The sequence below is a fragment of the Caballeronia sp. LZ024 genome (assembly GCF_031451455.1).
GTDB lineage: Bacteria > Pseudomonadota > Gammaproteobacteria > Burkholderiales > Burkholderiaceae > Caballeronia > Caballeronia telluris.
In genome coordinates this window covers 207,867-323,209 of sequence record NZ_JARUXL010000002.1, presented here as the reverse complement: position 1 = coordinate 323,209, position 115,343 = coordinate 207,867, and the positions used below count along the sequence as shown (strand labels likewise).

The 115,343-nt window shown below is 59.6% G+C and carries 94 protein-coding genes and 9 pseudogenes (1 of these 103 only partly in view); 49 read left to right on the top strand and 54 right to left on the bottom strand.

The genetic code is table 11. The annotated features are described in order from the left end of the window. The 3 genes and pseudogenes from QCE48_RS16890 to QCE48_RS16880 all read left to right on the top strand — a co-directional run. Positions 1-327 (top strand): annotated as a pseudogene (locus tag QCE48_RS16890) (2-oxo-hepta-3-ene-1,7-dioic acid hydratase) (its annotated part extends 36 nt beyond the left edge of the window); the annotation flags it as partial. 9 nt (positions 328-336) lie between these two features. Beyond that, positions 337-1,149: a 4-hydroxy-2-oxoheptanedioate aldolase gene (gene hpaI, locus QCE48_RS16885; protein ID WP_309788609.1), complete on the top strand. Its 813-nt coding sequence runs from the start codon at positions 337-339 to the stop codon at positions 1,147-1,149. Positions 1,150-1,500: 351 nt separating this feature from the next. Next, positions 1,501-1,809 (top strand): DUF4148 domain-containing protein, encoded by a 309-nt coding sequence (locus QCE48_RS16880; RefSeq protein ID WP_309788608.1) that lies wholly within the window; start codon positions 1,501-1,503, stop codon positions 1,807-1,809. A gap of 295 nt (positions 1,810-2,104) precedes the next feature. Here the strand turns inward: QCE48_RS16880 and QCE48_RS16875 are convergent, their stop codons facing one another. The 6 genes from QCE48_RS16875 to QCE48_RS16850 form a co-directional block, all read right to left on the bottom strand. Further along, positions 2,105-2,683, bottom strand: coding sequence for a MarR family transcriptional regulator (locus QCE48_RS16875; RefSeq protein ID WP_309788607.1), 579 nt, complete (start codon positions 2,681-2,683; stop codon positions 2,105-2,107). A 136-nt stretch (positions 2,684-2,819) separates the two neighbouring features. Further along, positions 2,820-4,484 (bottom strand): GMC family oxidoreductase N-terminal domain-containing protein, encoded by a 1,665-nt coding sequence (locus QCE48_RS16870; RefSeq protein WP_309788606.1) that lies wholly within the window; start codon positions 4,482-4,484, stop codon positions 2,820-2,822. A 25-nt stretch (positions 4,485-4,509) separates the two neighbouring features. Continuing rightward, a complete protein-coding gene (locus tag QCE48_RS16865) occupies positions 4,510-5,790 on the bottom strand; it encodes an MFS transporter (RefSeq protein WP_309788605.1) in 1,281 nt (426 codons plus the stop codon). An 87-nt stretch (positions 5,791-5,877) separates the two neighbouring features. Further along, positions 5,878-7,311 (bottom strand): NAD-dependent succinate-semialdehyde dehydrogenase, encoded by a 1,434-nt coding sequence (locus tag QCE48_RS16860; protein WP_309788604.1) that lies wholly within the window; start codon positions 7,309-7,311, stop codon positions 5,878-5,880. A 36-nt stretch (positions 7,312-7,347) separates the two neighbouring features. Further along, positions 7,348-7,752: a PaaI family thioesterase gene (locus QCE48_RS16855; protein WP_309794239.1), complete on the bottom strand. Its 405-nt coding sequence runs from the start codon at positions 7,750-7,752 to the stop codon at positions 7,348-7,350. Then, a complete protein-coding gene (locus QCE48_RS16850; protein WP_309794237.1) occupies positions 7,749-8,732 on the bottom strand; it encodes a hydroxymethylglutaryl-CoA lyase in 984 nt (327 codons plus the stop codon). Before QCE48_RS16850 ends, QCE48_RS16855 begins: the two co-directional genes overlap by 4 nt. A 299-nt stretch (positions 8,733-9,031) precedes the next feature. Here QCE48_RS16850 and QCE48_RS16845 point away from each other — a divergent pair, with 299 nt between their 5' ends. The 13 genes and pseudogenes from QCE48_RS16845 (at position 9,032) to QCE48_RS16780 (ending at position 21,895) form a co-directional block, all read left to right on the top strand. Then, entirely contained in the window at positions 9,032-9,796 is a 765-nt protein-coding gene (locus QCE48_RS16845; RefSeq protein WP_309788601.1) for an enoyl-CoA hydratase/isomerase family protein, read from the top strand. Beyond that, a complete protein-coding gene (locus QCE48_RS16840; protein WP_309788600.1) occupies positions 9,793-10,992 on the top strand; it encodes a CaiB/BaiF CoA-transferase family protein in 1,200 nt (399 codons plus the stop codon). Before QCE48_RS16845 ends, QCE48_RS16840 begins: the two co-directional genes overlap by 4 nt. Before the next feature lie 33 nt (positions 10,993-11,025). Continuing rightward, the gene (locus QCE48_RS16835) at positions 11,026-11,793 is read left to right on the top strand and encodes an enoyl-CoA hydratase/isomerase family protein (RefSeq protein WP_309788599.1); all 768 of its coding nucleotides are present in this window, start codon (positions 11,026-11,028) and stop codon (positions 11,791-11,793) included. Continuing rightward, positions 11,786-13,432 carry an AMP-binding protein gene (locus tag QCE48_RS16830; RefSeq protein ID WP_309788598.1) on the top strand — a complete coding sequence of 549 codons (1,647 nt, stop codon included), beginning with the start codon at positions 11,786-11,788 and terminating at the stop codon, positions 13,430-13,432. Before QCE48_RS16835 ends, QCE48_RS16830 begins: the two co-directional genes overlap by 8 nt. A 53-nt stretch (positions 13,433-13,485) precedes the next feature. Beyond that, positions 13,486-14,823 (top strand): MFS transporter, encoded by a 1,338-nt coding sequence (locus QCE48_RS16825; protein ID WP_309788597.1) that lies wholly within the window; start codon positions 13,486-13,488, stop codon positions 14,821-14,823. A gap of 85 nt (positions 14,824-14,908) precedes the next feature. After that, a complete protein-coding gene (locus QCE48_RS16820) occupies positions 14,909-15,892 on the top strand; it encodes a nitronate monooxygenase (protein WP_309788596.1) in 984 nt (327 codons plus the stop codon). Between the two features lie 117 nt (positions 15,893-16,009). After that, positions 16,010-17,134: a porin gene (locus tag QCE48_RS16815; protein ID WP_309788595.1), complete on the top strand. Its 1,125-nt coding sequence runs from the start codon at positions 16,010-16,012 to the stop codon at positions 17,132-17,134. 178 nt (positions 17,135-17,312) lie between these two features. Then, positions 17,313-17,591, top strand: coding sequence for a hypothetical protein (locus QCE48_RS16810; protein WP_309788990.1), 279 nt, complete (start codon positions 17,313-17,315; stop codon positions 17,589-17,591). 92 nt (positions 17,592-17,683) lie between these two features. Continuing rightward, positions 17,684-18,776: pseudogene (locus QCE48_RS16805) on the top strand (alpha/beta hydrolase). A 172-nt stretch (positions 18,777-18,948) separates the two neighbouring features. Continuing rightward, the gene (locus tag QCE48_RS16795) at positions 18,949-19,953 is read left to right on the top strand and encodes an alpha/beta hydrolase (RefSeq protein WP_309788592.1); all 1,005 of its coding nucleotides are present in this window, start codon (positions 18,949-18,951) and stop codon (positions 19,951-19,953) included. Positions 19,954-20,004: 51 nt separating this feature from the next. Next, positions 20,005-20,835 carry an SDR family oxidoreductase gene (locus QCE48_RS16790; protein ID WP_309788591.1) on the top strand — a complete coding sequence of 277 codons (831 nt, stop codon included), beginning with the start codon at positions 20,005-20,007 and terminating at the stop codon, positions 20,833-20,835. A gap of 26 nt (positions 20,836-20,861) precedes the next feature. Next, complete coding sequence (locus tag QCE48_RS16785) at positions 20,862-21,413, top strand: carboxymuconolactone decarboxylase family protein (protein WP_309788590.1); 552 nt, start codon at positions 20,862-20,864, stop codon at positions 21,411-21,413. A 71-nt stretch (positions 21,414-21,484) separates the two neighbouring features. After that, the gene (locus QCE48_RS16780; RefSeq protein ID WP_309788589.1) at positions 21,485-21,895 is read left to right on the top strand and encodes a cupin domain-containing protein; all 411 of its coding nucleotides are present in this window, start codon (positions 21,485-21,487) and stop codon (positions 21,893-21,895) included. Here the strand turns inward: QCE48_RS16780 and QCE48_RS16775 are convergent. Next, positions 21,883-22,776, bottom strand: a complete 894-nt coding sequence (locus tag QCE48_RS16775; protein ID WP_309788588.1) for a LysR family transcriptional regulator — start codon at positions 22,774-22,776, stop codon at positions 21,883-21,885. The two genes, QCE48_RS16780 and QCE48_RS16775, sit on opposite strands and share 13 nt — an antisense overlap. A gap of 202 nt (positions 22,777-22,978) precedes the next feature. On the opposite strand from QCE48_RS16775, the gene QCE48_RS16770 reads away from it, so the two are divergent. The 9 genes from QCE48_RS16770 (at position 22,979) to QCE48_RS16730 (ending at position 33,607) form a co-directional block, all read left to right on the top strand. Further along, positions 22,979-24,418, top strand: a complete 1,440-nt coding sequence (locus QCE48_RS16770) for an MFS transporter (RefSeq protein ID WP_309788587.1) — start codon at positions 22,979-22,981, stop codon at positions 24,416-24,418. 273 nt (positions 24,419-24,691) lie between these two features. Then, complete coding sequence (locus tag QCE48_RS16765; protein WP_309788586.1) at positions 24,692-25,681, top strand: aldo/keto reductase; 990 nt, start codon at positions 24,692-24,694, stop codon at positions 25,679-25,681. A gap of 52 nt (positions 25,682-25,733) precedes the next feature. After that, positions 25,734-26,306 carry a flavodoxin gene (locus tag QCE48_RS16760; protein ID WP_309788585.1) on the top strand — a complete coding sequence of 191 codons (573 nt, stop codon included), beginning with the start codon at positions 25,734-25,736 and terminating at the stop codon, positions 26,304-26,306. A gap of 42 nt (positions 26,307-26,348) precedes the next feature. Then, complete coding sequence (locus QCE48_RS16755; protein ID WP_309788583.1) at positions 26,349-27,200, top strand: aldo/keto reductase; 852 nt, start codon at positions 26,349-26,351, stop codon at positions 27,198-27,200. 66 nt (positions 27,201-27,266) lie between these two features. Next, the gene (locus tag QCE48_RS16750; protein WP_309788582.1) at positions 27,267-27,695 is read left to right on the top strand and encodes a cupin domain-containing protein; all 429 of its coding nucleotides are present in this window, start codon (positions 27,267-27,269) and stop codon (positions 27,693-27,695) included. 180 nt (positions 27,696-27,875) lie between these two features. After that, positions 27,876-28,529: an aldehyde dehydrogenase iron-sulfur subunit PaoA gene (paoA, locus tag QCE48_RS16745; protein WP_309788581.1), complete on the top strand. Its 654-nt coding sequence runs from the start codon at positions 27,876-27,878 to the stop codon at positions 28,527-28,529. Then, positions 28,526-29,482, top strand: a complete 957-nt coding sequence (locus tag QCE48_RS16740) for a xanthine dehydrogenase family protein subunit M (protein ID WP_309788580.1) — start codon at positions 28,526-28,528, stop codon at positions 29,480-29,482. Before paoA ends, QCE48_RS16740 begins: the two co-directional genes overlap by 4 nt. After that, on the top strand, positions 29,479-31,677 hold the full coding sequence (gene paoC / locus QCE48_RS16735) for an aldehyde oxidoreductase molybdenum-binding subunit PaoC (protein WP_309788579.1): 2,199 nt from the start codon (positions 29,479-29,481) through the stop codon (positions 31,675-31,677). Before QCE48_RS16740 ends, paoC begins: the two co-directional genes overlap by 4 nt. 505 nt (positions 31,678-32,182) lie before the next feature. Further along, on the top strand, positions 32,183-33,607 hold the full coding sequence (locus QCE48_RS16730; RefSeq protein ID WP_309788577.1) for an MmgE/PrpD family protein: 1,425 nt from the start codon (positions 32,183-32,185) through the stop codon (positions 33,605-33,607). A 33-nt stretch (positions 33,608-33,640) separates the two neighbouring features. Here the strand turns inward: QCE48_RS16730 and QCE48_RS16725 are convergent, their stop codons facing one another. Next, the gene (locus QCE48_RS16725; protein ID WP_309788989.1) at positions 33,641-33,886 is read right to left on the bottom strand and encodes a hypothetical protein; all 246 of its coding nucleotides are present in this window, start codon (positions 33,884-33,886) and stop codon (positions 33,641-33,643) included. Between the two features lie 71 nt (positions 33,887-33,957). Here QCE48_RS16725 and QCE48_RS31925 point away from each other — a divergent pair. From QCE48_RS31925 to QCE48_RS16710, 5 genes and pseudogenes are all read left to right on the top strand, one after another. Next, positions 33,958-34,035 (top strand): annotated as a pseudogene (locus QCE48_RS31925) (transposase family protein); the annotation flags it as partial. Positions 34,036-34,196: 161 nt separating this feature from the next. Then, a pseudogene (locus QCE48_RS31920) lies at positions 34,197-34,698 on the top strand (transposase). Beyond that, positions 34,631-34,885, top strand: coding sequence for a transposase (locus QCE48_RS31915; protein WP_404983410.1), 255 nt, complete (start codon positions 34,631-34,633; stop codon positions 34,883-34,885). The pseudogene QCE48_RS31920 and the gene QCE48_RS31915 overlap by 68 nt, the downstream one beginning before the upstream one ends. Positions 34,886-35,564: 679 nt before the next feature. After that, positions 35,565-36,746, top strand: coding sequence for a porin (locus QCE48_RS16715; protein ID WP_309788958.1), 1,182 nt, complete (start codon positions 35,565-35,567; stop codon positions 36,744-36,746). Between the two features lie 285 nt (positions 36,747-37,031). Then, the gene (locus QCE48_RS16710) at positions 37,032-38,660 is read left to right on the top strand and encodes an MmgE/PrpD family protein (RefSeq protein ID WP_309788573.1); all 1,629 of its coding nucleotides are present in this window, start codon (positions 37,032-37,034) and stop codon (positions 38,658-38,660) included. 477 nt (positions 38,661-39,137) lie between these two features. On the opposite strand, the gene QCE48_RS16705 is transcribed toward QCE48_RS16710, so the two are convergent. After that, complete coding sequence (locus QCE48_RS16705) at positions 39,138-40,331, bottom strand: porin (RefSeq protein WP_309788572.1); 1,194 nt, start codon at positions 40,329-40,331, stop codon at positions 39,138-39,140. A 1,534-nt stretch (positions 40,332-41,865) separates the two neighbouring features. On the opposite strand from QCE48_RS16705, the gene QCE48_RS16700 reads away from it, so the two are divergent. Together QCE48_RS16700 and QCE48_RS16695 are read left to right on the top strand one after the other, a co-directional pair. Next, a complete protein-coding gene (locus QCE48_RS16700; protein WP_309788570.1) occupies positions 41,866-42,675 on the top strand; it encodes an enoyl-CoA hydratase/isomerase family protein in 810 nt (269 codons plus the stop codon). A 429-nt stretch (positions 42,676-43,104) separates the two neighbouring features. Then, positions 43,105-44,595, top strand: a complete 1,491-nt coding sequence (locus tag QCE48_RS16695; RefSeq protein ID WP_309788569.1) for an aldehyde dehydrogenase family protein — start codon at positions 43,105-43,107, stop codon at positions 44,593-44,595. Positions 44,596-45,169: 574 nt separating this feature from the next. Here QCE48_RS16695 and QCE48_RS16690 read toward each other — a convergent pair. The 7 genes from QCE48_RS16690 to QCE48_RS16660 all read right to left on the bottom strand — a co-directional run bounded on the left by QCE48_RS16690 (position 45,170) and on the right by QCE48_RS16660 (position 52,824). Then, positions 45,170-46,864 carry an electron transfer flavoprotein-ubiquinone oxidoreductase gene (locus QCE48_RS16690; RefSeq protein WP_309788567.1) on the bottom strand — a complete coding sequence of 565 codons (1,695 nt, stop codon included), beginning with the start codon at positions 46,862-46,864 and terminating at the stop codon, positions 45,170-45,172. A gap of 57 nt (positions 46,865-46,921) precedes the next feature. Further along, on the bottom strand, positions 46,922-47,776 hold the full coding sequence (locus QCE48_RS16685) for a CoA ester lyase (RefSeq protein ID WP_309788566.1): 855 nt from the start codon (positions 47,774-47,776) through the stop codon (positions 46,922-46,924). Positions 47,777-47,778: 2 nt separating this feature from the next. Further along, positions 47,779-48,975: a CaiB/BaiF CoA-transferase family protein gene (locus tag QCE48_RS16680; RefSeq protein ID WP_309788565.1), complete on the bottom strand. Its 1,197-nt coding sequence runs from the start codon at positions 48,973-48,975 to the stop codon at positions 47,779-47,781. A 19-nt stretch (positions 48,976-48,994) separates the two neighbouring features. After that, positions 48,995-49,849 carry a MaoC family dehydratase N-terminal domain-containing protein gene (locus QCE48_RS16675; protein WP_309788564.1) on the bottom strand — a complete coding sequence of 285 codons (855 nt, stop codon included), beginning with the start codon at positions 49,847-49,849 and terminating at the stop codon, positions 48,995-48,997. Between the two features lie 84 nt (positions 49,850-49,933). After that, a complete protein-coding gene (locus QCE48_RS16670) occupies positions 49,934-50,866 on the bottom strand; it encodes an FAD-binding protein (protein ID WP_309788563.1) in 933 nt (310 codons plus the stop codon). A gap of 16 nt (positions 50,867-50,882) precedes the next feature. Further along, positions 50,883-51,632 carry an electron transfer flavoprotein subunit beta/FixA family protein gene (locus QCE48_RS16665; RefSeq protein ID WP_309788562.1) on the bottom strand — a complete coding sequence of 250 codons (750 nt, stop codon included), beginning with the start codon at positions 51,630-51,632 and terminating at the stop codon, positions 50,883-50,885. A gap of 22 nt (positions 51,633-51,654) precedes the next feature. Then, on the bottom strand, positions 51,655-52,824 hold the full coding sequence (locus QCE48_RS16660) for an acyl-CoA dehydrogenase family protein (protein ID WP_309788560.1): 1,170 nt from the start codon (positions 52,822-52,824) through the stop codon (positions 51,655-51,657). A 114-nt stretch (positions 52,825-52,938) separates the two neighbouring features. Between QCE48_RS16660 and QCE48_RS16655 the strand changes: the two genes are divergently transcribed. Further along, positions 52,939-53,868, top strand: a complete 930-nt coding sequence (locus QCE48_RS16655; RefSeq protein ID WP_309788558.1) for a LysR substrate-binding domain-containing protein — start codon at positions 52,939-52,941, stop codon at positions 53,866-53,868. Here QCE48_RS16655 and QCE48_RS16650 read toward each other — a convergent pair. The 5 genes from QCE48_RS16650 to QCE48_RS16630 all read right to left on the bottom strand — a co-directional run bounded on the left by QCE48_RS16650 (position 53,865) and on the right by QCE48_RS16630 (position 60,238). Continuing rightward, positions 53,865-55,046 (bottom strand): CoA transferase, encoded by a 1,182-nt coding sequence (locus tag QCE48_RS16650; RefSeq protein ID WP_309788557.1) that lies wholly within the window; start codon positions 55,044-55,046, stop codon positions 53,865-53,867. The two genes, QCE48_RS16655 and QCE48_RS16650, sit on opposite strands and share 4 nt — an antisense overlap. 282 nt (positions 55,047-55,328) lie before the next feature. Beyond that, positions 55,329-57,281, bottom strand: a complete 1,953-nt coding sequence (locus QCE48_RS16645; protein ID WP_309788556.1) for an AMP-binding protein — start codon at positions 57,279-57,281, stop codon at positions 55,329-55,331. 14 nt (positions 57,282-57,295) lie between these two features. Continuing rightward, positions 57,296-58,501 (bottom strand): acetyl-CoA C-acetyltransferase, encoded by a 1,206-nt coding sequence (locus tag QCE48_RS16640; protein WP_309788555.1) that lies wholly within the window; start codon positions 58,499-58,501, stop codon positions 57,296-57,298. A gap of 87 nt (positions 58,502-58,588) precedes the next feature. Next, positions 58,589-59,338: a 3-oxoacyl-ACP reductase FabG gene (gene fabG / locus QCE48_RS16635; protein ID WP_309788554.1), complete on the bottom strand. Its 750-nt coding sequence runs from the start codon at positions 59,336-59,338 to the stop codon at positions 58,589-58,591. Positions 59,339-59,362: 24 nt separating this feature from the next. After that, positions 59,363-60,238, bottom strand: coding sequence for a MaoC/PaaZ C-terminal domain-containing protein (locus QCE48_RS16630; RefSeq protein WP_309788552.1), 876 nt, complete (start codon positions 60,236-60,238; stop codon positions 59,363-59,365). Between the two features lie 240 nt (positions 60,239-60,478). Between QCE48_RS16630 and QCE48_RS16625 the strand changes: the two genes are divergently transcribed. The 3 genes from QCE48_RS16625 to QCE48_RS16615 all read left to right on the top strand — a co-directional run bounded on the left by QCE48_RS16625 (position 60,479) and on the right by QCE48_RS16615 (position 64,448). Then, on the top strand, positions 60,479-61,630 hold the full coding sequence (locus QCE48_RS16625; protein ID WP_309788957.1) for an acyl-CoA dehydrogenase family protein: 1,152 nt from the start codon (positions 60,479-60,481) through the stop codon (positions 61,628-61,630). 396 nt (positions 61,631-62,026) lie between these two features. Then, a complete protein-coding gene (locus QCE48_RS16620) occupies positions 62,027-63,421 on the top strand; it encodes an MFS transporter (protein WP_309788551.1) in 1,395 nt (464 codons plus the stop codon). 85 nt (positions 63,422-63,506) lie between these two features. Beyond that, positions 63,507-64,448, top strand: coding sequence for a GntR family transcriptional regulator (locus QCE48_RS16615; protein WP_309788550.1), 942 nt, complete (start codon positions 63,507-63,509; stop codon positions 64,446-64,448). A gap of 252 nt (positions 64,449-64,700) precedes the next feature. Here QCE48_RS16615 and QCE48_RS16610 read toward each other — a convergent pair whose 3' ends face one another. After that, positions 64,701-65,357 carry a TetR/AcrR family transcriptional regulator gene (locus tag QCE48_RS16610; RefSeq protein ID WP_309788956.1) on the bottom strand — a complete coding sequence of 219 codons (657 nt, stop codon included), beginning with the start codon at positions 65,355-65,357 and terminating at the stop codon, positions 64,701-64,703. An 867-nt stretch (positions 65,358-66,224) separates the two neighbouring features. On the opposite strand from QCE48_RS16610, the gene QCE48_RS16605 reads away from it, so the two are divergent. Beyond that, positions 66,225-67,649 carry an MmgE/PrpD family protein gene (locus QCE48_RS16605; RefSeq protein WP_309788548.1) on the top strand — a complete coding sequence of 475 codons (1,425 nt, stop codon included), beginning with the start codon at positions 66,225-66,227 and terminating at the stop codon, positions 67,647-67,649. A gap of 387 nt (positions 67,650-68,036) precedes the next feature. Here QCE48_RS16605 and QCE48_RS16600 read toward each other — a convergent pair whose 3' ends face one another. From QCE48_RS16600 to QCE48_RS16580, 5 genes and pseudogenes are all read right to left on the bottom strand, one after another. Further along, entirely contained in the window at positions 68,037-69,203 is a 1,167-nt protein-coding gene (locus tag QCE48_RS16600) for a CaiB/BaiF CoA-transferase family protein (RefSeq protein ID WP_309788547.1), read from the bottom strand. Positions 69,204-69,205: 2 nt separating this feature from the next. Then, a complete protein-coding gene (locus tag QCE48_RS16595) occupies positions 69,206-70,444 on the bottom strand; it encodes a CaiB/BaiF CoA-transferase family protein (RefSeq protein WP_309788955.1) in 1,239 nt (412 codons plus the stop codon). Between the two features lie 178 nt (positions 70,445-70,622). Next, on the bottom strand, positions 70,623-71,789 hold the full coding sequence (locus QCE48_RS16590; RefSeq protein ID WP_309788544.1) for an acyl-CoA dehydrogenase family protein: 1,167 nt from the start codon (positions 71,787-71,789) through the stop codon (positions 70,623-70,625). Positions 71,790-71,816: 27 nt separating this feature from the next. Continuing rightward, positions 71,817-72,278, bottom strand: coding sequence for a MaoC family dehydratase (locus QCE48_RS16585; protein WP_309788543.1), 462 nt, complete (start codon positions 72,276-72,278; stop codon positions 71,817-71,819). Between the two features lie 30 nt (positions 72,279-72,308). Further along, positions 72,309-73,196: pseudogene (locus tag QCE48_RS16580) on the bottom strand (HpcH/HpaI aldolase/citrate lyase family protein). 940 nt (positions 73,197-74,136) lie between these two features. Here QCE48_RS16580 and QCE48_RS16575 point away from each other — a divergent pair. Next, positions 74,137-75,018: an alpha/beta hydrolase gene (locus tag QCE48_RS16575; protein WP_309788541.1), complete on the top strand. Its 882-nt coding sequence runs from the start codon at positions 74,137-74,139 to the stop codon at positions 75,016-75,018. Positions 75,019-75,106: 88 nt separating this feature from the next. Here the strand turns inward: QCE48_RS16575 and QCE48_RS16570 are convergent, their stop codons facing one another. The 7 genes from QCE48_RS16570 to QCE48_RS16540 form a co-directional block, all read right to left on the bottom strand. After that, complete coding sequence (locus tag QCE48_RS16570; RefSeq protein ID WP_309788540.1) at positions 75,107-75,892, bottom strand: IclR family transcriptional regulator; 786 nt, start codon at positions 75,890-75,892, stop codon at positions 75,107-75,109. Positions 75,893-75,901: 9 nt separating this feature from the next. After that, positions 75,902-76,699, bottom strand: coding sequence for a helix-turn-helix domain-containing protein (locus QCE48_RS16565; protein WP_309788539.1), 798 nt, complete (start codon positions 76,697-76,699; stop codon positions 75,902-75,904). 361 nt (positions 76,700-77,060) lie between these two features. After that, positions 77,061-77,762: a nitroreductase gene (locus QCE48_RS16560; protein WP_309788538.1), complete on the bottom strand. Its 702-nt coding sequence runs from the start codon at positions 77,760-77,762 to the stop codon at positions 77,061-77,063. Between the two features lie 216 nt (positions 77,763-77,978). Then, positions 77,979-79,019, bottom strand: coding sequence for an amidohydrolase family protein (locus QCE48_RS16555; RefSeq protein ID WP_309788537.1), 1,041 nt, complete (start codon positions 79,017-79,019; stop codon positions 77,979-77,981). A gap of 171 nt (positions 79,020-79,190) precedes the next feature. Further along, positions 79,191-80,093: an NAD(P)-dependent oxidoreductase gene (locus QCE48_RS16550; RefSeq protein ID WP_309788536.1), complete on the bottom strand. Its 903-nt coding sequence runs from the start codon at positions 80,091-80,093 to the stop codon at positions 79,191-79,193. A 65-nt stretch (positions 80,094-80,158) separates the two neighbouring features. After that, positions 80,159-80,485, bottom strand: coding sequence for a carboxymuconolactone decarboxylase family protein (locus QCE48_RS16545; protein WP_309788535.1), 327 nt, complete (start codon positions 80,483-80,485; stop codon positions 80,159-80,161). 81 nt (positions 80,486-80,566) lie between these two features. Next, positions 80,567-80,956 (bottom strand): SgcJ/EcaC family oxidoreductase, encoded by a 390-nt coding sequence (locus QCE48_RS16540; RefSeq protein WP_309788534.1) that lies wholly within the window; start codon positions 80,954-80,956, stop codon positions 80,567-80,569. A 916-nt stretch (positions 80,957-81,872) separates the two neighbouring features. Here QCE48_RS16540 and QCE48_RS16535 point away from each other — a divergent pair. The 4 genes and pseudogenes from QCE48_RS16535 to istB all read left to right on the top strand — a co-directional run bounded on the left by QCE48_RS16535 (position 81,873) and on the right by istB (position 87,281). Further along, a complete protein-coding gene (locus QCE48_RS16535) occupies positions 81,873-83,165 on the top strand; it encodes an MFS transporter (protein WP_309788533.1) in 1,293 nt (430 codons plus the stop codon). A gap of 104 nt (positions 83,166-83,269) precedes the next feature. Further along, positions 83,270-84,717, top strand: a pseudogene (locus QCE48_RS31910) (NAD-dependent succinate-semialdehyde dehydrogenase). Positions 84,718-84,958: 241 nt separating this feature from the next. Next, the gene (gene istA, locus QCE48_RS16520; RefSeq protein ID WP_309788530.1) at positions 84,959-86,509 is read left to right on the top strand and encodes an IS21 family transposase; all 1,551 of its coding nucleotides are present in this window, start codon (positions 84,959-84,961) and stop codon (positions 86,507-86,509) included. A gap of 16 nt (positions 86,510-86,525) precedes the next feature. Then, positions 86,526-87,281 (top strand): IS21-like element helper ATPase IstB, encoded by a 756-nt coding sequence (gene istB / locus QCE48_RS16515; RefSeq protein ID WP_062644743.1) that lies wholly within the window; start codon positions 86,526-86,528, stop codon positions 87,279-87,281. 324 nt (positions 87,282-87,605) lie between these two features. Here istB and QCE48_RS16510 read toward each other — a convergent pair whose 3' ends face one another. The 10 genes from QCE48_RS16510 to QCE48_RS16465 all read right to left on the bottom strand — a co-directional run bounded on the left by QCE48_RS16510 (position 87,606) and on the right by QCE48_RS16465 (position 98,337). Then, positions 87,606-88,556, bottom strand: a complete 951-nt coding sequence (locus tag QCE48_RS16510; protein WP_309788528.1) for a LysR substrate-binding domain-containing protein — start codon at positions 88,554-88,556, stop codon at positions 87,606-87,608. A gap of 443 nt (positions 88,557-88,999) precedes the next feature. Beyond that, positions 89,000-89,776 carry a hypothetical protein gene (locus tag QCE48_RS16505; protein ID WP_309788527.1) on the bottom strand — a complete coding sequence of 259 codons (777 nt, stop codon included), beginning with the start codon at positions 89,774-89,776 and terminating at the stop codon, positions 89,000-89,002. A gap of 536 nt (positions 89,777-90,312) precedes the next feature. Continuing rightward, positions 90,313-90,759 carry an SET domain-containing protein-lysine N-methyltransferase gene (locus QCE48_RS16500; RefSeq protein ID WP_309788526.1) on the bottom strand — a complete coding sequence of 149 codons (447 nt, stop codon included), beginning with the start codon at positions 90,757-90,759 and terminating at the stop codon, positions 90,313-90,315. A gap of 321 nt (positions 90,760-91,080) precedes the next feature. Beyond that, positions 91,081-91,359, bottom strand: coding sequence for an HU family DNA-binding protein (locus tag QCE48_RS16495; RefSeq protein ID WP_309788525.1), 279 nt, complete (start codon positions 91,357-91,359; stop codon positions 91,081-91,083). A 144-nt stretch (positions 91,360-91,503) separates the two neighbouring features. Then, on the bottom strand, positions 91,504-92,499 hold the full coding sequence (locus QCE48_RS16490) for a restriction endonuclease (protein ID WP_309788524.1): 996 nt from the start codon (positions 92,497-92,499) through the stop codon (positions 91,504-91,506). 185 nt (positions 92,500-92,684) lie between these two features. Continuing rightward, complete coding sequence (locus QCE48_RS16485) at positions 92,685-93,584, bottom strand: hypothetical protein (RefSeq protein WP_309788523.1); 900 nt, start codon at positions 93,582-93,584, stop codon at positions 92,685-92,687. Positions 93,585-93,587: 3 nt separating this feature from the next. Then, complete coding sequence (locus QCE48_RS16480; protein ID WP_309788522.1) at positions 93,588-95,537, bottom strand: hypothetical protein; 1,950 nt, start codon at positions 95,535-95,537, stop codon at positions 93,588-93,590. An 8-nt stretch (positions 95,538-95,545) separates the two neighbouring features. Then, positions 95,546-96,442, bottom strand: coding sequence for a hypothetical protein (locus QCE48_RS16475; protein ID WP_309788521.1), 897 nt, complete (start codon positions 96,440-96,442; stop codon positions 95,546-95,548). Next, complete coding sequence (locus tag QCE48_RS16470) at positions 96,439-97,695, bottom strand: N-6 DNA methylase (protein ID WP_309788520.1); 1,257 nt, start codon at positions 97,693-97,695, stop codon at positions 96,439-96,441. The genes QCE48_RS16475 and QCE48_RS16470 overlap by 4 nt, the downstream gene beginning before the upstream one ends. Before the next feature lie 114 nt (positions 97,696-97,809). Further along, complete coding sequence (locus tag QCE48_RS16465) at positions 97,810-98,337, bottom strand: hypothetical protein (protein ID WP_309788519.1); 528 nt, start codon at positions 98,335-98,337, stop codon at positions 97,810-97,812. A gap of 660 nt (positions 98,338-98,997) precedes the next feature. Between QCE48_RS16465 and QCE48_RS16460 the strand changes: the two are divergent. After that, a pseudogene (locus tag QCE48_RS16460) lies at positions 98,998-99,456 on the top strand (hypothetical protein); the annotation flags it as partial. Between the two features lie 64 nt (positions 99,457-99,520). On the opposite strand, the gene tnpC reads toward QCE48_RS16460, so the two are convergent. Genes tnpC through tnpA form a run of 3 tightly spaced genes read right to left on the bottom strand, consistent with a single transcriptional unit; the run spans position 99,521 to position 101,983 of the window. Next, positions 99,521-101,101 carry an IS66 family transposase gene (gene tnpC / locus QCE48_RS16455; protein WP_309788518.1) on the bottom strand — a complete coding sequence of 527 codons (1,581 nt, stop codon included), beginning with the start codon at positions 101,099-101,101 and terminating at the stop codon, positions 99,521-99,523. A gap of 31 nt (positions 101,102-101,132) precedes the next feature. Next, positions 101,133-101,486, bottom strand: coding sequence for an IS66 family insertion sequence element accessory protein TnpB (tnpB, locus tag QCE48_RS16450; RefSeq protein ID WP_250481241.1), 354 nt, complete (start codon positions 101,484-101,486; stop codon positions 101,133-101,135). Then, positions 101,462-101,983 (bottom strand): IS66-like element accessory protein TnpA, encoded by a 522-nt coding sequence (tnpA, locus tag QCE48_RS16445; protein WP_404983400.1) that lies wholly within the window; start codon positions 101,981-101,983, stop codon positions 101,462-101,464. Before tnpA ends, tnpB begins: the two co-directional genes overlap by 25 nt. Positions 101,984-102,080: 97 nt before the next feature. On the opposite strand from tnpA, the gene QCE48_RS16440 reads away from it, so the two are divergent. Beyond that, positions 102,081-102,923, top strand: coding sequence for a hypothetical protein (locus QCE48_RS16440; RefSeq protein WP_309788516.1), 843 nt, complete (start codon positions 102,081-102,083; stop codon positions 102,921-102,923). Positions 102,924-103,169: 246 nt separating this feature from the next. Here QCE48_RS16440 and QCE48_RS16435 read toward each other — a convergent pair whose 3' ends face one another. From QCE48_RS16435 to QCE48_RS16415, 5 genes and pseudogenes are all read right to left on the bottom strand, one after another. Further along, the gene (locus QCE48_RS16435) at positions 103,170-104,366 is read right to left on the bottom strand and encodes a hypothetical protein (RefSeq protein WP_309788515.1); all 1,197 of its coding nucleotides are present in this window, start codon (positions 104,364-104,366) and stop codon (positions 103,170-103,172) included. A 509-nt stretch (positions 104,367-104,875) separates the two neighbouring features. Then, positions 104,876-105,175 carry a hypothetical protein gene (locus QCE48_RS16430; RefSeq protein ID WP_309788514.1) on the bottom strand — a complete coding sequence of 100 codons (300 nt, stop codon included), beginning with the start codon at positions 105,173-105,175 and terminating at the stop codon, positions 104,876-104,878. Between the two features lie 77 nt (positions 105,176-105,252). After that, entirely contained in the window at positions 105,253-105,651 is a 399-nt protein-coding gene (locus tag QCE48_RS16425) for a TetR family transcriptional regulator (protein ID WP_309788513.1), read from the bottom strand. 185 nt (positions 105,652-105,836) lie between these two features. Further along, the gene (locus tag QCE48_RS16420; RefSeq protein WP_062643788.1) at positions 105,837-106,145 is read right to left on the bottom strand and encodes a hypothetical protein; all 309 of its coding nucleotides are present in this window, start codon (positions 106,143-106,145) and stop codon (positions 105,837-105,839) included. Positions 106,146-106,690: 545 nt separating this feature from the next. Continuing rightward, positions 106,691-107,844, bottom strand: a pseudogene (locus tag QCE48_RS16415) (YhcG family protein). A 562-nt stretch (positions 107,845-108,406) separates the two neighbouring features. Here QCE48_RS16415 and QCE48_RS16410 point away from each other — a divergent pair. The 3 genes and pseudogenes from QCE48_RS16410 to QCE48_RS16400 all read left to right on the top strand — a co-directional run. Beyond that, positions 108,407-109,798, top strand: a complete 1,392-nt coding sequence (locus tag QCE48_RS16410; RefSeq protein WP_309788512.1) for a DUF4158 domain-containing protein — start codon at positions 108,407-108,409, stop codon at positions 109,796-109,798. A gap of 324 nt (positions 109,799-110,122) precedes the next feature. Next, entirely contained in the window at positions 110,123-111,277 is a 1,155-nt protein-coding gene (locus QCE48_RS16405) for a transposase (protein ID WP_309788953.1), read from the top strand. After that, positions 111,250-111,429, top strand: a pseudogene (locus tag QCE48_RS16400) (DUF6429 family protein); the annotation flags it as partial. The gene QCE48_RS16405 and the pseudogene QCE48_RS16400, both read left to right, overlap by 28 nt. 605 nt (positions 111,430-112,034) lie before the next feature. Here QCE48_RS16400 and QCE48_RS16395 read toward each other — a convergent pair. Further along, positions 112,035-112,514, bottom strand: coding sequence for an RES domain-containing protein (locus QCE48_RS16395; protein WP_309788511.1), 480 nt, complete (start codon positions 112,512-112,514; stop codon positions 112,035-112,037). Further along, positions 112,511-112,951: an antitoxin Xre-like helix-turn-helix domain-containing protein gene (locus QCE48_RS16390; protein ID WP_309788510.1), complete on the bottom strand. Its 441-nt coding sequence runs from the start codon at positions 112,949-112,951 to the stop codon at positions 112,511-112,513. Before QCE48_RS16390 ends, QCE48_RS16395 begins: the two co-directional genes overlap by 4 nt. 373 nt (positions 112,952-113,324) lie before the next feature. Between QCE48_RS16390 and QCE48_RS16385 the strand changes: the two genes are divergently transcribed. Beyond that, a complete protein-coding gene (locus tag QCE48_RS16385) occupies positions 113,325-113,633 on the top strand; it encodes a hypothetical protein (protein WP_309788509.1) in 309 nt (102 codons plus the stop codon). A gap of 688 nt (positions 113,634-114,321) precedes the next feature. Then, the gene (locus QCE48_RS16380; RefSeq protein ID WP_309788507.1) at positions 114,322-115,191 is read left to right on the top strand and encodes a manganese catalase family protein; all 870 of its coding nucleotides are present in this window, start codon (positions 114,322-114,324) and stop codon (positions 115,189-115,191) included. Positions 115,192-115,343: the final 152 nt, after the last annotated feature.

Here is a 115,343-nt window from a genome sequence, read left to right as displayed (position 1 = left end):
GATACCGTCAGTGACGTCGCCGCGAATGCCGGCATTGTCCTGGGCGGCCGGCCAGTGAAGCCGACCGAAGTCGACTTGCGCTGGATCGGCGCGCTTCTTTACAAAAATGGTGTGATCGAAGAGACCGGTCTGGCCGCCGCCGTGCTTAATCACCCGGCCACAGGCGTGGCGTGGCTGGCTAACAAGATTGCACCTTATGACGAACAACTCAATGTTGGCGATGTGGTGCTTGCCGGCTCGTTCACGCGACCAACGCCGGCAAAGGCCGGCGACAACTTCCACGTCGACTATGGCGCGCTCGGTTCAGTAGCTTTTCGCTTCGTTTGAAGGCGGTCTATGCAAATTCCCCAAAACTTATTCAAGCAAGCCCTCAAAGAGGGGCGCCAACAGATCGGCCTGTGGGTCGGTCTGGCCGATCCTTATGCAATCGAGGCGATGGCGGGTTCAGGTTTTGATTGGCTGCTCATCGATGGCGAGCATGCCCCGAACGATCTGCGCACCGTACTCGGCCAGCTCCAAGCGGTCGCCCCGTACCCGACGCATGCGATCGTGCGTCCCGTGATCGGCGACGTACCGCTGATGAAACAGCTGCTTCACGTGGGTGCCCAGACGCTGCTGGTCCCCGTTGTCCAGACGGCCGAACAGGCGGCGGTGCTTGTTGCGGCTACACGCTATCCGCCGCGCGGAATTCGTGGAGTCGGCTCTGCGCTGGCGCGCTCGTCACGCTGGAACCAGGTCGCGGACTACCTGAATGACGCCGATGCGCAAATGTGCATACTCTTACAGGTCGAGACAATGAAGAGCCTCGCGAACTTGGCCGCGATAGCCGGAACCGAAGGGGTGGACGGCGTGTTCTTCGGCCACGCCGACCTGTCGGCCTCGATGGGGATGCTCGGCCAACCGGGGCACCCCGATGTACAGAAGGCCATTCTCGACGGCATCGCGGTCGTGCGCAAGGCCGGCAAGGCGCCGGGCGTGCTTGCACCCGACCCGAAATTGGCCCGACAGTACCTCGATGCCGGTGCCTTGTTCGTCGCCGTCGGCGTCGACACCAGCTTGCTGACCCGCGCTTGCCGCGACCTCGCGCAGTTTTACAAGAAACCAGACGCCACGTCCGACGCGCCGGCGAGCCGATCCAGCGCGTACTAAAGATGACGAGGGCACGATGGCCACGATCCCTAGCTTAGCCAGTCCACCTCGACTTCTCGCACGATTGAGGTCTGACGCACTCAAACGGGAGAGCCGGCAGACTACCAAATATGACTTTTTCGCAGCCGAGCCCGGCTATTCAGACTGTAGACTGTCGGCAATGGCGTCAAGTTCGTCCTGCCTGCGACCGGAAGGTCAGTGCTTTTCGCTTTCCTCAGCGATTCATTCGAGCCGTATCGGCAACACAACCTCAGCGCACTCTGTCGGGACCAAAATTTGCTCAAGACATCCAGCGGTTCCCTGCGAGCGTTTTAGACGCCAATTGATGTAAATTGCTTCTAGGAGAAAATCATGACTCCCGCATCTAGGGTGAGAATGGTGTTTGTGATAGCGGCGACTTCGTTAGTGCTCTTTCAGTCCGCTATTGCGTCGGCTCAATCCGAGACGTCATCTCCGGTGGCAAATGCGGACGGCGCTACCGCGGCTCCAAGTAAGGCAGATCGTAAAGCTGCCAAAAAGCAGGCTCGTGCCAAGAAGAATGCGGAGCTGAAGAAGCTGGAGGACGCTGGCTACAAGCCCGGTGCTCGGGATGACTCCAACTACCCTCAGGATATTCAAGACGCGCAAAAAAAGGCTGGCATCGGGCAGCCCCAGCAATAGCCTCTGATGCACGCGGACGATTAGAGGCACGTTCATCGGCGTATGCGCGGGTTTGTTGTGCGATCAGTGGGGGAACTTGGTCCAAATTGCGTGAGCGGCAGAGGATCGCGTTTCCCATACCGCTCGCACTGGCACGCTCTACTCGCGACCCGCGGCCGTTGCCAAACTTGCGTACAAGCGCCAATTGCCCCGTCGCGCTGGAAAGCCGGAGTTCGGTTTCTTCGGCAAGGTCAGAACATCATTAAAAAAGCGCACGCTACAAAAAGGCAAGATGGCTCCGGTCCATATGCTTTCACTACACCGACAACCGATGGCCTTCCTTTTCCTGCCATGAGTTCGAAGAACCGGAACGCAACTCCGCTTCCTCGCGCTCCTGATCAAGCATGGCGCGCGCTTGATTCATGAGCTTCTCAAGAATACCGGGTAGGATCTCGCGTTCCGCGCGGGTAAGGCACGAAAGCAGCCTCGCGTTGCGTTCTTCGGCGATCGGAAATACCTGCGACACTAGCGCCTTACCCTGAGCAGTCAGCGTGATGACCACTCCGCGTCCGTCATTGACGTCTGCTTCGCGGGCGAGCAGGCCGCGCTCTTCCAGGCCGCGGACCGTCCGACTCGCGAGACCTCGATCAAACTGCGCATGCTCGGCGAGCCGATTCATGGACATGCCGCGCTTGCCGTGCAGAAGCGCCATACACCTCCATTCATTCATCGTCAGGCCAAAGCGGCTTTCATATGCGCTCGACGAGCCCTTGGTGTAAATGTTTGTCAGCTGACGCAGTTGAAACGAGACCAGGTCGCGCAAATCGCTCCCCGCCGACGAATCCTCTCGATTTGCGACTGCGCGCTCCGTCCGCGATTCATTGCCCTTTCGCATTATCGTTCCCACGGTTTACCTCCAGCAATCAAGGACACTCGCTTCAGCCCAATGTGCATGACAACGTCACGCATTTTAGCAGAAGCGGAGGATTGTGTCCCGGGTCCGTGGGGGCTGCGCTTCCGAGCGCGCGCCGTCAAAGCTTTGCAGCATGTGAGGATTTAAAAGGAAATATGGATTGGTCGTTCGGCGCCCTGCTCTCGAGCTGATTCTTTTTCGACACATTTAGAATGAAATCAGCGCATCGCTCGCCGATCATTATCGCCGTCGCGTTCGTGTTGCCGCTCACGAGCGCCGGCATAACGGAAGCATCGGCGACGCGCAAATTGCTCAGGCCATGCACGCGCAGTTGCGGATCGACCACCGCCAGTGCATCAACGCCCATGCGGCAACTTCCCGCCGGATGAAACACGGTCTTTGACACCGCGCGGATATGCTCTTCGATACGCGAATCGCTGATGTCCTCGTTCGCGCTCGGCATCAGCTCCTCCTCGATCGCTTCGCGCAACGCCGGCGCGCGCAAAATCTTGCGGCTGATCTTCACGCCGCGAATCATCGTCTCCATGTCGTACGGATCGCTGTAGAAGCGCGGATCGAGCAGCGCCGGCGCGAGCGGATCCTTTGATGCAAGCCGCACCGTGCCGCGCGACTTCGGACGCACCACACATGGTCCAATGGTAATGCCGTGCCCCTCGAGCGGCTTGCGGTCGACATCGCCAACAAGCGTCGGCGTGGTGTGAATCTGGATATCGGGGCGACCACTGTTTGCTGTATCGATGAACGCGCCGCTTTCGATCACATTCGAGCTCAAGAGACCTGAGCGCGCCAATACGTACTGCAACCCGTGCATCATTGCGCGCAGTCCCCTGTCGTGCCCAAGCAAACTATGCGGATGCCGGGCGCGGCCATAGACCGGCGCGGTCAGATGGTCCTGGAAGTTCTCTCCAACGCCCGGCAGGTCGTGAATCAGGGGAACGTCAAGGTCGCGCAGATGCTCGGCTGGCCCGATGCCAGAGAGCATTAAAAGCTTCGGGCTCGCTGCTCCCCCCGCGCAGACGATTACTTCCTCGCGACACCCGACACGCTCTTCCTCCCCGTTCGCATGACGTATAAGGACGCCGGTTGCACGGCGCCCGTCGCACAGCACCCTGAGGACATCCGCCCCGGTGACGAGACGCAAGCGCGGATCGTGCTTCACAAGCTTGAGATAAGTCGCCGCGCTACTACCTCGCCGTCCGTCGAAGGTGGTCGTCTGGAACAGGCCCGCACCCTCCTGGCGTTCGCCGTTGAAGTCATCGGTAAAAGGCACGCCCGCTTGCGTTGCGGCTTCAACGAACGCGCGCGAAAACGGGTGCACGTGACGTGCATCGTTGACTTTAAGCGGCCCCGAGGTACCGTGCAGCGGTCCACTAATCCGCGCATTTCCTTCGCTTTTTACGAAATACGGCAGAACGTCGTGCCAGGCCCACCCGCGCGCGCCGAGCGCTTCCCAGTCGTCGAAGTCCTGATGCTGGCCGCGAATGTAAATCATCGCGTTCACCGAACTGCCGCCGCCGAGCGTACGGCCCTGCGGGATATACATCTCGCGATTGTTGACACCCGACTGATGCAGTGTCTTATACATCCACATGCGATGCGTGCTATGCACCTTGATGAAGGTCGCTGGAATGTGGATGAATGGATGATTGTCGGGCGGTCCCGATTCGATCAATGCGACACGTTTGCCGGCCTGCACAAGTCTTGCCGTAAGCGTGCATCCGGCCGATCCGCCGCCCACGATGACATAGTCGAAAGCATTCATAGTGTGTCTTTTCTCGATGGACGTTTCAGGCGGTGCGGCTCACCGGCATTTCGTTGGATCGGATACGAAGCGCGAGCACTACTGCGATCAGCGCACTCCCGCCGATGATAAGTAGGCCCAGTCCATAGCTGCCGGTATGCTGCTTGACATAGCCCATTAGATACGGCGCCCCGAAGCCGGCCAGACTCCCGATAGTGTTGATCATGGCGATGCCGGCCGCGGCGCCCGTGCCCTTGAGAAACATCGGAGGCAACGACCAGAACGGCGGCAACGACGCGAAGGTGCCGCATGCCGCGAGCCCCAGGCCGATCATTTTCGCGGTTACCGTGTCCGTTTGAGCGGCAATGCCGAAGCCGATCACGGCCACCAGTAACGGAAGGATCAGGTGCAGCTTGCGTTCGCCTGAGCGATCGGATTTTCGGCCCCAGACAATCATCGAGATGGCGCCCGCAAGAAACGGCAACGCGGTGATGAGGCCCGTCTGCATCTTGCTGAATCCAAACTCCGAGACGATAAGCGGCAGGAAGAACACGCAACCATAACTGCAGGCGATCAGCGAGACGTTGATGAGGCTTAGGAGCCATACGCGCGGATGCGCGAAGGCCGCCATGATCTCGCCGCGCCCGTGCGAGTCGACATGCTCGACGTCGCGTGCAAGGCGCGCGATAAGCCACTTGCGCTCGGGATCGCTCAGCCATTTCGCTTTGTCGGGCGAGTCCGTCAGGAAAAAGAAGCAGAAGAATGAGAAGAGCACGGCGGGTGCGGCTTCAATGATGAAGACCCATTGCCAGCCGGCGATTCCGGCGATGCCGTCCATGTACAGAATCGACGCAGAGAGCGGCGCACCGATTACGATCGACAACGGAATCGCGACGAGAAAGTAGCCAAAGGCACGCGCGCGATAGGTCGAGGGGAACCAGAACGAGATATAGAAAATGAGCCCCGGAAACAACCCAGCCTCCGCGATGCCAAGCAGGACGCGTAGCACGTAGAGCGACTTTGGGCCAACTGCGAAAGCCATTGCGCCGGAGAGCAGTCCCCAAGTAAGCATGATGCGCGAGATCCACAGACGCGCGCCAAGCTTCGAAAGAAAGATGTTTGACGGAATCTCGCAGATTACGTAGCCGAGAAAGAAGATGCCGGCGGCAAACCCATAGTCGGTTGGCGAAAGACCGAGCGCGCGATTCATCGAGATGGCAGCAACCGCCAAGTTGCTGCGGTCGATATACGATAACAAATAGCAGAAGATCAGGACGGGCATCAGGCGATACATGACCCGTTTCATGACCTGTTGTTCGAGGTCCATTGCTTCGTCTCCAGTTTATGGCTTTGTGTGGGCGTGCGGTCACCGCGAACGTCGTGCGCGGCGATCGCTCGCCGCACCGCTCGTGCGTTAGATGTCGAGTTGTGATACGTACTTGAGATTGAGATAGGCGTCGATGGCTTCGGCGCCGCCTTCGGTGCCGTAACCACTGTCCTTCACACCACCGAACGGTACTTCGGGAAACGCGATCGCAATCTGGTTGATGGTGATCATCCCGGTCTCGACTTCGGCTGCGATGCGATGCGCCTGTTTTGCCGAGCGCGTATAAGCAAATGCACACAGGCCGTACGGCAAGCGATTGGCTTCGGCGATCATCGTGTCGAGCGAGTCAAAAGCGTTGACGACCGCGACGGGCCCGAACGGCTCTTCCTGCATGATTCGAGCGCTGTGCGGCACGTTCGTGAGAACGGTCGGTTCGAAGAAATAGCCGCGCTCACCGATGCGCTTGCCACCGGTGCGCAGTTCGCCGCCGCTCGAAAGCGCGTCGTCGACGAGGTTTTGCAGTGCACGCAAGCGCCGCTCGTTAGCAAGCGGGCCCATTGTCACGCCCTCGGTTAAGCCATCGCCTACGCGCACCTTAGCCATCGCTGCAACGAGCTTGTCGACAAATGGCTCGAATACCGCGCGCGCTACGAGGAAGCGCGTCGGCGAAGTGCACACCTGTCCGGCGTTGCGCAGCTTAAACGCGCCGAGTTGCGCGGCCGCGGTATCGATGTCTGCGTCATCACAGATGAGAACGGGGCCGTGGCCGCCGAGCTCCATCGTCGCCTTTTTCATATGACGGCCCGCCAGTTCCGCGAGATGCTTGCCGACTGGCGTTGAGCCTGTAAACGAAATCTTCCGAATCGCCGGATGGGGGATGAGATACTCGGATATCTCGGCGGGTACGCCGTACACCAGATTAACGACGCCGCGCGGCACGCCCGCATCCGCGAACGCACGGATCAGTGCGGCGGGTGCCCCTGGTGTCTCTTCCGGCGCCTTCACGATGATCGAGCAGCCCGCCGCCAGGGCCGCCGACAGCTTGCGCACAACCTGATTAATCGGAAAATTCCACGGCGAGAACGCCGCCACCGGACCGACCGGCTCCTTCATTACCAACTGATACGAGCCGGGAATGCGCGAAGGCACCATGCGTCCGTAGGCCCGGCGCCCTTCGTCCGCGAACCAGTCGATGAGATCGGCTGCCGACAGCGCCTCGCCTTTAGCTTCGGCAAGCGGCTTGCCTTGTTCGAGCGTCATCGTGCGCGCGATCGAATCAGCGCGCTCGCGCAATAGGCTCGCGGCGCGACGCATGATATTTGCGCGCTCATAGGCGTTCATGCGCTTCCATACGTCAAAGCCCGCCTGTGCAGCGACGATGGCCGCATCGAGGTCGGCGGTTTCGGCATGCGCCACGCGACCAATGATTTGTTCCGTCGCCGGATTTACAACGTCGATGGTGCGCGCGGTCGCGCCAGCTTTCCATTCGCCGTCGATAAAGAGTTGAACGTCTTCATACATGGTCTTTCTCTCCTAGGGTTCGATGTTCGATGTGCGTCACTGAGCGATTGGCGAAACGGCAAAGACGGCGCTCGCAGTCGCCACTACGTCGTCGTCGCCATTGCGGGCTTCGGCCTCGCAAAACGCCAGCGTGCGGCCGCAGCGGCGCAAGTGCGCATGCACGGCAATGCGCCCGGATGCGGGTTTCAGATAATTCACGGTGAGACTTGCAGTGCCAAGGTTTTCGACACGGCGGTTGGTACGGGCGGCCAGCCCCATTGACGTGTCGAGTAAGGCGGCGACCAAGCCGCCGTGCGCGTTCCCGTGGCGGTTGACGTGCCGCGACTGCACGTCGCAGGCAAGGATCGCCCAGCCGTCGCCGTATTCGATGAGCTCAAAACCGTGATCGATGCAAAAGCTCGACTCGATCCTAAGCGGCTGTTGCGTCACATGCGCATTCATGCGGCCCCCGCCTGCGCGGATGCGCGGGCCAGCATCGGGTTCAGGCCGGTTCGCGCAACACGGCTTCCGAGCGTGCGACCAAGCGCGGCTTCGCAGGCAAGAGACGCGTCCATCATCGCGGGTAGATCGACGCCGGTCGCAACGCCCATTGTCTCGAGCACGTTCACGAAGTCTTCGGTGCACACGTTGCCTGTGACGCCGCCGCCGTACTTCACCTTCGCCGGATGGCCGCCGACGCCTCCAAACGCGACGTCGAAATGACGAACACCGACTTCGAGCGCCGAAAGATAGTTGACGATGCCGGTGCCGCGTGTGTCGTGGAAATGTGCGATGGCTTCCACGTCGGGGAACGCGTGCAGCATCTCGCGAAACAAGCGCTGGGTGCTCGCCTGCGTGGCGACCCCGATGGTGTCGCCGAGCGTCACGTGGCGCACGCCAAGCGAGGCGAAACGCTCGACGTCAGCGAGCACAGACGCTTCGTCAATCAGCCCTTCGAACGGGCAGCCGAACGCAACGGAAATAGTGCCGATCAGACGGAAGCGTCCTCGTGCAGCGGCTGCCATCGCCTCGACGCGCTTCCATTGATCCGTGCGCGATTGCTTCAGGTTGCGCTGGGAGTGCGCTTCGCTGCCGGAGACAAGCAGACTGATCTCGCTCGCGCCGATGCCTGCCTCAAGGTCAGCGAGCGCGCGTTCGACTGCGCGCACGTTCGCGCAAGTGGCCTTGTAGTAGACCCCCTCGACGCGCGGAAGTGTCCGCAGTACTTCGCTCGCGTCGGCGAACTGTGGCACGACTTGCGGGTTCGAATATGACGTGGCTTCGACTCGTGCGAAGCCGGTGCGCGCAAAGCGATCAACGAGCGCGACCTTCTCCACAGTTGGAATGAACTCAGTCTCATGCTGGAGCCCGTCGCGGGCAAAGCACTCACACAGGGTCAAATCAGACATGTTTAGGCTCTTTAATGGTTGACTGTCGTGCAAATCAAAACATCGTTGTGACTCATTGTCAAATATATTTCCGAAAGGTTGTATAACGCGGGTGTCTTGGTTTCGGGCTTTCAGATCTCCCGATACCGCCGACGGTAAAGGCTTCTAGGTGATTCCGCAAAGCGAAAGCACCCGATCGCTTAACTATAAATCGCGGGTTAACACTGGTCATCGTTGGCGTATTTGCTTGCCAAACTCAAATATCTTTGTTTGACTTCATCACGCATCTGCCCTAATCTCTGGTCATGCGCCGCCCTTGCGGCATCCCGAATCCCGACTCCTGTAGACCGTATATGACTTCAACTGACAGCCTCCTCATCGAAGACCGTGCCGCTGTGCGCCTGCTGACAATGAACCGTCCGGACAAGCGCAACGCACTCAACAACGAACTTACTCAGGCGCTCCTCGACGCGCTGGAGGCGGCCGACCGCGATCCTTCCGTGAAGGCGATTGTGCTGGCGGGCGCGGGCCAGGCCTTCTGTGCCGGCGCCGACATCAAGGAATTCGGCGGTTTCGTCAACGCCGGCGATTCGTCAAGCGCCGCACAAGCCGCGCTCGACCGCGCGCATCTCACCACCAATCTGCACCGCGTGTTTTCGCAACTCGGCAAGCCAGTGATCGGCGCGGCGCAGGGCTATGCGATGGGTGGCGGCGCCGGCCTAGCGCTCGCATGCGACATGTTGGTGGCGGGCGAAAGCCTCAAGCTCGGCTACCCGGAGCTGAAGCACGGCATCGTGGCTGCAATTGTTATGGCCAATCTCGTGCGCCAGGTAGGACGCAAGACGGCGTTCGAACTCGTGTCACTCGGAGAATCAGTCGACGCGGCACGCGCGCTGTCGCTCGGGCTCGCAAACCGCGTTGTCGCCGATGCCGAATTGGTCGACGCGGCAGTCGGTATTGCCGAGCGGCTCGCTGCGTGTGACGCGTCTGCGATGGCCGCGACCAAGCGGCTGTTCCATCGCGTGGCGGACCTACCCCTGCAACAGGCGCTGGATGCATCGCTCGACACAAACATGATGATGCGCAGTTTCCGTCAAGACCGGACGAACCAAAAATGAACTCAGCGCCGATCAAGCCGCTCGCCAATGTCACCGTCATCGAGCTTGCGCGCGTACTCGCGTGCCCGTTCGCGGACATGATCCTCGCTGAACTAGGCGCGACCGTCATCAAGATCGAGCAACCCGGCACGGGCGACGAGACGCGTAGCTTCGAGCCGCAAGTTGGCGATGAGTCCGCTTACTACTTCGCCTGCAACCGCGGCAAGCAATCGGTGACGGCGAATCTTAAGACCGACGCCGGTCGCCGCATCGTGCGCGAGCTGTCCGCAAGCGCGGACATCCTGATCGAAAACTTTCCGGTGGGCACCCTCGGTCGCTACGGCCTCGATCAAGCCGCGCTGCGCGCCGAGAATGAGCGACTCATCTATGTATCTTGCACGGGCTTCGGGCAGACCGGTCCGTACGCGAAGCGCAAGGGCTACGACACCGTGTTCCAGGCGATGGGCGGCCTGATGAGCCTGACAGGCGAGCGCGGCGGCGGACCGGTGAAGCCCGGCTTGCCGATTGCCGACCTGACCTCGGGCTTGTGGATCGCCATCGGGCTGTTGTCCGCGTTGAACGGCCGCGCGCTGACAGGCAAAGGTTGCCACATTGACTTCTCGATGCTCGACGGCCAAGTCAGTCTGCTCACGCTTGCGGCGGGCCGGTATTTCGCGCTCGGTGAAGTGCCGCCACGACTCGGCACTGAACATCCTGGGCGCGTGCCGTCCGCGACCTTCGGATGCAGTGATGGCACGTTCGTGCATATCACCTGCAGCGATCAGCATTGGTTGCCGCTGTGCAAGATACTCAAGCTTGATATGCTCGCCGCGGATCTTCATCTCGCGACCAACGCGGGGCGCGTCGAGCATCGCGAGCGCGTAATGAACGCACTTACCGACTCCATATCCGGCTGGACGCGCGCGGCGCTGTGCGAAGCGTGCGACGCGGTGGGCGTACCGGCGGGCCCCATCAACGACGTGGCGCAAGTGCTTGCCGATCCGCACGTAAAAGCGCGCGGAATGGTAAGTGAATTCGAGCATCCCTCCATCGGCTCCTTCGGCGCTTTGCCGCTGCCGTTCAAATTCGATGGCTTCGCCGATCCGCAAGTCGTCCGCCCGCCGTTGCTCGGAGAACACACGGAGCAAGTCTTGCGCGAGCGCCTTGGTTACGACGCCGAGCACATCGCTGGGCTGCGCCGCGACGGTGCGATCTGACTGCATAACTCGCAAATATCGAAAGAGGATCCAATGCTAGATAACGACACATTGATTGTCGAACGCCAGGAAGGCGTCGCCGAGATCATCCTGAACCGGCCAGACCAGCGCAACGCGCTTAACGCGGCGATGTGCGATGAGTTGCGTGCCGCCGCCGTCGCGCTGCGCGACGACGTTGCTATCCACTGCGTGATCGTGCGCGCGAATGGCCCCGTGTTTTGCGCGGGCGCCGACCTGAAGGAACGAAAGGGCATGACGATCGACGATGTGCGCGCGCGGCGCCTCAAGGCATTCGCCGCCTACGACGCCGTCGAGAAGATCGGAAAGCCCTGTATCGCGCTCGTCGAAGGCCCGGCGGTCGGCTCGGGTGGCGAGATCGCGATGGCGTGCGACTTCATCGTCGCCACGGACAACGCGAGCTTTCGCACGCCTGAGGCGCTGTGGGGCACGGTCGGCGCAACGCAGCGCCTACCGCGCATCGTCGGCAAGCGGCTCGCGAAGGATATGGCCTACACCGGACGAACGCTCTCAGTGCAAGAAGCTCATCAGGCAGGACTCGTGTCGCGCATCGTTCCTGCTAGCGAGGCACTCGATTCAGTACGCCAAATGGCGCGCGACATCGCCGCCGCCCCTCCCCTTGCAATGCGTCTGACACGCGACTGTATCGACCGCGGCGTGGAGACCGACCCGGCGGGCGCGCTCGCCATCGAGATGCTCGCTATCGACACGCTGCTGCAAACCTCGGACTGGAAGCAATCGATTTCGAACTTCGGACAAGATAAGGACAACGGCCATGTATGAAGAATACGCCGAGCGGTTTGGCCTCAACGGACCGGTCAACCTGCCCTCGATTCTATCCACCCGTGCGGCTGCCACGCCAGACGCGGAAGCGCTCGTCATCGATGGCGTGCGCATCGACTACCGCACGCTGCACGAGCGCGTGCAAACCGCTGCTGCACGCATGGTCGCCGCAGGCGTCGAACCGGGCGAGCATGTCGGCATCCTCATGGGCAACTCCGTCGATTGGGTAGTGCTGTTCTACGCAGCGGCTTCCATCGGGGCAGTGACGGTGCCTGTCAACACGCGCTTCAAACTTGACGAGTTGAACTACTGTCTGAAACAGGGCGAGGTGCGCGTGCTGTTTTATGTCGACACGTTCCTCAGTATCGACTACTCCCAGTTGCTGCGTGATGTCGAGCCTGCCTTCGACACGACGCTGCCAGGTGAGGTGTTGCCGCTTCTGCGCCGGGCGGTGGTGGTTGGGGGCACGGAGCGGGCCGTCCCCGCGGGCGTCGAACGTTTTGATTCCTTGCCTGACTCGCCCGAGCTTCGCGCCGAAGCCGCCGCGCGCGCGCAGCGCGTCACGCCCGAAGACATTTTACTGATTCAATACACCTCGGGTACGACCTCATTTCCGAAGGGCGTACTGCTTAGGCACCGCAACATGCTGATGAACGCGGCGGCCTGTGCGCAACGCATGGGCGTGCGGGCGGACGACCGCTACTTCAGCGTGCGGCCGTTTTTTCACGTCGCCGGCACGACCTTGTCGCTGCTCGTCGCGCTCGTAACCGGCGCATGCCTGCTGTCGGTGCCGTCGTTCGATGTCGCTAACGTGCTTACGATCCTCGACGAGGAGCGATGCACACTAACTTCCGGCAACGACACGATCTTCCTGATGATGATGGGCCACCCAGAATTTAGGCGCGAGCGCATTCACTTACGCGGCGGTTGGGCGGCGGCCGGTCCCGAGATCATGCAGAAAATTCACGACGTGATGGGCGTGAAGTACATGGTTGGCGCCTATGGACAATCCGAGGCGTCGCCGAACGTGGTGCTCAACGACTGGCGCGATCCGCTCGAGATGCGGGTAGCCGGCTGGGCGACGCCGCACCCGGGTATCGAGATCCGCACGGTATCGACGGATTCTGGCGAAGTGCAACCACCCAACATTCCCGGCGAGATCCAGGTGCGCGGCTGGGGCGTGATGAAAGGCTACTTCAACAAGCCAAAAGAAACCGCGCAGGCGTTTAGCGAGGACGGCTGGCTGCGCACCGGTGACCTTGGCGTGATTGATCCTGACGGACGCATGCGCATGCTCGGAAGGCTCAAAGATGTGTTCCGCGTCGGCGGCGAGAACGTTGCGCCCGCCGAAGTCGAGGAGACGCTGATCTCGCATCCCTCAGTGCAGCTCGCGCAAGTGGTCGGCGTGCCCGATGCACGGCTCGGCGAAGTTGCGGCGGCGTTCATCGTGCTTCGCCCGGGAGCCCAGGCGACGACCGAGGAACTCACCGCGTGGTGCAAGAGTCGCTGCGCCAACTTCAAGGTGCCGCGTTATCTGCAGATCGTTCATTCGTTCGATGACATCGGCATGACCGGAAGCTCGAAAGTCCAGAAAAACAAATTGCGCGAGTACGCGATCCGCGAATTCGGACTCGTCTGAACGTCAGCAGGTTGCGCAGCATCGCTGCGCGAGGCAAATCAAAAGGAGGAGACATGACGACCTACGTCTCGGAGGCCGTTGGAATATCGCACCCCAACGCTGCCGTCAGTGAAACGACCTATCGCACCATCAGCCGCCGAATCCTGCCGCTGCTGTTCGTGTGTTACATCATCAACTACATTGACCGCGTGAATATTGGCATCGCGCAAATCCAGTTCAAAGCGGATCTGCATTTTAGCGATCTCGTCTATGGTATCGGCGCGGGGCTGTTCTTCGTCGGCTTTCTATGCTTTGAAGTGCCGAGCAATCTCCTGCTTGCGAAGCTCGGCGCGCGCAAAACGTTACTACGCATCATGGTGATGTGGGGCGCTGTTTCGAGCGCGACCATGTTTGTGCGTACACCGACTGAGTTTTATATCGCACGAATGCTGCTGGGCGTGGCGGAAGCAGGTTTCTTTCCTGGCATCATTCTTTACCTTAGCTACTGGTTCCCAGCGGAGCGGCGCGCACGCGTGACGGCACTTTCGTTTATCGCCATTCCGGTCGCGACGATGATCGGCGCCCCGCTGTCCGGCTGGATCATGCACAGCTTTCACACAGCCTACGGACTTGCCGGCTGGCAATGGATGTTCTTACTCGAAGGTCTGCCCGCGATCCTGCTCGGCATTGTCGTGTATATCCGGCTGGAAGACCGGCCAGAAGACGCGACATGGCTAACCTCAGCCGAGAAAGCCAACCTCGTCGCCGTGCTCGCAGCGGAGCGCCGCGAGCGAGCGGGACATGGTCACGGCGGCATGCTCTCGGCGCTGAGCGACTGGCGCGTCTATGTCGCCGGGCTGGTGTCGTTCTGCGCTTACGTGCTTGCGAGTACCATCGCCTTCTTTGCGCCGATGGTGATACAGGCTAGCGGCGTGCAAGATGCCTTTTCCGTGGGCTTGTTTGCCGCGATCCCCGCTATCGCCGGCATTGTGGTGATGATTTGCGTCAGCCGCCACTCGGATCGGGTCCGGGAGCGACGCTGGCATGCGGCCCTGCCCCTAATGCTTGCCGCATTCAGTCTGATCGCGCTGCCCTTCGCCCGCGGCGACCTGACACTCGCCATCGTACTGCTCGCAGTGGCGACGGCCGGCCATCTGTCGAGCTTGTCGGTGTTCTGGACCATCCCGTCGAGCTACCTTCCTCCGAAAAGTGCGGCAGCAGGAATTGCACTCGTGAGCAGCATCGGCTCGCTTGGCGGTCTGGCGGGGCCTAGCATGATCGGTTACGTCAAGTCCGTGTCCGGCAGTCTGACATTCGGTATCCAGCTCGCCGGCTGCGTGATTCTCGTGGGCGGCATTGTTCTGCTTGTCGGTATTCCAGCGCGACTCCTTGCCAACAGCAAAGCATCGTAACCACGTCCTTACGGTGCGCAACTAACGCATCTAACGGGAAACTCAACAGTGCATTGAACATCGGAATAGATCCGATACGTGCGTCTTGGCGCTCGCGCGCATCAAACCAGGTGAACCAATGATGATTCAAACCCGACTGACTCGGATGCTGAACATCCGATATCCGATCATCCAGGCTGGAATGAGCTGGGCATCGTCCAATGCGGCGCTGCCCGCCGCTGTAAGCAACGCTGGCGGGCTCGGCGTGATCGCCGCAGGGCCCATGTATCTCAATGCATTTCGCGACGCTGTGCGCGAAGTCAAGGCCGCTACCAAGGGCGGCGTATTCGGTGTGAATTTGCCGCTCTATCGCCCGCAGGCCGAGCTTTTTCTTGATGTGATCGAAGAAGAGCGCGTACCGGTCGTGTTCGCTTCACAAGGCGGTCCAAAGGCGCACCTCGAGCGCTTTCACCGCATCGGCACGCATTGGATTCACGTCGTCTCAACGCTCGAACACGCGCGAAAGGCAGCCAGTGCGGGCGTCGATGCCCTCGTCGTCGTGGGCGCTGAGGCCGGCGGCCATCCGCCCGCTAACGGCGTGAGCACGCTGATCGCCGTGCGACGTGCCGTGCAGGAGTTTTCGGTGCCAATCGTCGCGGGCGGCGGTGTCGCCGATGGATATGGCGTAGCCGCGCTGCTCGCACTCGGCGCGGATGCGGTGCAGCTCGGCACGCGCTTCATCGCGACACGTGAATCGGGCGTTCACGAAAACTACAAGCGCGCGGTGCTCGACACCGAGATCGACGGCACCGTGCTCGTCGGCGTGCGCAAGCTGCCCGTGCGGATGACGAAAAACCGCTTCGCAGGCGATGTGCTGCACGCCGACAAGCACGAGCCCGATGATGCAGCCTATGAGACGCTCTTTGGAAGCAGCACACTGAGGCAAGCCGCGCTCGATGGAGATACGGAGCGCGGCAAGGTTGAACTGGGTCAATCCGCGGGGCTAATCAACGACCTTCCTGGTGCCGCCGAAGTGATTGATCGCCTCGTCGAAGAGTACCGGCAGGCAGTAGCGCGGTTGATCGGCTGACTAAACGCAGGGCGGCGAATCGCCGCTCCACGTTGATTAGCTGATGACAGTCGTCGGCGACGACCGGATTGTAATCTTACGTTCGCATACCTAACGAAAATAACGGAGATTTTAGATATGAAGAAAGCATGCCTCATGGCTGTCTTAGTCGCCTGCACACCGGCAGCTCATGCACAAAGCAGCGTCACGCTTTATGGGCTGATCGACACGGCCTTATCGTGGCAGACGAATCAGGTCGCGTCGACCGCCGCAAACGGTCGCGCAACGTCCAGCGGCAGTTCTGTAGCGCTCGGCCCCGGTTTTTTCAACGGATCTCGCTGGGGCCTGCTTGGCTCTGAAGACCTGGGCGGTGGTACGACCGCGATTTTCCGCATCGAAGCCGGCTTCAACCCGACGACGGGCGTTTCATTGCAGGGCAACCGGGAGTTCGGACGCCAGGCGTATGTCGGCCTGAAAGGCGCATACGGTCAGTTGACGCTCGGGCGCCAGTACAGCGTTCCGTTCGATACGCTGCTGCCCTACGACACGATCGGTTGGGGAAACTCGGCCGCGAGTGACGTATGGGTCCAGCTGCTCGCGGGCTCCCGGCTTGACAATACCGCCAAGTACACGCTCAACATCGATCAGTGGAAGTTCTCGGCGGCGTATTCGTTCGGCGGGCAGGCGGGTAGCATCTCACACGGATCGACTTATGCGGCTGGTCTAAATTATCAGGGAAGCGTGTTCGGCGCCGGACTGACCGCGCAGCAGGCGAAAGATTTTGCTGGGAACAAACAATCGAACCTGGGCGCGGGTGCGTTGATTAACGTGGGGCCCGTTACTCTGCATGGCTATTATCTTTACACGCGACGCGACGGTGCTTTTACACCCACGACCGGCCAGGACTTCTCACCAACCTACGGTGGCTACGCGGCGCTATACACGAATCCGGGCAACACGAACATCGGCGCTAGCAGCGCAGCACGTACCGACAACGTCTTCCAGCTTGGCGCGACGTGGCAAACGACACCCTCTGTCCAGATTAAGGCCGCAGCGATTTACGATCTCGGCAGACATGTCAATGCAAATGGCGAAAGTGGCAACAAACTCTCGACCTTTCTGACCGGCGACTATTTCCTGTCAAAGCGAACTGACGTCTACCTGGCGGGCGCTTTTAGCAAGGTGAGCGCATCGTTCAATGGTCCCTATGCATCGGAAAACGACAGTGCCTCTGTGACACTGGGTCTGCGCCATCGCTTCTGAGCATTCTGTACTTCGTCAAGTTGCTAGTTGCCGGCCTCCAAGGAGAGATGCACCGGGTTTTGGAAAGGCCGGTGAGTGAAAATATCGGTGCGTGAGTCGATCGTAATGGCCAGCGAACAGGAACCAGAAAACGACGAAGCGAAACCGACGGACACACTCACCGGCGTTCAAGGCAACGGTGGCACTCACGGCGCTCGAGGGCGACGAGACGCTGGCAGCGTTCGTCCAGCAATTTGCTACCCATCCGAATCGGATGGCGGACTTCACGAAGCAGCTTCAAGAGCGGCTTGCCGATGTGTTCGAAGCGGCCAACGCGGGGCCGGTTGCACTGCCAGTCGACGTGAAGGTGCTGGGCAGTCGATGCGCGGCGGCGCTTCACTTGCGCTCGACATTCGGCGACGACAGCGGAATCACACTTACTCTAAGGAGCCGCTCCTGCGATGCGTTACTTATGTGAATTTGGTATGAGTTCTATCCGACTGGTGATCTTTATCGATTACTAGTTGAAAGGTAAATTGCTCCTTGTGATTTTCAGGCCGAGGGCAAAGCATGCAACAGCGCACCTTCCGTGGATTAAGGTCCACCATCAGGGCATCCATCGTTTGTTTCGCTCTGAGCAGCTGCGCTGTCGTGAGTGCCGCCGATCGGGGCCCGTTGGTCGTCGAGGAGCAAGGGAGCTTCGCAGCCGGCGGCACGGTTACGACGGCGCCGGGAGCATTCGACCCACATGCGCCGTTGGAACCTGCGGGTCAGAGCTACCACGGCGATCATGCCTACGCCTTCTACCAAATCCCCGTGAATGCTCGGAAGTATCCGATCGTCATGTGGCACGGTGCCGGGCAGTTCTCGAAAACTTGGGAAACCACGGCCGATGGCCGTGAAGGGTTTCAGACCATCTTCCTGCGCCGCAGGTTTGGTGTATATCTGGTCGATCAACCGCGTCGTGGCGATGCCGGTCGCGGCATGGTCGGGACGACCATCAAGCCGACGCCCGACGAGCAGCTCTGGTTCAATCAGTTCCGCATCGGTCTATGGCCGAACTGCTTTGCGCATGTCCAGTTCTCGTGCGATTCGGATACGTTGAATCAGTTCTATCGTGCCATGACGCCGAACACCGGCCCTTTCGACATGAATGTCGTCTCGGACGGTGTCGCGTCCGTCTTCAAAAAGATCGGCCCCGGTATTCTGTTCACGCATTCGCAAGGCGGCGGCCCCGGTTGGCTCACTGCTATCAAGAACGCGAACGTCAAGGCAATCGGTGGCGTTCGAGCCGGGCAGCAGTTTTGTCTTCCCGGCAAGCGGAGTACCTCCCGCGATACCGAGTGCGTTCGATACGGTCGAGGGTACGGCGGTTCCTCTGACCCAGTTCTTGGCGCTGACAAGGATTCCCATCTTGGTCATTTACGGCGACAACATTCCCGATCATCCAGTCGACCTGCCCGCTCAGGATAGTTGGCGCGCGCGGCTACAGATGGCGCGGATGTGGCGGGACACCGTCAATAAACATGGCGGCGATGTGACCTTGGTGCACTTGCCGGACATCGGCATCCGGGGCAACACTCATTTCGTATTCTCCGATCTGAACAACGTCCAGATCGCGGATCTGGTGTCGAAGTTCCTTGCGGAGAAGCATCTGGATTGACACGCCCGCGCGCGAACCCGGGACGAGCCGGCCCTCTGGCGAAGTCTCGCGAGCCCATCATTCGTAAAATAAAGGTATTCAAATGAGCGTTGAATTCGTCAACAAAACTCGGCGCGAGTTCCTCGGGGTGTCTGCGCTCGCTTTCTCATGTGCACTTATAGGAGTGCCAGCGATGACCACTACCGCCGTCGCGGCCGACTACAGAAAGAATCCGTTCACGCTGGTGTATGCCGGCGCGATTACGAAGAACGAACCGGGCAAGGTCAATATCCACCCGGTCAACTACAATCTCAACGGCCTGGGCATTGTCGCGAACGTCTATACCCCGCCCAACTACGATCCGAAGAAGATGTATGCCGCGATCGTGGTGGCCCACCCTAATGGCGGGGTGAAGGAACAAACCGCCGGCCTGCATGCCCAGCGTCTAGCCGAACAGGGCTACGTCACGATTGCCGCCGATGCGGCCTACCAGGGTGGCAGCGGTGGCGAGCCGCGCAGCGTGGACAAGCCGCAGTTCCGCACCGAGGACATCCACGGCATGGCGGACTTCATCACCCTATATCCGGGCGTCGATCCCGAACGCCTGGGTCTGCTCGGCATCTGCGGCGGAGGCGGGTATTCCTTGAATGCCGCGAAATCCGACAAGCGCTTCAAGGCGGTGGCGACGCTGAGCATGTTTAACTCCGGTCGCGTTCGCCGCAACGGCTTCGCGGATTCGCAGTTAAACACGATCCAGCAGCGCCTCAAGCAGGCCGCGGACGCGCGCGCGCAGGAACTGGCCGGCGGAAACATCCTCTACTCGGGCGACGCTGACATGACCGACGCGCAGATCGCCGCACTGCCGTTCGAAATGTATCGGCAGGGCTACGAATACTACTGGCGCACCCACGCGCACCCCAACTCGACATTCAGGTACACCACGAGCAGCCTGCTCGACCTGATGCGCTGGGACGCCACCGACCAGATCGAACTGATCGACCAGCCCCTGCTGATGATTGCCGGTAGCAAGGCCGACAGCCTTTACATGAGCGAGGAAGCCTTCACCAAGGCCACCGGCACGAAGGACAAGGAACTGTTCAGGATCGACGGCGCCACGCACATCGAGACCTACTGGGTTCCCAAGTACGTGGACGCCACCTTCGGCAAGCTGACGCCGTTCTACGCGAGAACCTTGTGATTTCGCCTGCCGCGCGTCGGTTCGCCCTACCGCTGCTAACTGGAGGAGTTGATGACGAAGCGCCCTAGTAACCTGAACTCTGCGATGGTCCTGCCGCCCGCGACCGTGCTGGTCGTCGGCGCCACCGGCAGCATCGGCCGCCTGGTGGTTGCCGAGGCCCTTCGGCTGGGATATGCGGTTCGGGCGTTGATCCGTGACGAAGCAAAGGCTCGTCGGGTTCTGCCGCCGGAGACGCAATTGATCGTCGGCGAGGTCACGTCTCAGGACGGCCTGACCAGCGCGGTCGAAGCCGTTGATGCCGTTGTCTTTACGCTGGGCGCAGGCAGCATGCGTGGCGAGCTTGCCGAGGCGGTCGACTATGGCGGCGTACGCAACGTTCTGATGGCTCTCGGCCATCACAAGCCCCGGATCGCGCTCATGACAGCCATTGGCGTGACCAAGCGCGAGGATCCCCACTTAGGTCCGCTTGGAGCTCACGACTGGAAACGACGGTCCGAACGGTTGGTGCGCGCCAGCGGTTGCGTCTACACGATCGTCAGGCCCGGCTGGTTCGACTACAACGAACATGATCAGCAACGACTCGTGTTACTGCAAGGCGATACCCGCTGGGCCAGCGACTCCAGCGACGGGGTGGTCTCGCGCCAGCAGGTCGCCGACGTGCTCGTGCACAGCCTGTCAACGTCTGCTGCTGCGTTCAAGACCGTTGAGCTGGTAGCGGAGCGTGGTCATGCACCCCAGGACTTTAACGCCCTGTTTGCGCCGGTGATCGCCGATCCATCTGGCGCCGTCGACGCTGTGCTGGACATTGACAACATGCCGCTCGAAAAGGAGCCCACACGGATTCGAGGGCAACTTGCCGCGATGCGCGTCGCAGGGCACTAAAACCTTTTACTCCGACGGCCCCCAACATGCGTTTCATGTTCCTGGATTTGAACAATGGAAACGGCGTGCTAATACGAAGGAACATCATGAAACTGTTCACAGGAGCTATGGTGCTGTCGGCTGCAATTCTGGCTCAAGGCGTAATTACCCCCGTTAATGCTCAGCAAAGGGTACCTTCAATGTCTGAGAAGTCCGCGGCAACCGGTAGTCAGGAAACAACGCGGGCCCAGCAGTTGATGGGCGACATCGACCCCAAGCTCGCAGAGCTCACCGACAAGGTGCTCTTCGGGGACGTCTGGGAGCGCAAGCAACTTTCCAAACGCGACCGCAGCCTGGTCACCGTCGCGGCGCTCATCGCGCTTAATCGCCCCGAACAGCTTCGTTCGCATATGGCGCTGGCCTTGCAGAACGGCGTGACCCAAGAGGAACTGATCGAGACGATCACGCAACTCGCCTTTTATTCGGGCTGGCCTAATGCCGTTTCCGCGGTTCCGGTCGCGAGAGAAGTGTTCAGGGCAGCGGACGCCGCGGGTAGCCAACCCGATCGGGCAGCGCAAAAGCCTGAGCAGCAGAAATGAAGTGCGCCATTGTCGTAGCCTCGCTCTCACTCTTGCTGAGCGTGCCCGCCGCGTGGGCTCAGGAGAATCGCATGATCACGGTCATGCACGCAGGGTCTCAACCTTCCACTCAAGGTACTGCCGATCATTTCACCGGCTCTGTTCGCGTGGACTCGCGATTCCAGGGGGAGGCACCGGCGCGCATCGGTGGTGCGACGGTGACGTTCGAGGCGGGCGCCCGTACGGCTTGGCACACACATCCGCTGGGACAGACGCTGATTGTCACTTCCGGAATGGGGCTGATTCAACAATGGGGCGATCCAATTCAGGTTATCAAGCCTGGCGATGTAGTGTGGATTCCTCCACGGGTCAAGCACTGGCATGGTGCCACCCCTACTACAAGCATGACGCACATTGCCATAGCCGAAGCACTTGACGGGAAGTCGGTCGACTGGATGGAGCTGGTAAATGATGCCCAATATCGGGCAAGTCAGCCGAGGTAACGCAAGGCGTCACGCAACACCGTGAAGGCCGGTGAACTTTGGCGCCGGCTTGGATAGTACAGGTGATATCCCGGGATCGGCGGACACCAGTCCGAGAGCACGCGTATCAATACGCCATCCTTGAGATGCGCCTTCACCAGATCCTCGGGCATGTAGGTCAAGCCCAGACCCCTAAGGGCGGCATCCAGGCGCATGGCAATGTTGTTGAAGACGAGTTGGCCTTCGACGCGCACCTTCAGTTCTTCCCCTTTCTTCTCGAACTCCCAGGGGAAGATGCCACCGTAGGTCGGCAGGCGGATGGCAATGCAGTTGTGCCGGATGAGATCGCGCGGGGTTCTGGGGCGCGGATGCCGCGCGAAGTAGTCCGGAGAACCCACCACGGCCATCCGCACGTCGGGCCCGATGCGCACCGCGATCATATCCCTGGCGACCTGTTCTCCTAGCCGGACGCCGGCGTCGTAGCCCTCGGCCACGATATCGGTCAGGCCGTAGTCGACGATAACCTCGACCTGGATGTCGGGATGATCCGGCAGGATTTTCGCAAGCGCGGGCTGCAGGATCGTGACCGCCGGATGTTCGCCTGCCGTGATGCGCAACCTGCCCGCAGGCTTGTCCCGGAATTGGCTGAGCAGCGCCAGTTCGGTGTCGATTTCTTCGAACCGGGGTGCAACCACGCGCAGCAGATGCTCTCCCGCCTCCGTGGCCGAGACGCTACGGGTGGTCCGAGCAAGGAGCCGGATGCCCAGCCGTTCTTCCAATTGGCGCATGGCCCGGCTCAGCGCTGGCTGCGACATGCCGAGCTTGGCCGCCGCACGGGTGAAGCTGCGCTCCCGAGCGACGACCGAAAAAATCGCGAGTTGCTCGTAGCCCTCGATCGACATTTATCCGTTCCTGTTATAAACCCTTTCCGATTATGCCATCTAGTGTCGTCAATCGTTCGGGTCTACAGTTGCCTTTACTGGAGGGCATCATGAAGACACCAACTCGGCAATAGTCAACTCGAAGTGTCCGCCATTGAGCTCGGCTGTCAGGTTTAGTTATGGCACCCCGAGGAAGTAAACCTGCCCACATCGTTGTGACCTGATGAAATTCCACCATCCCGTGCGACCGACGAGCCCAAACACTATTCTTGGCGTCGTGCTGATCGCCTATCTGATGATCCTGCTGGACCTGTCCATCGTCTACACCGGCATGCCGGAAATAGGCAAGACAATGAACATGAGTCCGGTGATGCAGACATGGGTGCAAAACGCCTACCTACTTTGCTTCGGGGGATTTCTTCTGCTGTCCGCCCGGCTTGGTGACACCTTCGGTCGCCGCAGGATTTTGCAGGTGGGCGTCGTCCTGTTCACGGTGGCTTCTCTGATGATCGGCATCGCCCAATCGCCCTACGAACTGATCGCGGCGCGAGCGGTCCAGGGGTTTGGTGCATCGATCCTCGCGCCGAGTGTGCTTGCCATCATTTCGACCACTTTTGCCGAAGGCACCGAGCGCACCCGGGCGCTGGCCTGGTATTCGATCGTCGCTGGGGCTGGTGCGAGCCTTGGCTTGGTGCTAGGTGGCATTTTCGCCGGCCTGCTGTCCTGGCGTATCGGCTTCCTCGTGAACATCCCGATTGGTATCGGACTCCTGTTCGCCGTCGCGCGCTACATACCCGACAACGTACCTACCGTGGGCAAGTTCGACGTGACTGGGGCCATCGCCTCGACCGTGGGCGTGGGGCTGTTGGTGTATGGCCTGGTCAACGCCGCCGGAGCGGGATGGCTGAACCGGGTCACGCTGGCAACGCTGGCGCTCTCGGTTGTGGTCCTCGGCTTTTTCCTTTGGCATGAGGGTCGGGTCGACGTACCGGTCCTTCCGTTGCGTCTGCTGCGAAGCCGCGAGCGTTCCGCCGCCTACCTGGCACGCATGCTTTACGTTGGCTCGATCGTTTCGTTCTTCTTCTTTGGCACGCAATACATGCAGCGGGTGCTGGGCTACTCGGCGCTGCAGGCCGGGCTAGGCTTCCTGCCCATGACGTTGGTCCAGTTCGTCGCCGCAACGACTGTTCCCCGGGTCACGCGTATGTTCGGCGGGGTATCGATGCTCATGGGGTCTTTGCTGGTTATCAGCGTCGGACTGCTCTGGCTGGCAACCGCGGGCGCGCAGGCCTCTGTCTGGCAACTCGCGCTGCCAATGGTCCTGATCGGCATCGGCAATGGCGGCGCCATGGCTCCGCTGACCACCTCTGGTGTGCGCGGCGTGGAAGCCGGCGACCAGGGGGCAGCCTCGGGGCTCGTCAACGTTGCACACCAACTGGGCGGCTCCATCGGCCTCAGCATTTTGATCGTGGTATTTGCCGCCAGTGCCGACCCTCAGCTGACCAGCGCGGTGGAAATGAGCAATCAGGTAAGCGCGGTGTTCGTCGCAGCCGCCATGATGAACGTGTTGGCTCTCGTGTTGACCGCGGTCTTCATTCTGCCGGCTAACCGCAAAAGCGTAGATCCACATAGTGCGGAGGTTGTTACGGGGCCAGCGAAATGAGACCCAATCGTTCCTCCTCCTGTCCCAACGTTATCACCGGCCAGAAGGCAGCCGTTCCTCCAGTTGCCGCGTCGCCCGTGCACGGACCCGGCTGGAACATGCCGAGCCTGGCCGCCGCACGGGTAAAGCTGCGCTCTCGATGCGACGACCGAAAAGACCGCGAGTTCCTCGTAGCCCGATCGACATTTATCCGCTCCGCTTATAAACCCTTTCCGATTGTGCCATCTAGTGTCGTCAATCGTTTGGGTCTAAAGTTGCCTATTGGAGGACATCATGAAGACACGCAAACTCGGCAATAGCCAGCTCGAAGTATCCGCCGTCGGCCTCGGCTGCATGGGCTTGAGTCATGGCTACGGCCCGGCCACGGACACCCGGCAGGCCGTGTCGCTGATCCGCGCTGCGGCGGACCGCGGCGTGACCTTCTTCGATACCGCCGAGGTCTACGGCCCCTATCTCAACGAGGAAGTAGTCGGCGAGGCGCTCGCCCCGGTGCGCGACCAAGTAGTCATCGCCACTAAGTTCGGCTTCACCTTCGGCGGCGATAACAAGCAGCAGATTCTTAACAGCCGGCCAGAGCCCATTCGTTGGGCTGTCGAAGGCTCCCTCAAGCGCCTGCGTACGGACGTGATCGATCTGCTGTATCAGCACCGCGTCGACCCCGCGGTGCCGATCGAGGATGTGGCCGGTACGGTCAGGGATCTGATCGCCGAAGGCAAGGTCAAGCATTTCGGACTGTCCGAAGCGGGCGCGCAAACCATCCGCCGTGCACACGCGGTACAGCCGGTGACGGCCCTGCAGAGCGAATATTCGATGTGGTGGCGCGAGCCCGAGACGGAAATCATGCCGACGCTCGAAGAGCTTGGCATTGGATTCGTGCCGTTCAGCCCACTGGGCAAGGGCTTCCTGACAGGAGCTATCAAGCAAGGCGCGACCTTCGGCAGCGATGATTTCCGCAGCAAGGTGCCGCGATTTTCGCAGGAAGCGCTGCAAGCAAACCAGACGCTGGTGGACCTGCTCGGCCAGATTGCCGCGGACAAGGGCGTGACGCCTGCGCAGATCGCGCTTGCATGGCTGCTGGCGCAAAAACCCTGGATCGTGCCGATCCCCGGTACTACCAAACTGCACCGGCTCGAAGAGAACCTCGGCGCCACATCGGTGGAACTGTCCAGTGACGACATGCGCACGCTCGCCAACGTTCTGGAGCAGGTCGAGATTCAGGGCGACCGCTACCCTGCCGAGTTGCAGGCGCGCGTGGGACGGTAGGTCAGCAGGAGGCACGATGTCATCGCCTGCGGACCGATTTCGCCGAACGCTCATGACAGCACTAGCAACGCTTCCCCTCACTGGCATCGCAGCAACGTCAGGCTCGGGCGGCGAGCTGAGACAAGTCGGGTCGCGAACCCTTGTGGTCTATTTTTCCCGCTCTGGCAACACGCGAGTGGTAGCTGGCCTGATCCAACGCTCGCTCCACACCGATTTGTTCGAAGTCCGGCCGGCAGCCCCTTATCCCGAGGATTATCTGGCGACGGTCGAAGAGGCGAAGCAAGAGCGCGACAGTGGTCGTGAGCGCGCGCTGGAGGCCAAGTTGCCCAACATGAGGGACTACGACACGGTGTTCCTGGGCTTCCCTATCTGGGGAGAGACCACGCCGCCAGTCATTCGGGCCTTTCTGTCATCGCACGATCTGTCTGGCAAGACGCTGATCCCCTTCGTCACCCACGGGGGCTATGGACCGGGGAACAGTCAGTCGGTACTCGCCAGCCATGCGCCGCAGACAAAGCTGCGCAGTCCATTCGTGATGGAGGCGGATCAGGAACGGAGGACGATGAATTTCGTCAACGAGTGGCTCAACGAAACCGGCCTCACCAAGGTATCCGACACGTCCTGAGCACACCTCATGCCGCCATCAACTCAATACAAAGGATCAACCATGCAAGACGTGACACTAAACAACGGAATCAAGATGCCGATACTCGGCTATGGCGTCTTCCAGATCGCCGACGAGGCGGAATGCGAACGCTGCGTCGTGGACGCGGTGCAGGCAGGTTATCGCCTCATCGATACTGCCGCGTCCTACAAGAATGAGGAAGCGACCGGGCGTGGTCTCAAGCGTTGCGGCGTACCCCGCGACCAGCTTTTCGTCACCAGCAAATTGTGGGTAGAAGACGCTGGCTACGAACGAGCTCAGATAGCCATCGACAAGTCGCTCAAGCGTATGGGATTGGACTATCTCGACCTGTTCCTGATCCATCAACCGTTTTCGGACGTGCACGGCGCGTGGCGCGCGATGGAGGAAGCGTATCGCGCTGGCAAACTGCGTGCGATTGGACTCAGCAACTTTCAGCCGGATCGCCTCATGGACATCGCGGCGTTCAACGAGGTGACACCGGCCGTCAATCAGATCGAGGTCAATCCTTTTCATCAGCAGCCGGAAAGCGTCGATTTTATGAGCGGACTCGGCGTACAGCCAGAGGCTTGGGCGCCCTTCGCCGAAGGACGGAACAACCTCTTCGAGAACGAGCTGTTGGTGGCGATCGCGCAGCGCCACGGCAAGACGGTCGGCCAGGTCGTGCTGCGATGGCTGGTTCAGCGGAGTATCGTTACCCTTGCAAAGTCAGTGAGAAAAGAGCGGATGCTGGAAAATCTGGCCGTCTTCGACTTCGAGCTGTCCGATGAGGACGTGCAGGCAATCGCATCGCTGGAGACCGGGACAAGCAGCTTTTTCTCACATCGCGATCCGAAAATAGTGAAATGGATGAGCGAACGAAAGCTCGGCCTTTGACCCGCCATTCCGTCCCGCGGGCGTCACATAATGCCGTCCCAAGCCTAAACCGAAAGGATCAAAACGTTGTCCAAACAAGCTCAGATCATCGTCCGCAACGGCGCGAAGCCGTCCATCAAGGGCCCTGAGAACTGGTTCACTGGCTCGGTCCGTATCGACAGCCTCTTCCAGGCGGAAGAACCGGCTCGCCTCGGCGGCGGCATCGTGACGTTCGAACCGGGCGCACGCACCAACTGGCATACGCACCCGCTCGGGCAGACCTTGGTCGTACTCAATGGCGTCGGCTGGACCCAATGCGAAGGCGGCCCGCGAACGGAGATTCGGCCCGGCGACATCGTCTCGTGTTCGTGCGGCAAGCGGCACTGGCACGGAGCCGCTGCGGCCACGGCAATGTCGCATCTCGCGCTTACTGAATTGCTCGATGGCAAGAATGTCGAATGGATGGAGCCGGTGACCGACGAGCAATATCTGGCTGGACCGCTGGTCACCGATTAATCGATATCCACTGAGAGCAATTACGACGCCCCCGCACGATCGATATAAATCCTGTATCTACCTGTGCAGCGAAGACGCTTCGGTGTGAAGCTTTCACATTACTGAGTTGGTACGGCTCGATTTGCCGCCCGGGAGCCGTCATGCTGCTGTCAGCAAACGACTACAGAAAGGCCCGAACCGATGGAAGACTTTGTCGACTTGAAACTCTCACGACGCGCCGTATTGAAGCTGAGTGCGGCTTCAGCCACCACACTGCTTTCTCCCGGCGCCGGTGCACAGGAAAGCACGAGCGCGCGAAGCGAATCGGAAGTTCGTGCACCCGTGCTAACCGCGCTATCGATAGAAGTGAACGGCAAGCTCGAGCATCTCGAAGTCGATACCCGTACGACGCTCCTCGACCTTCTGCGCGAGCATCTGCAATTCACCGGCACGAAGAAAGGCTGCGACCATGGTCAATGCGGCGCGTGCACGGTCATCGTCAACGGACGACGCATCAATTCCTGTCTAACGCTTGCGGTCATGCAACAGGGCGCGTCGGTCACGACAATCGAAGGACTCGGCACGCCAGCGAATCTGCATCCGATGCAGGCCGCATTTGTGAAACACGACGGTTACCAGTGCGGATATTGCACGCCCGGCCAGATCTGCTCGGCCGTCGCTGTGCTCGACGAAATTAAACAAGGCGTCCCGAGCCACGTCACCGCCGATCTGACGGTGCATCCTCGCGCCACGCCCGCCGAATTGCGCGAGCGCATGAGCGGCAACATCTGCCGCTGCGGAGCGTATTCGAACATTGCTGTCGCGATTGCCGAAGTGGCCGGGAGCCGCGCATGAACGCCTTTTCCTTCGAGCGCGCCACGTCGCCCGCGCAAGCCGCCGCGGCCGCGCTACGCACCCCGGGCGCGAAGTTCATCGCGGGCGGCACCAATCTGCTCGATCTGATGAAGCTCGACATCGAGTCGCCGACGCATCTCATCGATGTCAACGGACTCGGTCTCGACAAGATTGACACGTTGCCCGACGGCGCACTGCGCATCGGCGCACTTGTGCGCAACACCGACCTCGCAGCGGACGCGCGCGTGCGGCGCGACTACGGCGTGCTCTCTCGCGCGCTCGTCGCGGGCGCGTCGGGACAACTGCGCAACATGGCGACGACCGCGGGCAACTTGCTGCAACGCACGCGCTGCCCCTACTTCTACGATACGAATCAGGCTTGCAACAAGCGTGTGCCGGGCAGCGGCTGCTCGGCCATCGGCGGCATCAGCCGGCAGCATGCCGTGATCGGCGTGAGCGACGCCTGCATCGCTACGCATCCGAGCGACATGGCCGTCGCGATGCGCGCGCTCGATGCTTCGGTCGCGACCGTGCGCGCCGAGGGCACATCGCGCGTCATTCCGATTGCAGATTTTCATCGCCTGCCGGGCAACACACCGCAGGTAGAAACCGCATTGGAACGTGGCGAACTGATCACGTCAGTCACGTTGCCCAAGCCTATGGGCGGCGTGCAGATCTATCGCAAGGTGCGCGACCGTGCGTCGTATGCGTTCGCGCTTGTGTCGGTGGCCGCCATCGTCCAGCCGGATGGCAGCGGACGCGTGGCGATGGGCGGCGTCGCGCACAAGCCGTGGCGCGTAGGAGCCGCCGAAAGCGCCCTCCCCATGGGCGCGAAGGCCGTCGCCGATCGCCTCTTCGCAGACGCACAGCCTACCGACCAGAACGCATTCAAGCTCGCGCTCGCTGAGCGGACGCTCGGCGCGGTACTCGCACAAGCGAAGGGACAAGCATGAAGTTCGATACCCCGGCAACGACCAATCCCGTCGATCAACTGAAGATCGTCGGGCAGCCCGTCGATCGCGTCGAAGGTCCGGGCAAGACGACGGGCACCGCGCCCTACGCGTACGAATGGCATCGTTCGATCCCGAATCAGGCTTACGGCTATGTGATCGGATCGGCTATCGCCAAGGGCCGTATCCACTCAATCCGTGTCTCCGATGCGCTGCGTGCGCCCGGCGTCATCACCGTCGTTACGGCGGACACGGTGAGCGAACTCGGCAAGGGCAAATACAACACGGCACGGCTGCTCGCGGGGCCGACGGTGCAGCACTATCATCAGGCGGTGGCGCTGGTGGTGGCCGAAACCTTTGAGCAGGCGCGTGCGGCGGCGCGCCTCGTGCATGTGCGCTATGTAAGCGAGAGCGGTCATTTCGATCTGGAAAGCGCACGCGCGACAGCGACGTCGCCCAAAACCGGTGTGCCCAGCTCCAGCGTCGGCGACTTCGAAGGTGCGTTTGCCGCGGCGCCCGTCCGTCTCGATGCGACCTACACGACGCCGGATCAGGCGCACGCGATGATGGAGCCGCATGCGTCCATGGCCATGTGGCAAGGCGATGAGCTGACGCTCTGGACATCCAACCAGATGATCGACTGGAGCCGAAGCGATGTCGCATCGACCTTGGACATGCCGAAGGATAAGGTTCGTCTCATCTCGCCGTATATCGGCGGTGGCTTCGGCGGAAAGCTGTTCGTGCGCGCCGATGCCATTCTCGCCGCGCTCGGCGCGCGCGCCGCACGCAGACCCGTTAAGGTCGCGCTCACGCGACCCCTAATGTTCAACAACACGACGCATCGGCCGGCGACCATTCAGCGCATTCGCATCGGCGCGACGTCTGACGGCAAAATCGACGCCATCGGACACGAAAGCTGGTCGGGCGATCTGGCGGGCGGCAAGCCCGAAAACGCGGTCCAGCAAACGCGCCTTTTGTATGCGGGCGCAAATCGCATGACGGCGCTGCGACTCGCCGTGCTCGACCTGCCCGAAGGCAACGCGATGCGCGCGCCGGGCGAAGCGCCGGGGCTGATGGCGCTGGAAATCGCAATGGACGAGATGGCCGAGAAACTCGGCATCGATCCGGTGCAATTGCGCATCATCAACGACACGCAGGTCGATCCAGAGAAACCGCAGCGCCCGTTCTCGGAGCGCCGGCTCGTGCAATGTCTTGGCACGGGCGCGGACAAGTTCGGCTGGTCGGCGCGCAACGCGCGTCCCGGTACGATGCGCGACGGACAATGGCTCGTCGGCATGGGCGTCGCGGCGGCGTTCCGCAACAATCAGGTCACGAAGTCCGGCGCGCGCGTGCGCGTGGACCGCGCGGGCATGGTCACCGTCGAGACGGACATGACGGATATCGGCACCGGCAGCTATACGATCATCGCGCAGACCGCAGCCGAAATGATGGGCGTGCCGCTCGAGCGCGTCCTGGTTAAGCTCGGCGATTCGAGTTTCCCAGTCTCCTCAGGGTCCGGCGGCCAATGGGGCGCAAACTGTTCGACCTCGGGCGTCTACGCGGCGTGCGTCAAGGCGCGCGAGGCGCTCACGCGCAACGCGGGGTTCGATCCGGCGAGCGCGCGCTTCGAGAACGGCGCCGTCCGCTCCGGTGAGCGAGTGGTATCGCTCGGCGACGCAGCGGGCGATGCGGGCATCGTCGTGGAAGACTTCGTCGAATTCGGCGACCTGACAACGAAGTATCAGCAGTCGACGTTCGGTGCGCACTTCGTCGAAGTGGGCGTCGACGCCGCCACGTGCGAGGTCCGCATACGCCGCATGCTCGCCGTGTGCGCAGCTGGCCGGATTCTGAATCCTAAATCGGCCCGCAGTCAGGTGATCGGCGCGATGACGATGGGCGTCGGTGCGGCGCTCATGGAGGAACTTGCGGTGGACAAGCGCATCGGCTATTTCGTCAATCACGATCTCGCCGGCTACGAGGTGCCCGTGCACGCGGACATCCCCAGCCAGGACGTGATCTTCCTCGATGAGACCGATCCGGTGTCATCGCCCATGAAAGCGAAAGGCGTCGGCGAACTCGGACTGTGCGGCGTGGCAGCGGCGATCGCAAACGCGATCTACAACGCTACCGGCGTGCGTGTGCGCGATTATCCAATTACGCTCGATAAGCTGATCGCGCATATGCCTAAGGCAGTCTGACTACGCGTTAAAACAACACAGTAGGAACACCATGTCCCCCTATGAATTGCTTCTTGCTGCCGTTGTTGGAGATTTTCACTCGAGAAGCAGGATCGCAGACGGACGACTGGCCACTTCCCCCCAGTTGGAGTGCCGGTAGCTGGCGCGCAATCTGGCACCCCGTCCGGCCGACGCATCGTCGACCGAAGTACGGAACGCCATGCTCGTCTGTATTGATTAATACGTCACCGGCTGCCAATCTCATCCCATACCTCAGTGCGGCGCTCGGGTGCGGCCGGCAGCACTTATTCTTGAACCCTCGCCGCTGAGTCCGCGCGCCAATCATGCCGCGCCTAGGCGAGTCGCGGGCCGCCTTGGCGATCGCGTCGACGGGCAAGGCGATGTTCGCTGGCGGAGACGAATCCGGCGCGACGATATTGAAGGCCTCACCGATGTCCGAACCATGGCCTTGCAGCCCACGTTAAAGGTCCTGTTCGCAGCAAACTGGAAAAGGAAAGAACGCCCTATGAGCAAGACCATCATTGAGAAGCTTGCGGAATTCGCAGTGCACACGCAGATCGACGGCCTGCCTGCAAACGTGATAGAAGAATGTAAGCGAGACGTACTCGACTCTATAGGCTGTGCACTGGCTGGGGTGGACCACCCGAAGGGACGCATGGGCGTGGAGGTCGGGCGTCGGCTGGGCGGCACCGCCGGCAGCGCAACCATCATAGGCGCGAGGGAGAAATCCACGCCGCACGGCGCGGCTTTTGCCAACGGCGAGTTGATCAACGCCCTGGACGCCGACTCCGTCTTGCTGCCCGGCCATGTAAGCCCCTATGTTCTGCCCGGTGCCTTCGCCGCCGCCGAAACGCAGCGGCGCTCTGGCAAGGACTTGATCGCCGCCGTCGCCGTGTCGCATGAGATGTCCTATCGCCTGGGTGCGGCGATGAGCGGATACCGCGATACTAAGGACGGCAAGTCAGCGAATGCTTCGGTGGTAGGGTATAGCAGTACCGTGTTCGGCGCGACCGCGTCGGCCGCAAAGCTCAAGGGGCTTGGGGCCCAGCAGCTGGCCAACGCGCTCGGAATTGCCGCCGCTACGGCGCCGGTCAACTCGCAGCGAGCCTGGTTCATGCACGCGCCCACGGCGACCATCAAATATCAGATGGCCGGCGCATTGACTAATGCGGCCTTGACGGCGGCGGACATGGGTGATGTGGGCCACCGTGGCGACTTGCTTATGCTCGATGACGAAGAGTGCGGGTATCCGCGCTTCGTTGGCACCGCGCGCTGGTCACCCGACCTCCTAACCGCTGGCCTTGGCGAAGATTGGCGCTTTCCAACTTTCCAAATGTTCAAGCCATACCCGCACTGCCGCGTGATGCACGCGCCGCTGGATCTGCTTATCGGCCTTGTGACACAACACGACATCAAGGTGCAGGAGATCGAGAGCATCACTTCGTACGGCGAGGGCTGGGCCTACGAGCTGCCCTGCTTCACGAGCCGCGAAATCCTTGAGCAACATGATGCGCAGTTCTGCTTTGCGCACGGCCTGGCCGTGGCCGCACATCGTATTACGCCGGGCCGGCAGTGGCAGGAACCTGCGCTGGTCTTTGACCCCTCAGTCATGGCCTTGATGCAAAAGGTAAAGCTGGAGACGCACCCGGCCTATTTCCAGTCCATCTCAGCAGACATCACGAGCCGACCATCGCGCGTCGAGATTCGGGCCCGCGGCGAAGTCTTCGCCGGTGAAAAGCAGTTTCCCAAAGGCATGCTCTCAGTCGACCCACAGACCTATATGACGACGGAGGAACTAGTGGGAAAATTCCGCACCTTCGTTGACGGCATCCTCCCGTCTGCGACCATGGACCAGGTCGTGGATAGCGTTCTGCACCTGGAGCAAGTCGAAGACTTCGGAGCCGTCATGAGCCTCCTCGGACGACACTGAAACAGACACCGAATTCCATGTGCAGAAGAGCCGTTAGTTTGGCGACGAACTCTGTACTTGTTTCCAGAGTTGGAATGCATCTACATAGCAGTAAGCCATCAGCGTCGTGATCACCCCCGACAGCAACATACTGTCCCCTCGTTTGCGACGTCGATGCCGTCCGAGCCGCTTTTCTTGGACTTTGTTGCCGGCAGCCGCTTCGCCTACCCCGGCGTCGCCGGCGCGCACCCGGTGCACGACACTATCAAGCGGCGGCGGCACCTGAACTTCTTTCAGCACGAACGCTATCCCGAGGTCCGGGTGCCGCGCGCTTGCCGGACGGCGCGGTGCGGTTGGCAAAACCCAACTGGATGGGCAAGCTGGATGGCTTTACGCTGCTGTTTGAAGCGCTCGTGCTGACGCTGTGCCGGGAAATGACATTTGCCGCGGTAGCCCGTCTGGTGAACCTGTCGTGGTATCGTGTGAAGGTCATCTGTGATCGTTACGTGGACCTGGCCGCGTCCGCGACTGACTTGTCCGAAGTCACCGCGTGGCCATTGACGAAACTTCGTGCCGACGTGGCCACGACTATGTCTCGCTGGTCGCCGACATGGACGGCAGGCGCGTGGTCTTCGTCACGCCGGGCATCGATCAGCATCGACATGTCGCCCGCCTTCATCAGGGGCGTGGACAAGCATCTGCCCGATGCGCGCGCCACGTTCGACAAATTTCATGTGGTGGCGCACGCGTCCAAAGCGCTCGATTGTGTGCGCCGCGAACAGCAGAAGACCGATCCCGCACTGAAGGGCATGCGCTGGTCGTTGCTCAAGGATGTTGAGGAGCTCAACCTCGCGCAACTGACCGATCTCGAGGCGCTGATTAGCCAGTACACCACGAACCGCACCGCCCGTTCCTGCATGTACCGCGAGAAGCTGCGCGAGATTCCCGATCGCAAGAAGATCCATGTGCTCACTAAAAATGCTGCGCCGGTAGTGCACCGGCGTCATGCGTTCCAAGGTCGAACCTATGAAGGACGTCGCACGCATGATCCGTCGTCATTTCGACAGCATCGTCGCCTGGGCCCAGACGCGCCAGACCAACGGCTTCATTGACTCCATCAACGGCCTGTTTCAAGCTGCCAAGCGCAAGGCCCGGGCATACGCCAGCTTCGAAACCACGCGAACCGTGCTGTTCCTCATCGCCGGAAAGCTCGACTTCTCGGCCTTCACCCCCATGCCTCGTAAGCCGCATTACCCACTCCAACTTGGAATAGCCGCTTTTTTGAGCTGCCTCTACTAAGACGAAACCCAAAACGACGTTATAGCCAAAAGGACTGCTAATCGCCGATCTTTCCCGATCGTACCGGGAGCGCTCGACGCCCGTTGCTACGGCCTATCGCTTTGGAACAATCGTTAGGCGATTCACCGTAATCGATTTTAGATGGATCCGTCGGGCGTGAGAAAGGTAACCCGACGCGGCCTAGTTCCTTTGTCGACTATGCCGTCGAAGTACGGAACATCTCGAAACAGTCCTTTGCGACATTATCAACTTCGCTGTCAAATGAACGCACAACATAAAAGACGGAGACGACTCATGTTTTTTAACGACGCTAAATCATCTCCCGATTGGCTATTCGATACAAGATAGCCAGCACCGCGTCGGCATCTACTTAGGCGTGGCCTGAATCGCAAAATATCGACGTTGCTCTTCATCGTTCTAGCGCGGCTTCCGGGCAAGAGGTCCGCTGGCTCCCGACTCCGACTGAGAGCGGTCGACTCACTCTATGCCGTGAGTCGCATAGTCAGCGACTCCGCGGGATGGCTGTGGATAGCGATCTGGAATCGCTTCTAGTGTTCAGGACATGCGTTAGTTTCTATTCATTGTGCGGAGCCTCGGAATGGCCCGCCGCAATGTCATCTTGCTTTCGTTCCGTTTGCAATTTACGAAATCTACACAACCACTGATCGGAGATTCTCAAATGAGAAAGTCGTTTGCGCTATGGGCACTCCTTGGGGCTGCTAGCGGGTTCGCATATGGCCAAAACAGCGTCACGCTCTATGGCATCATCGATGAGGGCCTAAACTACAATAGCAACGCCGGCGGCGAGAGACTTTACAATCTGACAAGCGGTGTGCTTCAAGGTAGTCGCTGGGGACTGCGCGGGAAGGAAGATCTGGGTGGAGGACTCGGGGCGCTCTTTGTTTTGGAAAATGGATTCGATGTGAATACCGGAAGACTCGGTCAGGGCGGGTTGGAATTTGGCAGGCAGGCATATGTCGGTTTGTCCAGTGCATATGGGACCGCTACTTTCGGTCGGCAATACGACTCGGTCGTCGATTATGTCGGGCCGCTCGAAGCGGGCGACCAGTGGGGCGGCTATATTGTCGCCCACCCTTCGGACAACGATAACTTCAACAATACCTACCGCACTAATAATGCGATCAAGTACACCAGCCCCAATCTCGCTGGCGTTACGTTCGGTGGTGTCTATGCATTGGGCGGAGTACCGGGCAGCGTGGGACGCAATCAGATCTGGTCTCTCGGCGCCGGTTATACAAACGGGCCGTTTGTCGCCGGCGTCGGCTATCTCAATGTTCGAAATCCCAATACGTCGTTCTATGGCGCCGGTGGAACCGTTGCGCCGGTAACAGGTGGCGTGCCCGGCTCGAATATTGGCGCGTCTCCTGTCGTGTCAGGCTACGCTTCCGCGCGGTCGCTGCAGGTAATCGGAACCGGCGCCGCATACACATTTGGGCCCGCGACGATCGGCGCTACCTACTCGAACACCCAATTCAGAAACCTCGGCGACACGAGCTCTGGGCCAGTTCCCGCAGGCGGAATCAGCGGGACCGCGACATTCAATAACATTGAACTCAACTTTAGGTACCAGATCACGCCCGCCCTTCTTGCAGGTGCGGCATACGTCTACACGAAGAACAATGGCGCTGACGGTTCAGGCGGCGCGAAGTACAACCAAGGTTCTGTGGGCGCCGATTACTTCCTGTCAAAACGCACGGATGTCTACCTGATTGCAACTTATCAGAAGGCGAGCGGAAATGATTCCACCGGAAGAGAGGCGGTCGCTTCGATCAACCAGTTGACCCCTTCGACCTCGAATCACCAGACCGCCGTTCGAGTCGCCATCCGCCACAAGTTCTGACGGACTGACGCGCAGGCTTTCGATCGTCGATGCGTGTCTATGAATTCCGATACTTGGAAGCACCGAAATTCAACGGCAACGCGTTCGCAGCCGCTATCCCGACTGAATACGGCCCCTTCTTTAAGGGGCCGACCTAGCCTTGCCTAGTTCCACGGCGCGACGAACGTTTTGGAACCACTTCGAAGTCAAACAAAATGGCCGGTTTTTGGCTCGGAAGACGATCGTGGTACAGCGGGCTTCGCACTCGAAGGCACCATCTCACCGCCCAAAGACTGGAGAGGTTTCATGACAAAACAGTTCCAACAAGAATGGCCGCAACGCCCCGCGTCGGCATGCATGAACATCGGCCGTCGCAATGCCTTAAATGGTATCTGCAAAATCATGGCCGCCGCGGCGATACCGCTCGCGGTTGCGACAGATGCGATCGCGCAAGTCGACGCGCAGACCGCTTCGGCAGCCACGTCGTCGGCATCGCCGAACGAGAAGAGCGCGGCCGAAATGCCTGTGAGCGAAGTTATGACGCGCCTCAGCTCTTACATTAGTCTGGCGCACGTTCGACCGCTGCCACCGGACGTGATGGAAGGCGCAAAGTGGGCGCTGCTGGACGGCTTCGCCGCGATGGTGTCCGGCGCTCAGTTGCCGGGCGGCCGCGCGGCGATCCGTTTCGCACGCGAGAGCGGCGGCGCATCCATATCGACGGTAATCGGCAGCCAAATCAAATGCGACCCGGTTACCGCCGCGCTTGCGAACGGTACGATGGGCCATTCGGATGAGACGGATGACGTTCTCGTCGGTCCGTGGCATCCTGGCTGCAACGTGATCCCCTCCGCCCTCGCGCTTGGCGAAAAGTTCGGAATTTCCGGCGTGCACTTCCTGCGAGCGATAGCTGTCGGGTATGACATCGGCTCGCGGGTCATGAAAGCGACAGGCGTCAAGATGGACTTTCGCGCGCCGACCAATAGCATGGGCGGCACGTGGGGCGCTGCCGCGGCGGCAATCTGCGCCGCGGGATTGAATGCGGAAAAGACGCGGTGGGCGCTCGCCTACACCGCCCAGCAATGTTCGGGCATCGACGACTTCCGTCGCGATCCTCGGCACATCGAGAAGGGTTTCATGAACGGCGGAATGGGGGCACGCAGTGGCGTCACGTCAGCGCTGCTGGTGCTGTCCGGATTCGACGGCGTGAATGACATTATGTCCGGCGACGTAAGTTTCTTTTCGGCTTATCGCGAAACGGCCAACCCCGCGCATCTGGTCGACAAGCTCGGCGAGGACTATTACGTTACCCACGCAATCTACAAGCACTGGCCGACTGGGCTGCCGATTAGCGCGCCGCTCGATGCACTACGGGATTTGCTCAAGCGCGGGCCGATCGATCCCAAACAGATCCGTGACATCGAAGTGTCTTACTGGTCGCCAGGGTCAATCACAGATAACAGCGGCCCGCCCGACGTTAACATGCAGCATGCCGTCGCACTGATGCTGGCTGATGGGCGCCTTACGTTCAAGTCAATCCATGACTACACGCGACTAAAAGATCCAGAGGTCGTGCGGCTGCGTTCGATGATCAAGATAGCGCCGAGGGCCGGCGATGTAGAGTCGATAATCGGTTCGTCAGGGAAACAGCATTCGACTGCACCGGCGGTTAAGATCACGATGTCCGATGGAACCCAACTCTTGCAGGAGGCGATAACGCCCGGGCCGGGGACGCCGAAGTCTCCGTACACCCGAGAGTGGATGGTCCGAAAAGCGCGGAGTCTCATCATGCCGGTTTTCGGGCGAGCACAGACTGAAAAGCTTATCGAGACGATTCTCGGATTGGAGAATCACCAAGATATTCGTGTCCTCGGGCCGTTGCTCAGAGCGAATGCGGATCAATTGCCAAGGCTGTCAGATTGGCCGATGGAGGGCTGAACTGAGGTAGCGAAAAGCGGCCTGCCTTCTTAGGCGTAGGTCAATCCAAGACGCGGCCGCAGTCACTCGGATGGCAGAGCGCACAATGTCAACCCTCGGTCGGGTTAGCGGTTGGGAATCGGATGCAACCGAGTTGCCGCCGTGAGCGCGAAGGTCAGCGGAACCCCGAGGCAAGCTGGCTATGGATGTTGCGAGACGGTCGCGGATCTCTTCACCGGCTGCATCCACCTTCCCGAAACACTTCCATACGCGGAGCTCATTGCGGTGCAGACGCTCCTTCGGACCACCCGGCACCCGGCACCCGGCACCCGGCACCCGGCACCGAGATTGACACGTGGGCTACGAGGCGAAAGGTCCATAAATGTGTGGCACCAGCGCCGACATTTGCGGCCGTTGGTGCGATTGACGGAGCGTGTCTCCGCAATATCCTTGGTAGGAATTGTCTAAAGCGTTATCGCGGATAGCAGACGAGACGGGTCAAAATTTGTGCCGAATGCCAAGACGCAGATACAATTGATGATCGTTCGACGACTCCCCTTGATTTGTGAAGTTTGCTACAGCTGGAGCCCCAATGGATGACGTGCCCGACGCTTCTTGCCAAGCGGCCACCAAGTACACGTCCGTTCTTTTCGAGAGAAAATAGTCTGCCGCGGCGCTGATCTGATTATAGTGCTGACCGCCCACCACCCTACCGTCGGCCATTGTCACGGCTTTTCCAATTAGATAGTCGTAGGTCGCGGTGAAGAGAAGCGCGGGGCTGTACTTATACTGCGTTGTCAACTCTGCATTATTAAACCGCGCAGTTCCGTTGCGGAACGTCGGTCCCAGATTTGCGTATTGGATGTTAGAGAAAGAGGCAAGAATGAGCATTGGGCCGATGTTATAACCAAGTCCGACCACCCCAACTTGGTACGCCGAAGCGGACGAATATCCTCGATTGAGAGACCCGGCGAGTGTCGATACACCATTCTGATTGTTTGTAAAAAAACCTGACCCCGGCGTTGCGGATGTCGGGTTTTTGAAATAAGTAAACGCTGCGTTTAATATGAGAGGGCCGTTAAGATACGACGTGCCCAAAGAGTAACCACTGTTAGCTGTAAAGTTTCCGGCAACGCCGCCGAAACCATATTCAGCACCGAAGGTAAGTCCGCCGAAATTCGGGCTCATGTAACGGACTGAATTGTTCATCCTGATAGAGTTGAAAGTATTATCAAGATCGCCAGGATGACCGAAGCCAGCTGTGCCTACGACGCCCGTGCTCACATATGGCGTAACGAAATACGCGATCATGTCGTACTGGCGACCAAGCGTCACGCTGCCGAGTCGGCTGCTGCTGAGCCCTACGAAAGCCTGGCGACCGAACGCAGTCCCTCCCTGCCCAAAAGCACCGTTGTTGATGTTGATTCCCGACTCAAGCGTAAAAATTGCTTTAGCGTCGCCGCCTAGGTCCTCGGCTCCTGTCAGACCCCAGCGGCTGCCTTGCTCGCCGCTCAATGAGTCTAGCGAAATTCTTTTGCCACCGGTGGCCCCCCCAGTATTGCTTTGGTAGACGAGGCCTTCGTCAAGAATCCCATAAAGCGTTACCTTGGACTGGGCATGTGCTGTCGACGGACAGATACTCGCCACCGACACAAATGACGCTGCTGCGGCCACGATGATTTCCTTCCTCATACGATCTCCTAATTTTCAGTTATATTTCAGCTTATTTGCGAACATGCCAGTCGCAGGTCCTTTGGCTGGGATCTGTCTAGTGGTCACTAGGCAGAAGGCCGCTGCCGACACTAGTTAGCGCCCTCGTCCAACGGCCCGAGGTTCGAGATCCATGCGGCGACTTCGGCAACCTTTCTCGCGTACACCACGGCCCGAAGATCGCTTTCTATGCTAGCGAACTAGCGGACTCAACTCGTTGCCCGGCACCCGGATCACGGCTCGGTGATAATGTTTTTCGAACTCTCAATGCCGCTCGCCGAGGCACTACTCTTTGTCAATGCACCCAGTGAGCCACCCACCGCTTGCAGACCGGAAACTAGTGTCCGTTATCCAGCATCCGACTTTGTGATTCGAGCATCGCCGCCAATGGTGCCCGGACAACTGGACACGCTGTCCATGTCGATGTGCACGATGTGCTCGCCTCCCCGTGGCATTGGCGGCATCGGAGGCGATTTAGCATTGTGCCCGCCGCAGTCCGCCAGATGGACGCTGACTCCCACAGCCAATCCGATACACGGACGAGCGCGACAGCGGCGCGGACTGTCCGAGTTTGATCGCATTCCGGGTTCCTGCAAATGCGGCAGTAGCGGCATTTAGCGCGATGACCGATATCGCAGGCGCGCGTTGCACTGTCTTCCATTTCATGTGCGTCTCCTAACCGTTTTCATTGTTTGCAGTCATTTGACGGGCGCCACATGTCCGCGTCAACCAATGCTTGAAAATTGATCCGTACGTTGAAATTGGCTGGAATGAACCCCGATCGCTGGGCCCGACGGCAGTTGCGAGTGACGCGGTTGGTGGGCCTTCATCGAAAGGAGACATGTCACCGAGACATTCGTATCGCCGTCACAGCGGCGAGTTCAGCACCGGGTATGCGCGGACATCCATGCGGGCAAGATTGGGCGCCGTGAGACCCTTCCAACCTGCGGACTGTTCGCGAACCTGCCGCGGATGCGGTTGTCGCAATATGACCGCGGCGTTCTCAAGGGCGATTTCGCTGGGGCAAGAGTGGTAACGAAGCCAAGATTGCCGCGCTACAGCGCAAGTCCGGGCAGCTGAACCATCGAGATCGACCTGAAAAAACTCCACGCTTGTGTTTCGCGATCGACAACGATACGTTACCGATTGTCAGCGGCCGGCGTCCTGCTCCATCAGTGAATGGATGCAAAGTGAGCAACAGATTAACTTGCCTCGCACCTACTATCTCCGGAGCAATGCGTCGGAACATGCATTGAACGATCCCCGGCTAGTCGAGCTAATTGACGACCCATCGCTCGAAGTGAGCGTTCGGTGCGTATCGTCGGGTCAAGAGGGGGCGACGATGCAAAAGCAGGTCCCGCCGGGCTTGGCGTTCGAAGACGACAGCGGCGCGCACTGGGCGCTGCATCGCAATCGAAGTACGGAACATCCGCGTCCCGGACATTGCCTCCGCCCGCATTGAATGGCCCAATAGGTAGGTGCCACCAACGTTCAATTCCGCCTCGGGTTCAGACGCATGCGATACGAAGATTTTCAGTACATTCTGTTCAATCACCAACCCGACGGAGTATTGCTCGTCACACTCAACCGCCCCGAAGTCCTGAATGCCACCAACGGCCGAATGCACTGGGAACTGACGAAGGTATGGGGTTTGGTAAATGAGGACGAGAACGTCAAGGTGGTAGTGGTCACCGGTGCGGGCGATCGCGCCTTCTCGGCAGGCGGTGACCTTTCCGTCGTGGAAGAGATGTCTAACAGCCATGACGCCACCCTACGGGTGATGAAAGAGGCTTCCGACATTGTCTACAACATGCTGGCCTGCGAGAAGCCTATCATTTCCGCTATCAACGGTACGGCAGTGGGTGCGGGTCTGGCTGTGGCACTTCTGTCGGACGTCAGCGTGATGGCTGAAGAAGCACGCCTTACGGACGGACATGCTAGGCTGGGAATATCCGCAGGGGACCACGCGGCCATAATATGGCCACTGCTGTGCGGTATGGCTAAGGCGAAGTACTATCTCATGACGGCGGACTTCGTCGATGGGAAGGAAGCAGAGCGCATGGGCCTCGTAACTTTCTGCGCTCCGCGTCCAGAGGTCCTGCCTAGGTCCATGGCGATTGCCGCAAACCTTGCCCGTGGCAGCCAGACTGCGATTCGCGCGACTAAGAAATCACTAAACAATTGGATGCGTATAGCCGGTCCGATTTTCGACAATTCTCTCGCCCTGGAGATGTTGTGCTTCCTGGGCGAGGACGTGAAAGAAGGGCTGGCGGCGATGCGCAGCAAGCGTCAGGCGGACTTTCCGTCGGCCCGACTGCCGGGGTAGAAGTGCCCGACGGATTGTTACAGTGGCAGCTATTTTTGTTTCAGACAGATTTAAAATCTGAACCCAACGACATTGAATGCGGAGTCCCGCGCCTGCGCATAGGTAAGCGGCTGCCGGAGGCTATGGAATCGGCGAACTCGACGCATGGAAAACCCGAAAACATCGTCTTTCGCGTATCTGAGAACGATGGCGTCATTCAGACCATGTCATGGTCGAGATCACCGTTGCATCAGACGGCATCTCGCAGATGGCTGCCGAAGCAGCGTTTGGGAGAGCGCCCCGCTATACGTGCGCCTTTGCGGTGCCGGTTAGCGTTCAGTGATATCGAGCAAAGCTCACGAGTCAAAACTGTGCTGTACCGACGTGCAGCCCAGTACTATCCATTCGAGCCTTTCGCTTCAGGGGCAATGTACTTCACACGGAGGTTTCATGACCGCTACAACTGACACCGCACAAGCCGCGCGCCGGAAGGCGCTCGCCTGGATCGAACACGGCGAAAAACGTTTGTTAATCGGCGGGCAGTGGGTCACCGCCACGTCAGGCAAGATGTTCGAGGCAGTGAACCCGGCAACTGAAGAACGGCTCTGCCACGTCGCCGAAGCCGACAGCGCCGACGTTGATGCTGCGGTGATCGCGGCGCGCAAGGCCTTCGAGACCCCCTCCTGGGCTTCTTTGTCGCCTCACACCCGCACGCGCGCACTGCTTCGAATCGCCGACAAAATTGAACAGCACATCGATGAGTTGGCCGCTATCGAGTCGCTTGATAATGGTATGCCGCTGTGGTTTTCCCTGGGCGCAGTGACCGCCACGGTGGACATATTCCGCTACTACGCGGGATGGTGCTCTAAAGTGCTTGGCACCACGCTCCCGTCGGACGGCAGCACGTTGATCTACACGCTGCGGGAGCCGCTTGGCGTGTGCGGCCAGATCATTCCGTGGAACGTGCCAATGCTGATGGCGTCTATCAAGTTCGCTAACGCGCTGTGCTGCGGAAATACAGTCATCCTTAAGCCCGCCGAGCAGGCTTGCCTGTCCTCCCTCCGTCTGGCGGAACTGATTCAGGAGACCGACCTACCGCCCGGCGTCATCAACGTGCTGCCAGGGTTCGGCAACACGGCCGGTGCCGCGTTGGCTCAACATCTGAACGTAGATAAGATCGCATTCACCGGTTCCACGGCAATCGGCAAGCAGATCGTGCGTGACGCAACTTCAAACCTCAAGAAGGTGACGCTCGAACTCGGCGGCAAGGCACCCAACGTGGTGTTCGCCGACGCCGACATCGAAAGGGCAGTGCAGGCCGCCGTCAAGACCTTTTGCGGCAACTCTGGCCAAGTGTGCTCGGCCGGTACGCGTCTGTTCGTGCAGGAAAGCATCCACGATCAGGTATCGGAACGCGTGTCTGAGATAGCTGCCACGTGGAAAGCGGGAGACCCGTTTGCGGCAGATACCAAACTTGGCCCGTTGATCTCAGCCAAGCAACGCGACCGCGTGTGGTCTTACATTGGCGCTGGCCAGGAAGGCGGCGCCGCGCTTCGCCTCGGCGGCCGAGCCTGGAGTGGTGCGGGGTATTACGTCGAGCCCACGGTGTTTGACAACGTGCGGAACGGCATGAGAATTGCGCAGGAAGAGATCTTTGGGCCTGTACTGTCCATCATTCCGTTCAAAGACGAAGAGGACGCTGTTCTGCAGGGCAACGACACAGAATACGGCCTTTCAGCCGCCGTTTGGACACGTGACGTATCGCGGGCCCACAAGGTGGTGCGCGCGCTCAAGGCTGGGCGCCTGTGGATCAACACCTTCGGCGAATCCGATCCGGCCATGGCCTTCGGCGGCTACAAGCAATCGGGTTGGGGGCGCGAGTTCGGCCAGGAGTCGATCGAAGCCTATACCCAGACCAAATCGATCATGGTCCGTCTGTAACTGCGCCGTACGTAGCACCGCCATTGCGGTAAGGGAAATCCGCAGTGCGCATCGGCCGACTTGGCGATCATGCAATAGAACCACCACGGTGCTCAAGCCGCTCGAAAGTTCGAAATGCATCGTGGCCCTGCACCTGCCGAATCGGCGATCTTCCCGGAGTGCCCGGACAGCGTGTTCAGAGCTTTCACTTGCGATTAAGGGGACGCTCTGCGCATTTTCCGACCATATCGACCGCGTGGCTTTTGCGGACTCGTTAGGAACGGCGCATAGTACCGTGCCACCCGCGGCGGGCAAACGAAATCCTGCGGATCAATGGCCGACGGCAAGTGCGGACAGTCGCGCGACCTCTCTACCACCAAAGCCGAGCTCGACAAGTATGCCTTACGGCTTGACCGCATGACCGATCGCGTCTTGACGCGGCGCTGCCCTAGCCCCGCACACGTCAGGGAATCTTGCGGCGATCGCCGTCCGCAAAACCGAATGAGCGGTTGTGCCTAGAAGCGCGATGTATTCAGCCCTCAAACGGCTTTCGTCGTCCGTTGCCACGCGCTGCAAGCTGTCGTTCCTAGGAACCTCACATGCCCGAGTAATTGGGGCCCCCTCCGCCCTCGGGGGTGACCCAGACGATATTCTGCGTCGGGTCCTTGATATCGCAGGTCTTGCAATGCACACAGTTCTGTGCGTTGATCTGAAGCCGCTTGCCGCCCTGGACATCGTCCTCCGAGAACTCATAGACGCCCGCCGGGCAGTACCGCGCCTCGAGCCCCGCATACTTGGCCAGATTGATGCTCATCGGCGCGGACGCATCTCGGAGGGTCAGATGCGCGGGCTGATTTTCGTCGTGGTTCGTGTTGCTGATGAATACGCTGGAAAGGCGATCGAAAGTAAGCTTGCCGTCGGGCTTCGGATAGACGACAGGCTTGCACTCACTGGCCGGCTTGAGGCAGGCGTAGTCGGGTTTATCGCGGTGTAGCGTCCATGGAATTCGGCCTCGCAACACCATTTGCTCAAAGCCGTTCATCAAGGTACCGACCATGAGGCCGTACTTGAACCAGTTCTTAAAGTTGCGATCCTTTTTTAGCTCGGTGTACAGCCAGCTCTGCTCGAAAGCTGCGGGATACTCCGGTAATTCGTCATGCAGGCGGCCCGCCGACACGGCTGCATAGGCGGCTTCACCCGCGAGCATTCCCGTCTTGATGGCAGCATGGCTGCCCTTGATACGGCTTACGTTAAGGAAGCCCGCATCGCAGCCCACCATCGCGCCGCCCGGGAACACGAACCTGGGCAGAGAATTGAGCCCGCTCGCGTTAATGGCGCGCGCGCCGTACGAAAGGCGCTTCGCCGTGATCTCGCCCTCGTCGTTCTCAAAATAGTGACGGATGTTGGGGTGGGTTTTCCAGCGCTGAAATTCCTCGAACGGGCTCAAGTAGGGGTTTGTGTAGCCCAGACCGGTGACGAAGCCGATGGCAATCTTGTTCCCGTCCAGGTGATACAGGAAGGCGCCGCCATACGTCTTATTGTCCATAGGCCATCCGGCCGTGTGCATGACCAGGCCCGGCTTATGGCGTGTGGAATCGATCTCCCAAAGCTCCTTGATGCCGATTCCGAAGCTTTGCGGATCGCGACCTGCGTCGAGGCGATAGCGCGCAATAAGCTGCCTGCCCAGATGGCCGCGAGCGCCCTCGGCAAAGATGGTGTATTTGGCATGGAGCTCCATGCCAAGCTGGAAATTCTCAGTAGGCTCACCTTCCTTGCCGATGCCCACGTTACCCGTAGCCACGCCCTTTACCGAACCGTCTTCGTTGTAAAGCACTTCTGCGGCGGCAAAGCCAGGAAAAATCTCCACCCCAAGCGATTCGGCCTGTCCGGCAAGCCATTTCGTCAATGCTCCAAGGCTGATGATGTAGTTGCCGTGGTTTTGAGCGAACGGCGGCAGCAGTATCTTCGGCACGCGCAGGGACGATGTTACGCCAAGGAAAACATAGGCATCTTCAGTGACGGGCTGGTCCAACGGTGCGCCGCGTTCTTTCCAATCGGGGAAGAGTTCGGACAGCGCCTTAGGATCCATGATGGCGCCAGAGAGGATATGAGCGCCGGGTTCAGAGCCTTTTTCGAGCACCACCACTGAGACATCGCCGCCTTTCTCAGCCGCCAGTTGCTTGATACGAATGGCGGTGGCGAGCCCGCCGGGGCCGCCACCGACGACCACCACGTCGTATTCCATGGCCTCGCGCGGGCCGTACTGAGCCAAAAGATCTTCCATGTTCATTCGTTTTCTTCCTTGGAGCTCGCTCTCAGGCGCTCATCGCTCAGACGTTTGCCGTCGTTACGTTCGTGGGTTCGCGACAATCGCCTGTGCCGCGCGAATGACGGGCAAATCGATCATGCGGTTGTCGAGCTTAAAGGCTTCGCCACCGTGTTTGGTAGCTTCCGCAAGCACCCGGAGTGCCCAGGTTTGCTCTGCTTCGGTATAGCCCAAGGACGCGTTCACGCCGCCGACCTGAGACGGGTGAATGCACAGCTTGCCTCCAAAGCCGAACGCGCGCGAGCGACTGGTGTCGGCTGCCAAACGCTCGGCATTTCCGGTGTCGGTCGTCACGCCGTCGATAGGCGCGGGAAGGTTCGCTCGACGTGAGGCAGCCACGATCGCATTGCGCGCGAACGCCAGTTCTTGCTCCCCAGTCGATGCGTGCATTCCCAGGTCGAGCTGAAAGTCCAGATGGCCGAAAGCCAACCGCACGACTTGCGGCTCGCGCGCGAGCGCGTTGGCCGCGTCGAGGCCCGCAAGCGATTCGATCAGAGCCACGATGCGTGCCGCTTCGCCGAGTTTTTGTGCGACGCCGTGCAGAGCGCCGGCGTCCTCGGATTTGGGCAGCATCACGGGCACGCCCCGCTCCGCCCAGGCACGCAGCAACGACATTTCAGCCTCGTGCCACGATGTGCCCGAGCCGTTCACGCGTACGACAGTGCGAGCCAGTTGCTCGGCGGTCAGTTGCGGCAGATGCTGCGCGAGTAGCTCGCGCGCGGTATCCTTGCTACCGTCGGCGACCGCGTCTTCCAGATCGATGATGATGCAATCCGCGCCCGAATCGAGCGCCTTGGCGAACCGTTCTGGTCTGGTGGCGGGAACAAACAGCAGGCTGCGCGCATAGCGTACGGACGATGCAATGGCTGCAGACATGCTCAGATGACTCCGTTTTCGCGCAGTGACTGAACGTCGGCAGCGGATCGCCCCAATCCACGCAGAATGGTTGCGCTATGTTCGCCGAGAGCGGGCACCGAGCCCATCTGGGCATCGAAACTGTTGACGGTCGCGGGAGGCAGCAACGCCTGAAGCTCGCCCGACGGCGATCCGATCGTGCGGAAACGCTCCCGCGCGTGGAGCTGTGGATGCGTCCATAAATCGCCCACTTGATTGACCGCGGCGTTGGCGATCTGTGCTTCATCAAGGCGCGCGATCACATCCTGCGCCGTGAGGCTGGCAAAGCTTTGCTCGATGACGTCCTTCAGCTCCACGCGATTCTCAACGCGACGCACGTTAGCGTTAAAGCGCGGGTCGGTAGCAAGCTCGGGGCGGCACAATACAATGTCGCAGAACAGTTTCCACTCGCGCTCGTTTTGAAGTCCCAGCATCACCACTCGGCCGTCTCCCGCCTTGAACGGGCCATAGGGATAGATCGTGGCGTGCGCCGCACCGTTGCGTCCGGGTTGCTGCTGGCCGTCGTAGGCGTAGTACATGGGAAAGCCCATCCATTCGCCCAATGCTTCCAGCATAGAGACTTCCACATGCGAACCTTCGCCGCTGATACTGCGCTGTAGCAACGCACTCAGAATGCCCGTGTAGGCGTACATGCCGGCCGCGATGTCGGCGATTGAATTCCCGGCTTTGCTGGGTTCGTCGTGCGTTCCGGTGATCGAAAGAAAGGCGGCCTCGCTCTGGATCAGCAAGTCGTAGGCTTTCTTGTCGCGGTAAGGGCCGTCGGCCCCGTAGCCCGAGATGTCGCAGACGATAAGCCTGGGGTGTTTGGCATGCAGCGCTTCAAACGACAAACCCATGCGCGCAGCCGCGCCGGGCGCGAGGTTTTGCACCAGTACGTCGGCCTGGGCGATCAGTTCGCCAAGAACTTCCTGGGCCGCAGACTGTTTCAAGTCCAGCGCCAGGCTTTCCTTGGAGCGGTTGGTCCAGACGAAGTGCGAGGCCAGCCCACGCGTGCGATGGTCGTAGGCCCGGGCGAAATCGCCGACGCCCGGACGCTCTACCTTGATAACGCGCGCGCCTAAGTCAGCAAGCTGGCGCGTGCAGAACGGCGCAGCAATGGCGTGTTCCAGCGTGATGACAGTCAGGCCGCTGAGCGGACCCTTGCGATTGGTTTCTGACATGGCTTCCCTCGTCTCGGTGTTATTCGATTTCCGCGCTGGCCTGCATTGCAAGTTGGCCTTGTGGACCGCGCGCCCATAGGTGTGCCGTGCTGCTTTCAAGCTTGCCATTGACCGTGAACGGCGCCGTGTCGAACAATGGACTGACGGCCTTGAATTCAAAGCTGCGCACCGTTCTTTCCGGATGTGCGCTCCGCAGCTCTTCCATTAGCAGTGTTGCGAGCAGCGGACCATGCACCACGAGGCCCGGATAGCCCTCGTCCTGCATAGCGTAGGGGCGGTCGTAGTGGATCCGATGGCTGTTGAATGTTAGCGCCGAATAACGCATCAGTAGCACAGGGTCAGGCGTAACGACACGGCCGAACTGCTCGTCCGTGGGTGCTGCTAAAGGCTCGGGCGCAGGAGCGTCGGGCGCCGGTGGATCGCGGTAGACGATGTTCTGCTCCTCGCGAATGGCAACGCCCTTGGTGTCGCCGATTTCATGCAGCACGGTCACGAACACGAGCTGTCCACTGCGCCCGAACTTGCTCTGAATACGCTCGATCGTAGAGACGCGTCGTACCGCCTCACCCACGACTAGCGGACGCAGAAATTGCAGCCGACCTCCGGCCCACATCCGCCGTGGCAGCGTGACGGGCGGCAGAAAGCCGCCGCGCCTCGGATGGCCGTCGCGGCCGATGCCGGACTGGCGCTCGCCTGGCAGAAAGTACAGCCAATGCCACAAGGGCGGGAGTTCGGGCGGCAGCGCGTCAGTGTCGGCCGCGTCTAGCGTGGCTCGCATCAGACGAACAGGCGCCTCGGTGATACTGTCCACGCTTTCATGGCTACTGCCCACCCAGGCATCGAAGGATTCACCGCTTTCAAGACTCGTACGCATCGCGCTGTTCCAAAAGGACTCGGATCAAAACTGCTCCGCGCTAATCGATAGAGCGCCGGACGTTGTCTGCTAAGTGGTGCCGCGTTAAAGCAGCTTTACCAGCTCGGGCACGGCAGTGAACAAATCGGCTTCCAGCCCGTAGTCGGCTACGCTGAAGATGGGCGCCTCGGGATCCTTGTTGATCGCGACGATCACCTTCGAATCCTTCATCCCCGCCAAGTGCTGGATTGCACCTGAGATGCCGCACGCGATGTACAACTGCGGCGCCACAATCTTGCCCGTCTGCCCCACTTGTAAGTCGTTCGGCGCATAACCCGCGTCCACTGCTGCCCGCGAGGCGCCGATAGCAGCGCCCAGCTTGTCGGCCAGCGGCGTGATGACTTCCTGAAACTTCTCAGCGCTGCCCAAGGCGCGACCGCCCGAAACGATGATGGCGGCCGCCGTCAGTTCAGGACGGTCGTTCTTGATCAATTCTCGGCGCACGAAGCGGCTTTTGCCGGAGTCGGCAACGGCGGAAATTGTTTCGATTTGGCCGTTGCCGCCGGTGGCGACAGCGGCATCAAAGCCGGTCGTTCGAACAGTGATGACTTTGACGCTGTCACTGCTTTGCACGGTTGCGATCGCATTGCCAGCGTAGACCGGACGCTCGAAGGTGTCGGGGCCATCGATCCTGATAACGTCGCTGATTTGTGCAACGTCTAGCTTGGCCGCCACGCGGGGCGCCGTGTTCTTGCCGCTGGCAGTGGCCGGAAAAAGAATGTGGCTATAGTCGGCCGCAATGGCCAGCACCTGAGCCGCGAGGTTTTCCGCAAGGCTGTCCCTGAGGCTTGCGCCATCGGCATGGATGACCCTGGCTACTCCGGCGATCTGCGCGGCTGCCTGGGCTGCAGCTTGTGCGCCTTCACCGGCGACGAGCACATGCACGTCGCCAAGGCACTCCCTTGCTGCGGTGACGGCGTTCAGCGTGGCGCTCTTGATCGAAGCATTGTCGTGTTCTGCAATTACGAGTGCGGTCATTTTTGTTCGAACTCCCTTAAATCACTTTTGCTTCGTTCTTAAGCCTGTCCACCAGGGCTGCCACATCGGCTACCTTGACCCCCGCCTTGCGCCCCGGGGGCTCAATCACCTTAAGCGTCTTTAGGCGCGAAGCAACTTCAACCCCGAGATCTCCGGGCCTGATGGTATCGAGCGGCTTTTTCTTGGCCTTCATAATGTTTGGCAGCGTCACGTAGCGCGGCTCGTTCAACCGCAAGTCGGTGGTGACGACCGCAGGCATGGACAGGGAGAGGACTTCGAGGCCGCCGTCGACTTCGCGCGTCACATTGACCTCATCGCCCGCAATTTCGACCTTGGAAGCAAAGGTCGCCTGGGGCAGATCGGCTAAGGCCGCTAGCATCTGTCCGGTCTGATTGGCGTCGTCGTCGATGGCCTGCTTGCCCAAGATGATGAGGCCTGGCTGCTCCTTTTCCACAAGGGCCTTCAGAAGCTTGGCCACAGTAAGTGGCTGCAGTTCCGCATCGGTATGGACCAGAATGCCGCGGTCCGCACCGATCGCCATGGCTGTGCGCAGCGTTTCCTGGCATTGAGGGACGCCGCATGAAACAGCGATGACCTCGGTGGCTACACCTTTTTCCTTCAGTCGGACTGCTTCCTCGACCGCAATCTCGTCGAACGGGTTCATGCTCATCTTGACGTTGGCGATATCCACGCCTGAGCCGTCGCCTTTGACGCGGACCTTGACGTTGTAGTCCACCACACGTTTGACTGGTACAAGAATTTTCATTGTCGACGATTCCCTCAGAAGATCAGTAGGAGCGAGGAAGTTGCAGCACGTGCTCGGCCACATGCCCCAGGATCATGTTGGTAGAGATGGGTGCGATCTGATACAGGCGCGTTTCTCGGAACTTGCGCTCAATGTCGTACTCGCAGGCGAATCCAAAGCCGCCATGCGTTTGCAGACAGGCGTTGGCGGCTTCCCAACTAGCCTTGGCAGCCAAGTATTTGGCCATGTTTGCATCGACCCCGGCGCTCTGGCGCGCATCGATCTTTTGACAGGCGCGCCATCGCATCAGGTTGGCAGCCTCGAGTTCAATGTAAGACTCGGCGAGCGGAAACTGGATGCCCTGGTTCTGACCTATTGGACGGCCAAACACTTTGCGCTCGCTTGCATAATCGCGAGCTTTCTCCAAGAACCAATACCCGTCCCCGATGCACTCGGCAGCGATCAGTGTGCGTTCGGCGTTCAGACCGTCGAAGATAACGTTGAGGCCCTTGCCCTCTTCTCCCAGCAGAGCATCTTCGGGTAGTTCGAGGTTGTCAAAGAACAGCTCATTCGTTTCGTGATTGACCATGTTGAGAATGGGCCGCACGGTGAGACCGTTTCCGATAGCCTTGTCCAACTCAACGATGAAGCACGAGAGTCCCTCACTCTTCTTCTGCACCTGGTCGAGCGGCGTAGTGCGGGCGAGCAGAATAAGCAGGTCGCTGTGCTGCACCCGCGAAATCCAGACCTTCTGACCGTTGATCACCCAGCGGCCGTCCTTTTTCACGGCAGTGGTCTTCAACTTCGTGGTGTCACTGCCCGTCGTCGGCTCCGTTACGCCCATCGATTGCACGCGCAACTCTCCTGCAGCGATGCGGGGCAAATAGCGCTGCTTCTGCTCTTCGGTGCCACTGAAAACGATCGTGTTCATCACATACATCTGGCCGTGGCAAGCGCCCGAGTTGCCGCCAGAGCGATTGATCTCTTCCATGATGACCGAGGCCTCGGCCATCGAGAGGCCCGGGCCACCGTAGTCCTGAGGAATCAGCGCGGCGAGCCAGCCGGCCTTCGTGAGTGCGTTGACGAATTCCTCGGGATAACCGCGCTTCTCGTCGATATGGCGATGGTAGTCGGCAGGGAACTGGTTGCACAGGTTACGCACTGCGTCGCGGATTTCCTGATATTCGTCGGGGGCTTGAAAGATGGAGCTCATGTACGGTATCCGGTGAAAAGTTAGCTCGTTTGTGCCATAGTATTATTTGATCAAACGCGTGAATAATAGAATTTCCTGATTGTAGAATCAGTTTCCGGTATCGAGGTATCTGCTATGGATCTGAAACAACTGCGCGCGTTCGTCACTGTCGCGGAAACAGGCAATGTCACCCACGCAGCAAGCCTGCTGAACATCGTGCAACCGGCGGTTTCGCGTCAACTTCGCTTGTTGGAAGAGGACATGGGCACAGAGTTGTTCGACCGCAGCCGCCACGGTATGCGACTCACTCCTTCAGGCGAGACCATGCTCGAGTACGCGCGCCGGATCCTCAACGAAGTGGCCCGTGCCAAGGCCGAGATTCAACCAACCGACGGTCCGGTCTCGGGCATTGTGAGCATCGGCCTGCTTGCCAGCACGTCGGACTTGCTTGCCACGTTGCTGGCTGATGAAGTGGCGCGGCGTTACCCGCGCATTCGCCTGCGGCTGACCATCGGCTATGCGGGCCATCTGCAGAATTGGCTCGAAGCGGGTGACGTCGATGCTGCGCTGCTGTATGGACAGAAGGAAACGCCCACGCTACACATAAAGGCGCTGCTCGAGGAAGGCCTTTGGGTCGTCGCCCCGCCATCCGCGAAGCTGTCGCGCAAGCATCCGCTGACGCTGTCATGCGTCGCTCGTGAGCCTTTCATTCTCCCCGCCGCACCGCAAGGCTTGCGCGCTGCGATCGAGCGCGCCGCGAACGAGGCCGGCGTAACGCTAAGCATCTTTGCCGAGACTAACGCACTGAGTGTGCAAAAGGATCTCGTCGCGCGAGGCCACGGCTGGACGATTCTGCCGGCCGTGGGCGTCACACAGGAGGTTGAGCGCGGCCTGTTGAGCGCCGCACCGCTTGCATCACCGGGCTTGCGGCGCACGATCGTGCTTGCGGCACCCAGCAGCCGACAGGCCACGGCGCCCGTACGCTGCGTAGTAGGTGTGCTGCTGGAGTGCGTTAAGACGACGTTTGAAGAAGGCCGTTGGCTCGATGCACGCTGGCTTGGCTAAACAATCTTCCTTAACCGCAGGCCCTCAATTGTTTGCGCATCGAGGCCGATATCCGCCAGGATCTCATCGGTGTGTTCACCTATGAGCGGTGGCCGGATACGGATCTCTGGCGGCGTGCGCGACAGCGACACAGGCGTGGCGAAGATCGGCACCTTCTTTGATGCGCCCGGGTATTCCATCCAGTGAATCACGCCGGCAGCCTTGACGGTCTCGTCCTCGAGCGCCTGGCGCGGCGAGTTGACAGGACCCGCAGGAATTCGAGCCTTTGCCAGGCAGGCTAAGGCCTCGGCCTGGGACAGGTCCTTGCACCACGCAGACATCACGTGGCTCAGGTACTCACCGTGCTCGCCTCGCAATGTGTCGTCAGCGAAGCGCGGGTCGTCTAGAAGGCCAGGTTGGCCCACGAGCTGCGTCCACCGCTCGAACATCGGGCGCCCTATGACCTGAGTAATCAACCAACCGTCTCGAGCCTTGAAAATATCCGAAGGCCCGTAGCTAGGCGCGCGGTTAAGCATGGCCTCGCGGTCCAGGCCCAGCAAGGCCTCCTCAATCAACGCACCGCTGGCCATGTTCAGGCCCGTGCAGAGCAGCGAAGCACTGACCTCCTGGCCCATACCGCTGCGCTGACGCTCGTATAGTGCGAGCATGGTTCCCAACGCGCAGGAAAAAGCCGTCGCGAAGTCAACCACCGGCACCATCGCTTTTTGCGGCCGGTCAGGCGTGCCCGCGATGTGCACGGCGCCGCTAAGCGCTTGGCCCACGCCATCGAAGCCCACGCGGTCGCGCACGGCTTCATTATTGCCAAAGGCGTTGGAGGCCACAAGGATGATGTCAGGCTTGATGCTGCACAAGCTTTCGTAGTCCAAACCCAGACCCCGGAGCGTGCGCGGCGGCATGTTGGCGACGACCACGTCTGTATCCGCGACCAGTTTACGCACGATGTCGCGGCCTTCGAGGCTGTCCAGGTCCAGCGTCATGGAACGCTTGTTACGGTTGACCTGAAGGAACAGCGCGCCCTCGCCGTGTTCGGTTACGGGCACAATGAAGCGGTCTTCGCCGCCGCCTACGCGGTCAATACGAATGACCTCTGCGCCATAGTCGGCGAGTAACGCAGAGCAGTACGGCCCGGCGATAAAGCGGCCAAAATCGAGAATCTTGATGCCTTCGAGCACTTTCATTAATTTTCTCTCACATGAAGATCGACCGGTCCCGATGTCAACGACCGGCTATTTCAAGTTGTGGCCGGGCGGCGGGACGGGGTACCGAGGAGCAGTCCGTTGCTGCGCGAACTGGCCGCCACCCCGCTACAGATCCCGTGACGCAAACGCCAAAAGCAACCGTGCCGCCACCAGCGGCGTGACGACCGTTCACCGCCCCCTCGGGGCCCGCTCGAGGCGGGTACGCTGAACAGGGCAGGCGGCAATCCGCGCGTCGGCGAGCGGCGTTCATCGCTTCCCGAACTAAGCAGAGGGCGCGGCCGCGCGCACTTCGTCGAGCGCGGCCGGATTGTCCAGCGACGACAGATCGCCCGGCGGCAGGCCGCAGTACACGCTGCGTATCAGGCGGCGCATAATCTTGGAGCTGCGCGTCTTGGGCAACTGTTGCACTACGTGTACGCGACCAGGCTTGAAGGGCCGTCCGAGGCGCTCGCCCACATGAACGGACACAGTGGCCTCGAGATCCGAGCCCACAGCCTTGGCAGCGGGCTTGGCCACCACGAATACCACGAGCTTTTGGCCTTTCTCTGCGTCGGCCACGCCGATGGCGGCAGCCTCGGCCACGTCGGACAGCTCCAACACCACTTCCTCAACCTCGGCAGGGCCAAGTCGCTTGCCGGCAACCTTTAACGTGTCGTCGGATCGCCCCATCATGAAAAAGTCGCCCTCGGGCGTGCGCAGTGCTAAATCGCCGTGCACCCAGATGCCCGGGATCGCTTGCCAGTACGTTTCCAGATATCGCTCGTCATCATCCCAGAACGATTGGGTCATGCCTACGAATGGTGCGCGGATGGCCAATTCGCCCACCTCGCCAGTCACACTAAGTCCGGAAGGATCGACTACGTCCGCAGCCACGCCGGGCGAGATGGTGTTGAACCCACTGGACGGAATTGGCCGGATGGGTACGCTGGCGAGAAGCGCGCCAGAGGCCTCAGTGCCACCCGTGTAGTTGATAACAGGCGCCGTGCCGTCGCCGAAGCGATGCAAGAACCAGTTGAAGTGTTCGGGTGCAATGCCCTCGCCTGCCGTGATGAGCAGACGCACGGTGGAACGGTCGCCCTTGAGCGCCAGTTCCTCGTGACTCGCCATACCACGGATCAGCGTCGGCGCGGAGCCGAAGTGAGTCACCTTGTGACGCTCCACGACCCGGGACATCCGCGACCAGTCGGGGTAGTCGGGCGCGCCGTCGTAGCAGACCAGCGTGGCACCTCGCAACAGTGCGCAGCCGAGCACAAGACTGCCCGCAATCCAGCCCATGTCGGCGGGCCAGCAGTACACGTCACCGGGATGCACGTCGAAGTGAATTAGCGAGTCGTGCGCGATCTTGATCGGAAAGCTGCCGTGCGCGTGCACCACTCCCTTCGGCTTGCCCGTGGTGCCGGAGGTGTAAATCACCATGAAGGGCGTGTCCGGCGTGACAGACACGGGCGCCGTACCTCTGCCCTGCGCCATGGTTGCAACTTCTTGCCAATCGACATCGCGTACGTCTTGAGCGGTTTCCCCCTCGCCGCGCTTCCAGATAACTTGTTGGAGCTGAGCAAGGTGGGACCAGGCCTCGCGCAGCGCACCCTGCACGTCGACTCGCTTGGCGCGGCGTGCGAATCCCGTTGAAGCAATGACCATGCACGCGTCCGCATCCGACAGGCGTGCCACGATGGCGTCGACCCCGAAGCCGCTGAAAAGCGGCACCACCACCCCGCCTACATGCACGATGGCCAGCAGGGAGATGGTGGCCTCAATGCCGTTTTCCATTAAGAGCCCAATACGGTCCCCCTGCTTGACGCCGCGCTCCGTCAGGCCCGCGGCGAAATCGCGCACGCGTTGCTCCAACTCGGCATAAGTCAGCGCGCTCACGCTGCCGTCCTCACGCTCGGCCACCACGGCCTTTCTTTGCGCGGTGGCAGGGTTATGGGCCCAAGCATAGATCGTGTTGACCCAATTGAGCTTGCCGCCGGGGAACCAGTGTGGAAATTGCGGGCCACGCGAAAGGTCCGCGTAGCCAGTGGGCGGCTCGTCCCAGGCGATAGCGCACTCTTGCATGACAGTCTTCCAGTAGCGCTCGGGTTCTGAAACCGACACCCGCAACAGCTCTTCATACGACGGCGTGCCCAGAGCGCACATCATCCTGACGATGCCGGAGTTTTGAAGCTCGCGCTGGCCCGGCTGCCACACATTGCTGCACTTTGCACTACTCATTATCGTCTCCTGACTTATGCGCGTTCGAAAATCATGGCGATACCTTGTCCACCGCCGACGCACATCGTCTCAAGGCCATAGCGGGCCTTGCGGCGCTGCATTTCGTGCAGCAGTGTGCTCATGATGCGAACCCCCGTAGCGCCCACGGGGTGTCCCAACGAGATGCCCGAACCGTTCACGTTGAGCTTGTGCTCCAGAGCCTCGGCGGAGCTGCCCCACCCTTTGACACAGGCAAGTGCCTGGCAGGCGAAGGCTTCGTTGAGTTCGATCAGGTCCATCTGATCGAACTTCAGGCCCGTGCGGGTCAGCAGCTTCTGCACGGCAGGCACGGGGCCGATGCCCATACGCGCAGGATCGCAGCCCGCGGCGGCCCAGCCGACCAGCCAGCCCAAGGGTGTCAGGCCCAGTTCTTCAAGCTTGTCTTCCGCCACGATCAGACATGCGGCAGCAGCGTCGTTTTGCTGGCAGGCGTTGCCTGCGGTGACCACCCCATCCTTCATGATGGGCTTGAGCTTCGCCAGACTCTCGGCGGTCGTTTCGCCGCGCACCCCCTCATCCCTGCTCACGAGCACCGGGTCGCCCTTGCGCTGCGGTACGGACACGGGGATTACCTCCGCGTCGAATAGACCCGCTGTCTGCGCCGCGGCGGCGCGTTGGTGGCTGCGTGCGGCGAAACGGTCGGATGCCTCACGCGAGACGCTGTACTCGCGCGCCAGTGTTTCGGCAGTTTCGATCATGCCACTGATGCGGCCAAAGCGCGCTTCTGGCTGTGAGCGCTCGCGACCACGCTCCAGACGGTCGTGCAGCTTTACGGTGCCCGCGCGCTTTCCCCAACGCATGTCGGTGGTGTAAAACTCGACGTTGCTCATGCTTTCCACGCCACCGGCCATGACCACGTCAGCCGCGCCGGTCTGCACCATCATGGCTGCCGTGGCCAAGGCCTGCACGCCACCGCCGCAGCGCCGGTCGAGCTGCATGCCCGCAACCTCGATCGGGAAGCCCGCCTGCAGCGCTACCCAACGACCCGTACAAGGCGTCTCGCCGCTCGGGTAGCTTTGAGCGAACACCACGTCGTCGATGCGCGCCGGATCCAGTCCAGTGGCCTGTACGATGGCACGCGCCACGCTAGCTCCCAGTTCCTGGACGGGAATCCCTTTCAATGCTCCTCCGAATGCGCCCACCGGTGTGCGCAGCGGTGAGACGATGGCTGCTCGCTTCATTGCAAATGCCTCTCTATTTTTTGGATAATTCGCCGCTATCGCTTGCCTGTCACGCGCTGGCAGCTATCTACTTGGTGTCGCCCGACGTTAGCCGTAGCGTCCGCCCGTCACATGTAGCACCTCACCACTGATAAATCCCGCGCGCTCGCTGGCCAGGAAGGCCACGGCGTCCGCGATGTCTTCAGGACGACCCGCGCGCTTGATGGGTTGTGCGGCCACGGCGCGCTCCTTGATGGTTTCGTAGGTTGGAAGCGCCTGAACCATTTCCGTTTCCATGAAGCCAGGAGCCACGCAATTTGCGGTCACCCCGTAGCGGCCCTCTTCCAAGGACAACGCCTTGGCCATGCCGATCAGGCCGGCCTTGGCGGCAGAGTAGTTCGCCTGCGTAGGGTTGCCCAGGTGAGCGCGCGAGCTGATGTTGATGAGGCGGCCCCAACCCTGTTCGATGAAGTGCGGCATGACAGCCCTAGCGGCGAGGAAAGCACCTTTGAGCATCACTGTTATGACGAAATCCCAGTCTTCCTCGCTCATTTTCACGAGATATTTGTCGCGCGGCGCACCCGCGTTATTCACCAAAATGTGCACTCCGCCAAAAAGTTCGATGGTTTCATCGACTAGCCGCTGAACGTCTACCGCCTTGGTGATGTCGCCCACCACGCAGTGTGCCGCCAACCCATCCTCCTGCAGCGCCCTGGCGGTGCCCTGCGCTAGGTCCGCATTGATGTCGGTGATAACAACTTTGGCACCCTCTTGCGCGAGCCGCCGCGCCGTCGCAGCGCCTAGACCACGCGCCGAGCCAGTGACGATGGCAACCTTGCCGTTCAAGCCCAGATCCATGTGTCCTCCTATGAAAGTTTGTGTTCAGCGCAAATCAACCCGCGCGTTATTCAAGACCACCACGCCGCGCTCGACCGCCGTAACACATAGCGACACCGTACGGCCGCGGACCCACATCTTGGTGCGCAGTGTCTCGCCAGGCCACGCCGCCGCTGTGAAGCGCACACGCATGCCCGCGAAACGCTCATCGTCGTAGGCCAGCACTGTGCGCAGAACGGCGTGCGCGGCTACACCCATCAGGGCCATGCCGTGCAGAATAGGTCTCGGAAACCCCGCCGCTGCGGCGACGAGCGGGTCGGCGTGCAGAGGATTGAGGTCCCCGCTCAGACGGTAGATGAGGGCCAGCTGCACGGGCGTGGCTGTCTCGTAGACATAGTCGGGTTCGCCCTCCGGCATAGCATGGGGCGCAGGCGGCGCGCCGGGGCTGCCACCTTCACCGAAGCCGCCGTCGCCACGCAAAAGGTTCAATTGCACAACGGTGGCAAGTGATTGGCCTGTTTCGGCATTCGTGATTTCGCGTGTCTGCTGCAAGAAGGCACCCTTCCCCTCCCCTTTGTCCCATAAACCAGTGATTCGAGTCGCGCCCTTGACGCGGCCAAAGGTCGGTAACGGCGCATGGATATGGATTTCCTGCTCTGCGTGCAGCAGCTTTTGCCAAGTAATACCCGTGTCGGGCTCACGTGCCCAAAACCCCGGGTAGGCGAGCACATTTGCCATGGTCGGCATCGCACGCAGAGACTGACGGTCTTTTCCCTCATAGACGTAGCGCAACTGCCGGGCATCAAGTGGGTCGGCTCCCACGCCCACGCCCAGGGCGTAAAGCTGCGCATCACGCTGCGAAAACGCATGGTCGATGACTGGAAATGGACGCGCAAACAAGTGAGAGGGGCTAATGGGCATGGCAGGCTAACGACCGTAATGACATGTCGATACGATGGAACCCACATTGGCCTTGGTCAACTGATTTGCATTTTCTGTTCCGTACATTGGCAGTGCCTGATGGACGTTTTAATCAAGGAGCCGCTGTCGGAGGAGCAACTGGTATTTCAGACTACGGAACAAGTCCAACAACTTCGTTGCTTCGCGCCCATCGCTGGCGCAGGATTTGATCATTCCCATCTTTGTGGCTTACACGCTGACATGATTCGTGATCAAGAAACGCTCAACGGATTACTAGATTCCATCGCCCGATTTGTACGCGAACGCCTCGTGCCCAATGAGGACCTCGTCGCCGAAACCGACGAAATCCCCGAGGACATCGTAGCCGACATGAAGGCCATGGGCCTGTTCGGCCTCACCATCCCGGAGCGGTTCGGAGGTCTCGAACTCACGATGGAAGAAGAGGTCCTAGCCGTATTTGAGTTGTGTCGCGCCTCGCCGGTCTTCCGCTCACTCTTGGGAACTACGGTGGGGATCGGATCGCAGGGGATCTTGCTTGACGGCACGCCCGAACAGCAGGACGAATATCTGCCGCGTCTCGCGACAGGTGAATTGATCGCTTCGTTCGCGCTTACAGAGCCCGAATCCGGTTCAGACGCTGCCTCGCTGCGCACTACGGCCATCAAAGACGGCGACAGCTATGTGGTGAACGGTACAAAGCGCTTCATCACTAACGCGCCGCATGCGGGCATCTTCACACTGATGGCGCGCACGAATCTCGAGGACAAGAGTTCAGGTGGAATCTCGGCCTTCATCGTAGATGCGACAACGGCCGGCATCAGTTTCGGCAAGCGCGACAAGAAAATGGGACAAAAAGGCGCCCATACATGCGACGTGATTTTCGAGGACGTACGCGTACCCGCCGCAAACCTAATTGGCCTAAAGGAAGGGCAGGGCTTCAAGACTGCGATGAAAGTGCTGGATAAGGGCCGCATCCACATAGCCGCCGTCTGCGTAGCGGTGGCTGAGCGCATGCTATCCATGGCATTGTCTTATTCAATGGAACGCAAACAGTTCGGAAAACCTATCGCGGAGTTTCAGTTGGTGCAGGCCATGCTAGCCGACAGCAAGGCAGAAATCTATGCAGCTCGCAGCATGGTCTTAGACGCCGCCCGCCGTCGCGACGCCCGATTACCCGTGAGCACAGAGGCTTCTTGCGCCAAGCTCTTCGCTTCGGAGATGTGCGGCCGCGTGGCCGATCGCGCAGTGCAAATCTTCGGCGGCGCCGGCTACATGGCCGAGTACGGCATCGAGCGCTTTTACCGCGATGTGAGGCTGTTCCGCATCTATGAGGGCACAACGCAGATCCAGCAACTGGTCATTGCCCGAAACATGATCCGCGATGCGCAGTAGCCGAACATACCCGTACAGATTAAGCAGCTGGGACAATTGCCACCGTGACCCGCTTCGATGGACGAGGCCATTGCCGGGTCACTCGGGCGCACCGAGCATGTGTCTCACCCTCCCCTCGTTGGGAAACGACAGCCTCCTGTCGAACGCGCGAAGCCTTGAAGTTTCCGTTCGAACCGTGCGAGACGAGCCGCAATCGGTGTGCGAGAGTCGACTCCGCCTTAATGGATAACACTCATAGCATCGCAATTTCTAGGGGAGTAAAACTATCTAACGTATGTTTGTTTAGTCTTTCCGAGTCTCACTGGCTGTCGCAGTTTCAGACAGCTAGCGCTCGCCTTGCTGCGCAAACTTCTGCTGCGAAAGATTTGACCAGATAAATGAATTTTAGGAGACACAATGAGGAATACTACGAACGAAGCTTTGTATGAAGACGCCGAAGCGAACTCGCTATCGGCGTCCGCCGGACCACTCGTGGTGCACGATAGCAGAAAGTCTTGGTACATCCTCGGAGTCTTAACGCTAGTATATTCACTTGCCTACATTGATCGTCAGCTTCTTAATTTGCTCGTTGATCCGATCAGACGCTCGCTTGTCATCTCCGACACCCAGTTGAGCCTGATTCAGGGGCTCGCGTTCATATCTGCTTATTTGGTCGCGTCTCCGTTGTTCGGCCGGTTGGTCGACGTCACGAACCGACGCAATTTGCTGTTGGTCGGAATCGTCCTTTGGTGCAGTTTCACTGCGTTGAGTGGATTTGCTAACTCATTCGAAGGGCTCTTTCTCGCACGCGTTGGTGTTGGCGCTAGCGAAGCCTGCGCGTGGCCCATCGCGCTGTCAATGATTGCAGACTGCTTCTCGGCAAAGCGAATGACGCGAGCGATGAGCATCTTTATCCTCGGGCCAATGCTCGGAGGCGGTCTGTCACTAGTAGCGGGTGGTTTTGTTATTGAATTTGCTCGACACATCCATCAGCAGTTCCCGTTCCTAGTTCAATTTCAACCGTGGCAGCTTGCGTTCGTGCTTATTGGCGTACCGGGTATTCTTTTCGCATTCCTCGTGTTCCTCACGGTCCGGGAGCCGGCGCGTACTAGCGTTGTAAGCGAAGTAGTGGACGAACGTCGTTTCAACACACGTGACGCGGCGTCCTTTCTCTGGGTACGACGGGCGTTCTATGCCCGCATACTTCTCGGCGTCGGGATGCTGGCGATTGTCGTACTAGGCATGCCCGCGTGGATGCCTACGTACCTGATGCGTTCTCACGGCATGCCGGCATCAATGGTTGGATTTCGTTTTGGTGGGCTGGTCGTGTGTTTCGGTGTAGCCGGTGCGCTTACTGGTCCAGTTCTAACCCGTTGGTTGGAGCGCCGCGGCTATGAAGATGCGAATTTGCGCGCTGCTGCGCTGGCGATGATTCCAATGCTCATCTGCTGCGCGAGCATTCCATTTGTGCCCGGGAGCACCGGAGCATTGGCCGCGTCGGCCGGCATTGTCTTCTTCTTCACGTTACCTACGGGTTGCATGGCCGCAGCGCTGCAGGTTGTCGCGCCGAGTCGGATGCGGGGGACGGTGGGTGCACTTTACTCCTTCGTCGCCCAGCTTATCGGATTTGGAGCCGGCCCAACCCTTATTGCGTTACTCACCGATCGGGCATTCGGTGATCCGAAGATGGTTGGCTATTCGATCGCAATTGTATGCACGATTGCGTCTGCACTCGCATGTTTGTTGCTCTTCACCGCGCTGCCTCATTATCGGCGCATGCTTGCCGAGGAACGCGCGGCACGGGTGGATTGACAGATTGACAAATAGTTAAGAGCGAACGCCTCGACGTCGGGCCGCTCGCTGCGCAGTGACGGCGCCGGTGTGAGTGAGCGCTCCGTTGCCGAAGCTGGCCGCTGAACGCCGCGACATGGACCGGTGCTCAAAAACTCGGGTTACGTTGCTTACAGAATCGCTGGGTTCCGTGACGACGCCGTGGCGCGATGAGGCTTGCATGCAGACCACAATGATTGAGGCACGGGAGGTCGACGGAAGCATGCGTCCGTCCACCTCTTCACGTTCAGCCGTATCGATGGCCACTGTACGCGGCCAGCAGCCGCGTTACATGCAACTGGCGCAGACGCTCGTCAATGAAATCGAGGACGGCCGCTATCCGGTCGGCTCGACGATCCCGACCGAGTTCGAGCTCTGCGAGCAGTTCGGGGCGAGCCGATCGACGGTGCGCGAAGCCGTGAAGCAACTCGCGCAACTCGGGATGGTGGTGCGCCAGCCGGGCGTCGGCACCACCGTGAAGGCGTTGAAGTCAGTGGGTGCACACACGCAGGTGATGCAGCAGTTGAGCGACCTGCAGCGCTATACGGCCAATACGGTCCTCGAGATTTTGTCGAAGGATACAGAACCGCTCGTCGACGATGCCGTGTGCGCGTTACTGCGCGCCAACCCCGGTGAAACATGGTTGCATGTGAGGAGCCTGCGCCGATCGCCGGATAGCGTCGATGCGATCTGCCATACCGATGCCTACATTCATCCTGCGTTCCGTTCGCTCGAGGTCGACATGAACGAGCTGCACACGCCGCTCTTCACGATAATCGAACGGGAATTCGGCGAGCAAATCGCGCAGGTGCAGCAGGAGATCCGCGCGATCGCCTTGCCGCCGGCGATCGGGCAGCTTCTTAACGCGAAGGCGCGCTCGCCGGCGCTCTGGGTGTGCCGCCGATATTTGAATCGGCGCGGCGATATGGTCGAAGGCTCGATCAATATTCATCCCGCCGACCGCTACACGTATTCGGAGACGTTCCAGCGCAGCTGGAACCCGGCTTGAAGTAAGCGGCTCACGCGGACGCTGCGAGCCGCTTACGGCTTGAATCTGAGAGGGGGTTTTAATGTCCCAGTGGCTTCGCATCAGATGGCGTCGCCAATCCCATGCACCGGTAGGCTGAGCTTTCGCGACGCCGCGAGCATGTTCTGGTCGCAATTGGCAGGATTGCGATACAGCGCCATGCTTGCAAAGAAACCACATGTCGGGCGGCGAGCTATGGAACCGCATTTCTGCATGCCGAGGGCCTCTTCAACGTTACGACGATGCGGCTGCATCCTTCCGGTGGCCGCTCCTCCTTGCCTTTACCGTCGGCTGCGTACCTTCGAAAAACATCACCATCAGCTGATTTGCAACCGTTTCCAAACTTCCCTCTTTCGGATCAAACCAAGTCTGGACGGAATTGACGCTGCCAAGAATGAATACGCGACATAGCGCAATATTGATGTCTTCGCGAAAGTAGCCCTCTGTTTGTAGATCATCGAAAACGGTCGTCCACATCCGTTGATGCTGCTCGCGCCGCTTGATCTGTCGCTCGCGCACTTTGTCCGGCAACTGGGTCAGCAGACGGCTGTGCGCGAGCGCATAGTCGCTGAATTTGATCAGCGCGCTCATCTGTCCGACGACGGCTGCCTTGAACCGGTCTTTAGCAGTGGCATTTGCAGGCAAGGCATCGAAATGCTCGTTCATATGCTGCACGATGCTCGCCGCCCCGTGTTCCATCACCACGTCAACCAACTCTTCCTTAGACGAAAAGTGATAGTAAATGCTAGCAGCCTCAATTCCGGCTTGCTCCGCAATCACACGCATGGTCGTTGCTGCGTACCCTTGCGTTGCGAACGAACGCGCCGCCAAACGCAAGAGAGTCTCGCGGGTATCCACAGTGGGTTTTACATTTCGCTTTCTCAACGTGATTACCCCCACGCGTGCATTGATCTAATGTTCGTTAGCAAGATTAGCGCATTTCTTGCGCCTAGGCTAGTTTCGGGGTCCGCAAATCACGCCTAAAAACGATTCTAGGCCGCCCCTGGAATCACCCGCGTCGCCCAGGCCCCTATTTTTGCCCACACGCCTTCTCGATCGCAACTTCCGGTAGTACCCCGCTAGCTGAGTTACAGCAATGCGACGTGTCCCTGAGGGCGACCAAAGCCCTCAGGCGCTCGCTGCCGCACTTGAACTGCGGGGGTAGAGGCGCTTGCGGACGGCGGATCGTCCCACCGGCGCGCCGGTGAGCAGAGCTATGAGTCTTTCGATCGCCGCAGGAGAACGTGCGAATCGTTGACGGTACTGCCAGGTTGAGGCGGCCGACGTCGTTCGCGCACCGCGTTGTTTTTTAACACACGCCGAAGCTTGACACACGTCGATATCGTTATTGGACGCAACCAGCCGGTGTCGTCCGGTAGTTGAGGAGAGGCGGCAGGAAACCTGCAAGGAATCCTGAAGAAAAGGCCCCTTCGACCGCCAGATTGTTCAAATTCGGGAGCTGGGAAAAATGTTCCACACGGGCGGTAGTTCATAGCGCAGCGCAATCGATGAAAATCCTTGCGCACCGAACTAACCGACGTTAGATTCGTGGGCGGGGGGAAAACCTCGCGCCACTTCCCGCACGCTTCAAACGAGTCGATCGGGCGCATTAGGCGCCACCTTGGCAACGCTCTTCGCCCGTGCAACACCGACGCCCCAAACGCCAATCGCCGTCGCTTCAATTTGTACCAGGACTATTTGGACCGGCGGCACGGAAAGTGACGCCAGTCGCTTAACCTTAAATTTAAGGAGACCGCTATGAACACTACGTACGAATCCGATTCCGGCGCGCTTGAAAACTGTCCGCCTCTGGAACAAGCGGTGGTTCGCTTCATACAGGAGCTCCGATACGAAAATCTCGACGCGCACGCGCTCGCTGGCGCGAACCGGCTGATGCGCGACCAGATCGCCCTGCAGATCGGCATTTCAAAAATGCCGTGGTCCAAGCAATTACTTACCTATGTTACGGCTCACCAACTCCCGGGCAAGAGCCGTGTGAGCGGCTCCACCCTGACCATGAGCGCTGCGGATGCCGCCTTTCTCAACGGCTCGTACGGTCATGGGTTTGAATACGACGACGCCCATGGTCCGAGCTACAGTCATCCCGGCAGTTGCGTGATCCCAGCCGCGCTGGCGATCGGCGAGGAACTTGACTTGCCGCTCAAAGAAGTGATCACCGCGATGGTCGTCGGCTACGAGGTGTACACGCGCATCGGTGTGCTGGCCTCTCCCGATCTGCTGCAGCGCGGCTATCATCCGCACTGCATGCTCTCCAACTTCGGCGCCGCAGCGGTTGCAGCCAAGCTGCGCGGGTTCGACGCCGAAACTACGCTGCAAGCACTATCCATTGCCCTGAGCCATGTCTCTGGCACGACAGAGTACTCCTCCACCGGGGGCTCCATCAAGCGGATCCATGCCGGCATCGGCACACGCAACGGAATGGTGGCGGCCGACATGGCCAAGGCCGGCATTACGGGACCGCGCGCATTTCTAAGCGGCAATAAGGGATTCTTCCGCACCTTCCTGCAGCGCGCCGCAAGCGACGCTCCCGAGCAGCGCTTCGCCACTGACCGGTCGTTCGAGATCAGTAGTGTCTGGCTCAAAGCCTACTGCGCCTGCTATTGCACGCACGCCTATATCGACGCATTGCGCGTATTTTCCACGCGCCGGACGGAAATATCCGATGTGCAACTGAAGATCGCGCCGCACTTCAATGTCATGGTTGGCACGGCCAACGTCAACGCATACGAGCCCAAGAACATCGAGCATGTTCAGTTCAGCCTACCCATCCAGGCGGCATTTGCGCTCTTGGGCAAGGGAAATGGTTACCCCGTCCACCGAAATCTTGTTAACGGTAAGCTTGACATGGCGCCTGTCATTGCTATGGCGCGCAACATCCGCATCACGGAGGAACTTGCGCTGCAGAATCAGTACCCGGGCAAATTTGTTGCGGACGTGACCATCACGTTCAAGGACGGTACCTCCGAGCATGTCTTTGTCGAGGACCCGCTCGGCACGGTCAAAAACCCAATGTCCGATGGAGAGCAGGACGAGAAGTTCCTCGAGCTCACCTCCGACGTGCTGGGCGCCTTTCGGGCGCAAACGCTGCTAGCAACGCTACATTCGATGGATCCGAAGCTGCAAACCGTTGAGCTCACAAGCATGTGCGCCGCTGAGCACTGACTGCATTCAGAGCCGAATCACTTCGGATCCGTTCCGAAAGAACGGTGCCTTTGCGGGTGGCGCTCGACGCACAGACTCGTGACGCGGACAAGGCCGGTGCGCCTGAGTGCGCTCGCTCGAATGAAAGCATTCGTCAACTCATTCACCTGACGGCGTCTGGGCTAGGCTTTCAACCTCCGGCTACCATCGTTGCTAGACTTTTCGTGCTCTTCAAGAGTCCAATGGCCACAGTCAGGTCGCCCTGCCCTCTCAACACGCGTGCGACCCTGAGAGCAAAGCGCATTCGCTGCCTGCCCGCCTTGCGCGGGTGCACAGGAGCCATGCCTTCACTTAGCGGTCTGTCGTGACAGAGCGGACGAACGTGCCCTACCCATCAGGGCTGCCGCGCTAGGTAAAAGTGCCCCGCGCACGATAAGCTTGTATACGCTCTGTCGGAAGCCAGCCGTGTAACGCAGCAATTGCGTTTCCGGTGCTCAACGCTGGCGGTGGCTCTGGTCGTTCGGCGGGCGTTCGCGAGAACCGAGGGCCGGGCGCGGGCTGAATCACCCCGTCCAAGTCGATAAACGTGCCGCGTTCCTTAATGTGTGGATGACTCGGCGCCTCTTCGAAGTTAAGCACAGGCGCCACGCACACGTCCAGATCGCTTAGCAACCGGGCCCACTCATCGCGTGTACGTTCCATGAACTTAGCAGCCAGTATTTGCTTGGCTTTGGGCCACTGTCGCCGATCCATCTGATTTCGCAGTTGGGGGTGGTCCCGCAATTCGAGCTTTTCGAGCAAAAGGTCATAAAACTTGCTCTCAATCGCACCAACGCTGACGTACCTGCCATCGGCGCATGCATAGACCTCGTAGAAATGTGCACCGGTGTCGAGAAGGTTGGTGCCCCGTTCCTTCGAGAGCATCCCCGCTGCATGAAGACCTTGGGTGACCGTCATAATGGAGGCTACGCCATCCACCATAGCAGCATCTACCACCTGGCCCTCGTCGGAGCTGCGTGCTTCCAGAATGCCCGCGAGCAGGCCGAAGGCCAGATACAATGAGCCTCCAGCATAGTCGCCCAGTACATTGAGGGGTGGCGTTGGCGCTTGTCCTACGCGGCCCATGGCATGCAGGGCGCCGGTGATGGAAATGTAATTAAGATCGTGTCCGGCCACCTGAGAAAGCGGTCCATCCTGCCCCCATCCAGTGACACGGCCGTACACTAGGCGCGGATTGCGCGCCAAGCACTTGTCGGGTCCAAGGCCAAGGCGCTCCATGACGCCTGGTCGGAAACCTTCGATCAGGGCGTCGGACTGAGCGATCAACTCCATCACTAACTCGACAGCAGCCGGATCCTTCAGATCGACGCGGATGGACTTCCGGTTGCGCAACCCCAGGTCAAACCGCACGGGGCGCGGCGCGCCCAAGCCGGAGGGCTCCTTGCGGTCCACCCGAATGACGGTGGCTCCCAAGTCGGCCAGAAACATGGCGGCCAGCGGCCCAGGACCTATGCCTGCGATTTCGACGACCTTGATGCCAGCCAGCGGACCGCCACGGCGCCGTAAAGCGGTCATAATTAAATGACTCCTTGCTCGCGCAGCTCTTGCAAGCGCTCATCCGGCAGTTTCAGCAAGTCACGGTAGATCTCGTCGTTCGAGGCACCGAGTTCCTGTGCCGGCTGGTCGAACTGTACCGGTGTCCTGGAAAACTTGATCGGCAGCCCCATGCCCATCACAGCGACGTCTCTTAGGCCTGGATGCTCAAGCTTTACCACCGCACCACGCTCCTGCAGCACTGGGTCTTTGAGCACATCGAGCGGAGAGCGCACAGGCGCCGCGGGCACGCCGCGCTTTTCCTGCAGCTCCCGGACTACTTCTTCAGTGCTGTGCTGCTTAGTCCACGCCTCGATCATGGTGTTGATCTCAGCCGCATGCTTCATGCGTGGACCGCGCGTAGCGTAGCGCGGATCCTTCGCCACCTCCGGTCTACCTATTGCCTCCATGAGGTTTCGGAACCAGTCGGGCTGAAAAGCCACCATGGCGACGTAACCGTCGGCCGTCCCATAAACGCCGAAGGGCACCAGGCGATCGTGAAAGTTACCCGATCGCTTGGGATAACCATGCTCGAAGAACACGTCGAAGTGCTCCTCGGCTACCATCGAAGACAGGCAGTCAAGCATCGAAACTTGCACTTGTTGCCCCTCGCCCGTTCTGCCGCGGTGAATCAGGGCCGCGAGTATCCCGTTGACGGCAAACAGGGGTGCGACCAGGTCGGCGATCGGCAGTCCCCAGCGCGTTGGGGGACCGTCAGCAAAACCGGTCACGTCCATGATGCCCGACAACGCCTGCACGATGATGTCCATCCCTTTGAGATTGGGGTACGGACTGGGCTCACCAAACGCTTTCAGGGATGCATAAACGATCTTTGGATTTGCCTTGCGCACACTTTCGTAGTCTACGCCGAGGCGGGCCGTGACGCCCTCGCTGGCGTTTTCAATAATTACGTCGCTTTCTCTGACTAACTCCATGAACAACGCGCGGCCTTGCTCGGATTTTAGGTCGAGCGTAATGCTTTTCTTGTTTCGCGCGCGATTGAGGATAGTCAGCGACACTTCCTCTTCGCGCTTCACGCCAAAGTGAAGCCCTTCCTTACCCACATAGGGTGGATTGTTGCGCGCGATATCGCTACCGCCGGGCGATTCCACACGAATGACCTCGGCGCCCAAGCCGCCCATCAAGAGAGATCCGTACGGCCCAGCCAGGGCTACGGTCAAGTCGAGGACACGAATACCTTCCAAAGGTCTAGTAGCTGACATGCTGGTCTCCTGAAACTCGATACGATCGGTGCCCGGTTCATCCGCCAAGCATCAATCGACGGCAGGCGATTTGTTGGGATCTGGCCGCTTTACTAAGGATTAGCTACCAGCGTATTGATGTTGCGTGTTCTAGGATGTATTTATGCCAAACCAAGAACGGTCAGCGAGTAATCGCCGCTTAGTAGGATTTGGGCAGCCCGAGCTTTCGCTCAGCAATGTTCGACAGGATTAGCTGCGGGGTGACAGGCGCAATGTAGCCAATCCAAGCTTCCCGCATGAACCGTTCGACGTGGTACTCCTTCGCGTAGCCATAACCGCCGTGTGTGAGCATCGCGGTTTGGCAAGCGTTCATGCAGGCCTCTGACGCCAGCAGCTTCGCCGCGTTAGCCTCGGAGCCACAGGGAAGACCCTTGTCATAAAGGTCTGCAGCGGCCATGTTCATGTAGTTCGCCGCCTCCAGTTCGGCCCAGTTGCGCGCGAGCGGATGCTGGACTCCCTGGTTCTTGCCGATCTGCCGACCGAACACTACGCGGTCCTTCGCGTATTGCGTTGCTAGTTTAAGCACGGCACGGCCCATGCCTATCTGTTCGGCCGCAACAAGTACGCGCTCGGCGTTCATACCGTGGAATATGTAGCTCAGCCCCTTCCCTGCCTCGCCGATTAGCGATTCTTTTGACACCGGCAGGTTATCAATGAAAAGCTCGTTAGTATCTACCGCGGCTCGGCCGAGCTTGTCAATCTCCCGAATGTCGACATAGTCGCGATCGAGTTTGGTATAGAACAGGCTTAGCCCTTCACTGTGCTTTTTGACCTCATCGATAGGCGTCGTTCGTGCGAGGACCAGCATATGGTCGGCGACCTGCGCAGTCGAGATGAAGACCTTCTTGCCAGAGATCAGGTAATTGCCATCGGGCTGCTTTTTCGCCACTACCTTGAGCTTTGTGGTATCAAGACCGGTGTCTGGTTCAGTGACCGCAAAGCAAGCCTTGTTTTCACCCCTAGCGAAGGGGGGCAACCAGGCCTTCTTTTGCGTATCGGTGCCGAAATGTACGACCGGTTCCAGTCCAAAGATATTCATGTGGATGGTGGACGCTGATGCCTGTCCGCCGCACTCGGCGACAGTGGACATGAACAGCGCTGCCTCCGTCACGCCTAGATTCGCGCCCCCTACCTCCTCAGGCATGCAGATGCCGAGCCACCCTCCGCTGCTAACCGCCTCGAAGAACTCGTGGGGGAACTCGTGGTTTTTATCTTTATTCCGCCAGTATTCAAGCGGAAAGTCCGCACAGATTCTTTGCGCGGCGTCGATAATGGCATGCTGATCGGGGCTGAGTTGGTAGTCCATAGCTTAGGTCTTCCTGCAAATGTGTTGTCAAACGTTGTTGGCAGGACGCAGCATCATCAGGCCAGTGCGTACGGCGGTACATACGATCTCGTCGCGCTGATTCTTGGCAACGTGTTTGAAAGTGACAATGCCCGAATCCTTACGGCTTTTGGACAGACGGGTCTCAAGAATCTCAGTCTCTACACGAATGGTGTCGCCGTGAAACGTGGGCTTGGGAAAGGCTATTTCCCCAAAGCCCAGGTTGCCCAGTGTTGTCCCTAATGTCGTTTCGTAAACCGTAATGCCGGCCACCAGCGCCAGCAGGAACATGCTGTTAACTAGGCGCTGCCCGTAAATCGTGTTCTTGCTGTACTCCGCGTCGATGTGGAGCGGCGCACAGTTGTAGGTCATGGCAGAAAACAGGATGTTATCGGTCTCCGTTACCGTGCGGCGAATGGCGTGCTCAATCACGGTGCCGGGCTTGAATTCTTCAAAATACAGGCCTGCCATAGCGGCTACCTCCTTCGTGTCGGTTTGCGATTAACTGTTGAACGAATGTGCGAGTTCGATGACTTCGCGCGCCGTCTTAGCGTGGGCGATATCGATGTGCTCGCCGTCATAAATACAGGAGGCGCGGCCTTCGGCTTGGGCGTTGTCCAACGCATCAATCATTCCTTGGTAGAAAGCTACCTCTTCTTCCGTGGGGCTGTAGGCACTGTTGACGATCTCGACGTTGGATGGGTGCAGCACCAGTTCTCCGCTCATGCCCAGTTGACGGTCGTTGGCTGACGAGACCTTGAGACCCTCAAGGTCGTGCACCTGCTGCCAAACACCGCCGATGGGCAGCTTGCCGGCAGCGCGCGCTGCCATGACGACGCGCGACTTAAGGTACTGCGTTTCGCGACCGCTCAACGACCAGACAGTCTTTAGCGCACGCGCTACATCGGCGTTCTTGGCTGTTGCACCGACGATGGCTGGCACGCGTTCGTGCTGAGCGATCTCGTAGGCCAGTTGCAGCGACCGGGCGGTTTCTCATAGCGGGAGGACCCTGGTGTGGCCCTCGTGGACGCCAGCGCGGTACTCTGCTTCGGCCAACATGGACGAGACGGTATGTATGTCTTCGGGACCGCAGGGCTTGGAGATAACGATGCCCTCGATCTCAGGGCTAACGACCGCCGAGATGTCTTCGAAGTCGTACAGGTGCGGGCTCCGATTGATGCGCACCCAGACGCGCTGCTTTTGCTCGGCAAGCCACATCAACTTTGACTTGACGATTTCACGAGCCTCGACTTTCTGGGGCGCCGGCACGCTATCTTCCAGATCAAGAATTACCGCATCCGCCTTCGAGTTGATGGATTTTTCGATCCAGGTCGGCTTGTTTCCCGGAACGAAAAGAAAGGATCGTATGGGTTTCATCTGCGTGGTCATGAAATGTCTGGGCCTTTTGAGAAGAAAGAATCTTTGCCTAGTTAGGCCTTACCTAACAACTATATGTTAGCTTGCTCGTTAATAACAGGGCTGTCATTGGGGGTTTACACCAACTGCAACAGACACTGTCAGACGGTTCTACGCACCGACGTGTTGTCAGCGTTCTCATCTCGCTCGACCGTTTTAACATCCATCGAGGTTGGCACAGTCCGACCCTCGATGAGTCGTGACGGCTGCTACGAGGTAACGCTTACATCAACGCCATTGGGCCCGTGCGCTCACGTTTGAAACGTTTCCGCTCTTTTCGATCCGTCAAACTACTAACAGCAAAGCGGAAGACCACGAAGGCGCGGCGTGTGGCTGAAAGCAATGACTTTCGCTTAGCTGTAATCTCGCCAGTATTTGATTGGGCTGTTGACGTTTGTGGATGGATTGGTTCTAAGTACGGAACGAAGCGTGCTCGACGTTGACACTCTACTGGGCTTTTATGAAACTTACTAAATACGCAATCTCAACCCTAATGATGCGTAGGAACGGCGAAATCGGTTCGGGAGCATGTGAGAGATAAGCGTCCGCCTCCTATGCGCGTGTCCCTTGCGCTTTGACTGTAGATTTTGTTCGTAAGGCAGTCTTGGTCATCGTGCCCGAATGCAACCGGTTCAGACGCGGCGCGTGCGTTTCCGATTGATCGGCCGGACTCTCGCCTCCGGATATCATGCATGTCCAGCTGCAAGTACAGAGCCGTGACGGACGCTGAGCGTCCGTAATAAAATGACATTTTTGGCGAACCCACTTTATATAAGTAAGGTTCAAGTGTGCGCAACACGCCACGCCCGTGGCCACAGGGTGCGCGTCCGCGCTGGGTTATGTAAGCGGGCTATTGGTAGTCCGTGTCATAGCATTCGCCTAGCTTAATGCAATCGCGAGGTGGGAGAGAACGATGAGTGCTGGAAGCCTTCTTGTGGGCGCGCCTCAGCCGATGCACATCTGGAAGACGCCGTCGGGCATCGGGTTAGCCGCTGATACCTGGGGAAGCCCGGACCGCCCGCTCGTGATCCTTCTACACGGCGGCGGTCAAACCCGCCATGCGTGGGGAGAGACCGGCGTGCGGCTCGGCAACGCCGGTTACTTCGCCGTGGCCTACGATGCACGCGGGCACGGCGACTCTACCTGGAGCCCGGACGGCGATTACGGCCTCGAGGTTCTTGCGCAGGACCTTAGATGTGTGATTGACGCGGCGAATGGCGCTCAACCGGTGCTCGTCGGTGCGTCGCTCGGTGGTGCAACAAGTCTTGTCGCGATAGGCGAGCAGAGAGTCGAAGCGGCCGCGCTGATTCTCGTTGATTTCGTTCCCTACACTGAGCCTGCGGGGGTCGACCGAATTCGCAAGTTCATGCGGCAAAAACCCGAGGGCTTTGATTCGCTGGAAGCAGTTGCAGAGGCGATCAGCGAATATCGCCGAACGCGATCGCGCCGGCGCGATCTAGACGGTCTTGCGAAAAACGTTCGGATAGGCAACGATGGACGTTATCATTGGCACTGGGATCCACGCTTTATCGCACAGCCAGTCGATCTTCGTGGACGCCATGAGCGGCTCTGCGCTTGCGCCCGTCGCTTGTCGGCGCCAACGCTACTCGTTCGTGGCGCAAGCTCCGATGTTGTCAGTGACAAAGGCGTACGCGAATTTCTCGAGCTTTGTCCACACGCCGACTACATAAATGTCGCCGAAGCGGGTCACATGGTGGCGGGAGATCGCAACGACAGGTTCGGGCGAGTCGCGATAGACTTCCTGCAGCGAAAGGTGCCGCTCCCGGATCTTTGACGGCGAGGTGCCGGGAAAGAAGCGGCCGATCCCCCAGTCAACTACCCGTTATCAGAAACCGGCGTGCGTGAACGATGCTCGAAAAGCCTCATTTCTCGCAGTCTACGTCAGCCAGAAGGTCGCTGAGCGCAGACGCTGCCGCCTGAAGTTGAGGAATGGCTCTTTTACGTATGGCAGTCATGTCCGGCTCCATTTCCACGGCGCCGCAATTGAGTGCCATTAGCGTCTTCGCGCGCCCAAGCCTCAGCGGCAACGCGATACCATACGCATTCCGTTGGTATTCTCCGACCGCCATGCACACACCCGACGAACCCAGATCCGCAAACGCAGTCTCCAGACCCTGGCGCACCAAATCGGTATCCTTGCCAGGCGATGCGAGGATCGCCTTGATGAGTTTGCGCCGTTCGGATTCAGGTAACGCATACAGGTAAGCGCGCCCGACCGAAGTCGACTCCATGGGTAGCAAGGTACCGACACCAAGCCGTAAAGTTGCGATTTTTGCGCTACTTCTGTACGCGATGTAGAGCATGTCCAAGTGATCCGGGACTGCGAGTGCGACCGATAGCCCAAGCTTGTCGGCCAGCTTCTGAAGGAAAGGATTGACAATTCGCGCCATGGCATTCGCTTCCAGATAAGCGTGACCAATGCTAAGCGCCCCCGTACTCAATTCGAAGCGCGGACCGCCGGTCACTCGTCGTAGGAACCCGATGCGAATCAGAGTTGTCGTAATGCGAGAGACCGTTGCCTTGGACAATCCAGTCCGACGGACCAGATCTGCGTTCGACAGGGAGACTCGCTCCGCTCGAAAAGCGCGCAATACTTCCAGACCACGCTCAACAGTGAGCGTGATCGTTGTGGAATCTGTCGTGGTCAATCTAAGGCCCTAGTCGTCAAAAAGCACTTGTTCCTGCAAATGTCGCGCGGCAGCGACGAGCTTTGGCCCCACCTCGCGTTCGACGCGCGCACGTCCAAGTTTCGCGCTCGACCCAATGCATGCCAGGACCAGTGTTGTCTGGTCGCGAATCACCACTGGCGCCGCTAGAATCGCGAGGTTCAGGCCCCACTCACCAAGCGATGTGCAATAGCCCAAGTTGTGAGTCTGTGAGATGCCTTCGCTAATGCGGCGCCGCAGATGCGGCCAGTCGCGCCCCGCCTTTCGTTCAACGTTGCCGAGCAGATAGAAGCGTTCAATCTCCGGCAGCGCGGCGAGCAGCGCCCAGCCCATCGGAGAGGACGCGATGCGCAATCGAGCGCCTACGTGTAACTCGAAGTCAAGCGAGGCAGGCTTACACGCGCGTGTCTCGAGAACGACTAAATCGAGGCGGTCACGCTCTGCGAGAACTACGAACGTGCTGCTAGCATCGGCAAATGACTGCATTTCGAGCCGCGCGAGTCGTTGGACGCTTGAATGGGCGATGGCGGCGTACCCGAGTGACAGGACTGAAGCGGCAAGCCGGTATTTTCGCAGTTCCGCAGAATAGTTCAGATAGCCAAGGGCAAGTAGTGATCGGAGCATGCGCGACACTGTCGGTGCCGGGACGCCGGTTTCCGACACGATTTCCTGATTGCCAAGCCAGGGCTGTTGCGGCGAAAAGGCACTCAGTATTGCAAGGCTACGAGCTAGCGGCATGATCATCGCCGTACTGCCACTATCAGTTCCCGGCTGGTAGTCTTCGGTCAACGCGGAATTCGGGCGCATCGGCTTTGCGCGATGGTCTCGCTCGGAATTTTGGCTTCCCTGCCTGGACATAAATCCTCCGACTATCTGGATCGGCCCCGCGTCGCATGAGCAAATGGGTCGACCGCGTTCATTGCAGGGTTTCACTCGCCACTGTCAAGGGACTGACTACGTTTTCACTTGAAGACTGGTGTTAACCAACCCGCGACCATCTTTTCGCAACAGCCGTTGAGGATCCGCCCTCCCTCCAATTGAAGCACGTATGGGAAATGGAAGGCGGCTCGAAGAAAAAACGCGACCTCTGCGGCGCATGCCGACTTATAACACCGCCTTCTTTGAAGCATCTTTTTTTATAATCGAGCGGCTAGACGAATTTCATGACTTCGTTGACTGGCGCACGGGTTGTTCTGAACTTGTTGACCGGATCATCAAGCTTGGCGTATCCGAACGCGATGCCACACACCATCTTCCGATCGTTAGGAATTTTAAAGTATGAACGAATGAATTTCGCATGACGAGCAAGCGCCGCCTGCGGGGTGGTTGCGACGCCATGTGCATGGGCGGCAAGAAGGAACGACCCAATGAACGCGCCACAATCCACGGCGGCGTACGGCCCTAGTTCGGCGGGCACGGTTACGATCGCGACATGCGGCGCGCCGAACATTCGAAAGTTTTTGAAAGACTGCTCGGCACGGCGCTCTCGGTCGGTGCGCTCGATCCCCAGCGCCTGAAACAGAGCATAACCGGCATCCCTTCGGCGTTCAGCGTACTGGCCTCGGTACTCCTCGGGAAAGGGCAAATCTGAATCAACTCCGGGCGCGATCGTCGCATGCTCGACTAGCTCCTTGCGGAAAGCCTCTGTGGTTCGCGCTGACGCAATTAGCAGGTGCCACGGCTGAACATTGCACCATGATGCGCTCTTGCCTGCGATCTCGACAATACTTGCGATCACGTCGTTAGAAACGGGCGTCGCCTGATACGCGCGGCAAGTGAAACGACTCTCGGACAACCGCCTGAGCGAATCCACGCCCGATGCCGCATTGATGCTGACCGACTGCGCCTGCATAACAACATCTCCAAGACTATCTAACGAGCGTTAGCCTACGGAATAGGAGGTTAACGCGATATAGGGGTATCCCCTCGCTCGGTCATGCCGCACCGTCAGGTCGTTTAACCAGGAGCGAGCTCATAACTCGTCCACGCTCCATGATGAACTCAATGCTTTCTACGAATGGTCGACGTGCAGGTTTCGACGGGAGGAATGACACTTACGACGTTTTAGCTACAACTCAATGCGATAGACTTTCGCCGCCGTGCCGGCAAACAATGCGGCCTTATCGTCGCGCGACAGCGCCTGGACTGTGTACTTCAAGGCGTTCCACAAGGGCACGAAACCACACGATCGACCATCGGGAGGAAAATTACTTTCCATCATGCAACGGTTCGGGCCGAATGCGTCAATGGCCGTTTCGACATAAGGTGCCCATGCGGACGCGAGCTCCAGATACCCCACCGAGTCCACCCGGCTTTCGAACCCAAAGCCCCAGAAAGGCATACCGAGACCCCCGATCTTGCAGTAAACGTTGGGGCGCCGCGCCAATTCTTTAAGCCCGGTTCGCCAACGTTGGAATACCTCAGCGCGATCGTCCTCACTCATGTCCATCGCCATTGCAAGCCCGAGGTGATTTAGAACAATTGTTGCATTCGGTACGGCGTCGGCCAACTCTGCTACGTCCGGAAGCTGATGGTCGAAAACCGCGGCATCGAACGACAGGCCACGACGCCCGAGTTGACTGATTCCCGATCGAAACCCCGAGCTTTTTAAAATGTCCCGCGGCGGCCGGTGCGTAATGTAACGATAGGGAGCCTCGCTCGGATGCTCGATGCTTATTTGGCGCACACCGCGGAACCGCTCCGGCGCGGTTTCAATAGCACGGTCGAGAAACTCCGCCACCGCTTCGCCCGCGCGCAGGTCAGCGTAGCCAACAATCGCGGCGCAAGCGCGGCATGAGCCGTAGGCGCCACTGGCGCTCATCGCTGCCGCTCCATTCGCAAACTCCACCTCGCCGATAGGACGCATTACTTCAGGTCCTTCCGGTCGGGCGAACGCCTGGGTCTCTACGTAAACGGAGCCAACGATCTTGTGCCCTGCGCTGACGTCCTTCAGATAATCATCGAGCATATAGCGAAGCGGCGGCCGATCGAAGAGATGGTGGTGGGAGTCAATGATCGGAATGTCTGGGTCGATGATTGGCTCGTCGTAGCCTTCGTGCCGCTTGCTTTTCGTACTGCTGTGTTCCACCATCCGATGTACGTCGATCATGAGCTGTCATCCGCGCGCGTTACCGCGACGATGGTTATGAGGCAAGATTGCGAGGCGCCCGGCCTGTTACAGTAGTCGAGACGGCCCCTCACGTTCACGGCATCAGTCGGACGTTGAATTGTTTTAGATTCCCCCGACAGTTCGCCATTTTTGCGGTAGTACTGTGCTAGCTCATCGCGGCATACCTTCGACCGGCACCACATGGGTGCCCGCCATGCGATCCATTACCAGTGCAGCAGTGTCGACCTGAGCTTCGCGGCCCATCTCGCTGATACACATCTGATACAGCTCACGGGTAAGGTTGCCGAAAAATAGCGGAACACCAGAGTCAGTACCAAGTTGACAGGCGAGGCGGACGTCTTTGTGCATCAGACCGAGCGTAAAACCCGGCGCCAGATTTCCCTTGATCACGCGCGGAGCCATAAACTTCTCCATGAACGAGTTCCTGGCTCCTCCCGAAACTAATACTTGGCAAGCTGTTTGCGGCTCAATGCCATTCTTCACGGCAAGCGCCACCGCCTCAAAGGTGAGCAAGCGCTGTGCAGCGGAGACCATATTGTTCACGAGCTTGATCACCTGCCCAGCCCCGACGCCACCGGCATGAAAGAGGTTCGGGCTGATCGCGCTAAGGAGTGGTTGTACCCGGGCATACTGTTCGATTCCCGCGCCGATCATGATGGCGATTGTGCCAGCTTCCGCTCCTTGCGCACCCCCGCTTACAGGGGCGTCAATCAGGTCGACTCCCTGCGTCAAGAGCTTCTCCGACATGGCGCGAGTTGCAATCGGGTCGCCGGTAGTCTGATCGATAACCAGAGTTCCGGGCCGCATCGAGGCAGCCAGGCCGTTTTCGCCAAAGATGGCCTCATGCACGTAGTCGGACGTTGGGAGACATAGGAATATCACGTCGCAACTAGATGCCAGCTCGCGCAGGTCGCTACACGCAGTCGCGCCCTTTTCCACCATTGCCTGAACCATACCTTGATTCAGATCATAAACATGCAACGAGTACTGCAGTTGAAGGCGTCGTGCAAGCGCCCCGCCCATGCTACCGAGGCCAACATATCCAACGTTCATATTGCATCTCCATTAAACGGGCTCAAGCAGCCGCCATTCGTCGAGCTTAATACCATCGCCTGCCGCTAGTCTTTTTTCCCGAAAATCTCTTTGGCGCGCAGAACGGCTGTAACGGCACTTGGCCAACCAGCATAGAACGCCAAATGAGTGATCAATTCGACTAATTCCTCCTGCGTCACACCGTTTTTGATAGCGCGCGGGAAGTGAGAGTTCATCTGCTCGGTCCTACCCTGGACCACCAATGCGGCGCAAGTAATAAGACTACGATCGCGTTTCGAAAGCTCCGGACGCTCCCAGATGTCGCCGAAGAGCACATCATCGCTAAGTTCCGCCAGCTTCGGCGCAATGTCACCCATTACTTGCACTGCGTTTGTCGGCTTATTCGAAGTCATGGTAAGTCTCCTTAAAAAATGTCGTCAAACTGTGTTAAAAGCTGCCGGTTATTTCCCGTACGACCGTCCCCGGTTGGTGTGTCAGTCCGGCTCTCCCAAGGGAGGCGCCTCGGGAATCGCCGAGAAATGGTGCTGTCGAATCTTCCAAAAAGCGCCTTCCTTCGCAAGGGCGAGCGTGGTGCGCAAGCGCGACCGAGTGAAATGCTTTCCTTGAAGTGAAAAGCAAAAGATCCCGTATCCCTGCGCGATCACGCAATCGGACGTCAACTCGATGACAATTTGGTCGACGAGCTCGAGCGAGCAAGAGTCAATGACACCGACATAGGATTCAAAGTACTTCCGAATCGACTTCGCACCAATCGAATGCGCGGGCCTGCCGCCAAAAAACAAGGCGTCCTCTGTGTAAAGAGCTGCGAGCGCAGCAGGATCCCAATTCCTTCCTGCAGTATTCCAGTCCGTTTCAACCATCATCAACGCTTTGTGCATAGAACTGTGAGGCCCAAGCGAAAAGTCGCCGCATAAGCGGTCAATCTAGAGGTCGGACCAATGAGGCGTATCCCACCGTCCAGGGGATATCGTCGACAAATGTCCCGGATCGTCCCCGAGCTACCATCGTGGCGGTGCCGTCGGAACGGTGTCACCCATTAGACATGCGGCACATCTCGGGATCAACATCGCCCGTTCAAATGTTCCGTACAATGAACGGCGACTTGTCATCGACTAGACTTCAGTCGGAGCTTGAATACGCAAAGGCTTCTAATGGCCTTCACCGCGAAGGGGACTTCCGAAAGGCGAATCGACAGACGAACCGTCGCATTTGCGGAGCGCAATACCTGGGCAGTCGGCTCCAATTTCGTCGAAGCTTAGTGACCCATCTATCAACGTTAGATAATGCAGCGTCGCTATCGGGATTAGCCCTGAGGCGTCAATTGAACTGCGTGTGGAATTTCGACGTCGACCTCCAGAAGTGCTCATCTTCGCGAAATCATTACCGCGTTTCTGCGCCTCTCCCAGTTCAATCGCGGTCGTTAGGTAGGCCCCTCAACCTCACAGAGCCTCTGTAACTCTAGCGCCCCCCATCGCACTAAACACAGAAATATCAAAGTACGGAATGAATCGACGTCAGCGTTGACGGACAGGTCGGTCTTCCCTCAGTCTGAGCGTAGCCGCAAGAGAGGCGGGGCCTGGACCTTTACCCCCAAGTAAGGGCATGGAGAATAGATATAACGTGTTTTTGCTTGTTCGCCCCCGCTGTTAAGCCAAGTATTAAATCAGCACTCGACGACGCGTCTAGTCCGGAATGCCTGACGCTAAATCGCGTAAGCAAACGCTGAACCAGCAAAATCGGAGTAGACAAATGGCTAGGACAAGTCGGAGGCGCATGCTCATGGCAGCTTCTATCGGGAACTTCGGCGAGGTATATGACTTCGCAATCTTCGGATTCTCGGTGCCAATACTGGCCGGGCACTTCTTTCCGGGAACGGACCGAACTGCGGCTCTTTTGAGCACGTTTGCCGTATACGCTGTCGCTTTTTTCGCGCGCCCGTTAGGCGGCGTGGTATTTGGTTTCTTCGCTGACAGGATCGGTCGTATCAAAGTATTGTCCGCAACCGTGTGGTTGATGGCAGCGGCGACGGCATTGATCGGACTCCTTCCGACTTACGAGAGTCTTGGAGTCGCAGCGCCGGTATTGTTGGTTATGTGTCGAATTGCTCAGGGCCTCGCGATGGGCGGGGAGACAACGGGTAGCGTCAGCTATATCATCGAATCAGCGCCGAACGACCGCAGGGGCCAGTGGGTTGGCTATACGTGGTTCTTTTCCTACATGCCGAACGCGTTCGTCGCTGTATTTCTTCTCGGACTGCAGCTGGCCGCGGGTATGGCGGAATATGCGGAGTGGGTATGGCGCGTTCCGTTTCTTTTAGGCGGTTTTGTCGGCTTCATCGGCTTTTGGCTGCGACGCAACCTTGACGACCCAGAAGAGTACAAGCAGGCCGCCACAAAAACTCATGTCGACAACCCTTTATTCACCGCGACACGCACCGGCTGGAAGTGCATGCTGCACGTCGTCCTCGTGATGCCCATTTTGTGTGTTGCTTCATACCTTCTACTGGGGTTCATGTACACGTTCCTTATCAGGGAGGCGAAACTAAGCCCCTCCATGGCGCTGCTCTCAAATGCTGCGGCCATCTTGGTGCTTTCTGTCGCGATCACTGTTGGCGGAGTCATCAGTGATCGTTTTGGACGAAGGAAGATCATGTCGATCGGCACAGCGTGGCTGGCTGTAGTGTCGTATCCGGCTGTCTATCTTTCAGCGTCCGGAACGCTGATGGGCGCGATTATTGGTCAATTTCTCGTGGCCATTGGGGTTGGTCTTTATGGCGGAGCTGCATTCACAGCGATGCCCGAACTGTTTCCCACTTCGTTCAGGGCCACTGGGCACGCGGTCTCTTATCAGCTCAGTGTTGCGATCTTCGGCGGGACAACTCCCTTTATCGCTACATGGCTCGTTGGTTCTTTTGGATCACCACTTGCGCCGGGCGTCTACACAGCGCTCATCGCAGCAGCGGGCCTGATAGCTCTCCGCTTCGTCCCCGAAACCAACGGTGTTAGGCTCCGGACCTCTGTTGGACTACCGCTTCGTGGGACCACCGAGACGGTAGTTCATGACTTTTCGTAAAGAGGTCGAGTTGCCGCGAGTCCTCGTCGAGCTTCTTGAGGGCTATTCGTTTAGTTGGAGAAGGGCTCTCCTCAGTCGCAACACCCAGATGCGGAGCGACGTTAATGCGACTAGAATGCGCCAGCCTTTTTGAGCAGTCCGCGTATCTTGGCGGAACGTGGATAGAGGCGACGTCCCAACCGAACGACACGGTCGTCAATCCGGCGAACGGCGAGCCTGTCGGCCGCGTGCCGCGTCTCACAGCGGCGCAAGCGAACGACGCCGCCAGCTACGCCGCATCGGCATTCGACGAATGGCGCGAGTGGAGCGGCCGCGAGCGCGCATGCGTGCTGCGCGAGTGGGCGCAGCTCATCAGAGCCCATCTCGACGACCTCGCGATCATCCTCAGCTCCGAACAAGGCAAGCCGATCCACGAGGCGCGCGCCGAGATCGCGCAGGCGGCGAACTACATCGAGTGGTTCTCGGAAGAGTCGCGGCGCATCTACGGCGACAACATGCCCGCCGCGCGGCGCGGCCAGCGCCTCCACGTGATCAAGCAGCCGGTCGGCGTGTGCGCGGCGATTACATCATGGACGTTTCCTTCGTCCATGGTCGCGCGTAAGATCGGCGCCGCGCTGGCCGCCGGGTGCACGGTCGTGCTGAAGCCGTCATCGCGGGCGCCCTTCTCCGCGCTCGCGCTCTGCGTGCTCGCGGAGAACGCAGGCCTGCCGCGCGGCGTGCTGTCTGTGCTCACCGGCAACGACGAAACGCTGATCCCCGCGCTGCTCGACAGCCCGCTCATCAGGACGGTGTCCTTCACCGGCAGCATCGACGCCGGCAAGAAGCTGATGGCGCGCTGCGCGAACACGGTCAAGAGAGTGTCACTGGAACTCGGCGCGAGTTCGCCGTTCATCGTCTTCGATGACGCCGATCTCGATCTTGCCGTCAGCGGCGCGGTCGCGACGCGCTTTCGTCATACGGGGCAGGCGGCGATGTGCGCGAACCGCTTCCTGATCCAGCATCGCGTACACGACAGTTCGTGCGCCGGTTCGCCGGCAAGGTGAAAGCGCTGAAAGTCGGCGACGGCATGCGCGACGATTCGCAGGTCGGCCCGCTCATCGATGGCGCGGCGCTCGCGAGCATCGAGGCGATGGTGGCGCAGGCGGTCGGCGCGGGCGCGAAGGTGGTCGCAGGCGGGCAGCGTCATCCGGCGGGGCCGAACTTTTACCAGCCAACGGTGCTGACTGACGTCGATCCGTCGATGGACATTTGCGGCGCCGAAATACTCGGCCCGGTCGCGAGCGTGACCCGCTTCAGGAACGAAGCCGAAGCGCTGCGCCTCGCTAACCAGCCGCGCACCGGGCTCGCCGCGTATTTCTACACGTCCGATCTGAACCGTTCATTTCGCGTCGTCGAGGCACTGGAATGCGGCGTGGTGGGCGTAAACGAGACGCTCGTGTTCAACGAGGTCGCGCCGTTCGGCGGCGTAAAGGAAACGGGCTTCGGTAGGGAAGGATCTCACTACGGCGTCGAGGCGTACCTAGATACAAAATGCGTATTTCGGCGAACGTGATCACCGATTCCGGTTTAACGTGATCAGTGAATCCGGAGGAAGGTGATCAGTCATTTCGGTGGATGGTGATCGCTGATCACCCGTTTCCGAAACGACTGATCATCTTGCCGAAACAGGTGATCACGTTCCCGGAATGAGTGATCACTGGACCGAAACAGGAACGCTATTTCGGTCTGGCGGTGGTGTTGCGTATGACATCAACGACGGGCGTTAGCCTTGTCTCTTTTATAGGGGACAGGTAATGCCGGCACATCGGATGAGCATGCGCAAATTGAAAGAAGTCCTGCGACTGAAGTGGGTGTGCGGCTTGTCGCACCGCCAGATCAGCCGGGCCGCGGGTACCAGCGTGGGTGCGGTATCGGCGTATGCAGCGCGTGCAAGCGCGGCCAATCTGGACTGGGCGAGCGTCGAACCGCTGGCTGACGACGAACTCGAGGCCAAGCTGAGGCTGCCGGCCGATCAGAATACGCAGGCCCGGCGTGTCGAGCTGGACTACGCGTTCGTTCATCGCGAGTTGCGGCGCGCAAACGTGACGCTGCAACTATTGTGGGAGGAGTACGTTGAGGCGCACCTCGGCGAGCGTACCTACCGCTACACCCAGTTCTGCCAGCGCTACCGCGACTGGGCGCAGACGCTCAAACGTTCGATGCGTCAGCAACACCGCGCCGGCGAGAAGCTGTTTGCCGACTTTGCCGGGCACACCATGCCGATCCTGGACGGGCGCGGTGGCGTTGCGTTTCGTGCGCACGTGTTTGTCGGTGTACTCGGCGCATCGAATTACACGTATGCCTGTGCGACGCATTCGGAGGGCACGCACGATTGGATCGGCGGGCTTATCGGCGCCATGGAATTCTACGGAGGCGCCCCGAGCCTGCTGGTCCCAGATAATCCGCGCGCACTGATTGCGCGACCTGACCGATACGAACCGGGTCTTGGCCGTACGGCGCAGGAATTCGTGAACCACTACGCGACAGCGATGCTCCCAGCACGGCCAAGAAAGCCCCGTGATAAAGCGAAGGCCGAGGTAGCAGTTCAAGTGGTCCAGAGATGGGTTCTTGCTCGTCTGCGCAACCACCGCTTCTTCAGCTTGGCCGAGTTGAACCGCGCGATCGCTGGTCTCATTGCTGATATCAACCAACGCCCCTTTAAGAAGCTTCAGGGTAATCGCCGCGAATGGTTTGAGCGGCTCGACCAGCCCGCGTTGCGGCCGTTACCTGCCCAGCGCTACGAGATCGCGACCTTCGTGCGATGCGTCGTCAACATTGACTACCATGTTGAGGTCGATCACCACTACTACAGCGCCCCGCACAGCCTCGTGCGCCAGCCAGTCTACGCCCGCCTGACCCGTTTCGGCGTTGAGATCCTCCACGGCGGCAAGCGCGTCGCAGCTCACGCCCGCAGCCACCTGCGCAACAAACACACGACGTTACCCGAGCACATGCCCGTCGCTCACCGCGCTCACCTGGAGTGGACGCCCGGGCGCCTGCTGAACTGGGGCGCCTCGGTGGGCCCCGGCGCCGAGGCGATCGTCCGGCACCTGCTGACCAACCGCCCGCATCCAGAAATGGGCTACCGGGCTTGTCTGGGACTGCTAGCGCTGGCCCGCAAATACGGTCGCGAGCGCCTTGAAGCGGCCTGTCAGCGCGCCCTCGTGGTCGGCTCCCCTACACGTCGCTCTGTCCTCTCGATCCTCAAGTCCGGATTGGACCGACAGGCATCGCTGCCGATCGAACTCACTGAATGGCAATCCCCCGAACACGAGAACGTGCGCGGGCCTGACTATTATCACTGACCCGAAGGAGGTCACCATGTTGATGCAGCAAACCCTCTCGCAACTCCGGAACCTGAAACTCGACGGCATGGCCCGCGCCTTCGAGGAACAAGCCGCACTGACCGCTAGCACCAGCCTGTCGTTCGAGGACCGGTTCGGCATGGTCGTCGAACGCGAACTGGCTTGGCGCGACACGCGCCGTCTTGAACGCCTGATGAAGGCCGCCAGGCTGAAGAATCCACAAGCCTGCATCGAGGACATCGACGTCCGGCAAAGCCGCGGCTTGGACCAGCGCGTGGTTGCCACGCTCGCTAGTTGCGACTGGATCCGCAACGCCCAGAACATCATCCTGAGTGGACCGACCGGCGCCGGTAAAACCTGGATCGCGTGCGCCTTTGCGCAGCAGGCATGCCGCCAAGGGTTCTCCGCGTTATACGTGCGCGCTGCGCGCCTGTTCGAAGAGTTGCGCATCGCCCATGGCGACGGCAGCTTCACACGCCGTCTCGCTCAACTCGCCAAGATTGACGTGCTATTGCTGGACGACTGGGGACTGCAGGAACTCGATCAGGGAGCGCGAAACGACCTACTCGAAGTGATCGACGACCGCGTGGGCTCGCGCTCGACGATCATCACCTCGCAGTTGCCCCTTGAACATTGGCATGCGTGGTTGCAAGACCCCACGCTCGCCGACGCAATCCTCGACCGGCTCGTGCATCAAGCGCATCGGCTTCCAATAAAAGGCGATTCGATGCGAAAGACCAACGCAAAGCAATCCGACTCATCCCCATCGTGATCACCTTCGTTATAATTCTCTGACCGCGCAACACCAACTCCCATACTGATCACGTTCACCGAAACGGCTGATCACCATCGCCGAAATCCGCATACAAAATATGTATGCTTCGGCAACATCCGGTAATGCAGCGACTCAGTAGCTACTTCCCTGCGTCGTATCATAGCGCGTTGCTAAAGCGCCGGAAGAATAGCACGGCGCCTGGCTTCCGTCGGAGGACCAACTCGTGCCCGCACTCGGCGACCATACCGGTGCAATTCTGTGCGACCTCGACTACAGCAACTCCCAGATCACGGATGCGGTCTGATTGCGTCGCAAAGAGCCTTAGTCTGCTGAGGGCCCAGGTCTTAGCGTGACCCCTTGCCATGCACCCTCGGTCACCTGTTCCGCGATGACTGCGGCGATCGTGTCGCGAACGGCAACCGTCGCGTTATGCGGAGGGAGGCCGTCCAGCCAGCAAATGCTCGCAGGCCGTTCGATGGGCGGATTCACGATGCGTCGCATCTTCGGTAGATGAGACGCATCCAGTTGTGCCACGGCCGAACCAGGAAGAATCGTGCAGGCCCCTACCGAATGCGCGATCGATATCATGGTCGTCAACGAATCTACGTCAGCAACGACGTTCAACTGGACGTTCTCTCGGGAGAAGGTCCGCTCCAGCAATAGACGCAGGTCGTTCAATACACCCGGGCCGACGAGCTTCACGCCCGCGAGCTTCGAGAGCGGACAGGTGGTCGAACGGGGAGATACGCCTTCGCCCGGCTCGCCGAGCACGTACAGCGTTTCATCCAAGACGGGCAGCGCGGTGATGCCCGGCATGTCCGACCCAAGGAATAGGATCGCCAAATCGAGGCGTCCGTCGGCCAGCAGTTCGTTGAGATAGCCGTTCCCGCCCTCGAGGAGTTTCAGCCTGATTCCCGGATACTCGTCCTGTACGCGTTCGAAAAGAGGCAAAGCAAGGGCCGATGCCATCGTGGTCGGCAGGCCGACAGCGACGGTTCCCAATTTGGCGGCGGCGCCGCCCAGAGTGACTTCCTGCTTCAGTTGCTCCATTTGCCGCAGTACGAGCCGCGCGTGACGGTACAGCGCGTCGCCGGCCGATGTCGGCGTCACGCCGTGCTTGCTGCGAAGCAGAAGCAAGACCCCTAGGTCCTCTTCGAGGCCCGCCAGTTGCCGACTCAGGGAAGGTTGAGCGACTAAGAGCTTCTTGGCCGCTTTTTCCAGGCTTCTGCAATCGACGATACTGACAAAGTATCTGAGCTGTCGAACGTCCATGAAGTGATGTTTGAAATTCTAGCTTGGCGAAATCGCGTCGACTTTAGCCCTTCTTGGACTCATGTTGACCCAAGAAGTCAATCCTTTTATCGCGACAGGTGCTTTTTTGATGGATTATCGCATCGTACACGGCTCGCAGTTCTGATTCACCCAACGTGTGGAATTGCTACCTTGTGCGCCTTCAATCAAGAATGGCCTCCACCTGCAAGCATCCGAGTGATCGCGTCGTTGACCGCCGCTTTTCGTCAATAAGCGCGACGCCAGTCAACCTCGAAAAATCGTGTAAATGCCGCGCCAACGACGAGTGGGTCCATACGAGCATAACGACAGGAACGGCAATGTTCCACATCGGGTCTGCGAATTTCCAGATGGAAGCGTTCGCCAACGGTGACCTTTTAGGGCACACCTCGGCTTGAGAGATGAGCCGATGTTAGACTCCATCGTTAAAAATCTTCAGTAGCAATCTCTTCGCCATTCTCGTCCCGCTCGAACGGACACACTATCGGTTCGCGTCCAATCGCCAGCATCGCTCGGGCATATGCCCCCTCGACGCGGTCACACAGTGTCACACCGTTCACCCAACGCCATCGATCCTTCGACACTTTCTCCGTGTGGACGAGGCGCCGAATCGATACCATCGCATCGACCATCCCGATGATGCCGCGCGCCAAATCAACTTCTCCGAGTTCGAGCAGGTTGATTGCCTGGATGTGACGGATTGCCGCCTCGAAGTCGGATTCGTTGTACGTGAGTCCAAACGGAAATTCCTCCGGTCCTTCACTAAACGACTGTTTGACAGCACTAACTTGCCGCACCGCGTTCTCCATTAACGCCGTCACGATCAATCGCCGAGCTTTAATCTGTGCACGTCGTTCTCGCTCCGCGACCCGCATCGCAATTTTAGTTTGCCGCTCAGCAATCCAGAGCGCGCCAACAATCGCCGCTACCGAGCCAATCGCCTGTAACCAGCTCGCCATCAAGTTGGCATCGTACGATTTTGTGCCCGCCGAAGTCGCCCCGAATTCCGAAACCAACACAACAGCAGCAAGCGACGCAAAAGCGCCGGCAACGATTCTCAGGTCCGCCCGGAAGTTCACCTTCGATAACAGTTGAAACACGCTCATAGAGTAGCGACGCAAGGTAAGTGAAAAGTCAATGGCGACGACCGGCGACTCGAGGCTGAGGGCACTGGCAACGCCAGAAATAACCCCCCGGAACACTGGTTCTTCGCCGGTGCCTTTGTGGTGAAACCGGCGCCGGTCGACATTGAAAGGGTGATGGCGGCACCTGCAGAATTTTCAGCGAACGGCCAAAAGTAGCACTTCGGTACGAAATGTTGATTGTCGTTCGATACCGTGACGCAGGGCAGAAGCGGGTCTCTTCGCGGAGTGCATTCGAATCCATTTCGACACCTGACCGTCCTCGGCGAACGACGCTATTCTACTGAATCAGGAAACACCGAGACGTGTAAGGGGTTTTGGGAATGACCCGACTTTGGATCGCCTGGAAAAACTACACAAGCAGGCAACTGGTACCCAGAACTGATACGGTTCCGAGTAATGAGGGCGGTCTCCGAGTAGGCGAGGAGGCCGGCCCCCTCGCCCCTCACAGATCCGGACGAGCCCAATTAAGGTCCGCTCCGGCGTGATTTCGACGCGGGATATCATCGAACTGCGGTCGCACTCTCTGCTCTATCGCTGCAGGACGTCCGCTGAAGGCGGTCGCGTTCGCCGAGCCAGCCGCACTACCGCATCGCTCATCCTCTCGCTGGTGCCAAAGTGGTTTCCCGACAATGAAGCGAGCCGCAGCAACATCGGTAAAGCTTCTTCAGCGCCGGCGTCCGACGCCCTTCGACGAAAAGCCGATAGTCAATGAACAATTCTTCGTCCGGCTCGATATCGCGCAGCGCGTGAAAGAACACTCGCCTGCCCCGCTGCTCGGCTTCGCAGTTCGGCTCGCAACTGTGGTTCACCCTACGGGCCGAATTGCCTCCTTGTGCACCGTCGATCACCCGGCCGTCATCGAGATCGAAGAAAAACGTGTGCCCATCCTCCGCCGCTGATCGCTGATAGCGACGTTGCGCCTCTTTCCAAGAGACCAGTTCGCCCTTGTACTCGAGGATGGTTTCGCCGGCAGACAGCCGAGTGACCGCGAAAACACCGCGACCATGAACGGGCGAGGTGCGAACAGTAAAACGACGCATTGAGATATGTTCAACGTTGCACTGACAGGACGCATAGACGACAGAAGCAGGCACTTGGCATAATGGCCCAACGAAGCCAACTTCTACGCCATGCCTTCATCGACTGGCCGCCGTCGTTCGAAGCGAAAACCGTCTCGCGGGACGCTCGCCCGCTATCGTGATCGAATCGTCGAGATTCTGGGCGAAGCCCGCGGACAGCGCGTCATGATTCGGTCGATTCACCCCGATGGGCGTGAGCGCTTGACGGCCGTGAAGCTGGCTAATCTGCTGCCGCTCGAAAGCCAATTGTTCTGAGCCGGCCGTCGCTCCTCAGCTTTGGCCTCAGGAGGCGTTGACCGCGTCCTTGAATGCCTTGCCGGCCGTGAATTTGACTGTCTTCGCGGCGGCGATGTCGACTGCTTCGCCGGTTTGCGGGTTGCGCCCTGTGCGCGCTGCACGCTCGCCGCGTGCGAAGGTGCCAAAACCGATCAGCTGCACGGCATTGCCCGCGGACACCTCCGTCGAGATCGTCGCCAACACGGCGTTGATCGTCTCTTCGGCGGCGCTCTTGCTGGCTCCGGTCTGCACCGCGACCGCCTCAAGCAGTTCCTGCTTATTCATCGAGATTTCCTCTTTCTGGACTTACCGCTATCTTACCGAACGACGCCGGTCGGGGTGGGTACTTGAATCAAGTCTATGCGAGGGCGAGGCAGAACTGCCGCGACGGCTCTGTAACGCTCACGTAAGTTCGCCTTTAGTAGCTCTTCAGCGCCCCAGTGGGCTAGCTTCTAGCTTCTCGATGAGTGCGGCAAAAGCCGGAGTTGCAGCAAGCAGTTGATCGAGCCTGGTGTTGCGCGCATAGCGACGCGCCATCTTTCCCGCGCGATTGGCAAGCATCATGGTGGCGTTGTAGTAGTCGGTCGGAACGTAGTTACCAAGCCAATCCTCCAAGGGCTCCTGTAAGGCGATCAGTTCTGCGCCGCTGGCGTTAAGGGCATCCATGTGCTGCCGTTGGAGTTCGAAGTCCGAGATAGGCGTAACAATCGCCGCAACGTTCTTAATACCTTCTCTTCGAAGATGCTCTGCTAACGGTGCCACGGAGAGTTGACCTCCGGCGGGAAAGACAGAGATCTTCGCGGGCGTCTCGAACCGGCCAAGCAGTTCTTTCAAAGTCCGAACATCGTCAACACTTTCGACTAAGATAACCCACTCGAGCTGCCGTTTGGGAATGGAGGTATCCGCGCCCCGCGTTGACTGCTTTCGCTCCGCTAAAAACGTTTCCAACGGGAAAAAGGGCTGTCCATATTCGGCTGCATAGCGAAGCTTCACGTGCAAGGCTTCGCGCATGCTGATGTTTCCGTCTTCGATCAACAGCAGGTCTTTTTTCCCAAAGAGAATGAGATTCAACTCTTTGCCGGAAAGCAATGCGTCCACAGCTTCAGCGCTGAAGTCAGACATAGAAAAGAAGGTACCAATGGTGCCTTCGAGTTTGCCGTCGACCTTTCCTTTGAAGGCATATAAAGCAGACGCCGGAATGGGGTTGGCGTGCCATTTAGCTTCCAGCAGGAAAAAGCGATCGCCCATCTCAAACGAGCCGTCGATCTCTTCACCACTGGGGCGCATACTGGTCCGAGGCTCCATCTTCTCACGCGCCAAAATCGCTGTGAGCACCCGCTCAAAAGCTCTACCGCGCTGCTGGAACCAATGACGATCAGCGCCTGCGGGTGCCTCTAGCAATCTTTGAAGCGTCACATCAGTCACGCGACATCCTTAGCTGTTGGCTGTTTTCCGGGCATAAATGGTATCAGAAAAAGGCAGCTGAACAGCTGCAAATGGTCAATCCGAGGCGCTGTCGCATAACTTACTGCGACGTCCGTTGTCATCGAACTAACGCAACAGCCTCCATCCTCGGTCTTGCAACCGGACTGGCCGCGAACGACGTTAGTTCATGCGTCAGGCATCACACGCACGCGGTACCGGTGCCAAACCAGCGCACCATCCGTGCGCTTGGGGCTGCGCCTGGGATGGTCAAACAGCAGCCCCGCCTGCGCGGGATATGCGCTAGCGAAGACGGCAGCCGCGATCCCGCACGGCTTGGGACCGATGGGGGCGATGAACATCCGCTTGCCAACGCCCAGCGACGCTCTGGTGCGTTCAAGGCATTCAAACGCCGCTTCCGGATCATTTGCGGAGCAGTACTCGATCACCAGCGGGCCCTGTTGCAGCCTGGGCAGGTGCGGAATGATGGCGTCGAGCTCCCATCCGGGGTGATACGCAGGAATTCCGAAGACCACCTTCACTTCCTTGTCTGCGATCATCTGGTGCTCTTCGAGGGCGCGGTCGAGCCGTTCCGATTCGAACCCAAGGAAGAACACGCCGGCCTCAAGATCGTCACTGCCCAGATCAACGACCGAACGTGGGATGGGCTGGTAGCCCAGCGTGGTCTCGGTCAGCGCGAACTGATCGCCTCCGGGGTGCGTGCGAGTGTAGCTTGCAGGCTCTACATAGACGACCTCGATTGAGCGCGACTGTCTCTCGACGAGACCGCTTACCAACGCAAACAATTCCGCAAATCCCAGTGTCGTAGCTTCGAGCACAACGGTCGACGTGTCATACCCTGAAAGGAGCTCTACGATTCCGTCGACATCGGACATCCGGTTGCCAATCGAAATGGTCATGTCTTCGACGTTATACCGTACTGGAACGCGCACGCATCCTTCTCCCCATGCAGCGACGGCAAGCTCGCCACGAGTGTCAATGACGTCGCCGTGAAACAGCGTGATTTGCGACGGGACACCCAGCGCGTCAGCGCTCGGTGCAGTCCAGGTATCAAAGCGGATCAACATGGGTCACAGCAGATCGAGTTGGTGGGACTCTGTATCGGGAAGATTGCGCGAGAAGACACGGGCAAGGTCACGGAAGTCGCCTTCGGTGCCCATCGCTAGCGTATGAAACTGCTCGACGGTCAGATCGATTTTGCGCTTGCGGCGGTAGCTGATCTGGAAATAAGGCGCATAGATGGGATTGAGCTGGTAGTCGACGATATCCTGCCCGACGTTTCCTTTTGTCTTCGTCTCGAGCTGCTCGATGAGTATTGCGTATTTCAGTAACTCGCTGATGAAGCGGCGCTCGTCAGCGTTCAGCGCGCGCGCGCCAGAATTGATGGTGATCTGATTCTGCTCCGGCTCGCTCATGGCGGGGCTGGCCTGAAGTGCTCGAAAAATGCTGCCCAGTCGCAAGGTGAATACGCGAAGCTGCTCACCGGATGGACCGAAAGTCTTGATTTCGCGGATCAGCTGTTCCGCCGCATCGTATGCTGCGCGGCACTGGACGTCGACCGGATACGGCGCCTTCTCGATGTCTCGAAGCTCAGCAACTTCCAGCGTCTTGTAACACAGGATCAGGAAGTTGCGCAGGTTGTTGTTCGCCATCGTGCACAGTGTCTCGAAGCCGCTGTACAGCGGGCATTCCCTTCCATATGGACGATACAGCTCAAGCAGCGCGCCAAACAGGTTGTTGTGAATCCAGGTCGAGCCGAACGACCCAGAGCCATCAGCGCGATATGCTTTCAGCTCACGCTGAATCTGCTCCGGCGTGAGAGACTTTCTGTTCAGCAGTGCCGGCATGACGGCGAGCGCATCGGGTACGTCGCTGACTGCCAGGAAATCATCGGCGGAGAGCTTGCTGGAACGCTGACGCAGTGCCTTTTCGATGCGTTCCCTTAGTTTCGGTTGGATACGTGCGTCTTCAATCGCGTCCGCCGCAAACTCTTTCTCCGTTTTTGATGGAAACCGCTCGCGCATCGATTGCAGAATGCGGTCCTGATAGCGCGTATCGAGACGTTCACTCAACCTGTCGGGGGAGCGCACAACCTGCAACAGGTCGCTATCGTCAGCGCCGGCCGCGATATCGAGATTGCCCAGGAAAACTTCGGCGAAGAACAGCGGACGAGCCGACGGTTCGAGGTATTTGTCTAGATCCAGAAGGCGGTAGTCGTGCGTCGCATTGATCGACTCCGGTCCGGACGTCTGATTGTCCGTGGGATGCTCTTTCGACGTGAAGCTGACGACCAGCGGGCGCTGGCTATGCTTTAGAAACGAGTTCAGGACGTGTCGCTGATAGGCAACGAGGTTTTCGACCTCGTCGACGTAGACGTGCAGGCATAATTCCTCAAGACCCGGCGTTGCGCGCAGGTCATCGACCAGCGCCGCGATGAACTCCCGCCCGGGCGGCAGCAACGGACGTTTGACCGCTTGGACATTCGAGACCCACGTGCTGAAGCCACGACGCACCTTTTCGAGATGCGTCATCAGCTCACGCGCGGAGGTGGGAAAGTCCGCGACGAAATCGCAGGCGCTCGGTAGGACCAGATGGTTGAACCGCGCGATGTCGAACCCGGCGAAAGCGCTTGTCGCTATTGCGCGCACGGCCCGGATGAGTTCGACCGCGATCACCAGCGCGAAGTAGCCGTCGAAAACCACGGCCCATTCGGCATCGTCGATGCCGCGATGCTTCATTGAGCTGCAGAACTGCGTATCGACGCGCCAATAGATTCCGACGTGCTGTATTTCGTCCGGGGGAATGTCGGTTCGCCTCGGGGAAAAAGCCGTGTGATAGTCGAAATACTTGAGCAACATGGTTTTTCCGCATCCACGCTTGCCCGTTATGTATGTCGATTTCGTCGCGACTTTCAGCCGCAACTGGTCGAAGTACGGCGGCATGAAGAACTCGCCCCATACATCGGCGTCATGTTCTTCAGCACGAGTCTTCGCAAACATGGAAGAGTCTGTAATCGTCATTTTCCCGCTCATCGCTCAATCAGTGGTGTCCAGTTGGCCGACTTGCTCCATAAGAGGTGCAGCGAGTCATCGGGCACCCCATGTTCAAACGCCACCATCAATCCAAGAGAACCAAACCCTTCAGTTGCCGAACCGAAAGGCCCTCGCCTGCGACAGATATCTGCGTACACGTCACCAGGCGTGACCTCCGGATGCGCCCATTGTCCATCGACGATCCACTGCTCGCTCAGCGATTGCAGGGAATTTTTCTCCGTCATCAATTCCCCGTAAAACAGGGGAACCGAAGGAAACCGCTGTTGCAGGGTAGCGATCGCCCGCGTATGCGCGAGGCCGACGACGATCGCCACCTTGCCGTCCGAATAGTCGTTGCGCCAGCCCTCGAGGAACGAAGCTAGCTGAACACCCGTATACGCTCCGTCATCGACAACAAGGTACCGTTCATCCGGCTCGAACTGGGACACGTCGTGCGGATAGTATTTCTCGATGCCGTAGTTCCGGTTCACGATGCGCGTGACAACTTCACCACTCTTGCCCGGCTTGGTTACGCCGTTGACGTCCGGCGGGCCGCAATAAAAATTCAGGCCCTCGATGCGGCCGGCCAAAGCATCTCGCCAGTGCATGCCCTCACCCACGTCTGCTGATCGAAGAAAGTGCGTTGCCGCGTCTTTGAGCGCCTGTCTGAGACTCGACTCAAGCTGTTCGCCCGTCCGGTAAACGAGATGCCGCAGAATCAACCATGCAAGGGACTTCTCGCTCGGGCTCTCAAACTGCTTCATCCATGACTTCACCCGCTCCAGGGACAGCGGAGCCCGGCGGATGCCGACCTTGCAGAGCGAGCGAACAGCCCTTTCCAGTGCAAGCTGATCAAAGCCCGCAGCGCTTCCCTCAGCCGGGAGCAGAGTCATCGCGATATCTCCAGGTCCATCAGATCCGAGGAAGAAAGAAATCGCGCTCCGACCCCGTGTGCCGATACATCGAGCGCGTGCCGTCCAGCCTTACTCGAAAGAAATGCCAGCACGGCCTGACGAGCCTCTTCCCTGACACGTAGTGTGAAAACGCAGTCGCTGACAACACATGGCCCGTGTTCGACAATTGCCACCTTCTCGTGAAGGTTTCTGCCAATCCTGGCGACGAGGATGTCACCCGGCATCGATAATTTCGTCCTCGGCGGCAACGCGCCGAGCGTGCGCTGACTGAGCCGAAAGCGTTTCGGCACAACGGGGTCGCCCGCGACGAAGTCTCCGAGATGGAAGACCGGCCACGGGCACTGCGCGATCTGCTGTGAGCTGAATGTGCCGCGGGTGACAGCCAGCGTGACGTCGCCAACTTTCTGCCCCCGGCGACTGCCGTGATCCATGCGACGCGCGCAGGATGAGGCGTGATAGGAATAATCGAGACGGCGCTGAGCCATTTCGGAAGGAACCGGAAGGGGCGGCGATATGACGCCTGCGCCGCTGATCTGACGGAGCGTCACGGTCGATGTTTCGCCACTCTTCTTGGCGAGCACAACGAGGTACGTCTGCGCCTCTGTGCCGGCGAATACGCGCCGCGGAAGTTGCACAACCTGCTCAACGCGGTGCTCACGCAACAGCGCGCGCCTCACGCCTTCGAACTTTCCGGCAGCGATAAGACCGTCAGGGAGAATTAGGCCAAGCGCCCCGTGCTGCTTAAGCAAACGCAGATTCTGCGCAATGAAGAGCAGGTCAGCACCCGCATCGTGTATCGATTTCAGCGACCCAGACAGACCGGCGTCCTCCAGGATACGACCGAAACTCTTTCGCCAACGCGGGCGGACGTACGGGGGGTTACAAACAGCAACGTCGACGCTGCCGAGCGACAATCCGATCCGCTCGGCCAGATCGTCATCAAGGACGTCATGGACGTGATGCCTGAAGCTGCCCTTGCCGGCGACCGATGCATCTGTGAGCGACGTCGCACCATGGTCGACATCGACCGTAACTACCTGCGCCCGCTGCCACTTGTCCCGGGCCGCGGATGCAAGCGCACCCCGCCCCGAGCCCAGTTCCACAATGAGTCGCGGGCGCCGCGCCTGTATCGCGGTCACAAGACTCGTGCTTACCCATTCCGCAGTGTAGTAACGTCCCCAGCTATCGGCAGTCGCACTCGGTCGCGAGAGGTCAGATTGTGGGGAAAGCATCGAAACTCCAGGCTAGTAACGTTGAGGGTCGCTGAATCGAGAATGCTGTTGTCAAGCCTTTTACCGCACTTACGCACGATTGCGCGCAGGCAAATGATCTCGCAAGCTACTAATTTATGGGGCGTCGGCCGACGCGCGCGTGATGGTAACCCACTGTCTGCGAAAGAACACGCGACACGCATGTCCAGTCGGACCAAGTCCAACGCTTACGATGCCGTCAGCTCCTTCTGTGATCTCATAAATTTCGCGCACACGCTCCAACGACCAACTTCGATCTTGATTCTGAAAAACGTGCACATGTCCTACCTTCAGTTTTTGCGCCGGGATGCGAACGGTTTCAGGCGCCTCTGTGCATATCGCAACTTCTTGATCCGTCGTCTTTCTCACCGCCACCTCCATGTCGCCTCTCACGGGCGTGGGGTTGCGATGGTACGCGTCAAGCAGCTTCTGAAATTTCGCTGTCATACCCTCACGATGTATCAGCAGCGCTGCGACAAGCACCCGTGCCGTCGATTCTGTGATGACTTGGGCACCCGTCGCAATTCGCTTGACGCTGATCTCTGCGAGACCTAGTTGCTGAGCTGTCTGGGCATGGGTCCACCCCAGCTCGGCCTGCACTGAACGGAATTGCTCAGGGTTCACGGTATTGGTTCACAAGCTCTCGTTCGTATCATTATGATACTTTAGCGTGTGCTTCCTGCGCAAGCATCCGACGCACGTCAGACGCTGCAGCCCACAAACGAGACGTAGTCGGCCGTACGCCCTGAGGCATTAGTCGCGGGAAACGAAGTGCGCAGCAGAAACGCATCCCGATCACGCTGATTCTTTCGTCAAAAGAGCGGATTCGACGGCGAGCGTCGGTCAGTCGGACGCCTTGCTTTGCGCTTGTGACGTCTCCCAACACCATCATTAAAGTGATACAGCGATGCGAGCGATTACCCGGCCGTTTGACATTGCGTCGGCTAAATCCGTGCATCAAGGGCCGCCTGCAACACGTCTACACCGGCTCCTATGTCTCACGAACGTTTCGCCACTTCAGGTCGTGAGTGTGAGTTTGCAGTCGTACGTAGTTGCAGTCCTGCCGCGTGACGCCGCCAACGTCGGCAATCGCTGGTTGACGACGTTGAACGCAACTGACTTCAATGTCAGCTATGGCCGAGGACGCGACCGTCCCCACCATCATGACGCTGCGCTATCGGCTGCCGAGACGGGTTTCCAGCAGCTTTTCGCATTGCGGCAGCTGACCATCCCTCGCTTATAATTCGGAGTGGAAAGTCAACGCGCCGCACTGGAGCTAAAGCTATGAGTCAGACCCGCGGGCGAAATGCGGGGTACCGAGAAAAGGCGAACAGCCGACAGCCTCATCACCTGTCTAAACCCAATTCCTCCTCCCGCAACCGTACGTCCTCTCAGCCGCCTTCTAAAGAGCCCGCTGCGACGGCCTCCATCATCAAGACGCGGTCGTTTCAGTTTTTGGTCAATGCGGTCGGCGCTGAGAATATCGCGTTGGCGCTGGATTCCACTCTATCGCGTGTCGCGGAGCTTACGAAGGGCGAAAGATTCACGCCCGAGACTGCCTTCCACATGGAGACCACGCTCGGTCTGCCTCATGGGTTTTTCGATCAGCCCTACCCTGCCCTTTCGCCGGAACTCATTGCTCGCTTGAAATCGCCCCTCGAGTTTGTTCGAACGGACGACGACGTGGACGACGACGCCAAGACGCTGACGGCATCGGCACCGGCCGTTCCAGTCACACAAAAACAGTTGTTTGTTGGTATGCGGTCAATTAACGACGCCCATCAGGGTTGTTGAACTGGGCAATGACTTACCTCACTTCGGCGGGCATATTCCAAGGAAGAAGCGCGGCGTAGTCGTCGACGGTCTGCGCGAGCGGCAGGCCTCGGAGTAGCCACGTGAGGTATCGATACGGATCGATACCGTTGGCTCTTGCCGACTGGACCAGTGAGTAAAGATTCGCGCTCGCATGCGCGCCGGAAACCGTATCGGCAAACAGGAAGCCCTTGCGTGCAACGACGAACGGCCTAATCTCGTTTTCACACGCGTTGTTCGAGATTGGATAGTCGCCGTTCTCAATGTAGCGGCTCAGCTTGTGCCACTGCCGATTCAGATATTGCAGCGCTTTGCCCAGCATGCTACCCGGCACGACGGCAGGCAGATGCTCAATCAACAATTGCTCGATGACGGCGAGCACGCGAGCGCTATAGCGGCGGCGTAATCGCAGCCGGCGAACGGCGCTCCACTTCGCACTTCGCGCCTCAGCCGCGAACAGCTTGCCGATGAGGCTGGTGAAGCGAGTTGACAGAAGGTCCGGAGTGCGAGCGGCTTTGGGCACCGTATCTTCCGCCTTGACGAACGCGCGCCTTGAATGAGCCCAACAACCAAGATGGACGAGCTGATGGTCGTGCGCGATGCCGCTATACAGCTCATATCCATCGGTCATCAACGCAGCCCCCGATTTAACGCCCGCATATAGTTGCGCGGCGTGTTTTGCACCGCGACCGGGCGTGTAAGTGAACAGTCGGATGGGCGGTCCCGAACCGTTCATTTGCGCCCAGACGTAGCTCTTTGTTTGCGGTCGGCGCCCGGGCTCCTTGAGCACCTGGAAGGTCGTCTCGTCACCATAGATCAGATCTGCTTCGAGCAACGTGTCGCGCATCAGGTTGATCACCGGCTGGGTCGCAAGCCCAACCCGCACAACGCTGACGGCAACCGTGTTCGACGAGATGTCGCCGCCGAAGCGTCGCAAGAGCCCGGCCTGACGATAGATTGGCATGCCGAACTGGTATTTGCCGGTGATGATCCACGCCAGTGCCGATTCGGTAAACAGGCCGCGCGGAATGATCCGCTGTGGTGGCGGCGTTACCTTGATACCCAGATCGCAACAGGGGCAAGCGTACTTGACGCGTTGATGCTGGATGACGCGGATATGCTCTGGAATCACGTCGAGTTGCTCGCTGGTCTCAACGCCGATTTCCACGAGCGCGTGGCCATCGTGACCACAGAAGCGCTCGGACTCGGGCAGCTCGTGCCGGACGACCTCGCGTGTCAGGCTCGGATCGAGCGGCTTGCGGCCGCGCTTCTTGCGTGTGTGGGCAGACACCGCTGTATTTGCCGTATCTTCCTGCGCGGGCTGTCCGCCGGAGACCGTGAGCGCTTCGGCTTCATTGAACAGACCAAGCTGGTCCGATTCGCGCGATTCGCTAGACGCGCCAAACAGTTCGCGCTTGTACGCTCGCAACCGCTCTTCCGCGAGATCCCGCTCCGCTGTCACCAGCCGTAGTGTGCCGCGCAGTTCGTCACGCTCCTGCTGAACGGCACCAAGTGCGTCGCGTGCGGCGAGCAACTCCTTCAGTTCCTCGGCAGTGATCGTGACATTGATCGGCATGCCCGGTTAGACAGGCATGCTGCGTCGATGTTCAGCTCACACGGGCGTAATATCGCTTTGGGTGCTTCTTGATGGCGGCGAGGTCCACGCCCTGTAGAAGCCAGCGTAATTGCTCTGTGCTCAGCATCACGACGGCCGCATCGTTGGGCCACGCAAAGCGATCATGACCTTCGAGCCGCTTCAGGAGAAGCCAGAACCCATTGCCATCCCAGGCAATAATCTTGATACGATCGTGACGTCGGTTGCCGAACACATACAAGGCCTCGTCCAGCGGATTTAGCGACATCGCCTGCTCGACGAGGATCGACAAACCATTGATGCCCATCCGGAAGTCAACGGGATCGCGGTGAACGTAGACCTTCAGCCCATCGTCGAACCGGAACACGGTAGCCTCCCGAGCATCTGGACGATCGTCGCCAGTTCTTCGAGACTCGCGTTGCCCAGCTCGAACTCGACGCCATTCGGCAGCCGCACATGAAGTGCGACGACCATCGACGGCAGGGGCGGCGACCGCTCTTGAGTCACATCGGGCGGTGCCAATGGCGCGGTGACAACTGGAATGAATGCCGGCGCCACGCTCGAGGGCACCGATGTCGGAGTATCGATCAGCGTGCCGTCTGCGACCCCTGATGCCAAGTTCTGCTGAACCTGCGCCATTCGCTGCTGACGGTAACGAGTGATCCACTTGCGAAGCTGATTCGGATTTACGTCATGTTCCATGGCCGTGCGCGCGATAGACACGCCGGGCTTCAGGCACATCCTGACCAGTTCGTCGCGTGCGGCTTCGTCATACTCGCGACGGCCATCGCGTTTCGCGCCAATCACCAGGCGGCTCTTGAGGTCTTTGTTCTCTGTCATCAGTGTCAGTGTGCAGGTGTCCACGTGGACACCTAGCTTCTGACCTTCTGCCCCTAGATGGAAGGGCGTCTTTTATTGACCGCTTACGTTTGTTGCGGACGGTGCGTCCGAGGATGCAAAAATGCCATCTCAGAAAGCGAAGAACCCGCATAGCAATGCGAAGACCGGTCAAGCTCAACTGGGCAAGCAGACAACCGGCAAAGCCGCTGCAAAAACCGCTTCCGGTCGACGCGCAACAATCGAAGCAGCATCGCCCCAACAATTGAGCCTCCACGATGGCGCCACGGTCGAGAGCATCCGACGCGCGAACCTTCATGTGCTCACCGAGCGCAACGGTTCGAAAGCCAAGCTCGGTCTCGTCATGGGTATGACCGGATCCAACATGGCGCATCGACTGCACGGCAAGAAGCGCATGGACGAGGCAGAGGCGAACCGCTTTACGGAGCGGCTTGGTTTGCCAACTGGCTGGTTGGACCAGTCGCGTTCCGAAGCGGAAATTCCCGAGTCCGTCTCAGTTTTACTCGCGCCCGCGTCACGCGCTCGCGCGAGCGCTCAAGAGCAAGCGTCTCGCGCAGCCACCGTTGACGCCGGCGCACTGAACGTATCGGCTCCTACTCCGCGGGCAAGCGAGACGCCGTCGGCTACCCCGGAGAGTGAACAGGCCCCGATTTTAACCGAGCCTCAGATCAGTAGTGTAAAGATGGCGGGGGCCTTCGCGACGAACGAGACCGAACAACCCGCGACAACCGATGCACACGCCGTGGAAGACGACGGTGACCGCGTACCGGCACGCGCACTCGCGAACGCTGAGTTTCCACCGGCTTCGGCAACAGGTCTGCGGGGTCTGGAAGGTATCTCGCCAATAGCGGAAGCGCTGCTCAAGACGCTGGCGGGCAAAGCGCGCACCGGTCGGTTAGACGAGTTGACGGCACTCGAGCTACTACACAAAGCAGTAATGCTCTGACTGGGCCGCCCGCCCCGTGCATGATGCACTTGGGCTTTTGTCACTGTCTGCTGACCTTGGGCGCGTCGGGCGAGAGCGTTTCGCGGACTACCCGGCACTGCACGCCTACTCCACGCGCGAATTCCGCCGTTTCTGGCCGTTCTTCCTGCAATGGACCGAAGGCATGGAGTGGTCAGGCAGGCCGGAGCCGGTTCGCGCGTCGGCTTCAATGCAGCCGCCCGGTTCGTCGCGTCCGCAGTGCGGAGGTCAGGCCAGTTTTGTTGCGAGCACCTTCGCGATAATCGAGGAAGGCGCTCCGACGAGTTGTCGCACACGAGCCTGCACGTCCGGCGCCGGAATGCCCGCTGCCGCCGCGGCCTTGACCGTCGCGTCGTAAGCGTTGAGCACATCGATAGGCGCTATCTCGTAACCGTAGCCGGCATCCATCCATCGCAAAGCGCACAGTCCGCAGGCCATTGCGAATGACGGCTGCTTCACTGCAAATTCGCGCGCCGCGCGCGTGAGCGTTTTGGGGTCTGTCGGGTGATTCTTCGCAAGCGAAAGCGCAATATCCAGCAAACCCGCGTCTTTCGCTGCGGCGAACCATTTGCCTAGCGAGCCAGGCTCCGATTCAATGAGGTCGGCAAGAATGCTTTGCGGCGCACGATCGGGATACTTCTTTGCGATTGCCCGAAAGGTCGCAAGGTAGGTCCCTGCCCGATTGGCAGCGAGCGCGTAGCGCTGATAAGCCTCCTCGGCCATCCCACAGTCAAGAAGAATCGCCTCGCAACGCCGGGCGATGTCGCCTTCCGGGGCGTTGAGTCCACGGCTCGATTCCGCCAGACTGACCGCGTCGCCGGGACGGCCGAGCGAAACGAGGGACTCGACCGCCCACCGGCGATACCACCAGAATTTGAGTCGGTCATGACTGACAAGCTCCAGCACCTCATCGAAGCGACCGGCCGCGTGTAATGCGCTCAAACACGGTATGGTCCCGACGAAAAATCCGTACTCGTCCGCCTGCACAACATGCCGGGTAAGCGGCAATAAGCGGTCTGCCCATCGAGAAGCGAGCTCGGGCGTGATACATAATGTGCCCCAGTGTTCGCCCAGACTCTCGATGTACGGCATCTGATCCTCTTGTAACGCTTCGAACAGCCGTGCTAACCAGCGGTCCCGCACCGCTTGCGGCACGTCGGCCGCGGCGATCACCGGCACCAGCACATCGATTGCGCGATTGACCGCGCTGCCCAGAGCGCCCGAGGAACTGTCAACCTGCTCGAGTGCAGGCGACAATTTTTCGAGCAGCAGGACTGCGCCCTCTGCGCCCAGCACTGGGGCGACGCGTGCGGCAGAACGGATTTCAGATATCGCTTCTTTGATACGCTGGATCGGCAGCGCCGATCTCCACCCGAACGCCGAGCGTCTGAAGCGAGGCGCGAAAGTCCATTTATGTGCTGGCATGCGACTTCACCATAGGCCTAGTTGTCGGTGTGCCGGTGTGCGTCGACGGATACGCGCGGCAGGCGAAAGCTTGGCATAATCGAAGCGACACATGCTACCGCTCGCTTATGCCCTCATCGACTCGCCTTCGCACGAAGCGAAAACCGTCACGCGGCACGCTGGCGCATTACCGCGATCGCATCGTCGAGATTTTAGGTGACGCGCGCGGTCAGCGCGTCATGATCCGCTCGATTCATCCGGATGGGCGCGAGCGACTGACGGCCGTCAAACTGGGCCAATCTGCTTCCGCTTGAGAGCCAGTTGTTCTGATCCGGCCGCGTGCATTCGCCCACGCCTGAAGTCTCAAGACGTCAAGACGCGTTGACCGCGCCTTGAAGGCCTTACCGGTGGAGAACCTGACCGTCATCGCGGCGGCGATCTTGACAGCCTCGCCGGTCAAGGCCCGGGAAGCGATCGCGAAGCAGCGAGCGAACTCGTCGGCAGTATCGGACCGATCGGTCGTCCGTCGATCACGCGTCGGCAGCGGCAGTAACTTCCGGGGAAGAGTCCCGTCCGACAAACACTTTCAGGGTGAACCGATTGGAAACCGGGCAGTAACCCATTGCGGCCAGCGTGACGTGGGAAACTACGCCGAACCGTCGGTCATCGAGGCGGTGACTGAGTCGCAAGTCAAGAGATGCTGATTGCATATTTGCAGCCGGCGTCGCCAGGCGCACCGCCTTGAGCTTCGCTTCCAGCGCATCCACATCGGCCCGCAAATCCCCAGTGGCTGCCCCGCGCGCCAAAGTCGCGCGCACCAAGTCGATCACGGGCGAAATCGCCTCGGTCAGTTTCGGCGACCGCTTGAGCTACCGCCCTTCACGCAGATTTTCGTTGTTGCTGAGATTCAACCACCTCGGATTCGCCCGGAAGTAATCCCAGATGAAAGCGCAAGCGTTCGTATCGCGGCGGCAGGCTGCAGTCCCGCGAGGTCAAGGCTCACCCCATGACGCGCGAATTCCGCATACATCGTCTCGAGGACCGCGACGTACAGGCCTCCCTTGCTTTGGAAGTAGTAATAGAGCATCCGCTCGTTGCTATCCGCGGCCGTGGCAATGGCGTCGACGCGGGCCCCCGACAGTCCACAGGTTGAAAACCGCTGTGTCGCCGCCCTCCAGGCTGCACCGACGCTTGCCCCGCCGGGAGCTCTGCGTTCATGGTCGTCGCCTCCCGCGATGCTGGATACACGTGGAGTATGCGCGCGGCGCTCAAGGGTGGCCGTGGAGGCGTCCGGAGTCAGTTCCACGGTGCCCGAGACTTATATTACAAAGCTTTCAAGCGTGATAATTGTTATTATCACGCTTGCATTTAATGGCGGTGGCTTGCCACTGGCGACTAGCGTCGTCGGAGCGAGTCCATTCGGTAGTCCAGCGATCGTACTCATATGTACTACATATCGATTTTTCTAGTAACCCAATGGGCGCCACGAATCTACGCCACGCGGAGTTCGTCGCTCGCGCCGACGTCCACCTGTTTCTGTGCGAGCTCTTCGACGTCAAGCTCAAGTGCAGACAGCCGGGCAACTTGGACGGGAAGCAACGCGTAGGCGATGCGAAGCTCATGGAGGCGTGCCTTCCAGTAACGAACGCTTATCGGCAAGGGAGCTGATGCTGTACGTACTGCCGTCACCACTTCCCGTAAATGAGCGAGTTCACGGTCAGCTTCCAGGGAGGTCCGCTTGAGCACGCCAGGCGAAGTAGCGGGGACGTGATGTTTTCGGTCAACTGCGATTGTCTTCATACGCTGTGCATCTCCTGATCCATTGAGACCAGCGTATCGAGGCTCTCGAGAAGTCAAGGAAGGATGCGGGCGCGTAACCGGCCTTGGGGCCTTGGCTGTGAACGATGGGGCCATGCCGGACTCACGCGAAGGCGTGAGCAGCGCAAGCGCTGCATCGGCCGATACCCTTCCTCTTTTTCAGGGCCCGGCGGCTTCCATGCGCGTGTGCAACGCTCGCCCCACCACCGAAGCGAATCCGCATTGCGAATCAGGCGTCGCACGCAATCGTCCACCGCTGCCTTCGGAACCCGACCCGCGAGCGCCGCGGCAACGAGGGCATCTAGGCATCGACGACGACGTCAACTACCGGGATTTCGTAGCCGTAGCCGGCCTCCATCAATGCAGCGCGGACCAGGGCACACTCCATCGCAAACTGCGCCTGCGTCGCCTCGTAATCTCGCGCCGCGCGGATGAGCGTTTTCGGATCGGTGGCGCTAGGCCGACCAAGAGACCAACGACTAATGCGTTGGGAGCAGCGAGCAGATGACAACTCTGCTATCGGTCTGTCAGTCCGGAGAGCGATCGCCTCCGTCGAGCAAAATGGGATGTTGCGCTTCCCATTCCCTACGGGTTTTCGCCAATTCCTCCGCGAGCAATTTTTCGTCGGGAAGCACTGTGTGGTACTCGGCGGCAAGCACCTTGTTGGGCAGGCCGTCGAGCGCATAGCGTGCGATCGCTTCGTTGGTTCTTGCACAAAGGATCAGGCCGACTGGCGGGTTTTCGCCCGGCAGTGTCCAGTGTTCCTTCGCGTAATTACAGTACATGTGCATCTGCCCGACATCCGCATGATTCAGCTCGGTCAGTTTGAGATCGATGATTACGAGACAGCGCAGTCGTCGATGGAAGAAGAGCAGATCTACACGAAACCAGCTGTCTCCGATGCGCAATCGCCGCTGCCGCCCTACGAACGTGAAGTCGCCGCCCAGCTCAAGCAAGAAGTCCTCGAGCCGGTGGATGAGGGCGTCTTCAAGGTCGCTTTCCGAATACTCGTCCTTCAAGTCAAGGAACTCGAGAACGTAAGGGTCTTTGATCGCTTCTTCGGGCTTCATCGTGTCGCCCGGAGCTGCGACGGCGCCCTTGGCGAGCACTGCGCGCTTATCGTTGGACATCAACGTGCGCGTGTAAAACTGACTGCCGATCTGGCGTTCGAGCTGTCTCACGCTCCATCCACCACGCAGCGCTTCGCCTTCGTAGAACGACCGCTCTTCCGGCGATCGCGTCCGTCGCATTAGTCGCACGTAATGGGTCCAGGACAATGGAAAACGTTCAGCCAACTGCTGGAGCGAGAATTTCCGAATCGGTGATTCGGATTTTGTTCGCGAGGCGCGGGTCGCAGATTTCCGAATCACCGATTCGGTAATCTCGCTCGGCGGATAGCTCTGGTAGAAGAGGCGCATCAGTTCCAGATTGTCAGCGCCAAAGCCCCTTCCAAACTGCTTCGTCAGATCCGCTGACAGGCGTTGCAAGAGCGCCTGCCCATACTCAGCTCGCCCCGCCCGCCCTGCTCCGATTCGACAATCCGACGGCCGACCAACCAATAGGTCGCAGTCATCAGTGCATTGATGCTCCGCGCTGCGGCACCCCGGCCGTCTTCCAGGAGCGCGACCACATCGCTAAGCGTGTCCCTGTAGGCGCCTTCAGGCACGAGCACATCGGTCATCTTTTTTGTTTCCACGCGTCTTTTTGGAGGGGAGCGAGCCAATCGGTCGTCAATGTTGAGTGTGCACAAAGCTGGAAAGCATACGCGATGAACGACCGTCGCACACCTCACGCCTCTTTCTCGCCACACTTCGCCGGACGCGGCCATCCCGTACACCCGAGTCTCTCTAATTTTCTACCGCTATTTATTGCCTATCCTAGCGGACCTCGAACCGTTCGCTAGCTGGCACCGGTTCAAGTCCGTTCCAATGTGTGCGGCTGACCTCGTATTTTACGCGCAGCGCCCGCGGTCCGCGCCGCGCGGGTGATGGTCGCTCGGCAGGCGGACAAAGGCAGCTCGTCGGAGGCGCTTCGAGATCCAGCCGAAGGGAGCACGAAATTCAGCGAACTCGCCTGTTACGGGGTAATCGTCCTTTTCGTGCAAAATCTGGCGGTTTCACCCCAACCCCTTTATTTACTGGGCTCTCGGGGCGTTTCTGACAGTGGTCGTCAACTCAAAACGGCGCCTGCGGTAACATATCAAGCCGCGAATTTGGATCGCGCCGCTTCGGGGGAGTCAGGACATGCCGGGCCTGGAACTTCGCTATGCGGGACAGGATCGCCTGCCCACCCGCTTGACGAATTTTGATGTTGAACGTCACTTCGCGCTCACCGAAAATGATGTCGCCGCGATCAACGCGCACTTCCGGCGCGACCGGCGCGCGGGTGCCGCGATTCAGTTGGTCTTCCTGCGGGCGAGCGGCCATACCCTTGACCATGTTGGCACCTTGCCGCGTCAGTTGCTGCGGTACGTCGGTGAGCGGCTCGACCTACCTACCCCGACGATTGCCTCGCTTCGCACGCTCTACCAGCGCTACAAGACGCAGTACGAACATCAGATCTGGGCTTGCGAATATCTCGGACTGAGGTCAATCGAGACGGGCCATTGGGCGGAACTCGAAGCATGGATGCGACGAGATGCCACCGAGTCCATTACGCTCGACGAGCTGTTCCAGCATGCCCATTACTGGCTGTATGAGCAGCGGATCCTGATACCCGCCGAGCGGACCCTGCGGGATCTCGGCCGTTCCATTTGGTCGGACATCGAGTGCGACGTGCTCGCCATGATCAAGGCGACTGTCACGGAAACGCAGCTGATACGTGCCGATGCCGTCCTCGCTACCAAAGAGGGAACCTCCGGCATGAGCGTTCTCGAATGGCTAAAAACACCCCCTGCCCGTCACAGTCCTTCGACCCTCATCGAAACCCTCGCGAAGGTCCGTTTCCTCAAGGAGCTCGGCGCACATGAGTGGACGCTTGATTCTATGCCAATCGAGAAGCAGCGTGCGTATGCACAACGCATTCAGGCGCGCCGTCCTGCAAAGGTTCGCGAACTCAAGGCGTCGACCCGCACAATCGAGCTGATCTGTTTCCTGCGTGTGACCCTGCTCGATCTGACTGACGCGCTGCTCTATCAAACGGGGCGTCGAGTCTCCGATCTTGTGCGGCAGGCTTACGACCGCACCACGGTCCGACAGGCACGATCAGCAATCGAGTACAGGCAGAAGTTGGTCGAGATCAAGGTGCTTGTTCAGGATCACGAACGGCCGGCGGAAGACCGCATCGCCGAGATTGCAGGGCTGCTTGGTGATGTCACGGACAAACCACCCACGAGCCATGCAGCCAGCGTGCGAGAAGCGCTTACCGACGATCATCTGCGTATGCGCAACTTACTGGGTCCGTTACGAGAGTTGCAATTCGCCGGGCGGGATGCGGAACCGAGCCTGCGACAGCTCGATCTCATCGGCGCTCTACATGATAGCGGCACCACCGAATTGCCGTCCGACTGCGACGTGCCGGTCAGTGGCGGCTGGCGTGATCTAGTCAAGGGCGACGATCGGGCACGTGCACTGCGTGCGCTTGAAGCGTCGGCAATCACGGGTCTGCGAAAGGGACTTCGCCGCGGTTCCGTGTAGATCAACCACAGTTTGTCGTTCCGGGAGCGTGACCAGTTGCTGATTCCACCCGTGCAGTGGGAAAAGGAACGAGAGCGGTACCTATCGTCGCTTGGCTTGCCGGCAACGGCTGAGCCTCTCCTCGAACGGCTGACGGAACATTTGAAGGCTGGTCTGGCAGCGCTGGAGGAAGCGCGCGAGGCAGGACGCGTAACGATCGGCGTCGACGGCGCGCTGCATCTGACGACGATCGAAGCGTTGCCGACCGATGGCATACCGAAACGCACGCGGGATCTGATATTCAAAGAAATTGGCACTGCGCAGTTCGCCGACGTGATCATCGAGATGGACGTCCACACAGGCTTCAGCGAAGTGCTGCTTTCGCGCAAGGCGCGCAATGCAGACGAACTCATCGCGCTGTACGCCGCGCTGATCGCCCACGGCACGGAAGTTGATGCAAAGAACGTCGCTGCAATGATTCCGCAACTGGATCCAACGCACATTTCGACGGCCATGCGCTCCCTCGAGATGCCAGGTCGGCTGCCACGTGCCAACGAGCGCGTCGTGGAATTTCAACGTACGCACGCCATTACGGAACTTTGGGGTACAGGGCGCCGGGCATCGAGCGACTCAATGAGCCTGGATACGTCACCGCACCTCTTCTATGCCCGGGTCGATCCGCGGCGACGGACCCATGCGGTGGGCATGTACACCCACGTGCTAGACCAGCACGGCATTGTCTATAACCAGCCGTTCGTTCTGAACGAGCGCCAGGCAGGCGTAGCGATCGAGGGCGTAGTGCGTCACAACGAGAGCCGTGATGACGTCGGACTGCTGCGGCTTTCTGTAGACACGCATGGATATACGAACGTAGGGATGACGGTGTCGAAGCTGCTTGGTTTCGACCTCTGCCCGCGTCTGCGCAACCTCTCGGAACGCAAGCTATATTTGCCGAGAGGCGTTGCCGCTTCCGGCAAACTGGCGGCGGTCGTTGCCTACGAGAGCTCCCACACGGCGATTCGCGAGGGCTGGGACGAGCTGCTTCGTCTCGTCGCGTCGATTTACTCGGGACGCTTGAGCGCTATTGTCGCGTTGCAGCGATTCGGTAGCGCAGCGCAGGGCGACCCCGTATTTCGGGCCGCCGACCGTCTCGGCAGGTTGCTACGCACGCTGTTTCTGTGCGACTACTTCAGCAACACGGAATTTCGTCGTGAGATGCACACGCTGCTCAACCGCGGTGAATCGGTTCATCAGCTGCAGCGCGCGATCTACACCGGCAAGGTCGCGCCAGAGCGTGGACGGCGTCGCGACGAAATGATCGCGATATCCGGCTCGTTGACGCTGCTAACGAACGTGGTGATTGCGTGGAACACGCAGCGCATGCAGGCAACCCTCGACGCCTGGCAAAAGAAGGGGCAAGGGATTGACGATGACTGGTTGCGGCGATTGGGACCGGCGCACTTCGCGCATTTTGGAAAAGCTTTGACTGGTCTGCGCTGAACCGCTTGCACGAGAAGGGCTTTGTTCGCGACCCCGTCAACCGCTCTAAATCGGTGAGGCCGACCGACGAAGGCTTGCGGGAAGCGGAGCGGTTGTTCGCAACGTACTTTGGGCGCTCGCCAAGCCCCGAATCCGAGGCCAAACCGGCGTAAACAACATCATTGCCCGTCGACAATCGGATCGTGCAGTACCGCTCCGGCCCTGCGAAAACGGAATTTCGACAAGCAACTCCTCGATGCGCCGTGCAGTTCGAGATCGTACGCCGCTGGCGTGACTGCTAATCGCATGATGTTCGTCGATGGAAGCGCACCCGGGGAACCCAGATACGGCGCGGTACAAACGTACACGCGATGCGATGAGCCGCGAGAACGCCGGATTTTGCATCAAAAGGACAGGATTCAACTATACCGACAGTCAGACAAGCGCTTGATGTTAAACGTGATTTAGAAACAAACCGCCAGATTTCGCACGAAAAGGACGATTACCCCAAACATCGCGATCTTTCGGGTCCACCTTGTTCAACCAACGTTCGAGCGGTAAAAAGCACGTCCTGTTCAAACCGATCGGGAGTACCAGACGCTCGACTTCTAGGATAAATCGAAGTACGTCTTTGTACAGAAGGTCCGGATAATTCCCCGCCCCGTGTCGACTCCACTCGTTTATCAGCATTCGCCCCGTCTCTACTAAGGGCGCGTACGTAACCGGTGCGCCTGCCGCTAGGAATTCCAAGTGTCGGCTACGCAGCAACAACATTCTGTCATGCGTCGTTCCGAGCGGCGCGCCGCAACAACCGCGGATCGGTTTCCCATTCATCGCGCGCCCCAAGCGCGATTCGCACAAATTCTGGATGACCGGGGTTGAGCAGATAGTTGGTTTCAGCAGGGACGACCGCGCTCGGCACGGCAAGCACCGCGCTCCTTCGCTTCTGCGCCCACATCGCACCGATTTGTTGCAACTCGGCCCGCGCACTAAGCTCTCGCCAGTCGGGCGGCAACTTCGCGGCTTCTACACGTTCGATGAGGATCTCAGGGATTCGGACCGGAATCATCACATACCGCGCCCGCAGCGGCGAGTCCTGTACAAGCATTTCGAGCAGCGCGAGCGATTGTGTCTGTGCTGTATAAACGACCGCGACGCCTTTTGGATTCCACCGTCCACCGAAGAGTCGCGCGCCTTCGCCAGAAAAGGCGCTATCGGCATACCGTTCTGTCACTACCCGCCATGCCGTCAACGTCATGCAAAGATTCCGTGCTCAATGCGCCCGAGCGTATCCATCACGCTATCGGCACCAACGTCCGTATCGAGAAGACTGAGCGGAGTGGCGTCTCCAAGCGCCGCTGCCGGCGCCTTGAGCCACCCGATTGCCAGATCGAGATCTTCAAACACCTCCGCCGCGCGCGCCGCGACACGCGCGAGTCGTAGCAGCTTGGCCGACTCCTCGCGGCTGAAGACTCCTTCGCGCTTGCGCCGCGCCAAGGTGCGCTCCGGAATATCGAGCGCCTGCGCCAGTTCCGATTGCGAAAGCGAGATGGATTTGAGCATCGAGTCGAGCGCCTGCGAGGATATGCCGTGACGGACGATATCCACCCATTCAAGGCCGGACCGAGGAGCGCGCGGCAGGACCGCGCGTCCGCCCAACAACGAATCCGCCGAAATTTCATCGTTGAACGCCATAGCACCTCCTGCCATTTGGCATCCATTTTACACCAAACTGGCAGCTCCCGTGGCGGGGCCCTCCGCCCTCGCCTATCCAGCCCGCAATTTCTCTCCGCGATCGAATCGTCGGCAGCCTCCGTTGAGGGCGGCCTAACCGCCCCAAGGTTCATAATGAATTGTGCAGATCAGCGCGCCGCGTCGCGGCAGGGGCCCTTAGTCGCTCGCCGCGCCACGTCTCCGCTCATTTGACGCTCCAAGGCACCGAGGCGGTCAAGCACTATGTCACTTCGCTTGGGAAAATGATTTTCCACGTATGGACCCGGCGGCTCGCCTAGCATCGCCCATGAGTAGTGACGCCGGTGCGCGCGGACTCGTGAAGGCAGCTAACGCCATGAACGCGCTCAAAGGAGGTTGCGAACGAACTGTCAGCGCGCGGCCGTTCGTCGCGTACGTTGCCGCGGACGTTGGTGATCAGAAAGCGCTAAGACACGTTGCCAATGCCGCCGTCGCGCGGCGGCCGCCTTGCGCGTTGCTGAAAGACCAGGTTTTGCCGGCGGCACGCGCCGCGCCGAAGAACGTCGAAGGGACAAGAACTTCTCAAAGTATTTCAAGCGTCCTGGCTCTCCGCAGGCATTCGGAATGCTACTGCATGCGCTACACCAACGATCCGCGGAGCAGCCATGAATTCCGAGCCGTTTGATGCGGTAGAACGCGCTGACAAGCGCCGCAGAGAACTCGGTGATGGAGACGTGAAGCAGAAGCCCGACGGCACGATCGAACAAAAGGAGCACGCACCATGGACGCCTCCCTTGTTCCGAAGGGAAAACCCATCCCGAACAGGGACCGTATCAGCCTGCGCACGATCACCTCGACCCCGATGTCGAACCAGGGTCCCAGCACGGCCATCCAACGAACAAGCCAGACTCGGAAGCCTGATCGACGGTGTCGAATCCTGTCGTACCTGGCAGCGCTGAAACAGTGCCAGCGTCGACGCTCAAGCCAGGATCGACGCGACGAGCGCTGCGTCGCCATCCGACCACAGAGCGAGAGCACGTGCTGTCCACACTTCGCAAAACTCCCTGACCGCTTCATGCCCGCATCGGATCCGCGCCGGTCGCAGCGCCGTGAATGGCACGCGCGTTGCTGAATTGACCACGCGCGGCCGCTCAAGCTTTTAAGCGAAACAGCAGCCCACTATCCCGCAACACGCGGCTTTCTCGGCCGCACGACGCCAGCGCGGCTGATTCAGCGCTGAGACGCGCAGCAGCCACGACCGCAAACGACGCATCCGCGTTCCTCCCGGTCGCTGCGCGATCCAAATTATCTTGCAAATTTGATTGCGCGCTAACCGCGCAAAGAAATCGTTCGCCTTGAAAGGAGCTTTTGATATGTTCGTGCACAACAAACGCCTGCAATACACTGTCCGCGTGGCCGCTCCCAGTCCCGGCCTTGCCAATCTTCTGCTCGAGCAGTTCGGCGGGCCACAAGGCGAACTGGCCGCTGCCTGCCGATACTTTACTCAGGCCGTCGCTGAAGATGATCCCGGCCGCAAGGACCTGCTCTTCGACATCGCCACAGAAGAACTGAGCCATCTCGAAGTCATCGGCTCGATCGTCGCAATGCTTAATAAACGTGCCAAGGGGCAACTGGCTGAAGCGGTGGAATCGGAGGCTGAGCTTTACCGGTCGCTTAGCGGCAATGGCAACGACTCGCACACGACCGCTCTGCTCTATGGCGGCGGCCCGGCGCTGACCAACTCGGCCGGCGTGCCCTGGACCGCAGCGTATATCGACACCATAGGGGAACCGACAGCCGATCTGCGCTCGAACATTGCCGCCGAGGCGCGCGCGAAGATCGTCTACGAGCGCCTCATCAACGTGACCGACGATCCCGGTATCAAGGAAGCGCTCGGCTTTCTGATGACGCGCGAGATAGCCCATCAGAAGTCATTCGAGAAGGCGCTGCACTCGATTCAACCGAACTTCCCGCAAGGCAAGCTGCCGGGCAATCCGGACTTCACGAGCGTCTACTTCAACATGTCGAAGGGCGACGACGGCCGCGGTCCCTGGAACCAAGGAGGCGACTGGAAGTTTGTCGAAGATCCGCAACCGGCCGTCGACGGCGGTGATGGCACGGCGACGGTGCAGGTATCGCAACGAGACGTAGTGGCGCTGCAGGCGCTGGCAATACGGACCGCGTCTGACCCGGATAGCAATCCGACGACTGCCGCGGATCTCGGTTCGGGCCAGACGGTGTAATTCATCTCTGCCGATTCCGCCGCCGAAAATCGCGGTGGCAGCTTCGGCGTTCTGCCGGGTCACGCCGCGCTTCGTCAGAGCGAGTACCGCCCGGCCACGATCAAGCAAATATCGCAAGGAGCATAGCAATGCCAACCATCACATCGAAAGGC

What these genes read in the sequence shown, in the direction of transcription:
- hpaI (WP_309788609.1), top strand. Translation starts at nt 337, where the DNA reads ATGCAAATTCCCCAAAACTTATTCAAGCAAGCCCTCAAAGAGGGGCGC.
- QCE48_RS16880 (WP_309788608.1), top strand. Translation starts at nt 1,501, where the DNA reads ATGACTCCCGCATCTAGGGTGAGAATGGTGTTTGTGATAGCGGCGACT.
- QCE48_RS16875 (WP_309788607.1), bottom strand. Translation starts at nt 2,683, where the DNA reads ATGCGAAAGGGCAATGAATCGCGGACGGAGCGCGCAGTCGCAAATCGA.
- QCE48_RS16870 (WP_309788606.1), bottom strand. Translation starts at nt 4,484, where the DNA reads ATGAATGCTTTCGACTATGTCATCGTGGGCGGCGGATCGGCCGGATGC.
- QCE48_RS16865 (WP_309788605.1), bottom strand. Translation starts at nt 5,790, where the DNA reads ATGGACCTCGAACAACAGGTCATGAAACGGGTCATGTATCGCCTGATG.
- QCE48_RS16860 (WP_309788604.1), bottom strand. Translation starts at nt 7,311, where the DNA reads ATGTATGAAGACGTTCAACTCTTTATCGACGGCGAATGGAAAGCTGGC.
- QCE48_RS16855 (WP_309794239.1), bottom strand. Translation starts at nt 7,752, where the DNA reads ATGAATGCGCATGTGACGCAACAGCCGCTTAGGATCGAGTCGAGCTTT.
- QCE48_RS16845 (WP_309788601.1), top strand. Translation starts at nt 9,032, where the DNA reads ATGACTTCAACTGACAGCCTCCTCATCGAAGACCGTGCCGCTGTGCGC.
- QCE48_RS16840 (WP_309788600.1), top strand. Translation starts at nt 9,793, where the DNA reads ATGAACTCAGCGCCGATCAAGCCGCTCGCCAATGTCACCGTCATCGAG.
- QCE48_RS16835 (WP_309788599.1), top strand. Translation starts at nt 11,026, where the DNA reads ATGCTAGATAACGACACATTGATTGTCGAACGCCAGGAAGGCGTCGCC.
- QCE48_RS16830 (WP_309788598.1), top strand. Translation starts at nt 11,786, where the DNA reads ATGTATGAAGAATACGCCGAGCGGTTTGGCCTCAACGGACCGGTCAAC.
- QCE48_RS16825 (WP_309788597.1), top strand. Translation starts at nt 13,486, where the DNA reads ATGACGACCTACGTCTCGGAGGCCGTTGGAATATCGCACCCCAACGCT.
- QCE48_RS16815 (WP_309788595.1), top strand. Translation starts at nt 16,010, where the DNA reads ATGAAGAAAGCATGCCTCATGGCTGTCTTAGTCGCCTGCACACCGGCA.
- QCE48_RS16795 (WP_309788592.1), top strand. Translation starts at nt 18,949, where the DNA reads ATGACCACTACCGCCGTCGCGGCCGACTACAGAAAGAATCCGTTCACG.
- QCE48_RS16790 (WP_309788591.1), top strand. Translation starts at nt 20,005, where the DNA reads ATGACGAAGCGCCCTAGTAACCTGAACTCTGCGATGGTCCTGCCGCCC.
- QCE48_RS16785 (WP_309788590.1), top strand. Translation starts at nt 20,862, where the DNA reads ATGCGTTTCATGTTCCTGGATTTGAACAATGGAAACGGCGTGCTAATA.
- QCE48_RS16780 (WP_309788589.1), top strand. Translation starts at nt 21,485, where the DNA reads ATGATCACGGTCATGCACGCAGGGTCTCAACCTTCCACTCAAGGTACT.
- QCE48_RS16775 (WP_309788588.1), bottom strand. Translation starts at nt 22,776, where the DNA reads ATGTCGATCGAGGGCTACGAGCAACTCGCGATTTTTTCGGTCGTCGCT.
- QCE48_RS16770 (WP_309788587.1), top strand. Translation starts at nt 22,979, where the DNA reads ATGAAATTCCACCATCCCGTGCGACCGACGAGCCCAAACACTATTCTT.
- QCE48_RS16765 (WP_309788586.1), top strand. Translation starts at nt 24,692, where the DNA reads ATGAAGACACGCAAACTCGGCAATAGCCAGCTCGAAGTATCCGCCGTC.
- QCE48_RS16760 (WP_309788585.1), top strand. Translation starts at nt 25,734, where the DNA reads ATGACAGCACTAGCAACGCTTCCCCTCACTGGCATCGCAGCAACGTCA.
- QCE48_RS16755 (WP_309788583.1), top strand. Translation starts at nt 26,349, where the DNA reads ATGCAAGACGTGACACTAAACAACGGAATCAAGATGCCGATACTCGGC.
- paoA (WP_309788581.1), top strand. Translation starts at nt 27,876, where the DNA reads ATGGAAGACTTTGTCGACTTGAAACTCTCACGACGCGCCGTATTGAAG.
- QCE48_RS16740 (WP_309788580.1), top strand. Translation starts at nt 28,526, where the DNA reads ATGAACGCCTTTTCCTTCGAGCGCGCCACGTCGCCCGCGCAAGCCGCC.
- paoC (WP_309788579.1), top strand. Translation starts at nt 29,479, where the DNA reads ATGAAGTTCGATACCCCGGCAACGACCAATCCCGTCGATCAACTGAAG.
- QCE48_RS16730 (WP_309788577.1), top strand. Translation starts at nt 32,183, where the DNA reads ATGAGCAAGACCATCATTGAGAAGCTTGCGGAATTCGCAGTGCACACG.
- QCE48_RS31915 (WP_404983410.1), top strand. Translation starts at nt 34,631, where the DNA reads ATGATCCGTCGTCATTTCGACAGCATCGTCGCCTGGGCCCAGACGCGC.
- QCE48_RS16715 (WP_309788958.1), top strand. Translation starts at nt 35,565, where the DNA reads ATGAGAAAGTCGTTTGCGCTATGGGCACTCCTTGGGGCTGCTAGCGGG.
- QCE48_RS16710 (WP_309788573.1), top strand. Translation starts at nt 37,032, where the DNA reads ATGACAAAACAGTTCCAACAAGAATGGCCGCAACGCCCCGCGTCGGCA.
- QCE48_RS16705 (WP_309788572.1), bottom strand. Translation starts at nt 40,331, where the DNA reads ATGAGGAAGGAAATCATCGTGGCCGCAGCAGCGTCATTTGTGTCGGTG.
- QCE48_RS16700 (WP_309788570.1), top strand. Translation starts at nt 41,866, where the DNA reads ATGCGATACGAAGATTTTCAGTACATTCTGTTCAATCACCAACCCGAC.
- QCE48_RS16695 (WP_309788569.1), top strand. Translation starts at nt 43,105, where the DNA reads ATGACCGCTACAACTGACACCGCACAAGCCGCGCGCCGGAAGGCGCTC.
- QCE48_RS16690 (WP_309788567.1), bottom strand. Translation starts at nt 46,864, where the DNA reads ATGAACATGGAAGATCTTTTGGCTCAGTACGGCCCGCGCGAGGCCATG.
- QCE48_RS16685 (WP_309788566.1), bottom strand. Translation starts at nt 47,776, where the DNA reads ATGTCTGCAGCCATTGCATCGTCCGTACGCTATGCGCGCAGCCTGCTG.
- QCE48_RS16680 (WP_309788565.1), bottom strand. Translation starts at nt 48,975, where the DNA reads ATGTCAGAAACCAATCGCAAGGGTCCGCTCAGCGGCCTGACTGTCATC.
- QCE48_RS16675 (WP_309788564.1), bottom strand. Translation starts at nt 49,849, where the DNA reads ATGCGTACGAGTCTTGAAAGCGGTGAATCCTTCGATGCCTGGGTGGGC.
- QCE48_RS16670 (WP_309788563.1), bottom strand. Translation starts at nt 50,866, where the DNA reads ATGACCGCACTCGTAATTGCAGAACACGACAATGCTTCGATCAAGAGC.
- QCE48_RS16665 (WP_309788562.1), bottom strand. Translation starts at nt 51,632, where the DNA reads ATGAAAATTCTTGTACCAGTCAAACGTGTGGTGGACTACAACGTCAAG.
- QCE48_RS16660 (WP_309788560.1), bottom strand. Translation starts at nt 52,824, where the DNA reads ATGAGCTCCATCTTTCAAGCCCCCGACGAATATCAGGAAATCCGCGAC.
- QCE48_RS16655 (WP_309788558.1), top strand. Translation starts at nt 52,939, where the DNA reads ATGGATCTGAAACAACTGCGCGCGTTCGTCACTGTCGCGGAAACAGGC.
- QCE48_RS16650 (WP_309788557.1), bottom strand. Translation starts at nt 55,046, where the DNA reads ATGAAAGTGCTCGAAGGCATCAAGATTCTCGATTTTGGCCGCTTTATC.
- QCE48_RS16645 (WP_309788556.1), bottom strand. Translation starts at nt 57,281, where the DNA reads ATGAGTAGTGCAAAGTGCAGCAATGTGTGGCAGCCGGGCCAGCGCGAG.
- QCE48_RS16640 (WP_309788555.1), bottom strand. Translation starts at nt 58,501, where the DNA reads ATGAAGCGAGCAGCCATCGTCTCACCGCTGCGCACACCGGTGGGCGCA.
- fabG (WP_309788554.1), bottom strand. Translation starts at nt 59,338, where the DNA reads ATGGATCTGGGCTTGAACGGCAAGGTTGCCATCGTCACTGGCTCGGCG.
- QCE48_RS16630 (WP_309788552.1), bottom strand. Translation starts at nt 60,238, where the DNA reads ATGCCCATTAGCCCCTCTCACTTGTTTGCGCGTCCATTTCCAGTCATC.
- QCE48_RS16625 (WP_309788957.1), top strand. Translation starts at nt 60,479, where the DNA reads ATGATTCGTGATCAAGAAACGCTCAACGGATTACTAGATTCCATCGCC.
- QCE48_RS16620 (WP_309788551.1), top strand. Translation starts at nt 62,027, where the DNA reads ATGAGGAATACTACGAACGAAGCTTTGTATGAAGACGCCGAAGCGAAC.
- QCE48_RS16605 (WP_309788548.1), top strand. Translation starts at nt 66,225, where the DNA reads ATGAACACTACGTACGAATCCGATTCCGGCGCGCTTGAAAACTGTCCG.
- QCE48_RS16600 (WP_309788547.1), bottom strand. Translation starts at nt 69,203, where the DNA reads ATGACCGCTTTACGGCGCCGTGGCGGTCCGCTGGCTGGCATCAAGGTC.
- QCE48_RS16595 (WP_309788955.1), bottom strand. Translation starts at nt 70,444, where the DNA reads ATGTCAGCTACTAGACCTTTGGAAGGTATTCGTGTCCTCGACTTGACC.
- QCE48_RS16590 (WP_309788544.1), bottom strand. Translation starts at nt 71,789, where the DNA reads ATGGACTACCAACTCAGCCCCGATCAGCATGCCATTATCGACGCCGCG.
- QCE48_RS16585 (WP_309788543.1), bottom strand. Translation starts at nt 72,278, where the DNA reads ATGGCAGGCCTGTATTTTGAAGAATTCAAGCCCGGCACCGTGATTGAG.
- QCE48_RS16575 (WP_309788541.1), top strand. Translation starts at nt 74,137, where the DNA reads ATGAGTGCTGGAAGCCTTCTTGTGGGCGCGCCTCAGCCGATGCACATC.
- QCE48_RS16560 (WP_309788538.1), bottom strand. Translation starts at nt 77,762, where the DNA reads ATGCAGGCGCAGTCGGTCAGCATCAATGCGGCATCGGGCGTGGATTCG.
- QCE48_RS16555 (WP_309788537.1), bottom strand. Translation starts at nt 79,019, where the DNA reads ATGATCGACGTACATCGGATGGTGGAACACAGCAGTACGAAAAGCAAG.
- QCE48_RS16550 (WP_309788536.1), bottom strand. Translation starts at nt 80,093, where the DNA reads ATGAACGTTGGATATGTTGGCCTCGGTAGCATGGGCGGGGCGCTTGCA.
- QCE48_RS16545 (WP_309788535.1), bottom strand. Translation starts at nt 80,485, where the DNA reads ATGACTTCGAATAAGCCGACAAACGCAGTGCAAGTAATGGGTGACATT.
- QCE48_RS16540 (WP_309788534.1), bottom strand. Translation starts at nt 80,956, where the DNA reads ATGATGGTTGAAACGGACTGGAATACTGCAGGAAGGAATTGGGATCCT.
- QCE48_RS16535 (WP_309788533.1), top strand. Translation starts at nt 81,873, where the DNA reads ATGGCAGCTTCTATCGGGAACTTCGGCGAGGTATATGACTTCGCAATC.
- istA (WP_309788530.1), top strand. Translation starts at nt 84,959, where the DNA reads ATGCCGGCACATCGGATGAGCATGCGCAAATTGAAAGAAGTCCTGCGA.
- istB (WP_062644743.1), top strand. Translation starts at nt 86,526, where the DNA reads ATGTTGATGCAGCAAACCCTCTCGCAACTCCGGAACCTGAAACTCGAC.
- QCE48_RS16510 (WP_309788528.1), bottom strand. Translation starts at nt 88,556, where the DNA reads ATGGACGTTCGACAGCTCAGATACTTTGTCAGTATCGTCGATTGCAGA.
- QCE48_RS16500 (WP_309788526.1), bottom strand. Translation starts at nt 90,759, where the DNA reads ATGCGTCGTTTTACTGTTCGCACCTCGCCCGTTCATGGTCGCGGTGTT.
- QCE48_RS16495 (WP_309788525.1), bottom strand. Translation starts at nt 91,359, where the DNA reads ATGAATAAGCAGGAACTGCTTGAGGCGGTCGCGGTGCAGACCGGAGCC.
- QCE48_RS16485 (WP_309788523.1), bottom strand. Translation starts at nt 93,584, where the DNA reads ATGTTGATCCGCTTTGATACCTGGACTGCACCGAGCGCTGACGCGCTG.
- QCE48_RS16480 (WP_309788522.1), bottom strand. Translation starts at nt 95,537, where the DNA reads ATGACGATTACAGACTCTTCCATGTTTGCGAAGACTCGTGCTGAAGAA.
- QCE48_RS16475 (WP_309788521.1), bottom strand. Translation starts at nt 96,442, where the DNA reads ATGACTCTGCTCCCGGCTGAGGGAAGCGCTGCGGGCTTTGATCAGCTT.
- QCE48_RS16470 (WP_309788520.1), bottom strand. Translation starts at nt 97,695, where the DNA reads ATGCTTTCCCCACAATCTGACCTCTCGCGACCGAGTGCGACTGCCGAT.
- tnpC (WP_309788518.1), bottom strand. Translation starts at nt 101,101, where the DNA reads ATGCCGATCAATGTCACGATCACTGCCGAGGAACTGAAGGAGTTGCTC.
- QCE48_RS16440 (WP_309788516.1), top strand. Translation starts at nt 102,081, where the DNA reads ATGCCATCTCAGAAAGCGAAGAACCCGCATAGCAATGCGAAGACCGGT.
- QCE48_RS16435 (WP_309788515.1), bottom strand. Translation starts at nt 104,366, where the DNA reads ATGCCAGCACATAAATGGACTTTCGCGCCTCGCTTCAGACGCTCGGCG.
- QCE48_RS16420 (WP_062643788.1), bottom strand. Translation starts at nt 106,145, where the DNA reads ATGAAGACAATCGCAGTTGACCGAAAACATCACGTCCCCGCTACTTCG.
- QCE48_RS16410 (WP_309788512.1), top strand. Translation starts at nt 108,407, where the DNA reads ATGCCGGGCCTGGAACTTCGCTATGCGGGACAGGATCGCCTGCCCACC.
- QCE48_RS16405 (WP_309788953.1), top strand. Translation starts at nt 110,123, where the DNA reads ATGGACGTCCACACAGGCTTCAGCGAAGTGCTGCTTTCGCGCAAGGCG.
- QCE48_RS16395 (WP_309788511.1), bottom strand. Translation starts at nt 112,514, where the DNA reads ATGACGTTGACGGCATGGCGGGTAGTGACAGAACGGTATGCCGATAGC.
- QCE48_RS16390 (WP_309788510.1), bottom strand. Translation starts at nt 112,951, where the DNA reads ATGGCGTTCAACGATGAAATTTCGGCGGATTCGTTGTTGGGCGGACGC.
- QCE48_RS16385 (WP_309788509.1), top strand. Translation starts at nt 113,325, where the DNA reads ATGAACGCGCTCAAAGGAGGTTGCGAACGAACTGTCAGCGCGCGGCCG.
- QCE48_RS16380 (WP_309788507.1), top strand. Translation starts at nt 114,322, where the DNA reads ATGTTCGTGCACAACAAACGCCTGCAATACACTGTCCGCGTGGCCGCT.